103 protein-coding genes, 1 tRNA gene and 2 pseudogenes (1 of these 106 cut by a window edge) are annotated in these 115,343 nt (G+C 68.6%); 54 read left to right on the forward strand and 52 right to left on the reverse strand.

What is annotated here, in order from left to right; all coding sequences use genetic code 11:
• Positions 1-365 carry the 5' portion of a DUF3151 domain-containing protein gene (locus K8O92_07020; protein UAK33684.1) on the reverse strand. 88 nt of this gene lie to the left of the window's left edge, so 365 of the gene's 453 nt are visible here — the first part of the coding sequence; its start codon is at positions 363-365; the stop codon falls past the left edge of the window.
• Between the two features lie 208 nt (positions 366-573).
• Positions 574-1,638, reverse strand: coding sequence for a hypothetical protein (locus K8O92_07025; protein ID UAK33685.1), 1,065 nt, complete (start codon positions 1,636-1,638; stop codon positions 574-576).
• Positions 1,639-2,074: 436 nt separating this feature from the next.
• Here K8O92_07025 and K8O92_07030 point away from each other — a divergent pair, with 436 nt between their 5' ends.
• Positions 2,075-2,941: a hypothetical protein gene (locus K8O92_07030; GenBank protein ID UAK35495.1), complete on the forward strand. Its 867-nt coding sequence runs from the start codon at positions 2,075-2,077 to the stop codon at positions 2,939-2,941.
• Between the two features lie 98 nt (positions 2,942-3,039).
• Complete coding sequence (locus K8O92_07035) at positions 3,040-4,107, forward strand: MaoC family dehydratase N-terminal domain-containing protein (GenBank protein ID UAK33686.1); 1,068 nt, start codon at positions 3,040-3,042, stop codon at positions 4,105-4,107.
• A gap of 9 nt (positions 4,108-4,116) precedes the next feature.
• On the opposite strand, the gene K8O92_07040 is transcribed toward K8O92_07035, so the two are convergent.
• A complete protein-coding gene (locus K8O92_07040) occupies positions 4,117-5,583 on the reverse strand; it encodes a DUF4185 domain-containing protein (protein ID UAK33687.1) in 1,467 nt (488 codons plus the stop codon).
• Between the two features lie 283 nt (positions 5,584-5,866).
• Here K8O92_07040 and K8O92_07045 point away from each other — a divergent pair, with 283 nt between their 5' ends.
• Positions 5,867-6,217, forward strand: coding sequence for an excalibur calcium-binding domain-containing protein (locus K8O92_07045; GenBank protein ID UAK33688.1), 351 nt, complete (start codon positions 5,867-5,869; stop codon positions 6,215-6,217).
• Positions 6,218-6,358 (forward strand): annotated as a pseudogene (locus tag K8O92_07050) (excalibur calcium-binding domain-containing protein).
• 27 nt (positions 6,359-6,385) lie between these two features.
• Here K8O92_07050 and K8O92_07055 read toward each other — a convergent pair.
• On the reverse strand, positions 6,386-7,504 hold the full coding sequence (locus tag K8O92_07055; protein ID UAK33689.1) for an FHA domain-containing protein: 1,119 nt from the start codon (positions 7,502-7,504) through the stop codon (positions 6,386-6,388).
• A 31-nt stretch (positions 7,505-7,535) separates the two neighbouring features.
• Positions 7,536-8,570 (reverse strand): class II fructose-bisphosphate aldolase, encoded by a 1,035-nt coding sequence (gene fbaA / locus K8O92_07060; GenBank protein ID UAK33690.1) that lies wholly within the window; start codon positions 8,568-8,570, stop codon positions 7,536-7,538.
• A gap of 297 nt (positions 8,571-8,867) precedes the next feature.
• Here fbaA and K8O92_07065 point away from each other — a divergent pair, with 297 nt between their 5' ends.
• Both K8O92_07065 and K8O92_07070 read left to right on the forward strand, forming a co-directional pair.
• The gene (locus K8O92_07065) at positions 8,868-9,524 is read left to right on the forward strand and encodes a VTT domain-containing protein (GenBank protein UAK35496.1); all 657 of its coding nucleotides are present in this window, start codon (positions 8,868-8,870) and stop codon (positions 9,522-9,524) included.
• 5 nt (positions 9,525-9,529) lie between these two features.
• Entirely contained in the window at positions 9,530-10,228 is a 699-nt protein-coding gene (locus K8O92_07070; protein ID UAK33691.1) for a DedA family protein, read from the forward strand.
• A 6-nt stretch (positions 10,229-10,234) separates the two neighbouring features.
• On the opposite strand, the gene K8O92_07075 is transcribed toward K8O92_07070, so the two are convergent.
• From K8O92_07075 to K8O92_07085, 3 genes are all read right to left on the reverse strand, one after another.
• Complete coding sequence (locus tag K8O92_07075; protein UAK35497.1) at positions 10,235-11,320, reverse strand: fructose-bisphosphate aldolase; 1,086 nt, start codon at positions 11,318-11,320, stop codon at positions 10,235-10,237.
• Between the two features lie 269 nt (positions 11,321-11,589).
• Entirely contained in the window at positions 11,590-12,273 is a 684-nt protein-coding gene (locus tag K8O92_07080; protein UAK33692.1) for an RNA methyltransferase, read from the reverse strand.
• Between the two features lie 55 nt (positions 12,274-12,328).
• Positions 12,329-12,670, reverse strand: a complete 342-nt coding sequence (locus K8O92_07085) for a DUF4190 domain-containing protein (GenBank protein UAK33693.1) — start codon at positions 12,668-12,670, stop codon at positions 12,329-12,331.
• Between the two features lie 92 nt (positions 12,671-12,762).
• On the opposite strand from K8O92_07085, the gene K8O92_07090 reads away from it, so the two are divergent.
• From K8O92_07090 to K8O92_07105, 4 genes are all read left to right on the forward strand, one after another.
• Positions 12,763-14,133 carry a sensor domain-containing protein gene (locus tag K8O92_07090; protein ID UAK33694.1) on the forward strand — a complete coding sequence of 457 codons (1,371 nt, stop codon included), beginning with the start codon at positions 12,763-12,765 and terminating at the stop codon, positions 14,131-14,133.
• Positions 14,130-14,807 carry a response regulator transcription factor gene (locus K8O92_07095; protein ID UAK33695.1) on the forward strand — a complete coding sequence of 226 codons (678 nt, stop codon included), beginning with the start codon at positions 14,130-14,132 and terminating at the stop codon, positions 14,805-14,807. Before K8O92_07090 ends, K8O92_07095 begins: the two co-directional genes overlap by 4 nt.
• 67 nt (positions 14,808-14,874) lie before the next feature.
• Positions 14,875-15,450, forward strand: a complete 576-nt coding sequence (locus tag K8O92_07100; GenBank protein ID UAK33696.1) for a Uma2 family endonuclease — start codon at positions 14,875-14,877, stop codon at positions 15,448-15,450.
• A 61-nt stretch (positions 15,451-15,511) separates the two neighbouring features.
• Positions 15,512-15,958 (forward strand): hypothetical protein, encoded by a 447-nt coding sequence (locus K8O92_07105; GenBank protein UAK33697.1) that lies wholly within the window; start codon positions 15,512-15,514, stop codon positions 15,956-15,958.
• Here the strand turns inward: K8O92_07105 and K8O92_07110 are convergent.
• The 7 genes from K8O92_07110 to clpB all read right to left on the reverse strand — a co-directional run bounded on the left by K8O92_07110 (position 15,942) and on the right by clpB (position 23,751).
• On the reverse strand, positions 15,942-16,649 hold the full coding sequence (locus K8O92_07110; GenBank protein UAK33698.1) for a lysoplasmalogenase: 708 nt from the start codon (positions 16,647-16,649) through the stop codon (positions 15,942-15,944). The two genes, K8O92_07105 and K8O92_07110, sit on opposite strands and share 17 nt — an antisense overlap.
• 3 nt (positions 16,650-16,652) lie before the next feature.
• Positions 16,653-17,711 (reverse strand): beta-ketoacyl-ACP synthase 3, encoded by a 1,059-nt coding sequence (locus K8O92_07115; protein UAK33699.1) that lies wholly within the window; start codon positions 17,709-17,711, stop codon positions 16,653-16,655.
• A 52-nt stretch (positions 17,712-17,763) separates the two neighbouring features.
• Positions 17,764-18,312, reverse strand: coding sequence for an orotate phosphoribosyltransferase (gene pyrE / locus K8O92_07120; protein ID UAK33700.1), 549 nt, complete (start codon positions 18,310-18,312; stop codon positions 17,764-17,766).
• A gap of 1 nt (position 18,313) precedes the next feature.
• Positions 18,314-19,123 (reverse strand): SDR family NAD(P)-dependent oxidoreductase, encoded by an 810-nt coding sequence (locus tag K8O92_07125; protein UAK33701.1) that lies wholly within the window; start codon positions 19,121-19,123, stop codon positions 18,314-18,316.
• A 55-nt stretch (positions 19,124-19,178) separates the two neighbouring features.
• Positions 19,179-20,171 (reverse strand): hypothetical protein, encoded by a 993-nt coding sequence (locus K8O92_07130; protein ID UAK35498.1) that lies wholly within the window; start codon positions 20,169-20,171, stop codon positions 19,179-19,181.
• A 137-nt stretch (positions 20,172-20,308) separates the two neighbouring features.
• Positions 20,309-21,100: a DUF5666 domain-containing protein gene (locus K8O92_07135; protein UAK33702.1), complete on the reverse strand. Its 792-nt coding sequence runs from the start codon at positions 21,098-21,100 to the stop codon at positions 20,309-20,311.
• Between the two features lie 95 nt (positions 21,101-21,195).
• The gene (gene clpB, locus K8O92_07140; GenBank protein UAK33703.1) at positions 21,196-23,751 is read right to left on the reverse strand and encodes an ATP-dependent chaperone ClpB; all 2,556 of its coding nucleotides are present in this window, start codon (positions 23,749-23,751) and stop codon (positions 21,196-21,198) included.
• A 344-nt stretch (positions 23,752-24,095) separates the two neighbouring features.
• On the opposite strand from clpB, the gene K8O92_07145 reads away from it, so the two are divergent.
• From K8O92_07145 to K8O92_07160, 4 genes are all read left to right on the forward strand, one after another.
• Positions 24,096-25,031 (forward strand): NADP-dependent oxidoreductase, encoded by a 936-nt coding sequence (locus K8O92_07145; protein ID UAK33704.1) that lies wholly within the window; start codon positions 24,096-24,098, stop codon positions 25,029-25,031.
• Positions 25,032-25,087: 56 nt separating this feature from the next.
• On the forward strand, positions 25,088-25,972 hold the full coding sequence (locus tag K8O92_07150) for an LLM class flavin-dependent oxidoreductase (GenBank protein ID UAK33705.1): 885 nt from the start codon (positions 25,088-25,090) through the stop codon (positions 25,970-25,972).
• Between the two features lie 284 nt (positions 25,973-26,256).
• Entirely contained in the window at positions 26,257-27,414 is a 1,158-nt protein-coding gene (locus K8O92_07155; protein ID UAK33706.1) for a flavoprotein, read from the forward strand.
• Positions 27,415-27,428: 14 nt separating this feature from the next.
• Positions 27,429-28,208 carry an oxidoreductase gene (locus K8O92_07160; GenBank protein ID UAK33707.1) on the forward strand — a complete coding sequence of 260 codons (780 nt, stop codon included), beginning with the start codon at positions 27,429-27,431 and terminating at the stop codon, positions 28,206-28,208.
• Here the strand turns inward: K8O92_07160 and K8O92_07165 are convergent, their stop codons facing one another.
• The 5 genes from K8O92_07165 to dnaK all read right to left on the reverse strand — a co-directional run bounded on the left by K8O92_07165 (position 28,209) and on the right by dnaK (position 34,028).
• Positions 28,209-29,378, reverse strand: coding sequence for a flavoprotein (locus tag K8O92_07165; GenBank protein ID UAK33708.1), 1,170 nt, complete (start codon positions 29,376-29,378; stop codon positions 28,209-28,211).
• A 533-nt stretch (positions 29,379-29,911) separates the two neighbouring features.
• The gene (locus tag K8O92_07170) at positions 29,912-30,331 is read right to left on the reverse strand and encodes a helix-turn-helix transcriptional regulator (protein UAK33709.1); all 420 of its coding nucleotides are present in this window, start codon (positions 30,329-30,331) and stop codon (positions 29,912-29,914) included.
• Positions 30,331-31,488, reverse strand: coding sequence for a molecular chaperone DnaJ (gene dnaJ, locus K8O92_07175; protein ID UAK33710.1), 1,158 nt, complete (start codon positions 31,486-31,488; stop codon positions 30,331-30,333). The genes K8O92_07170 and dnaJ overlap by 1 nt, the downstream gene beginning before the upstream one ends.
• 24 nt (positions 31,489-31,512) lie before the next feature.
• Positions 31,513-32,181, reverse strand: a complete 669-nt coding sequence (gene grpE, locus K8O92_07180; protein ID UAK33711.1) for a nucleotide exchange factor GrpE — start codon at positions 32,179-32,181, stop codon at positions 31,513-31,515.
• The gene (dnaK, locus tag K8O92_07185) at positions 32,178-34,028 is read right to left on the reverse strand and encodes a molecular chaperone DnaK (protein UAK33712.1); all 1,851 of its coding nucleotides are present in this window, start codon (positions 34,026-34,028) and stop codon (positions 32,178-32,180) included. Before dnaK ends, grpE begins: the two co-directional genes overlap by 4 nt.
• Before the next feature lie 401 nt (positions 34,029-34,429).
• Here dnaK and K8O92_07190 point away from each other — a divergent pair, with 401 nt between their 5' ends.
• Together K8O92_07190 and K8O92_07195 are read left to right on the forward strand one after the other, a co-directional pair.
• Positions 34,430-34,867, forward strand: coding sequence for a helix-turn-helix transcriptional regulator (locus K8O92_07190; protein UAK33713.1), 438 nt, complete (start codon positions 34,430-34,432; stop codon positions 34,865-34,867).
• A 58-nt stretch (positions 34,868-34,925) separates the two neighbouring features.
• Positions 34,926-36,089 carry a zinc-binding dehydrogenase gene (locus tag K8O92_07195; protein ID UAK33714.1) on the forward strand — a complete coding sequence of 388 codons (1,164 nt, stop codon included), beginning with the start codon at positions 34,926-34,928 and terminating at the stop codon, positions 36,087-36,089.
• A gap of 7 nt (positions 36,090-36,096) precedes the next feature.
• Here the strand turns inward: K8O92_07195 and K8O92_07200 are convergent, their stop codons facing one another.
• From K8O92_07200 to K8O92_07215, 4 genes are all read right to left on the reverse strand, one after another.
• The gene (locus tag K8O92_07200) at positions 36,097-36,741 is read right to left on the reverse strand and encodes an endonuclease (protein ID UAK33715.1); all 645 of its coding nucleotides are present in this window, start codon (positions 36,739-36,741) and stop codon (positions 36,097-36,099) included.
• 134 nt (positions 36,742-36,875) lie between these two features.
• Positions 36,876-38,318, reverse strand: coding sequence for a dynamin family protein (locus K8O92_07205; protein ID UAK35499.1), 1,443 nt, complete (start codon positions 38,316-38,318; stop codon positions 36,876-36,878).
• 98 nt (positions 38,319-38,416) lie between these two features.
• Entirely contained in the window at positions 38,417-40,279 is a 1,863-nt protein-coding gene (locus K8O92_07210) for a dynamin family protein (GenBank protein UAK33716.1), read from the reverse strand.
• Positions 40,280-40,330: 51 nt separating this feature from the next.
• A complete protein-coding gene (locus K8O92_07215; protein UAK33717.1) occupies positions 40,331-43,219 on the reverse strand; it encodes an IniB N-terminal domain-containing protein in 2,889 nt (962 codons plus the stop codon).
• Between the two features lie 298 nt (positions 43,220-43,517).
• On the opposite strand from K8O92_07215, the gene K8O92_07220 reads away from it, so the two are divergent.
• From K8O92_07220 to K8O92_07245, 6 genes are all read left to right on the forward strand, one after another.
• Complete coding sequence (locus tag K8O92_07220; protein ID UAK33718.1) at positions 43,518-45,302, forward strand: Hsp70 family protein; 1,785 nt, start codon at positions 43,518-43,520, stop codon at positions 45,300-45,302.
• A complete protein-coding gene (locus tag K8O92_07225; GenBank protein ID UAK33719.1) occupies positions 45,295-47,883 on the forward strand; it encodes a helix-turn-helix transcriptional regulator in 2,589 nt (862 codons plus the stop codon). The genes K8O92_07220 and K8O92_07225 overlap by 8 nt, the downstream gene beginning before the upstream one ends.
• Positions 47,884-47,932: 49 nt before the next feature.
• Positions 47,933-49,063: a hypothetical protein gene (locus K8O92_07230; GenBank protein UAK33720.1), complete on the forward strand. Its 1,131-nt coding sequence runs from the start codon at positions 47,933-47,935 to the stop codon at positions 49,061-49,063.
• A gap of 161 nt (positions 49,064-49,224) precedes the next feature.
• Positions 49,225-50,583, forward strand: a complete 1,359-nt coding sequence (locus tag K8O92_07235; GenBank protein UAK33721.1) for a S1 family peptidase — start codon at positions 49,225-49,227, stop codon at positions 50,581-50,583.
• Between the two features lie 111 nt (positions 50,584-50,694).
• Positions 50,695-52,020 carry a S1 family peptidase gene (locus K8O92_07240; GenBank protein UAK33722.1) on the forward strand — a complete coding sequence of 442 codons (1,326 nt, stop codon included), beginning with the start codon at positions 50,695-50,697 and terminating at the stop codon, positions 52,018-52,020.
• 139 nt (positions 52,021-52,159) lie between these two features.
• Positions 52,160-53,047 carry an NRDE family protein gene (locus K8O92_07245; protein UAK33723.1) on the forward strand — a complete coding sequence of 296 codons (888 nt, stop codon included), beginning with the start codon at positions 52,160-52,162 and terminating at the stop codon, positions 53,045-53,047.
• Positions 53,048-53,117: 70 nt separating this feature from the next.
• On the opposite strand, the gene K8O92_07250 is transcribed toward K8O92_07245, so the two are convergent.
• Positions 53,118-53,813 (reverse strand): hypothetical protein, encoded by a 696-nt coding sequence (locus K8O92_07250; protein UAK33724.1) that lies wholly within the window; start codon positions 53,811-53,813, stop codon positions 53,118-53,120.
• Between the two features lie 460 nt (positions 53,814-54,273).
• Between K8O92_07250 and K8O92_07255 the strand changes: the two genes are divergently transcribed.
• Positions 54,274-57,264 carry a (Fe-S)-binding protein gene (locus K8O92_07255; protein UAK33725.1) on the forward strand — a complete coding sequence of 997 codons (2,991 nt, stop codon included), beginning with the start codon at positions 54,274-54,276 and terminating at the stop codon, positions 57,262-57,264.
• A gap of 507 nt (positions 57,265-57,771) precedes the next feature.
• Here K8O92_07255 and K8O92_07260 read toward each other — a convergent pair.
• The 3 genes from K8O92_07260 to K8O92_07270 form a co-directional block, all read right to left on the reverse strand.
• Positions 57,772-58,920: an acyl-CoA dehydrogenase gene (locus tag K8O92_07260; GenBank protein ID UAK33726.1), complete on the reverse strand. Its 1,149-nt coding sequence runs from the start codon at positions 58,918-58,920 to the stop codon at positions 57,772-57,774.
• Positions 58,920-60,149, reverse strand: coding sequence for an acyl-CoA dehydrogenase family protein (locus K8O92_07265; GenBank protein ID UAK33727.1), 1,230 nt, complete (start codon positions 60,147-60,149; stop codon positions 58,920-58,922). The genes K8O92_07260 and K8O92_07265 overlap by 1 nt, the downstream gene beginning before the upstream one ends.
• 165 nt (positions 60,150-60,314) lie before the next feature.
• Positions 60,315-60,923: a YdcF family protein gene (locus tag K8O92_07270; GenBank protein UAK33728.1), complete on the reverse strand. Its 609-nt coding sequence runs from the start codon at positions 60,921-60,923 to the stop codon at positions 60,315-60,317.
• 72 nt (positions 60,924-60,995) lie between these two features.
• Here K8O92_07270 and K8O92_07275 point away from each other — a divergent pair, with 72 nt between their 5' ends.
• On the forward strand, positions 60,996-62,318 hold the full coding sequence (locus K8O92_07275) for a UDP-glucose/GDP-mannose dehydrogenase family protein (protein UAK33729.1): 1,323 nt from the start codon (positions 60,996-60,998) through the stop codon (positions 62,316-62,318).
• Positions 62,319-62,514: 196 nt separating this feature from the next.
• Entirely contained in the window at positions 62,515-63,777 is a 1,263-nt protein-coding gene (locus K8O92_07280; protein ID UAK35500.1) for an Hsp70 family protein, read from the forward strand.
• A 42-nt stretch (positions 63,778-63,819) separates the two neighbouring features.
• Here K8O92_07280 and K8O92_07285 read toward each other — a convergent pair whose 3' ends face one another.
• The 3 genes from K8O92_07285 to K8O92_07295 all read right to left on the reverse strand — a co-directional run bounded on the left by K8O92_07285 (position 63,820) and on the right by K8O92_07295 (position 68,188).
• Positions 63,820-65,097 carry a YibE/F family protein gene (locus K8O92_07285; protein ID UAK33730.1) on the reverse strand — a complete coding sequence of 426 codons (1,278 nt, stop codon included), beginning with the start codon at positions 65,095-65,097 and terminating at the stop codon, positions 63,820-63,822.
• Between the two features lie 395 nt (positions 65,098-65,492).
• Positions 65,493-66,746: a pyridoxal phosphate-dependent aminotransferase gene (locus K8O92_07290; GenBank protein ID UAK33731.1), complete on the reverse strand. Its 1,254-nt coding sequence runs from the start codon at positions 66,744-66,746 to the stop codon at positions 65,493-65,495.
• A 101-nt stretch (positions 66,747-66,847) separates the two neighbouring features.
• The gene (locus tag K8O92_07295) at positions 66,848-68,188 is read right to left on the reverse strand and encodes an XRE family transcriptional regulator (protein ID UAK33732.1); all 1,341 of its coding nucleotides are present in this window, start codon (positions 68,186-68,188) and stop codon (positions 66,848-66,850) included.
• Positions 68,189-68,418: 230 nt separating this feature from the next.
• Here K8O92_07295 and K8O92_07300 point away from each other — a divergent pair, with 230 nt between their 5' ends.
• On the forward strand, positions 68,419-68,868 hold the full coding sequence (locus K8O92_07300; protein ID UAK33733.1) for a hypothetical protein: 450 nt from the start codon (positions 68,419-68,421) through the stop codon (positions 68,866-68,868).
• Between the two features lie 83 nt (positions 68,869-68,951).
• Here the strand turns inward: K8O92_07300 and dcd are convergent, their stop codons facing one another.
• Positions 68,952-69,551: a dCTP deaminase gene (dcd, locus tag K8O92_07305; protein ID UAK33734.1), complete on the reverse strand. Its 600-nt coding sequence runs from the start codon at positions 69,549-69,551 to the stop codon at positions 68,952-68,954.
• Between the two features lie 112 nt (positions 69,552-69,663).
• Here dcd and K8O92_07310 point away from each other — a divergent pair, with 112 nt between their 5' ends.
• From K8O92_07310 to K8O92_07330, 5 genes are all read left to right on the forward strand, one after another.
• A complete protein-coding gene (locus K8O92_07310) occupies positions 69,664-70,437 on the forward strand; it encodes an SDR family oxidoreductase (protein ID UAK33735.1) in 774 nt (257 codons plus the stop codon).
• A gap of 157 nt (positions 70,438-70,594) precedes the next feature.
• Positions 70,595-71,317, forward strand: a complete 723-nt coding sequence (locus K8O92_07315) for a phosphatase PAP2 family protein (GenBank protein ID UAK33736.1) — start codon at positions 70,595-70,597, stop codon at positions 71,315-71,317.
• 32 nt (positions 71,318-71,349) lie between these two features.
• Entirely contained in the window at positions 71,350-71,556 is a 207-nt protein-coding gene (locus K8O92_07320; GenBank protein UAK33737.1) for an SMI1/KNR4 family protein, read from the forward strand.
• 81 nt (positions 71,557-71,637) lie between these two features.
• A tRNA-Gly gene (locus tag K8O92_07325) sits at positions 71,638-71,711 on the forward strand.
• Between the two features lie 174 nt (positions 71,712-71,885).
• Positions 71,886-72,587 (forward strand): 2'-5' RNA ligase family protein, encoded by a 702-nt coding sequence (locus K8O92_07330; protein ID UAK33738.1) that lies wholly within the window; start codon positions 71,886-71,888, stop codon positions 72,585-72,587.
• 4 nt (positions 72,588-72,591) lie between these two features.
• On the opposite strand, the gene K8O92_07335 is transcribed toward K8O92_07330, so the two are convergent.
• The gene (locus K8O92_07335) at positions 72,592-73,848 is read right to left on the reverse strand and encodes a hypothetical protein (protein UAK33739.1); all 1,257 of its coding nucleotides are present in this window, start codon (positions 73,846-73,848) and stop codon (positions 72,592-72,594) included.
• Positions 73,849-74,205: 357 nt separating this feature from the next.
• Between K8O92_07335 and K8O92_07340 the strand changes: the two genes are divergently transcribed.
• The 4 genes from K8O92_07340 to K8O92_07355 all read left to right on the forward strand — a co-directional run bounded on the left by K8O92_07340 (position 74,206) and on the right by K8O92_07355 (position 75,657).
• Positions 74,206-74,532 carry a hypothetical protein gene (locus tag K8O92_07340; GenBank protein ID UAK33740.1) on the forward strand — a complete coding sequence of 109 codons (327 nt, stop codon included), beginning with the start codon at positions 74,206-74,208 and terminating at the stop codon, positions 74,530-74,532.
• Positions 74,533-74,537: 5 nt separating this feature from the next.
• Positions 74,538-74,864, forward strand: a complete 327-nt coding sequence (locus K8O92_07345) for a hypothetical protein (protein ID UAK33741.1) — start codon at positions 74,538-74,540, stop codon at positions 74,862-74,864.
• 70 nt (positions 74,865-74,934) lie between these two features.
• Entirely contained in the window at positions 74,935-75,363 is a 429-nt protein-coding gene (locus tag K8O92_07350; protein ID UAK33742.1) for a hypothetical protein, read from the forward strand.
• 9 nt (positions 75,364-75,372) lie between these two features.
• The gene (locus tag K8O92_07355; GenBank protein ID UAK33743.1) at positions 75,373-75,657 is read left to right on the forward strand and encodes a hypothetical protein; all 285 of its coding nucleotides are present in this window, start codon (positions 75,373-75,375) and stop codon (positions 75,655-75,657) included.
• Between the two features lie 232 nt (positions 75,658-75,889).
• Here the strand turns inward: K8O92_07355 and K8O92_07360 are convergent, their stop codons facing one another.
• The 7 genes from K8O92_07360 to K8O92_07390 all read right to left on the reverse strand — a co-directional run bounded on the left by K8O92_07360 (position 75,890) and on the right by K8O92_07390 (position 82,803).
• Complete coding sequence (locus tag K8O92_07360) at positions 75,890-76,999, reverse strand: class I SAM-dependent methyltransferase (protein UAK33744.1); 1,110 nt, start codon at positions 76,997-76,999, stop codon at positions 75,890-75,892.
• A 226-nt stretch (positions 77,000-77,225) separates the two neighbouring features.
• On the reverse strand, positions 77,226-77,843 hold the full coding sequence (locus K8O92_07365; protein UAK33745.1) for a hypothetical protein: 618 nt from the start codon (positions 77,841-77,843) through the stop codon (positions 77,226-77,228).
• Between the two features lie 80 nt (positions 77,844-77,923).
• Positions 77,924-78,439, reverse strand: coding sequence for a flavin reductase family protein (locus K8O92_07370; GenBank protein UAK33746.1), 516 nt, complete (start codon positions 78,437-78,439; stop codon positions 77,924-77,926).
• Positions 78,432-78,947, reverse strand: a complete 516-nt coding sequence (locus K8O92_07375) for an NAD(P)H-dependent oxidoreductase (GenBank protein UAK33747.1) — start codon at positions 78,945-78,947, stop codon at positions 78,432-78,434. The genes K8O92_07370 and K8O92_07375 overlap by 8 nt, the downstream gene beginning before the upstream one ends.
• 11 nt (positions 78,948-78,958) lie before the next feature.
• Positions 78,959-80,176: an SfnB family sulfur acquisition oxidoreductase gene (locus K8O92_07380; protein UAK33748.1), complete on the reverse strand. Its 1,218-nt coding sequence runs from the start codon at positions 80,174-80,176 to the stop codon at positions 78,959-78,961.
• The gene (gene sfnG, locus K8O92_07385) at positions 80,176-81,291 is read right to left on the reverse strand and encodes a dimethyl sulfone monooxygenase SfnG (protein ID UAK33749.1); all 1,116 of its coding nucleotides are present in this window, start codon (positions 81,289-81,291) and stop codon (positions 80,176-80,178) included. The genes K8O92_07380 and sfnG overlap by 1 nt, the downstream gene beginning before the upstream one ends.
• Positions 81,292-81,417: 126 nt before the next feature.
• Complete coding sequence (locus K8O92_07390) at positions 81,418-82,803, reverse strand: cadherin repeat domain-containing protein (GenBank protein UAK33750.1); 1,386 nt, start codon at positions 82,801-82,803, stop codon at positions 81,418-81,420.
• A 98-nt stretch (positions 82,804-82,901) separates the two neighbouring features.
• Between K8O92_07390 and K8O92_07395 the strand changes: the two genes are divergently transcribed.
• The gene (locus K8O92_07395) at positions 82,902-83,384 is read left to right on the forward strand and encodes a GAF domain-containing protein (GenBank protein ID UAK33751.1); all 483 of its coding nucleotides are present in this window, start codon (positions 82,902-82,904) and stop codon (positions 83,382-83,384) included.
• 1,418 nt (positions 83,385-84,802) lie between these two features.
• Positions 84,803-85,177 (forward strand): hypothetical protein, encoded by a 375-nt coding sequence (locus tag K8O92_07400; protein ID UAK33752.1) that lies wholly within the window; start codon positions 84,803-84,805, stop codon positions 85,175-85,177.
• Between the two features lie 463 nt (positions 85,178-85,640).
• On the opposite strand, the gene K8O92_07405 is transcribed toward K8O92_07400, so the two are convergent.
• The 3 genes from K8O92_07405 to K8O92_07415 form a co-directional block, all read right to left on the reverse strand.
• Positions 85,641-87,068 (reverse strand): LLM class flavin-dependent oxidoreductase, encoded by a 1,428-nt coding sequence (locus K8O92_07405; GenBank protein UAK33753.1) that lies wholly within the window; start codon positions 87,066-87,068, stop codon positions 85,641-85,643.
• Complete coding sequence (locus K8O92_07410; GenBank protein UAK33754.1) at positions 87,065-88,288, reverse strand: acyl-CoA dehydrogenase family protein; 1,224 nt, start codon at positions 88,286-88,288, stop codon at positions 87,065-87,067. Before K8O92_07410 ends, K8O92_07405 begins: the two co-directional genes overlap by 4 nt.
• Positions 88,289-88,387: 99 nt before the next feature.
• Positions 88,388-88,861, reverse strand: a complete 474-nt coding sequence (locus K8O92_07415) for a MarR family winged helix-turn-helix transcriptional regulator (protein ID UAK33755.1) — start codon at positions 88,859-88,861, stop codon at positions 88,388-88,390.
• 530 nt (positions 88,862-89,391) lie between these two features.
• On the opposite strand from K8O92_07415, the gene K8O92_07420 reads away from it, so the two are divergent.
• The 9 genes and pseudogenes from K8O92_07420 (at position 89,392) to K8O92_07460 (ending at position 98,802) form a co-directional block, all read left to right on the forward strand.
• On the forward strand, positions 89,392-90,525 hold the full coding sequence (locus K8O92_07420; GenBank protein UAK35501.1) for a type III polyketide synthase: 1,134 nt from the start codon (positions 89,392-89,394) through the stop codon (positions 90,523-90,525).
• A gap of 33 nt (positions 90,526-90,558) precedes the next feature.
• A pseudogene (locus tag K8O92_07425) lies at positions 90,559-91,262 on the forward strand (enoyl-CoA hydratase/isomerase family protein).
• On the forward strand, positions 91,259-92,572 hold the full coding sequence (locus K8O92_07430) for an enoyl-CoA hydratase/isomerase family protein (GenBank protein ID UAK33756.1): 1,314 nt from the start codon (positions 91,259-91,261) through the stop codon (positions 92,570-92,572). Before K8O92_07425 ends, K8O92_07430 begins: the two are co-directional and overlap by 4 nt.
• Positions 92,569-93,378, forward strand: a complete 810-nt coding sequence (locus K8O92_07435; protein UAK33757.1) for an enoyl-CoA hydratase/isomerase family protein — start codon at positions 92,569-92,571, stop codon at positions 93,376-93,378. Before K8O92_07430 ends, K8O92_07435 begins: the two co-directional genes overlap by 4 nt.
• 49 nt (positions 93,379-93,427) lie before the next feature.
• On the forward strand, positions 93,428-95,233 hold the full coding sequence (locus K8O92_07440; protein ID UAK33758.1) for a thiamine pyrophosphate-binding protein: 1,806 nt from the start codon (positions 93,428-93,430) through the stop codon (positions 95,231-95,233).
• A 67-nt stretch (positions 95,234-95,300) separates the two neighbouring features.
• A complete protein-coding gene (locus K8O92_07445) occupies positions 95,301-96,374 on the forward strand; it encodes a catalase family peroxidase (protein ID UAK33759.1) in 1,074 nt (357 codons plus the stop codon).
• Positions 96,375-96,378: 4 nt separating this feature from the next.
• On the forward strand, positions 96,379-96,936 hold the full coding sequence (locus K8O92_07450) for a cytochrome b (GenBank protein UAK33760.1): 558 nt from the start codon (positions 96,379-96,381) through the stop codon (positions 96,934-96,936).
• Positions 96,937-98,115 carry an MFS transporter gene (locus K8O92_07455; GenBank protein ID UAK33761.1) on the forward strand — a complete coding sequence of 393 codons (1,179 nt, stop codon included), beginning with the start codon at positions 96,937-96,939 and terminating at the stop codon, positions 98,113-98,115.
• A 276-nt stretch (positions 98,116-98,391) separates the two neighbouring features.
• Complete coding sequence (locus K8O92_07460; GenBank protein ID UAK33762.1) at positions 98,392-98,802, forward strand: DUF1905 domain-containing protein; 411 nt, start codon at positions 98,392-98,394, stop codon at positions 98,800-98,802.
• On the opposite strand, the gene K8O92_07465 is transcribed toward K8O92_07460, so the two are convergent.
• The 4 genes from K8O92_07465 to K8O92_07480 all read right to left on the reverse strand — a co-directional run bounded on the left by K8O92_07465 (position 98,789) and on the right by K8O92_07480 (position 100,033).
• Positions 98,789-98,971, reverse strand: coding sequence for a hypothetical protein (locus K8O92_07465; GenBank protein ID UAK33763.1), 183 nt, complete (start codon positions 98,969-98,971; stop codon positions 98,789-98,791). The genes K8O92_07460 and K8O92_07465 overlap by 14 nt on opposite strands.
• Before the next feature lie 82 nt (positions 98,972-99,053).
• Entirely contained in the window at positions 99,054-99,395 is a 342-nt protein-coding gene (locus tag K8O92_07470) for a hypothetical protein (GenBank protein ID UAK33764.1), read from the reverse strand.
• A gap of 130 nt (positions 99,396-99,525) precedes the next feature.
• Positions 99,526-99,822 (reverse strand): hypothetical protein, encoded by a 297-nt coding sequence (locus K8O92_07475; GenBank protein ID UAK33765.1) that lies wholly within the window; start codon positions 99,820-99,822, stop codon positions 99,526-99,528.
• Positions 99,809-100,033, reverse strand: a complete 225-nt coding sequence (locus tag K8O92_07480; GenBank protein ID UAK33766.1) for a hypothetical protein — start codon at positions 100,031-100,033, stop codon at positions 99,809-99,811. Before K8O92_07480 ends, K8O92_07475 begins: the two co-directional genes overlap by 14 nt.
• 120 nt (positions 100,034-100,153) lie before the next feature.
• On the opposite strand from K8O92_07480, the gene K8O92_07485 reads away from it, so the two are divergent.
• Positions 100,154-100,945, forward strand: coding sequence for an alpha/beta hydrolase (locus K8O92_07485; GenBank protein ID UAK33767.1), 792 nt, complete (start codon positions 100,154-100,156; stop codon positions 100,943-100,945).
• 3 nt (positions 100,946-100,948) lie between these two features.
• On the opposite strand, the gene K8O92_07490 is transcribed toward K8O92_07485, so the two are convergent.
• The 3 genes from K8O92_07490 to K8O92_07500 are packed head-to-tail and all read right to left on the reverse strand — an operon-like array spanning position 100,949 to position 103,901.
• On the reverse strand, positions 100,949-101,611 hold the full coding sequence (locus K8O92_07490) for a TetR/AcrR family transcriptional regulator (protein ID UAK33768.1): 663 nt from the start codon (positions 101,609-101,611) through the stop codon (positions 100,949-100,951).
• On the reverse strand, positions 101,596-102,375 hold the full coding sequence (locus K8O92_07495) for a crotonase/enoyl-CoA hydratase family protein (GenBank protein ID UAK33769.1): 780 nt from the start codon (positions 102,373-102,375) through the stop codon (positions 101,596-101,598). The genes K8O92_07490 and K8O92_07495 overlap by 16 nt, the downstream gene beginning before the upstream one ends.
• Positions 102,372-103,901 (reverse strand): acetyl-CoA acetyltransferase, encoded by a 1,530-nt coding sequence (locus K8O92_07500; GenBank protein ID UAK33770.1) that lies wholly within the window; start codon positions 103,899-103,901, stop codon positions 102,372-102,374. The genes K8O92_07495 and K8O92_07500 overlap by 4 nt, the downstream gene beginning before the upstream one ends.
• A gap of 118 nt (positions 103,902-104,019) precedes the next feature.
• On the opposite strand from K8O92_07500, the gene K8O92_07505 reads away from it, so the two are divergent.
• From K8O92_07505 to K8O92_07520, 4 genes are all read left to right on the forward strand, one after another.
• On the forward strand, positions 104,020-104,775 hold the full coding sequence (locus K8O92_07505; protein ID UAK33771.1) for a crotonase/enoyl-CoA hydratase family protein: 756 nt from the start codon (positions 104,020-104,022) through the stop codon (positions 104,773-104,775).
• A gap of 178 nt (positions 104,776-104,953) precedes the next feature.
• On the forward strand, positions 104,954-106,060 hold the full coding sequence (locus K8O92_07510; protein UAK33772.1) for a DUF4185 domain-containing protein: 1,107 nt from the start codon (positions 104,954-104,956) through the stop codon (positions 106,058-106,060).
• A 94-nt stretch (positions 106,061-106,154) separates the two neighbouring features.
• Complete coding sequence (locus tag K8O92_07515) at positions 106,155-107,363, forward strand: erythromycin esterase family protein (protein ID UAK33773.1); 1,209 nt, start codon at positions 106,155-106,157, stop codon at positions 107,361-107,363.
• 49 nt (positions 107,364-107,412) lie between these two features.
• The gene (locus K8O92_07520; protein UAK33774.1) at positions 107,413-108,087 is read left to right on the forward strand and encodes a class I SAM-dependent methyltransferase; all 675 of its coding nucleotides are present in this window, start codon (positions 107,413-107,415) and stop codon (positions 108,085-108,087) included.
• 15 nt (positions 108,088-108,102) lie between these two features.
• On the opposite strand, the gene K8O92_07525 is transcribed toward K8O92_07520, so the two are convergent.
• Complete coding sequence (locus K8O92_07525; GenBank protein UAK33775.1) at positions 108,103-108,693, reverse strand: alpha/beta hydrolase; 591 nt, start codon at positions 108,691-108,693, stop codon at positions 108,103-108,105.
• Positions 108,694-109,205: 512 nt separating this feature from the next.
• On the opposite strand from K8O92_07525, the gene K8O92_07530 reads away from it, so the two are divergent.
• The 3 genes from K8O92_07530 to K8O92_07540 all read left to right on the forward strand — a co-directional run bounded on the left by K8O92_07530 (position 109,206) and on the right by K8O92_07540 (position 113,141).
• Positions 109,206-111,041, forward strand: a complete 1,836-nt coding sequence (locus K8O92_07530; protein ID UAK33776.1) for an acyl-CoA dehydrogenase — start codon at positions 109,206-109,208, stop codon at positions 111,039-111,041.
• A 193-nt stretch (positions 111,042-111,234) separates the two neighbouring features.
• The gene (locus tag K8O92_07535) at positions 111,235-111,987 is read left to right on the forward strand and encodes a helix-turn-helix transcriptional regulator (GenBank protein UAK33777.1); all 753 of its coding nucleotides are present in this window, start codon (positions 111,235-111,237) and stop codon (positions 111,985-111,987) included.
• Between the two features lie 68 nt (positions 111,988-112,055).
• Positions 112,056-113,141: a DUF4185 domain-containing protein gene (locus K8O92_07540; GenBank protein ID UAK33778.1), complete on the forward strand. Its 1,086-nt coding sequence runs from the start codon at positions 112,056-112,058 to the stop codon at positions 113,139-113,141.
• A 69-nt stretch (positions 113,142-113,210) separates the two neighbouring features.
• Here the strand turns inward: K8O92_07540 and K8O92_07545 are convergent, their stop codons facing one another.
• A complete protein-coding gene (locus tag K8O92_07545; protein ID UAK33779.1) occupies positions 113,211-115,130 on the reverse strand; it encodes a VanW family protein in 1,920 nt (639 codons plus the stop codon).
• Positions 115,131-115,343: the final 213 nt, after the last annotated feature.

The raw sequence follows: 115,343 nt of genomic DNA on the forward strand, positions 1-115,343 counted from the left end.
GCCTTGGCGGCGCGGGCCAGCGCGCCCACGCTGCGCAGGAAGCCCCGATTGGGCTCGTGGCTCCACGGCACCGGCCCGAAGCCCTTCCAGCCGTTGCGGCGCAGCAGGTCCAGGCCGCGGTGATAGCCGGTGCGGGCGAACGCGTACGCGGCGACGATGTCGTGGTTGACCGCGTCGTCCTGGGCTTCGCCGCGACTCAGCGCCGCTTCGGCGAGGTGCGCCCATGCGATCGAGGCGGCCGGGTGATCGGCCGCGACCCGCACCGGATCGGCGTTGTCGAGCAGCGCGTCCTCGGCGTCGGAGATTTCGGGTAGCAGTACCGGTTGCGGTCCGAGCAGGTCACCGAACGAGGTCATGCGGTTCATTGTGCACCGCAGGCCGATTTGCCCGATAGGCGGCTGCCTCTGCTCCAGCTCGCGTTCCGCTCTCTCCGGCGCGAGCCGAGCACGGATTTCGGTCCGGTCGCGGCTCGTCGTGCGGGACGGTCGGCGCCGGTTCGGCTCGGCGTGGGTTGATGACGGACTTCGGCGGGCCGCGCCCATTAGGCTGGCCGTCGAGTTCAACAGTTCCGCCTTAGCGAGGGGTGTGCGTGTCCGACCCGAACGACGAGAAGAACACGGCGCGTGACAGTGCCGGACCGGCCGACACGGCAGGGGCCGACGCACGCCCTGGCGCCGCCACCCAACGTATTCCCGCCCCGGGCAAGAGCGCTGCGGATTCATCGGCTGCCCCCACCGAACGCATCGCCAAGACGCAGCGGCCGGGCGGCGAGAAGGCGCCGACCGGTCGCGACACCCCGGACGCTTCCCCGGCGGCATCGAAGGCGGACGCGGGCGCCGGTGGTCCGGCCGCCGGCGCGGCGCACGCAGAAGACCCGAAACCGGCAGCAACCGATAACGCGAATCCGGCGATGCCGAAACCGGTGACCCGCCCCGCGGACGGCACGAACTCCTTGGCCTCCGCCCCCGCGAACCCGGCCGCCCCCGCGAATCCGGCCGCCTCCGCGTCGGCGAACACCACCGCGAAGAATGTTCGCCCGGCACAGCAGACCTCACCCGGGCTCGGAGCGTGGAGCGGCACGAGGCCCGCCGCCCCCGCCAGGAAGAAGTCCCCGAACCAGCCCGCTTCACGTCCGGCCGCGCCGAGTTCCCCCGCGACCGGTGTTTCCGGTGGTTCGGGCGCATCCGCCGCCGGCGGCCCCGGCGCACCGGTCCCCGGCTCCGGAGGCGGCGCGAAGACGCCTTCCTCCGGCCCGGTCCCGAACTCACCGGCTACGGACAACGCACGTACCGGCGCGGCGGGTAGCGCAGACAAGTCGAAGCCCCCTGCTACCGGTTCGGCGGCTCCTACTTCCGCGTCGACCGGACCAGCCGTCCAGCCGAAGACCGGACCGAATACGCCGACCTCTTCCGGGCCCGCCGCATCGCCCGCACCCGGCGCCGCGGGCACGGCGCGTTCCGAATCGGCGAGCACCGGCAAGGCGAACGCCGCGCCCGAGGAATCCCGCGCCGACGCGGGCACGCCGGGCGCCGACGCGGAGACGACCGCGATCGATCGGACGTCCGCGTCGAAGCGGCCGGAGGGCGGTAGCGATACGACTGCCGACACCCCGAAGGCCGGTTCCGCAGAGGCGCGCACCGTGGTGATCAAGCGGGATCAGTTGCCGTCCGCCACCACGCGGGGTTCGGCAGCAGCGAGCGGCTCCGACGCGAAAGAGTCCGCGAAGCAACGGGAGCAACCCGCCGCGGACAAGACGGCGCCCGGCTCGGCCGCGAAAGCCGCCGCCGCCGCGAAGACCGAAGCGGCCGAGCCCGCCGAGGCTGCGCCGGGTTCGTCGGCGGGCACAACCCGGAGCGGGAAAGCCGCGGCGAGCGATTCCGATTCGCCCAGCGGCGCCGCCGAGACGGCGGCACCCCCGCAGGGCGGCCCCGCTCCGGCGGGCGAAGGCGCGACCGTCGTGATGCGCAAGCCGCAGCCGCCGGCCGGGCAGGCGGGTCCGGGCTCGGCGACCGCCGCTGAGCCCACCCAGGGAAACGAGCAGAACCCACCCGGTTCCGATGACGTGACGATGGCGATGCCGGTCGTCGGCCTGGACGACGCGAAGACCGTCGCGCTCCCCATCCAGCGCCCCGCGGACGGCGGCAGGCCGGGGACCGATCGCGTGGTCGCGCCGCCCGCGGGACCGGTGCCGATCACGAAGCCGCCGAGCACGCCGCGTCCGGCCTCCGGGCCCAAGCAGTCCGGTCCGTCCGGTCCGCAAGGTCCCTCGGCCCCGCCGCAGCACGGACCGGGAGTCGAGGAGACCCGGCCGTCGCCGCAGCGCTCCCAGGGCAGACCGCGACAGGTGGCTACCGCACCGTCGCCCGCCGACGTCCAGCAGACCGTGCCCGCGCAATCCATGGCCGGTCCGCGGGCGCCGCACACCCGGCCCGTCGCGCCGCCGCAGCGGATCGCCCCTGCTCCGCAGCCCGGCGCCGGGGCGTCCGCCACCGGGTCCGCCGGGATCAATCGCCGACTCCTCGGGGTGGGCGCCGCGGTCGTGCTGGTGGTCGCGCTCGTCGCGGCGATCGTGGCGCTGGTCACCATGACCGGAGAAGACTCCCCCGAGACCCAGGTGCGCGGCGCGATCACCAGCTACACCGAGGCACTGCGGGCCGGCGACCTGGAGGCGCTGCGCTCCAGCACCTGCGGTCCTCTGCACGACTTCTATCAGGGCATTCCGAGTGACCAGTTCGCGGGCGTGCACAAGTTGTCGATGGAGCGCAAGAACATTCCGGTGGTCGACAGCGTCGACGCCATCCGCATCACCGACGACACCGCCATCGCCCAGGCCACGGTGTACACCGAGGCCGACCCGGCGAAGCGGTCGGCACGCACCTTCGATCTACAGCGCACCGACGGCGGATGGAAGGTTTGCGACCCGCCCTCCGGCACGCAGTAACCACTCAGCCACGCGATAGCCGACACGCATCGATGCCGGTCGCGCATATCACACACACCTGGTCAATGGTCCGGCTCGGCAGTAGCATGGCCCGGATCATGAGCAGGGAACAGACGATGGCGCGGCCGGATGTCGCTGTCGCTGCGGCGACGCCGGCCGGACAGCGATTCCGGGTGCGTGACCATTACGAGGTGGGCCGGGAGAAGGTCCGGGAGTTCGCGCGCGCGGTACAGAATCACCACGCGGCGCATCAGCGCGACGGCGATGCTCGCGCCCTCGGGTATCCCGGGATCATCGCGCCGCCGACCTTCGCCTCGGTGATCGGGATGACCGGGACCAGGGCGCTGCTCGACTCGGTACTCACCGACTACGACCTGTCCCAGTTCTTGCAGACCGACCAGGTCTTCGAGATCTATCGCCCGATCCTGGCCGGCGACCGGGTGCGCAGCGAGATAGTCGTCGAGTCGATCCGCCGCTTCGGTGACAACGACTTCATCGTGGTGCGCTTCGCGCTGAGCAACCGGCACGGCGACGTCGCCATCGTCGGGTCGACCACGATCGTCGCGCGCCGCGGCGCCGAGGCCGACGCCGCCTTGAACGACGTGGTCGAGAACATCATGATGCACGGGCGCCCGGCCGAGTCCGATTCCGCCGGAGCCACCGTCGGCTCCAACGACGCCCTGGTGCCGCTCGGCGTCGGTCCCTTGGTCGAGCCGCACGAACACGAGAACGCGCCGGTGCACACGCTGCCGTCGTTCGACGAGCTCGCCCCGGGCGACCAGCTCCCCGACGGCTCCTTCCGGCTGACCCGCGGCGACCTGGCGAACTACGCGGGCGTGTCCGGCGATGCCAATCCGATCCACTTCAGCGATCACGCCGCACAGATCGCCGGGCTACCGACCGTCGTCGCGCACGGCATGCTGACCATGGGCTTGGCCGGTGGCTATCTCACCGCGTGGCTGGGCGATCCGACCGCCATCCGCAAGTTCAGTGTGCGGTTCTCCGGCTTCGTCCCGGTCGCCGCCGACGCGGCGAGCACGGTCGAGTTCACCGGCCGGATCAAGTCCCTGGACCCTGGTAGCCGCACCGCGACGATCCTGCTCGGCGGTTCTTCCGAAGGACGCAAGCTGTTCGGTCGCGCGCTGGCCGAGGTCCGGCTGCGCTAGGCGACCTGATCACTCGGCAAAGACCGAGTGCATCAGGTAGACGTTGTAGTCGTTCCAGGTCGACATGGTGAAGTAGAAGTCCGATCCCGAAGACCAGGGGTGGATGAACCCGCCGTAGAGCTCCGGATAGTTCAGCACGGACACCGTAGGCGTGCTCTGCGACCACACACCCTGCGGTGCGTCCGCCTCACGCACGACGATGGCGGCCTTCGCCGTGTCCAGATAGCTCATCTGCCAGACGTCGCGGGCGGCGTCGTAGCGCACGGAGAGTTCTCCGGCAGGGCCGTCGACGATCGGCGTGGCCGAGGCGAACCCGCCGACCGGCGTCCACACGCCGTCGCGCCAGTACTGGTAGGCGGTGGTGTTGAGGATCTGGTCCTCGGGCACCCGGGCCAGGCCGACCGCGCCGAGCCGGGTATTGGGCGTGCCGAACATGTACACGTAACCGCCCTGCGGAACCATCGCGCTCACTTGGAAATTGGCGAGACCGAAGATGTTGTCCCAGCGTGCGTGCGGATCCTTCGTCCAGGTCTGCCCGTGGTCGTCGGAGTAGGCGATGCCGCCGTAGTTGGTGAAGAACGTGCCGGGGAGGCTGTTCCAGGTCCGAATGGACATGTAACTCAGGTACTGTCGCCCGCCGAGCGCGAAACCCGACGTCGGAATGGTGGTGACCTCGACGTTGTCGAGTTTGCGGCTGGAGAGCACCTCGGCGGCGTGGCAGCGGTCGTCGGTGACCATCCGGTCGAAGCTCACGCCGTCGGCGAGGTCGCGGTCTGTGCTGAAGGCGAGCACGTTGCTGCGCCAATCCAGCCCCATGCCGCCCGGTGGATGGAAGCCGCGCCCAACGGTGTCGCCGAACGCGGCCGCGATCTCGCCCGGCGCGCTCTCCCACATGATGCCGAGGTCGGTGCCGTCCACCTGCCACCGTTTATCGGTGCGGTTCACCGAGTTCGCGCCGGTCAGCTTCGCCACCTCGCGGGCGGGGCCCAAGCGCGGCGCGGGCCGGGCGGGCGACTGCGCCGCGGGTTCGACCGGCGGCCGGATCGGCGCGGGCGGCGCGGGCACCGGGCCGGGAGCAGGACCGGGCCCTGGAATCGCGAAGTGGAACGGTTTGGGATTCAACAGGATCTCCGGAACCCCGAGCTGGGCGGCGAGACCGGGCGGCGCGCCGGGCAGATCGGTGAGATCCGGGCAGGGACTGGTGCAGGGGTCCGGGGGAAGCTCCATCCGCGTCCGCTTCGGCACGGTTTCCGGCGCCTGCGCCGGGAGCACGGTGACCACCGGATAGGGGATCGGCACCTCCAGCGTCTTGGGCACCAGCGGCTCGTGGGTCGCCACCGGGTCGGTCGCGCACGGGCCAACTCCGGCTGGGCTGTCGGTCGCTTCCGGCGCGGCGGCGGCAGGCCCGTCGGCGTAGACGAGCACTCCCGCGCCGACAACGACCGCACCAACCGCGGCCAGCATTCGCATCGCCATTGCAAACCCCTCGAAATCCATTGCGGACACGAAACTCGCGGACACGAACCAGCGGAACGACCCTACCCCGTTCGAGTTTCGGATACGGCCGACCGACACGCCGAATAAAAAGCATGAGATTGCTTCATTTTGTCCAGCGGGACACGGCAACCCTGCTAGCGTCCACTCCGCGACGACTCCTGTCGGGGAGAGTGGCCGTCCGGAGCACCGCTCCGGGTCATAGTTCGAACCCGTTGCCGCCGAGTGTGTCCGACGCGCCCGGCGCCGACCGAAAACGGATCACATGAAGAACACGCTCCTGCGTACCCTGCCCGGCGTCGGCTCCGCCTGCCTGCTGACCACCGCCGCGCTCACCCTCGGATCGCCCGTAGCGGTGGCGGACCCGCTGACCAATCTGTTGTGCAATTCCGGCTCCGCTCAGTTCTGCCCGCCCCCCGCGGCACCACCGCATACACCTCCACCCCGGTCGGACAATCCACGGCAGCCGAACAACCCGCCGCCACAGGTACCGCCGAGCCCCTCCTACAAGAACTGCACGGAGGTCCGCAACGCGGGCCGAGCTCCCTTGCTGCGCGGACAACCCGGTTATGCCTCGCACCTGGACCGGGACAACGACGGAATCGCCTGCGAGTGAATCGACACCGAGTCCGGTGAGCCATCGCGGAAGACCTACACCGATTGCGACCAGGTCCGTGCGGAAGGGGCCTGGCCGCTCTACCGCGGGGAGCCCGGCTTCAACGCGCATCCGGACCGGGACGGCGACGGAATCGCCTGCAATCGGCGCGACCAGCGATCGGAGCGACTAGCGCAGCGCCTGGAAGGTCAGGATCGTCGCGCCGATGCGGATCTGATCGCCGTCGGCGAGCAGTGCGCCGCTGTCGATCTGATCGTCGTTGACGAAGACGCCGTTGGCCGAGTGCAGGTCCTTGATGAGCAGGCCCGCGCGGCTCGGCATGATGTGCGCGTGGTAGCGGCTGGCTCTCGGATCGTCCAGGACCAGGTCGTTGTCGGTCATCCGGCCGATACGCAGACCGCCCTGGGCGATCGCCACCACTCGCCCGTCCGGCATGCGCAGTTGGCCGCTGCGCACGGCGCGCGGCACCTCGGTGACGGTCTCGGTCATCGCCGCGGCGAGGCGCTCGACCTGACGCAGTTCGACCGTGCTCAGCGGCTCCTGCCGCAGCACGCGCTGCTCCAGGTCGACCAGCGCCGGTCCCGGGTCGATGCCCAGTTCGTCGGCGAGCACCCCGCGTACCTTGCGGCAGGCTTCCAGCGCGTCCGCCTGACGTCCGGACAGATACAGCGCGGTGATCAACTGACCCCACAGCGGTTCGCGCAGCGGGTGCTCGGTGGTCATCGCGACCAACTCGCCGATCACCGAGGACGCCCGCCCGCAAGCGATCTCGGCGTCGATGCGGGCCGAGGCCGCCAGCAGCCGCTCCTCGTCCATGGCGGTGGCGAAACCGTCGGCGAACTGCAGACCGGCCAGATCTGCCAGCGCCCGGCCGCTCCACTCGCGCAGCGCGGTACCGAACAACTGCGCCGCCCCCGCGTGATCGCCCACCGCGGCGGCACGGGCGCCCGCTTCCCGCGCTGCCTCGAAACGACCCAGGTCACAGGCGGTCTCATCGATCTCCAACCGATAGCCCGAGGACTCGGTGCGCAGCACCGTCGCCGGGTCGACGCCGGAATTGCGCAGCGCCTTACGGATGTTCGAGACGAAGACCTGCAAGCTGGCGGCATAGGAGTCGGGCGGTTCCTCGTTCCACACCAGGTCGGCGAGCGCGGCCGACGACACCGCGCGTCGCCGGTTCACCGTGAGCGCGGCGAGCAGAGCTCGCGGTTTGGGCCCGCCGACCGCCACCGGCTCACCACCGACGAGCAGGCGAACGGGCCCGAGCACGCGCACATCCAGACTCATGTGCACCTAGCCCTTGACGGGTGTATCAGGGTCAGGCGCTGATCGAGCGTCCGGCGGAGTGCAGGTCGTTGCACGCCTCGACCACGCGCGCCGCCATCGACGACTCGGCCTTCTTCAGGTAGCTGCGCGGGTCATAGGCCTTCTTGTTGCCCACCTCGCCGTCGATCTTCAGCACACCGTCGTAGTTGGCGAACATGTGCCCGGCGACCGGCCGCGTGAACGCGTACTGGGTGTCGGTGTCGACGTTCATCTTCACCACGCCGAAGCGCAGCGAGTCCTCGATCTCGGACTTCAGCGAGCCGGAACCGCCGTGGAAGACGAAGTCGAACGGCTGCGCGTCGGCGCCGAGGCCCAGCTTGGCCGCCGCGACCCGCTGCCCTTCGGCGAGCACCTCGGGCTTGAGCACGACGTTGCCCGGCTTGTACACCCCGTGCACGTTGCCGAAGGTGGCCGCGAGCAGGTACTTACCGTTCTCGCCCGCGCCTAGCGCGTCGATGGTCTTCTCGAAGTCCTCCGGCGAGGTGTAGAGCTTTTCGTTGATCTCGGCCTCGACACCGTCCTCTTCACCGCCGACGACGCCGATCTCGACCTCGAGAATGATGTTGGCCGCGTGGGTGGCCTTCAGCAGTTCCTTCGCGATCTCGAGGTTCTCGTCGATCGGGATCGCGGAGCCGTCCCACATGTGCGACTGGAACAGCGGGTTCTGTCCGGCGTTGACCCGCTCCTGCGAAATCGCCAGCAGCGGCCGGACGAAGGTGTCCAGCTTGTCCTTCGGGCAGTGATCGGTGTGCAGCGCGATGGTCACGTCGTACTTGGCCGCGACCACGTGCGCGAACTCGGCCAGCGCGACCGCGCCGGTGACCATTTCCTTCACACCCTGGCCGGAACCGAACTCCGCGCCGCCGGTGGAGAACTGGATGATCCCGTCACTGCCCGCGTCCGCGAAACCCTTGATGGCCGCGTTGATCGTCTCCGACGACGTGCAGTTGATGGCCGGGAAGGCGAAGGAGTTGGCTTTGGCCCGACCGAGCATCTCGGCGTAGACCTCCGGAGTCGCGATGGGCACAGTAAGACCTCCGTGTTGTGCGGCAAAGACCTATTTTGTCAGCCTTCACCCTAAGGCAGCAGTGTTTCGCCTGGTATGCAGGGAGGGAGTGCGCAGATGACCCACGGGTAATTTCGCGCACAGCATGAGCATTCTCAGGTGGAGCCGGTACTGTGGTGCCGGTAATTTGCGCTGGCAGCTTCCGACGCGGTGGCAAGCGATGCAAGCCAGCCGTATCGGACAGGAGGCCACGTGATTCTGCAGGCAGCGACAGAATCGGTGACGAGCAACCTCGCGCTTACCGAGTTGCTCGACCCGATGCACCTGCTCACGGAGACGTGGCTGAAGAACGCGGTGCTCCCGGCCATCCTGGTCATCGTCTTCATCGAGACCGGCCTGCTGTTCCCGATCCTGCCCGGCGATTCGCTGCTGTTCACCGGCGGCCTGCTCGCCGCGCAGCCGAGTCCGCCGGTGTCGATCTGGGTGCTGGTGCCCGCCACCGTGGTGGTCGCCTTCGCGGGTGACCAATGCGCGTATTGGATCGGCCGGGCGATCGGTCCCGCGCTGTTCCACAAGGAGGACACCCGGTTCTTCAAGAAGCACTACGTGACCGAGACGCACGAGTTCTTCGAGAAACATGGACCGAAGACGATCATCCTGGCCCGGTTCGTGCCGATCGTGCGCACCTTCATGCCGGTGCTGGCCGGTGTGTCCAAGATGGACTACCGCAAGTACGTCGCGTTCGACATCGTCGGCGCGCTGCTGTGGGGCGGCGGTGTCACGATTCTCGGCTACTTCCTGGGCAACGTCGCGTTCATCCGGGACAACATCGAGGCGATCTTCCTGCTCATCGTGTTCGTCTCGATCCTGCCCGGCATCACCGCGGTGGCGAAGAAGCTGCTCAACCGCAGCGCGCCCGCGACCGAACCGGTCGAGGCCGAGCTGACCGCTTCGACCAGCGAGCCCACCCACTGAAGCCGGTGACGACCGAATCGTCGCCCCTAGCCGTGGGCAGTTTCGATCCCCTGTTGTCGGCGGGCCCCGCGCTCGTCTGGACAGTGGTGTTGACCTTCGTCTTCCTCGAGTGCGCCGTGATCCTCGGGCTGTTTCTGCCCGGTGACTCGATGCTCATCACCGCGGGCATCGTGATGGCCTCACATGCCTCGGGTGAGGCGCACGTCTGGGCGCTGTCGCTGGGCGCGATGGTCGCGGCCATCGCGGGCAACCAGGTCGGCTACGTGATCGGGCACCGGACCGGACAACATCTGGTCGCCCGCAAGGACGGCAGATACATCAACGTCCGCAACCTGCAGCGTGTCGCCGAGTTGCTGCACCGGCACGGATTCGTCGCGGTATTGATCGCCCGGTGGATTCCGTGGGTGCGCACCCTGTGCCCCTCGGTCGCGGGCGCGGCGCGCATGGACCACCGCAAGTTCACCGTGGCCAGCACCATCGGAGCGATCGTCTGGGCGCCGGTGCTGTTGCTCATCGGCTACTACGCGGGCAGCTTCTTGCAGCGTGTGCCGTGGTTGATGCCGATCGTGATCGGCACGCTGGTGGTGGGCCTGATCATCGGAACGGCGCTCGGCGTGCGGCACTACCGGCAGGAGATGTCGCAGCCGGCCGAGGACTTCACGCTCGAGACCACACCGAGCGTGGTGCTGGAGTCGGAGAGCTGAATCCGGTCACAGACCCGCGGCGCTGACCTGGTAGGCCGCCTCCATGAGCAGCCAGCCGGACAACTGCACGGACAGATCGCGTCCCGGTACTTTCGACGAGGTCACCGAACCGCCGGAGGTGAAGTGGCCCGCTCCGGCGCTGCCGCCGGGCAGTTGCGCAGGCTTGCTCCAATCGTGCCCGAACAGCGGCTCGCCCTCGACCTGGAGCCGGTTGGCCCAAGCCGCCTCGGCGGACGCTTGCACGATCGCGGCGGCCCGACGGCGGTCGGCGACCTGTTCCCGATCCTCACCCGGCAGCATCACGGCGACCAGCGCCAGGTAGCGGACCAGGATGCCGTTGAACAGTCCGCCGTCGCCGCCCCCGCCGCCGTTCACGACGCCCTCGGTGGTCATGTGTTCCTCGACGGCCGCGAGCAGCCGGTGCACGCGTTCGATGTGCTCGGGCTCGCCGGTCTGCACGGCCAGCTCGGTCTCCAGGCCGAGCGCCACGCCTTGGCAGTAACTGAACACCGGACGCTCGATCTCACCGGAGGGCAGGTGGATGCCGTCCAGGATCAAACCGGTCTCCGGATCGCGCAGCGTGGCATGCAACCAGTCGGCCATCTGCTGGGCGCGCTGGATCCGCCCGAGGCGCAACAGCGCGATCGCGGCGGGACCGTTCGCGGGCGCGTTGAAGTAGTCCGAGCCCAGGCGCCACGGCAGACCGCCGCCGATCTGCGGGCGCCACCCGTCGTGCAACTGCTTCTCCAGCGCGGCCAGCGCACTGCGCACGTCGGCGCCCTGAGTGCGCTCGGCACGTTCCAGCGCGATGGCCAGCCAGGCCATGTCGTCGTAGTACCGGTTGGTCCAGCCGGTCAGGTTGCGGATACGGTGCGAGCGCGCCAGCGCGGCGATTCGCCTGCGGCGCAGCGGTGTCGGCGTCCGGTTCGCGGCGTCGACCGCGCACTCGAGCAGATGCGCCTGCCACCAGTAGTGCCACGAACCGAAGACCCGCTCGCGCTTGGTGGCAGGCCAGCCGACCACGCCGAGCTCGGTCCCCGGCAGCGCCCACAGCGCGCGGAGGTGGCGTGAGACGACCGCCGATTCGGCCATGTCCGCCCGTTCGGACCACAGCGTCGCGGGCGCCCCGGCATCCCGGCCCGCCTGCGCCCGGCCGGCCGGCGGACGCGGTGCCGAGGAGCGCTTTTCGGCGTGCTCCGCGCGCGGCACCTCGATATCGTCGCTCCGCGAGGTCATGTGTCAATGGTGCCAGGCCAGAACGGATTTACGCGCCCGATTTGTTACGAAAGCGATGTTAAATCGTGCCGGTTCGCACCGTCACCGGAAGATCTCCTGTTCACGAGGCCGAGCGCGCGACACGATCATGACCACGCCGTGGACAGATCGGCGTGTTGCCGGATCCACGCGTGCATCGCGATCCCCGCGGCCACGCCCGCGTTGATGCTGCGGGTGGAACCGAACTGCGCGATCGACACCGTCATCACGGCCGCCTGCTTGGCGTGATCGGTGACACCGGGGCCTTCCTGGCCGAACAGCAGCAGGCACGCGCGCGGCAGCGTGACCGTCTCCAACGGGACCGAGCCCGGCACGTTGTCCACGGCGACCACCGTCAGCCCGGCGCGTTCGCTGAACGCCAGCAGCTCCCCGATGTCGGCATGGTGGCGGATGTGCTGGTAGCGGTCGGTCACCATGGCGCCGCGGCGGTTCCAGCGCCGTCGGCCGACGATGTGCACCGCCGCGGCGGCGAAGGCGTTCGCCGTGCGGACCACCGTGCCGATGTTCGCGTCGTGCCCGAAATTCTCGATCGCGACGTGGAACGGATGCCTGCGCCGATCGATGTCGGCGACGATGGCCTCGCGGCTCCAGTACCGGTAGGCGTCGACCACGTTGCGGCGGTCGCCGCCCGCCAGCAGTTCGGGGTCCAGACGCGGATCGTCCGGTGGCGGCTCGACGTGCTCGCTCGCCCACGGGCCGACGCCGTTGGGATGCTCACCCCACTCCGTCGGCCCGGGGAGGTCCTGCTCGGCCGTGTCCGGGTGACTCACCCCGACGATGCTAATTCCGGCCACCGCGCCGACGCGGGGTGGCCCTGTGCCCGGCTCAGTAGCTGGACGACGAGCTTCCCGCGAACGCGCCGACCAGGCCGAGTATCACGAACAACACGACGAACACCAGGCTCAGGCACAGCAGCGCGGTGGCGATGATCCCGCAGATGTAACCCGCGTTGACGTTCCCCCGGCCACCGATGGCCCCGCCGGACGTGTCGATCTCGTTCAGCGCCCGCTTGCCCATCACCCAGGCGAAAGGCCCCATGATCTGGCACAGCACGAGACTGAGGATGCCCAGGATCAAGATCGTGGTGGCCTGCGGGTGGTCCGGCGGAGGTCCGTAGGCACCGTAGGCTGGATAGCCGTACGGTGGCTGCTGCGGCGGATAGCTCATCAGCAGGATGGTAGTGGGTGTGGCCGACTACACCACATATTCGGCGGACAGCTCTATCGAACCCCCGAACCGCCGCGACAACCATGGAATCCATGACCGAGACACACGCCGAACCGACCCTCGCGCTCGACCCGCCGCCTGCTGCGCCGGAACCGGAAGAGCACGTGCTGCGCGCGGTGCTGCTCGCGCCGGTGCGCGCCCGGTTCTGGAAGGAACTCGTCTACGTACTCACCGTTTTCCTGCTCGGCTGCGTGGCGGTCGTCTATCTGTTCTTCGGGTTCGGCGGCGGACTGTATCTCGCGATCACCATCATCGGCCTGCCGGTGCTGGCACTGGTGCTGCTCGGTGGGCGGGTGTGGGGCCGCGTCTACCGCGCGCTGGCCGAGGACCTCCTCGGCGTCGCCGTCGCGCCGCCTCCGCCGTTCGCGCCCGCACCAGGCCCGATCGGATTCCTGAAGGCCGCTTTCACCGATCGGGCGAGCTGGCGTGTGGTGCTGTTCCTGCTCGCCCAGGCCGTGCTCGGCGTGGGGGTCGGGTACCTGGTGCTCGTCGTGGTCGCGATGACCATGTTCATCGCGCTGTCCCCGATTCCGTGGGCATTGGTCCACCCGACCAACGTCGACGAGCACGGCGTCGAGCACCAGTCGATGGTCCAGTTCGGCGATTTCTACATCGACAGCTTGCCGAAGGTGCTCGTCTTCGCGCTGATCGGCCTGCTCGGCTGCCTGGCGCTGCCCTGGCTGCTGCGCGGCGTCTGCTGGGTGCACCGGCTGCTGACCATCGCCCTGCTCAGTGCGACGGCGCGTGACCGCCGGGTGACCGAGTTGCAGGAAAGCAGGCGGACCGCGGTCGAGGACGCCGCGGCGACGCTGCGCAGACTGGAACGCGACCTGCACGACGGCACCCAGGCCCGGCTGGTCACCATCGCGATGGCGCTGGGCCGGGCCGAGGATCGGCTCGCGGCGGGCGGGGATCCCAGCGACCTGATCGCGGACGCGCACGCGGGCTCCAAGGAGGCGCTGGCCGAGCTGCGCGAGCTGGTGCGCGGAATCCACCCGCCCGCTTTGGAACTCGGTCTCGAGCCGGCCCTCGAGACGCTGACGGCGCGCTGCTCGGTGCCGGTGGAGCTGCGGGTGCACCTGCCCGAACGACCGACTCCGGCCATCGAGGCGATCGCCTACTTCTCGGTGGCCGAGCTGCTGACCAACGTGGTGCGGCACGCGCGGGCCACCAGCGCGTGGGTCTCTGTGCTGCCGAGTGACGGACGAACCATCGCGGTCACGGTCCGCGACAACGGGATCGGCGGCGTGGCGCCCCCCGCGGACGGTGCGTTCGGCGTGGGCAGCGGGTTGTCCGGTCTCGCGGCGCGGGCCCGGACCGTGGACGGGACGCTGAGCGTGCAGAGCCCGGCAGGCGGACCGACCGTGGTGACCATCCTGCTCCCGCTGGCGGGGTCGCGATGAGCCGGCGGCGGGACGCGGCCACGAGCGAGGGACTGCGCATCGTGATCGCCGAGGACAGCGCCATCCTGCGGGACGGGCTGGCCGGGCTGCTCACCGAGCGCGGCCACGAGGTGGTCGCCATGGTCGGTGACGCGACCACCCTCGCCGACGTGGTCGGCGCGCACGATCCCGACGTCGCCGTGGTGGACGTGCGAATGCCCCCGAGCTACACCGACGAAGGGCTGCTCGCGGCCATCGAGCTGCGCCGCAAATACCCGATGACCGGCGTGCTGGTGTTCTCCCAGTGGGTCGAGACCCGCTATGCCACCGAACTTCTCGCCTGTGGCGCCAGCGGCGTCGGCTACCTGCTCAAGGATCGGGTCGCCGACGTCAGGGACTTCGTGGACGCGCTCTACCGCGTCGCCACCGGCGGCACCGCGCTCGATCCGGAGGTGGTGAGTCAATTGATGGGCGCCTCGCGTCAGCAGGATTCACTGGCCCGCCTCACCCCACGTGAGCGCGAGGTGCTCGAGCTGATGGCGCAGGGCCTGTCCAACAGCGCCATCGCCGCCGCCCTCACCGTCACCGAACGCGCGGTGGAAAAACACATCGGCAACATCTTCATCAAGCTCGATCTGCCGCCCTCCGACACCCACCACCGCCGTGTACTGGCGGTATTGCGACTCAAAGGGTGATTTGTCGGCCGCCTCGCCCACACTATGTGCCACACTCCCCAGCGAATCGACAGCATGGGAGGGCATCGTGAGCATCGGTTCCTACTGGCCTGATCACCTTCTGACGCTCGCGGAATGGGAGGCGCTACCCGAGGACAACAGCCGTTGCTACGAACTGGTGGAGGGTGTTCTGCTCGCCTCGCCGCGCCCGGCATCGCGACACCAGTGGGCGACCTTGCGACTCGCCGCACAGATCGAGCCGCAACTGCCCGCCGGCTACAGCGCCCTCGTGCAGTCGGAAGTGGTGGTCTTCGATGGCCGACTGCCGACTGTCCGTGTCCCTGACGTGCTGGCGGGGCCGAGTGAGGACCTCGCCGCGAACCTCCCGCGCTGGAACGCCACCGACATCCTGCTCGCGGTCGAGATTCTCGCCGACGGCACGCGCCGCACCGATCGACTGACCAAATGGTTCGAGTACGCCGACGCCGGTATCGAGCACTACTGGCTGCTCGACCTGGAGCCGGTCCGCTTGACGGCATACCGGTTGATCGGCGGCGGCTACGAGCTGGTCGCCGAACGCTCCGGCTCCGTGACAACGGAGCTGGCGGGAAGTCCGATCACGATCGACCTCACCGGCCTGACCAGCCGTCGAGCGCGCGGATAGCCGTCCGCGTCGACTGTGCCGGGCCTATCCTGGAGGTCTGGCACTCGGGGTGGAGGCTGGCATGGAACACGAGCGGATATTGCGCACGGTGCTCGGGGTCACCGCCGGGTATCTGGTTCTGCTCGCGTTGTGGCTGGGGTGGGTGGTGCACCGGACGCCGCCTGGGACGGTGCCGTATCAAATCGTGGCGCTGGTCGGGTTGTTCGGCTCCTGTGTCGGCGTCGGGATGCTTCTGGCGGCTCGTCCGTCCAAGGCGGATCGCCAACTGTGGCGACACGGCTTGGAGGGTTGGGCGACGGTGGAGGGCGTGCACCCGCTGGAGCGCACCGACCATCACACCGAGCTCACCGAACTGGATCTGGAACTGACCGTGCCCGGTTCGCAAAGTTACCGGGGCACCGTCGTTTTCGACGTCACACCGGCCGACAAACCCCGCCTCGCGGTCGGCGAGATCCTTTCGATCCGCGTGGACCCGGCGAACCGGGATCGCATCATTCTGGTGCTGTGACCACCGGCTCGAGGTGGGCTTTCGGGTCGGCGAGCAGATACTGCGCGGCCGCGTAGGTAGCCAGGATCACGCCTTCGGTCACCCGGCGGGCGCGCTCACCGCGCGCGAACAACCGCCGCAGCACGATGAGACCGTCGGAGACGGTGAACAGCAGCGCGCCGAGTCCGAGGCGGCTGCGCGGATCGGCGCCGGGGATGTTCAAGCCCGCCATGTTTTTCGTGGTGGGCGCCAGCGCCGGGTCGGAGGCCAGCACGGCCGCGGCGCCCAGGGTGACGCCGTATGCCGTCAGCGGTGCGGCTACCGAGGGCGCTTTGCTCCGCAGCAACCCTGCCGCACCCAGCCAGGCGACCACCCGCGGTATCGCTGCCCCGACGGTGGGCCTGCCGCCCATCCGCCACCACAGCGTCGCGTACCCGGCCTGCATCACCGCGAACGACGAAGCCCCGGCGATCAGCCTGTGGTCGTCGTCCGGGTCGATGAGCAATATGTCGCCGACGGTCGCCGCACCCAGCGACCCGATCAGCACCCTACGCTCAGTGGGCGGCAGCTGCTTGCCCTCGGTCGCCACGTCGGCCGCGAGCAGTGGCATGAGCAGCGGTTTCGCGATCCACTGCACCTTCTCCCGTCCGGTGACCGCGCCGTAGACGGTGACCGCCGCCGCCGCGAGATACCCGGCTCGGAACAGGCGCATCGGCTAGAAACTCGGCTCGGTCGGGGCGGGGGGCAGCGTGACGACCTGGCCCGCGTAGCTCAGACCCGCGCCGAAGCCCAGCAGCAGCGCCGTCTGCCCGCCCTTCGCCTTACCGGTGACAAGCATCTCCTCGATGGCGAGGGGGATGGAGGCAGCCGAAGTGTTGCCGGTGTTCTCGATGTCGTTGGCCATCGGGATCTCGTCGGCCAGCCCGAGGTTCTTCTTCATCAGCTCGTTGATCCGGGCGTTGGCCTGATGCGGGACGAAGACCTCGATGTCCTCCTTGGCCACGCCGGACACCTCGAGCGCGGTGGACAGCGCACGCGGAAGGGTGACCGCGGCCCAGCGGAAGACGCGCGGGCCTTCCATTCGCAGCGACATCCGGCCGACCGGATCGACGGCCGGGTCGAGACCCTGCATGGACTGGGCGCGGTGCATGTATTCCAGGAAGTCGATGTCCTGCATGATCGCCGCGGCGTTCTCGCCGTCGCTGCCCCACACGGTGGGCGAGATGCCGTTTTCTTCGCTCGGTCCGACCACCACCGCGCCCGCGCCGTCACCGAAGATCATCGCGGTGCCGCGGTCGGTGGGGTCGAGTCCGACGGTCATCGTCTCGGCGCCGATGAGCAGGACGTACTCGACGGAGCCGGAGCGGATCATGTCGGCGGCCACGCCGAGGCCGTATCCGAAGCCGCCGCAGCCGGAGGTCAGGTCGAAGGCCGGGACGCCGTTCATCCCGATGTCGTAGGCAACCTGGGGCGCGCCGTGCGGGGTGAGGGTCAGCCAACTGGACGTGGCCAGGATCAGCGCGCCGATCTTCGACCGGTCGATACCGCTGTTGACGATCGCGCGCTCGCCCGCCGCCGCGGCGATCGAGCGGAGCGTCTCCTCACCGCTGATCCAGCGCCGGTTGCGGACACCGGTACGCTCGTAGATCCATTCGTCGGTGGAATCCAGGACCTCGCACACCTCGGCGTTGCTGACCAAGCGCTTGGGTCGGTAAGCGCCGATTCCGAGCATCGCAACGTTCTCGCGACTTCTGTTGACTGCAATGCTCACCACTGGAGACTCACACGACCCTTCGCCTTTTTCGAAGACTTGACCATCGTCCAGGTTATCCCAGGGCGAGATCCTTCAAGCCGAGGATCGACCGGTACTCCAGCCCTTCCGCGGCGATCACCTGGTCGGCGCCGGTCTCCCGGTCGACGACGGTGGCGACGCCGACCACGGTAGCGCCTGCCGCGCGCAGCGCACGCACCGCGGTCAGGGGTGAGTTTCCGGTCGTGGTGGTGTCCTCGACGACCAGCACCCGCTTGCCCACGATGTCCGGGCCTTCGATCTGGCGCTGCATGCCGTGCGACTTCGCCGCCTTGCGCACCACGAAGGCATCGATCGGGCGGCCGGGCGCGTGCATGACGGCCAGCGCCACCGGGTCGGCCCCCATGGTCAGGCCGCCGACGGCGTCGAAGTCCCAGTCCGCGACGAGCTCGCGCAGCAACTTGCCGATCAGCGGGCCCGCGCCGTGGTGCAGGGTCGCGCGACGCAGGTCGACGTAGTAGTCGGCCTCCTTGCCCGAGGACAGGGTCACCCGGCCGTGGACCACGGCGAGCTCGCGTACCAGCGCAGCCAACCTATCCCTGTCGTTGGTAATCACGTCGATCATGTCAAGTCCTTCCGCGTGCGTTGAACAGCCCGCGATTGAGCCGGGCCCCCAGGGTTCGCGGGATCATTCCGGCGACGGTAGTGAGCGCTTTGTACTGCATACCGGGCACGCTGAGCACCCGGCCCTTCTCCAGATCACGCAGTGAGCCGGCGACTACCTGGTCGACGCTCAGCCACAACGCTTTCGGCAGCGAGGACATCTCGATGCCTGCTCGCCGATGAAATTCCGTGCGGACGAATCCCGGGCACAGGGCTTGGACCCGGACTCCGGTTCCGGCCAATCCCCCTGCCAACCCTTCGGTGAAGGATACGACGTAGGCCTTGGACGCCGAATACGTCGACCCTCGTCCGGGGATCAGGCCCGCGACACTGGCCACGTTGACGACGCAACCGTTCGCCGCCGCGATCATCGACGGCAGCGCGGCCCTGGTGAGCCGCACCACCGACGTGACGTTGACGTCGAGTTGCGCCTGCAACTGCTCGGGCGGCAACGTCCAGAACTCCCCCGAGTGCGCGAAACCCGCGTTGTTGACCAGGAATTCGACGCCGTCGGACAGCCGTGCCGCGACCTGCTCCCGATCCTCGGGCCGGGCCAGGTCGGCGACGAGTATCTGCGAGCGGGTGCCGAAGCGCAGTTCCATGTCGGTCGCGAGGGCCGCGAGCCGCCGCTCGTCCCGGGCGACCAGCACCAGGTCGTAGCCGAGCGAGGCCAGGCGCGTCGCGTAACCGTGGCCGATGCCCGAGGTCGGCCCGGTGATCAAGGCCACCGGGCGGGTGGCGCCGGGCAGCCTGGGATGTGGGTGCTCGGTCATGACCGCGCGATCGTTCGCAGTCGCGCGGGCCCGACTGCGGTGGGCGCGCGGCCGGTCACTTCGGCACGGGTCCCTGGTAGGGGCGGAATCCGGGATGGAACGGTCCGCCGGGCGGGTCCGAGGGCCGCTGCCGCGACTCCGCGTCGGACCGGCCCTCGGCGGCGGCGCGCTCGTCGCGCTCCCCGCGTGCCCGAGTCTTCTCGTCCTGGCGCGCGCGGGCACGGGCGTTCGGCACCACGGCGAGCGAGGGGCGACGGGCGGGTTCGGGACCCGGCTCGTCCGCACGGTCGTCCGAGTGGGAGTCGTCGCCGGGACGTTCGTCGTCCACGTCGTCTGCGCGCGACCGGTCCGCGGCGTCGTCGTCGATGTTGCGAGCGTTCTCGCCCCGCTGGCGCTCGCGTGGCCGCGGACGGCCAGGATCGTGCCCGCCGTCGTCGAAGCGCGGCTCGCTGACCGGCGGCAGCACGTGCAGCAGGCCGGACAGGCGCAGCACCGCGTCGATCGCGCTCTCCCAGTCCTTCGGAGTGGTGCCGACCAGCAGCATGCCCAGCGTCCAGTTGCCCTCGCTCCAGAGCATCTGCACGGTGTCGGGCAGCGCCTCGATGAACGCGACCATGCGCTGATCGACGGCGTGCCTGGCGATTTCGGGATTGGTCGCGAAGACCACACGGTCGCCGATGGCGCCGAGCAGTTCCAGATCGTGGTCCTTGGGCGGCGAGGCCGTCTTCAACCGCATGTCCACGTCGATGTCCGAGCCGATCTGGCGGCGGACCGCGACCAGGGTCGCGGAATCCTCCAGGTCGAACAGCACGAACTTCTCGCCCTTGCGGATGCCGGAGACGACGTCGACCGCGGAGAGATAGCCCAGTTTGGCCAGCGCGCCACGCCGCCACGTCGACGGCAGCGCGGGTTCCACGGACACGTAGGTATAGCCCTGCGACTTCGCCCAGACCTGTCGCGCGTGACCGGTCCGCTGCCGCTGGAGCCGATCGAAATACAGCAACACGATCGCGCCCACGAGCGCGACCGCCGCCAACCCGAACCACATTGCCGTCATCGACGCCTAGCCTAATGGTCCCGGCCGGACATGGTCCGTCATTACCCCCGCGCCGGGCCGAGCGAAACCGCGGCGGCCGCTCCCGGGACGAATGGGCGCCGCTGCGCGCGAAAGGCACTCGGGTCGGCTCATCGTCCGCCGCCGGGCAGCGAGGTACCGATGATGACCTTGGCCTGGATGGAACCGTCCGGCGCCTTGTCGCCCTGGATCAGCACGAGCTCACCGGGGGGCAGATCGGACACTTCGGTGCCCGACAACGCGATCACCTGGGTGTTCGCGTCGGTGCGCACCGTAATTGTGTTGCCCATCACCGAACTCACCGTCAAGGTGCCGCCGTCGTTGGCGGTGATGGTGCCCATGGTCGCGCCGAGTCCTTCGACGTCGCCCAGGCCTGGCACGCCCGGCAGCCCGCTCGGCGGGCTCGGCGGAGCGGTCCTGGTGCCGGGCAATGGCCTCGTGGTGGCGGGCGCCGTCGAGGCGGCCGCCGTGTCGGACGGACCGGAATCGCTGCCGCCGAGCAGCACGCCCGCGACAACGCCGATCGCACCGATCAACAGCACGACGCCGATCGCCAGGGCGATCCACAGGCCGGTATTGCGCCGCGGCGGCTCCGGCGGCCGGGGCGGCAATCCACCACCGGGCGGCGGCGCCGTACCCGACCACCGATCACCGCCACTGTCGGGATAGGCGGTCCACTGGGAGTCGTAGGGCGGGAACTCTCGCGTCGCGTTCGTCCCCGGCGGGCCCCAGGAGCCGTATTGCTGCGTCGGGGGGTACTCCGACGGAGCACCGGTGCCGTACGCGTCGTGGTACTGCGTGGTGTGCGTCGGATCCCCGTACCCGGACTTGCCCGGCGAGCCCAGGTGTTCGGTCGGCGCCTCCTCCGGCCGCTGCCCCCATGGATCGTTCGGGTTGGTCATGCGCTCCAGCGTAGGTCCGTTCGGTCGCCCGCGCCCGCAAGTAGGCGGCCTCGCTCCCAGCGCTGCCCGGAGCGAGTCCGCCTACCCTCCTCGTCTCATCTCCCGACGATCAGTCCGTCGCCGTCGGGGCTGACGGCCACCTTGACGCTGTCGCCGTCGGAGATCTCGCCCGCCAGCAGTTCCTTGGCGAGGGAGTCGCCGATGGCCTGCTGGATCAGCCTGCGCAACGGGCGCGCGCCGTAGGCGGGGTCGTAGCCGCGCACGGCGAGCCAGAACCGCGCCGAGTCGCTGACCTCCAGCTTCAGCCTGCGCTGCGTCAGCCGCTTCTGCAGCTGCTCTAGCTGGATGTCGACGATGCGCTCGAGCTGCTCCTCGTCGAGGGAGTGGAACATGACCACGTCGTCGAGGCGGTTGAGGAACTCCGGCTTGAACGCCGAACGCACCGCGTTCATGACGAACTCGCGATCACCGCCGGCGCCCAGGTTGGAGGTCAGGATGAGGATGGTGTTGCGGAAGTCCACCGTGCGGCCTTGTCCATCGGTGAGCCTGCCCTCGTCGAGCACCTGCAGCAGGATGTCGAACACGTCCGGGTGCGCCTTCTCGATCTCGTCGAACAGCACCACCGTGTAGGGCCTGCGCCGCACCGCCTCGGTGAGCTGACCGCCCTGGTCGTAACCGACGTAACCGGGCGGGGCGCCGACCAGCCGGGCGACGGAGTGCTTCTCGCTGTACTCGCTCATGTCGATGCGGACCATGGCGCGTTCGTCGTCGAACAGGAAGTCCGCCAACGCTTTCGCCAGCTCGGTCTTGCCGACGCCGGTCGGGCCGATGAACATGAACGAGCCGGTCGGGCGGTTCGGGTCGGCGACGCCCGCCCGCGCCCGGCGCACCGCGTCGGACACCGCCTGCACCGCCTCGGTCTGGCCGACCACGCGACGCCCCAGCTCCTCCTCCATGCGCAGCAGCTTCTGCGTCTCCCCTTCCAGCATCCGGCCCACCGGGATGCCGGTCCACGAGGACACCACCTCGGCGATGTCGTCCGGGCCGACCTCCTCCTTGAGCATGACCTCGCCGTCACCGGCTGTCGCCGAGACCTTTTCGGCCTCGGCGAGCTGCTTCTCCAGCGCCGGAATCCGGCCGTAGCGCAGCTCGGCCGCCTTGCCCAGGTCACCGTCGCGCTCGGCGCGTTCGGACTCGCCGCGCAGCGCCTCCAGTTGCTCCTTGAGCGTGCGCACCTGGTCGATCGCGTTCTTCTCGTTCTGCCAGCGGGTGGTCAGCTGGTTGAGCTTCTCCCTGCCGTCGGCGAGTTCGGCCCGCAGTTTCTCCAGCCGCTGCTTGGAGGCCTCGTCGGTCTCCTTGGCGAGCGCGACCTCCTCGATCTCCAGCCTGCGCACCGCGCGCTCCACCTCGTCGATCTCCACCGGTCGGGAGTCGATCTCCATCCGCAACCGCGAGGCCGACTCGTCGACCAGGTCGATCGCCTTGTCCGGCAGGAACCGGGAGGTGATGTAGCGGTCCGACAGCGTGGCCGCGGCGACCAGCGCGGAGTCGGTGATGCGCACGCCGTGGTGCACCTCGTAGCGATCCTTGATGCCGCGCAGGATTCCGATGGTGTCCTCCACCGACGGCTCGCCGACCAGGACCTGCTGGAAGCGCCGCTCCAAGGCGGCGTCCTTCTCGACGTGCTTGCGGTACTCATCCAGGGTGGTCGCGCCGACCAGGCGCAGCTCGCCGCGGGCCAGCATCGGCTTGATCATGTTGCCCGCGTCCATCGCCGACTCGCCGGTGGCGCCCGCACCGACGATGGTGTGCAGCTCGTCGATGAAGGTGATGATCTGGCCCGCACTGTTCTTGATGTCCTCCAGCACGGCCTTGAGGCGCTCCTCGAATTCGCCGCGGTACTTCGCCCCCGCGACCATCGCGCCGAGATCCAGCGCCACGACCGATTTGCCGCGCAACGATTCGGGGACGTCGCCCGCCACGATGCGCTGAGCGAGTCCCTCGACGATGGCCGTCTTACCGACGCCCGGCTCGCCGATCAGCACCGGGTTGTTCTTGGTGCGTCGGCTCAGGACCTGCACCACCCGGCGGATCTCGGTATCCCGGCCGATGACCGGGTCGAGCTTGCCGGAGCGGGCGGCGGCGGTGAGATCGGTGGAGTACTTCTCCAGCGCCTGGTAGCTGCCCTCCGGATCGGGGCTGGTGACACGGGCGCTGCCGCGTACGGCGGTGAACGCCGCACGCAGCGCGTCGGCGGTGGCACCGTATTTGGTGAGCAGCATCGTGACATCGGAGTCGCCTGCGGCGAGACCGACCATCACGTGCTCGGTGGAGACGTACTCGTCACCCAGCTCGGTGGCCAGACGCTGCGCCGCGGTGATCGCGGCGAGGGCCTCGCGGCCCAGCTGCGGCGCCGTGGTGGCGCCGGTGGCCCGCGGCAGCCGGTCCACGATGTCCTGGGCCTCGCGGCGCACGGTCGCCGGGTCCGTTCCGACGGCCTTCAGCAAGGGCGCGGCGATGCCGTCGGTCTGGTCCAGCAACGCCACCAGCAAGTGCGCCGGACGAATCTCCGGGTTGCCCGCGGCGGAGGCCGCCTGCAAAGCGGCCGTCAGAGCCGCCTGGGTCTTGGTGGTGGGATTGAACGAGTCCACGAGTCACCTTCCTACTAGTCGATTCCACGGCGCCGAGCGCGATCGTCCAGTGCGTACCCCGAGGCTCACCCTCGCTTCGTCTGGCCGCTTCTTCGGCTCGGCGCCGTTCCTTACCGTCCAACGTTGGAAAGGTTGAGTCTGTTCCGCTCAAGTTTCAATTTCTTCGGCGCGCCGGTCCCGCACCGCCGGATCGAGTCGAACGCTACGCCCCGACACGGGCGAATGCGACGCCCGCGACACCGCCGAAGCGATGATTCCGCACGTCGGCGGGGTTCGGATGCCTACGATGACCACGGCCGTCACTTTGTTGCATCACTCTTCACCCCGAATCAAGGAGCGAATGGATGCGCGCGATCGTGGTACGGAAGTTCGGAGCGACGCCGGAACTGGCCGAGATGCCGATGCCGGAACCCGGGCCGGGAAGCGTGCGGGTTCAACTCCAGGCGGCCGGGGTGAACCCCTTCGACCAGCGCATGGCCTCCGGGATCCTGGACGGCCGACTACCCCACGACTTTCCCATGATCCTCGGGGTGGACGGCGCGGGCACGGTCGCAACGATCGGCGAGGGCGTCAGCCGCTTCGCCGTCGGCGACCGGGTGGTCGGCAAATTCCTCACACCACCGGTGGGGCACGGCAGCTTCGCCGAGTACGCGGTGCTGCCCGAAGGCGGCACGCTGGTGCCGATCCCGCCGGGCGTGCCGACCGTCGCCGCCGCGGCGCTGCCGACAGCCGGAGTCACCGCCCAGGATCTCGTGGACGCCACCCAGATCCGGCCCGGCCAGACCGTGCTGATCGTGGGCGCGACCGGCGGCGTCGGCTCCTTCCTGGTGCAACTGGCCAATATCGCGGGCGCACGCGTCATCGCCACGGCGCGGGGCAGCTCCGCCGATCAGATGACCAGGCTGGGTGCGGCCGAGACGGTGGACTACACCGCGGCCCCGGTACGCGACCAGGTCGCCGCCGCGCATCCCGACGGCATCGACGTCCTGTTCGACCTGGTGAGCACGCCCGAAGCGCTCGCGGAGCTGACCACGCTCGTCCGCGACGGCGGCACCGTCTACTCCACCACCTTCGCCGCCGACGAGGACGCGTTGCGCGCGCGGTCGCTGCGGGGCGGCAATATCGAATCCAAGGGCAAGGCGCCGGAGCTGGCCCGGCTGATCCAGCGTGTCGCGGCGGGGGACGTGGTCGTGCCGATCGACGCGACCGTCCCGCTCGCGGAGGGACCCGCGGTCATCGGAGCGCGGGGCGCGCGCGGGAAGACCGTGCTCGCCATCTGAGCCGTACCGGCCCACAGTGCGGGCCGGCGTCCCGCGAGACCACCCGGAGGTGTGCGATGAGCAACCGAGCACCCCAATTCGGCTTGTTCCTGATTCCCGAGGCCGACGACTTCCGCCGGCTCGCCGAACTGAGCGCGTACGCCGACGTTGCCGGACTCGACCTGATCGGGATCCAGGACCACCCCTACCAGCGCCGCTTCTTGGACACCTGGACGCTGATCACCACTCTCGCCGCGCGGACCGAGCGGATCACCTTCTTCCCTGACGTGGCGAACCTGCCGCTGCGCCAGCCCGCGCTGCTGGCGAAAGCGGTGGCCTCGCTCGACATCATCAGCGACGGCCGGATCCAGCTCGGCCTCGGCGCGGGCGCGTTCTGGGACGCCGTCGCCGGAATGGGCGGGCCGCGCCGGACCGGCGGCGAGGCGGTGCGCGCCCTGGCCGAGGCGATCGCGGTGATCCGGGCCATGTGGAGCGACGCGCGATCGGTGCGGGTGCCCGGCGCCTTCTACTCCCTCGCGGGCGCGCACCCCGGTCCCCAGCCGCGGCACGATCCCGGCATCTGGCTAGGCGCGAAGGGGCCGCGCATGCTCGAGCTCACCGGTCGGGTCGCCGACGGCTGGGTGCCGTCGTCCGCGTGGGCGCCACCGGAGTTCCTCGCCGAGGCGGGCAGCCGGATCGATGACGCCGCCGCGGCGGCGGACCGGGACCCGCTGGCCGTGCGGCGGGTGTTGAACGTGTCCGGGCACATCACGGCGGACGGGGCCGATCACGGCTTCCTGGACGGTCCACCCGAGCGGTGGGCCGACGATCTGCTGACACTGCACCGCGACCAGCGGATAGACGGATTCGTCTTCTGGCCGACCGAGGGGGAACCGGTCGAGCAGATCCGTCGTTATACCGAGCAGGTCGTGCCTGCGGTCCGTACCGGCGCCGGGACCTGACCTTCCGGGAACAAGCGTCTGGGCACGCCGGAGGGGTCGCGGCGACGGTCCATGACGGGTCAGCGACATTCGTCGTTTGCCCACCGATTACCGTGTGGCCGGGTCTCACGGCACCGACGGCGCGGTCGGACGTAGTCCGTCTCCAGCCCGCGCCCGGCCGCAGCGGAGGCGAAGGTACGCCTATACCCACACGACCACGGCATTTTCGGGGATACTTGTCGGCGGGAGACCGCCGGTAACGGGTATGTCCCCGGGCAGAACTGAGGGAAAGGAAGCTCCACGTCGTGGATGCGCGTTCGGCTGCGCTGGTCCGCGCCAATTTTCGTTCGGTGACCGAGTCGCCGAATGGACCCGAGCGGTTGGTCAGTGCGTTCTACGGACATTTGTTCGCCGAGGATCCCCGGCTGCGCGAATTGTTCCCACCGGTCATGGAGATGCAAGCCAAGCGCATCGCCACGGCGATCCAGTACGTGCTCGATCACCTGGAGGACTGGGAGCGGGCGCAGGCATTCCTGGAGCAGCTCGCCCGCGACCACCGCAAGTACGGCGTCGAGGCCGCGCATTACGACATCGCCGGCCGTGCGCTGCTCGCGGCGTTCCGCGCCTACAACGGCGTGGCCTGGAATCGCGGCTTGGAGGAGGGCTGGCGCGACATCACCATCCTGATCTCCGCGTCCATGGCCATCGGCGCCAACTCCGACAAGTCGCAGCCGGTGTGGGAGGCCACGGTGGTCGGCCATCGCCGCGTGCTGGAGGACCTGGCCATCGTGCGGCTGCAATCCGACGGTCCGGTGCCCTACCAGGCCGGGCAGTACGTGCCGGTCACGATTCCGCAGCGTCCCAAGATGTGGCGTTATTTCTCCCCGGCGATCCCGTCCAACCCCTATGGCGAGATCGAGTTCCACGTGCGCAAGATTCGCGGCGGCTGGGTGAGCCCCGCGATCGTCAACGAGACCAGGGTGGGCGACCGGTGGCAGATCGCCGGCCCGCTCGGCGGCCTGCGCGTCGACCGGGACAGCGGGCGCGACGTGCTCATGATCGGCGCGGGCACCGGCATCGCCCCACTGCGCGCACAGCTGATCGAAATGGGCCAGCGCGGCATCAACCCGCGGGTGCACTTCTTCATCGGCGGCCGCTACCCCTGCGACCTGTACGACGTGGAGAACATGTGGCAGCTCTCGCAGAGCAACCCATGGCTGACCATCGTTCCGGTGTGCGAGCAGAAGACCAACCCGTGGTGGTACCCGCATCCGCCGCAGGACGCACCGTACGGCATGCACCGGCGCCTGATCGGTAATCTTGGCGCCGTGGTCGCGAGCTTCGGCGCGTGGGAGGACCGGCAGATCCAGATCGCGGGATCGGCCCGGATGATCGCGGACACCCGGCGCGCGCTCATCGCGGTCGGCACGCCGGAGCAGAACATCAGCTGCGACCCTGTGTAACGAAGGAGGCCCCGTTGGGGGACCCGAGCACGCTCGGTAACGGTGCGGATCAGGCGCCGGAGTGGACTTCGACCGTCGTCGGTCATCACCGGTTACGGCACGATCTCGCGGTGATCCGCCTGATCGGCGAATTCGTGCCGTTCGCCGCGGGGCAATCGGTCGAGGTGCGGGTGCCGCAGCACCCCGGTGTGCGGCGCAGGCTCTCACCCGCGCTGCCGCCGTCACTGGACGGCAAGCTGGAATTCCACGTGCGCACGGTGCCGGGCGGCTGGTGCAGCGGCGCGATCGTGGCCGACACCCAGCCGGGCGACGAGTGGCGCATCGGCGCTCCGCTCGGCGGGTTCTGGGTCGACCCCGACGGCGACGAAGTGGTGATGATCGCGGGTGGCACGGGATTGGCGCCGATGCGCGCGCAGATCCTGGAGCTGGCCCGCAAGCCGTCGCCACCGCCCACCTATCTGTTCATCGGCGGGCGATCCCCCCGCGACCTGTACGCCTCGGACATGCTCTTCCTGCTGGCCGCCGAATTACCTTGGCTCACCGTGATTCCGGTGGTCGAGAGTCCGGAGGACCCGGACTGGGTCGATGAGTGGTACGAGCAGTCCCGCGTCGACATCGGCTTCCCGCCCGACGACATGCTGTACGGGACGCTCGCCGACGTCCTGGGCTCCCATGGCGCATTCCTCGAGCACCAAGTGCTGGTCTGCGGCTCACCGGCCATGGTCCAGACCACAGTGGACCGCCTCCTGGAAACGGGAACTCCCCCGGAGCGGATCCAATTCGAGGGCCTGTGATCAGTACAGCGGATCGTGGCGGATGTTCTTCGCGAGCGTTCCCGCTGCCATGAGGCGGAACTTCGTGGTCTGCACCATCGATGGGGAACCGGCGATCTGCACGTCGCGGTCGGACCAGGCGCCGAAGCTCGCGACGACCTTGCCGATCTGGCCGGTGACTCGGGGTTCCAGACCGGGCCATGTGGTGCGGGGCTCGTCGGGTTCGGTGTACCACCACGGGTTTTCGTCGTGCTCACTGACCGGCGTGACGGTGAGCCAGCGGTTGGCCATCGCCAGCTTGCTCAGCGTTTCCAGGTCGTAGAGGTCGCACGGGTGGTGACCGCCGACGAACAGGTGCACCTTCGGATTGGTCCGCCGCATCGCCATCGACATCAGTTGTGCCCGCAGCGGCGCGATGCCGGTGCCGCAGCCGACCATCAGCATCTTGCGTTTGATGTTGCGCGGAACGCCGAGCCCGCCGAGTGGTGAGCCGAGCAGCCACTGGTCGCCGACGACGGTCTGGCCGACGACGGCCGAACTGACCCAACCGCCCAGCACGCTCCGGACGTGGAACTCGATCTCCCCGTTGGCATTCGCGGGCACCGCGGGCGAGAGATAGCGCCACATGCGCGGCCGCGAGGGGATCTGCACGCTCAGGTACTGACCCGCCGCGTAGTGCATCGGCTGGTCCAGTTGCAGCCGGACGACGACCAGGTTGCGCAGCACCTCACGCCGCTCGATCACGGTGCCGGTCCACACCGGCGGCGTGGCCTCCTTCTCCGCCGCGCCGATCATGGTGTCGGCGATGATCTTCAGGCCCTCGTCCCAGGCCCGGTCGACCTCGTCGGTCCACATCTCCGTGCCCGCGAACACCTTGACGGCGGTCTTCAGCGCGGTGGACACGGCGGTGTAGTGCGCCGGCTGCACGCCGTACTTGCGATGGTCCCTACCGAGTTGGGCGAGGAAAGGCAGGAGCTTGTCGGGCTCCTCCAACCGGTCCAGCGCGTAGGAGATGGCCTTGACCAGGCGATCGCGCTGGGCGTCCATCGCGGCGGGAAAGAAATCGCGGACATGCGGGTAATCGGTGAACAAGATCGCGTAGAACGATCTCGCCAGTTTCTCCGGTCCCCCGTCCTCCGCAGCAACTGCCTTGAACGTGGTTCTGATCAAAGCGACAGTGCGCGAATCCATTGCCGTCACAACCCCATTTCGCACTCGTTCACGAACCATGCCGGCGAGTGAGGTGCTGCGGGCCACTCGACAGCAGCCGACGGAAAGGAGTGTAGGCGAGGTTTGCCAGCAACGGAATCTTTCGGAGGAACATCACGCGTGTAATTCTGTCGAAACGAGGTCGCCCGGCGAGACACGCCAGAGAAACCGACTGCACGACGGTGGATCTGGCATGAATTCGGTCGCGTTCACGGCGAATTGGCAACGGCCGCTTGGGAAATTCCATAGCGACTGGTCTGTTCTAGCGACATCAGGGCAACATGCATATCGCCACACGTAAAGCAAACCGGGCATACCGCACCGTTACCGTGATCCGGTCTATGGTGAGCAATCCCAATTGATTCGACAACGAAATAACTTTCGCCACATGACCTCTGCCGAACATGTTCTGGTTTACCGTCAGCAAATACAGGGTGATTCCGGCTCCCGAAACGACGAAGGCCCCGGCCTCGAATCGCGGTGTGCGACCGAGGCCGGGGCCGTCGTCGTGCCGGTTATCGCCGGTGCCTGCCGTCCTCACGACGATGCCGAGGCTGCCAGACGACCAACGCCGTACTGCGCTGCGGCGGCGAGAGATCGGGACGGTACCCGGCGCGCATTCGCTCCAGCTCCGCCGTCAGGTCCGCGACCTGGTTGCGCAGCTCTTCCACCTGATTGGTCAGTTCGATGATGCGCTTGATGCCCGCCAGGTTGACGCCCTCGTCCTGGGACAGCCGCTGCACCTCGCGCAGCAGCTCCACGTCCCGGGCCGAGTAGCGCCGCCCCCCGCCCGAAGTGCGTTGCGGCGTGACCAGTCCCAGACGGTCATACGTGCGCAGCGTCTGCGCGTGCATGCCGGCCAGCTGGGCCGCCACCGAGATCATGAAGAACTCGGCGCGCGACCCGCCGGACGCGTTCTTCGGTTCAGAGGACATCACGCACCTGCCCATCCCGCCCGTGGATCGAAGCCGCTGAGCCGCTCCACCTCCTGGTAGCGCTTGAGCGCCTCCACGGCGTCACCGTCCAGCTTCTGCGGTATCGCGACCTTCACCGTCACCAGCAGGTCGCCCGCGCCGCCGCCACGCTTGGGCACGCCACGGCCGCGCACCCGCAGGATACGACCATCGGCGGTGCCCGGGGGCACCTTGACGCCGACCCGGCCGTCCAGCGTTGGCACCGAAACCGTTGTGCCCAGGACCAATTCACTGTAACTGACCGGCAGTACCAAGGTCAGGTCGTCGCCGTTGCGGCCGAAGACCTTGTCCTGGCTGACGTGGACGGTGACGAAGAGGTCGCCCGACGGCGCCCCGCGCAGTCCCGCCTCGCCTTGGCCGGCCAGCCGGATCCGTTGGCCGTCACCGACTCCCGGGGGAATCCGCACCGTGATGGTGCGCGTGCGGTTCTGGATGCCGTTGCCGTGACAGTCGACGCACGGGTCGTCGATGATCGAACCGCTGCCACGGCACTCGTCGCACGGCTCGCTGAAGCCGAACGCGCCCTGGTTGCGGCTGACGACGCCGGTGCCGTTGCAGATCGGGCAGACCCGCGGACTCGTGCCCGGTTTGGCTCCGCTGCCGTGGCACGTGGTGCACGGCGACGGGCTGGTCATCCGCAGCGGAACCGTGACGCCCTGGGCGGCCTCGCGGAAACCGAGCGTCGTCTCGGTCTCCACGTCGGCGCCGCGCCGGGGGCGGCTCGACGTCCGCGTGCCGCCCCGGTTGAACAGACCACCGAGCAGGTCACCGAGGCCACCGTCGGCGGCGCCCGCGCCGCCGAAGATGTCCCCGAAGGTGAATTCCTGCGAGAAGCCGCCACCCGCACCGGGACCGAACCCACCGCGACCGTAACCGCCACCCGCGAAGAGCTTGCGGGTGTCGTCGTACTCTTTGCGCTTGGCCGGATCCGACAGCACGGCATGCGCCTCGCTGACGGCTTTGAACCGCTCCTCGGCTTTGGTGTCACCGTGGTTGGCGTCCGGGTGCAAGTCACGCGCGAGCTTGCGGTAGGCCTTCTTGATCTCGTCCTGCGAGGCGCCGGAGGAAATACCCAGCTCCTTGTAGAAGTCCTTTTCGATCCACTCCCGCTGGCTCACCGAGCATCTCCTCCTCTCGCGTCCTTATTGTTCGTTCGCGCCGGCATCAACATCCGATGCCTCTTCGGTCGGCTGGTCAGGGGTTTCCGTCGCATCGGCTACGCCGTCGGTTACCCCGACGAGCGCGTGCCGAAGCACCCTATCGCCAAAGCGATAGCCTTTGCGCATCACGATGCCGATCACCGGGTCGTGGCCGGAGCCCTCGTGCTGCACGGCCTCGTGCAGGGTCGGATCGAAAGGCTCGCCCTCCGAACCGAACTCCTCGAGGCCCTGCTTGAGCAGCGCGGCCGACAATTTGTCGGCCACCGACTTCAGCGGACCGGACTCCAGGTCGCCGTGCGCCCGCGCCCGGTCGAGATCGTCGAGCACGCCGAGCAGTTCGGTGACCACCGACGCCTTGGCGGAGTCGATCGCGGCCTTGCGGTCGCGCTCGACCCGGCGCCGGTAGTTGGCGTACTCCGCGGTCAGCCGCTGCAGGTCGGCGGTGCGCTCGGCGAGCTCGCCGCTGATGGTGTCGGCGAGCGCCTGGGCGTCGCCGCCGTTGTCGGCCTCCGCACCGTTGCCCGACTCCGGGGCCTGCGCGGCCGCGGCGCCGTTGTCCGCGGCCTGCTGCCGGATCTCACCGGTCTCCGGGTCGATCTTCCGGTTGTCGACGAAGGTGATCGGCTCCTTCTCAGAGTTGCCCTCGGTCACTTCTTCTCCGTGTCGACCGGCTCGTCCACGACCTCGGCGTCCACGACCTGGTCATCATCCTGCGCCGAGCTCGAAGCACCGTTGCCCTGCGCCGCGGCGTCCGCGGCGGAGGCCTCGTAGATGGCCTGGCCGAGGGCCTGCGACTCGGTCGCCAGCTTCTCGACGGCCGCCTTCACCGCGGCGATGTCGGTGCCCTTGAGCGCCTCGTTCGCCTCGGCGATAGCCGCCTCGACCTTGGTCTTGACCTCGGCGGGGACCTTGTCCTCGTTCTCCTTGATGAACTTCTCGGTCTGGTGCACCAGCGACTCGGCCTGGTTGCGGGTCTCGGCCTCCTCGCGGCGGGCCTTGTCCTCGGCCGCGTGCGCCTCGGCGTCCTTGATCATCCGATCGATCTCTTCCTTGGACAGGCCGGAGCCGTCCTGGATCTTGATCGTGTTCTCCTTGCCGGTGCCCTTGTCCTTCGCGGTGACGTGCACGATGCCGTTGGCGTCGATGTCGAAGGTGACCTCGATCTGCGGCACGCCGCGCGGGGCCGGCGGGATGCCGGTCAGCTCGAAGGAACCGAGCAGCTTGTTGTGCGAGGCGATCTCGCGCTCACCCTGGAACACCTGGATCTGCACCGACGGCTGGTTGTCGTCGGCCGTGGTGAAGGTCTCCGAGCGCTTGGTCGGGATGGTGGTGTTGCGCTCGATGAGCTTGGTCATCACGCCGCCCTTGGTCTCGATGCCCAGCGACAGCGGGGTCACGTCGAGCAGCAGGACGTCCTTGACCTCACCCTTGAGCACACCGGCCTGCAGGGCGGCGCCGACGGCGACGACCTCGTCCGGGTTCACGCCCTTGTTGGGCTCCTTGCCACCGGTCAGTTCCTTGACCAGATCGGAGACGGCGGGCATACGGGTGGAACCGCCGACCAGCACGACGTGGTCGATGTCGGACACCTTGATGCCCGCGTCCTTGATCACGGACTGGAACGGCGCCCGGGTGCGGTCCAGCAGATCGGAGGTGATCTTCTGGAACTCGGCGCGGGTCAGCTGCTCGTCGAGGAACAGCGGGTTCTTGTCCGCGTCGACGGTGATGTAGGGCAGGTTGATCGAGGTGCTCTGCGAGGAGCTCAGCTCGATCTTCGCCTTCTCGGCGGCCTCACGCAGCCGCTGCATGGCCATCTTGTCCTTGGTCAGGTCGATGCCTGAGCTGGCCTTGAACTTGTCGACCAGCCACTGCACGACCCGCTCGTCCCAGTCGTCACCACCGAGGTGGTTGTCGCCGGAGGTGGCGCGGACCTCGACGACGCCCTCGCCGATTTCCAGCAACGAGACGTCGAAGGTGCCGCCACCGAGGTCGAAGACCAGGATGGTCTGTTCCTTGTCGCCCTTGTCCAGGCCGTAGGCCAGCGCCGCCGCGGTGGGCTCGTTGACGATGCGCAGGACGTTCAGGCCCGCGATCTGCCCGGCTTCCTTCGTGGCCTGCCGCTGGGCGTCCTCGAAGTAGGCGGGCACGGTGATGACCGCGTCGGTGATCTCCTCACCGAGGTAGGCCTCGGCGTCGCGCTTGAGCTTCATCAGCGTGCGAGCGCTGATCTCCTGCGGCGTGTACTTCTTGGCATCGATCTCGACGGTCCAGTCGGTGCCGATGTGCCGCTTGACGGAGCGAATGGTGCGGTCGACGTTGGTGACGGCCTGGTTCTTGGCCGGCTGGCCGACCAGTACCTCGCCGTTCTTCGCGAACGCGACGATCGACGGGGTGGTGCGCGATCCTTCCGAGTTGGCGACGACGACCGGCTCGCCGCCTTCGAGCACGGCGACGACCGAGTTCGTGGTCCCGAGGTCGATTCCGACCGCACGAGCCATTGTGGTTCCTCCTAGTTGACGTACCTATGTGTGTCGGTGCCGAGGCGGACAACCGCCCTGCGACGCCCGGTGAAGGACGCCGCGAGACCTCGCCCCTAGCACCTCACGGAGCACGGCCCCAGCAATACTGAGCGTGGTCGGCTCAATCCTGCCCGGCGGGCGTTCCGGAGTCAACCGAAACTTGAGCCCTACACACTCAATCTTGTCGAAAAGCTCAACGGGCGACGCGCGCGATTAATTCCCGGACGGCGGCACGGAGCCGGAAAATTCTCGGGTCGGCCCGAGACGCCGGGCTCGACCACGAGGCGTGTCGCATCCGCCGTCGGTCCGCACCCTCGGTTCCCCGCGGTGTCGCCGGTTCCCGCTTGATACCGTCGTCCGAACTGGCAGAATCGGCGGTCATGGACTCCTCGGCGACGACCTCCTGCTGCGATGACGGCGACTACGACGTTCTGCAGTGGGACACCAGGGCCGACTGCGAGGTGCGCCAGATCCTCGACCGGGTCGCCGACAAGTGGTCGCTGCTGGTTATCGCGCTGCTGGACCAGCGCAGCCTGCGGTTCACCGAACTGAAGCGGGCGATCGACGGCGTCAGTCAGCGGATGCTCACCAAGACCCTGCGGCATCTGGAACGCGACGGACTGGTCCGGCGCACCGTGTACCCGACGATCCCGCCGCGGGTGGAATACGCGCTGACGCCGCTCGGCGCCAGTCTGCACGCCACGATCAACGCACTGGTCACCTGGACCGAGACGCATCAGAACGAAATCGCCTCCGCCCGTGACGACTACGATCGCCGCGCGGCGGAGGAAGCGACGATGGGCGCCACCGCGCAGTAGGGTGACGACGGGCGTCCCGGCCGGGCCGCCCGCGCGCGCCGTCCATCGAGGAGCCGCCATGAGGGCCGCCGTCGTCACCGCTGCCGAGTTCGAGGTCGCGCGGCTGCCCACGCCGCGGCCTGGCGCGGGTCAACTGCTGATCGACGTCGCGCGCTGCGGCATCTGCGGCTCGGACCTGCACGCGCGCACCCACGCCGACGAACTGGCCGACCTGGCCGTGGCCACGGGCTACGAACACTTCATGCGCTCGGAACAGAGCGTCGTGCTCGGGCACGAATTCAGCGGCACCGTGGTCGACTACGGGCCCGGCTGCCGCAAGCGGTGGAAGAGGGGAACCCCGGTCGTCGCGCTCCCGATCGTCCGGCACGGCGAGCAACCCCATCCGGTGGGGCTCTCGGCCGCTGCGCCGGGCGGCTATGCCGAACAGGTGGTGGTCCAGGAATCGATGACCATGCCGGTGCCCAACGGCCTGCCCCTGGAACACGCCGCGCTGACCGAGCCCATGGCGGTGGCCTGGCACGCCGTGCGCAGAGGCCGCGTGGGCAAGGGACAGACCGCGTTCGTCATCGGCTGCGGGCCGATCGGCTTGGCGGTGATCAGCATGCTGAAGGCCGCGGGCGTGCGCACCGTTGTCGCCAGCGACTTCTCGCCGCGCCGGCGAGAACTCGCCACGGCGTGCGGCGCGGATGTCGTGGTCGACCCGGCGACGGAATCGCCGTGGGCAGCCGCGCCGAAGAAGAGCCGGATCAACGACGTCACCGACATCCTGGGTCTCGGGTTCGACACCATGGACCGCCTGCGGCGGGTTCCGAACCTGCCATGGTGGTACGTCTTCCGGCTGGCGCACACGTTGAACGCGGGACCGGCCGGACCGGTGATCTTCGAATGCGTGGGCGTACCCGGGATCATCGACCAGATCCTCACGGCCGCACCGCCGCTGTCGCGCGTGATCGTGGTCGGAGTGTGCATGGAGGCCGACCGCTTCCATCCCGCGATGGCGATCAACAAGGAAATCGAACTGCGGTTCGTGCTCGGCTACGACCCCGGCGAGTTCCGTGACACCTTGTACATGCTCGCCGGGGGAAAAGTCGATCCCAGCCCGTTGATCACCGGGACCGTCGGGCTGGACGGCGTGGCGGACGCCTTCACCGCCCTGGGCAACCCGGAGCGCCACGCGAAGATCCTGATCGACCCGCGTGGTGTCGGCGCCGCGCCGATCTGAGAGCCGCTCAGGGCGCGGCGGCGAGGACCTCGTCGGCGATTTTCTCGTCCAGCGTCACCCGCACCAGGGCGGCGGCGAGTTCCGCGGTGTGGTGGTCCGGCGCCAGACGCGCCAGCCGGTCGGGGTCTTCCGGCAGCTGCACGCGCTTGGCGCCACGCAGTACGCGCTCGTCGAAGTGCGGCCGGACCCACGACCAGACGTCCTGGATCTCGCGCAGGAAGATATCGGCCCCGGTAGGACCGATGCCGTCGAACTCCTGGAGCAGTTCCGCGGCGCGCTGCGGGTCGTTGTCCGCCTTTTTCGCCAGTTCCCGCAGGTCACCGTGGTAGCGATCGAGTACGCGGGAGGCGTTGTGGCTCAGCCTCGTCGCGGTGCTCTCGTCGTATCGGCGGTAGTTCCCCCGCCCCAGCGCATCGACCAGCTCCTGCCAACTCGCGTCAGCGACCCGGTGCGGTGTCCGGTAACCGCTACAGATCAGCTCTCGCGTCGCCCCGATCGCGATATCGGCGGAGATGCGGGCGCTGAGCAGCTGGGAAAGCATCAGCAACTGGAAAAGCGCGGCCGGTTTGTCATCGAGCGTGATACCCGCTTCCTCGGCATATCCCGTGCCCGCGCGGACGAGCAATTCGTGTACGACGTCCTCTTGGCTCATCGTTACCTCCTCTCGCTACCAGGGCGCATACCCGGGCGCGAGGGGGCTACACCGGCGGCGCGGCCGCGGTTCGGCGAAACGTTTCGCCGCAGGTCACGGTGCTGTAGCGGTGCGGGCGCGGGGACATCCGCGGATCATTCCGGCAGGACGCTCAAGGTGCCCTCCGCGCTGCGGGCGGCGGTCAGGCAGGCCGTGGCGGTGAACTGGTCGGCGAGGGGGTGGCGGGCCCGGGCACGCCACTTCCGGACGGCGGCGACCGCCTGGGCACGCTGCGCGGGCAGCGGCGCGTCGATCGGCAGGCCGAGACGCAGGTGGGGTGCGATGCCGGAGCCACCGATGAGGCGGTGCAGTTCGGCGAGATCGTCGGCGGGCAGCGTCAATTCGTCGGTGCGCAGGCGGCCGAGCAGGCGCAGCTCGGCGAATCCGTGCACGTCCGCGAGCAACGTGCGCACCCTCGGCAGCAGGCGGTCGGCCGGGGTGCCGCGGTAGGCGGTCAGCACCCGGGCCAGCGCGGTGAGCGCGGAATGCGCCTTGAGCTGGTCGGCGCGCTGACCGAACTGAACGTCGAGCACCGAGCGCAATTCGTCCACTCCGCTGCGGGCGGTCAATTCGGCGGCGAGCGTGGCCGAATCGCGCACGCCGAGCCGGATCAACGTCACCGCCATGCGGATGCCGAACAAACCGAACCGCTCGGCGAGCTGCGCGCGCAGCTCCGGCGGCACCGGCAGCGGCACGTCGGCACGCGCGAAACGGTCCGCCGAGAGCAACGCGGCGCTCAGCTCGTCGACCGGGACACGCGCCAGCGTCTCGAAAGCCGCGAACTCCTGCTGGCGCAGCGTCGCCGCGGCGAAGGCGAGCAGCCCGGCGACCGGGATCACCGCCTGGCACAGACCTGTTCGCTCCAGTTCGCCCGCGAAACGCGTCGCGACGTCGCGCGCCGAGTGCAGTGCGTCGATGCGGCCCGCCCCGATCTCGTCGGCTCGGGAAACCACGCCGACTATGCCGAGCGGGCCTGCGGCGCCGTTGGCCACGGCGGTTCCGGCGCCCACACGCTCGAGGAACTGCACGTCCGTCGCGTCCAGCCTGCGCAGCAGATAGACGACCGCGTCGGCGCCCGGCATCGCGATTGCCTGCTCGGACCGCTCGTCGTCCGCACCTGGTGTCAACAGGCGCGCTGTTCGCAGCGACACCTCCCGCGACAGCGAGGACGTACCGGGGGTGTCGATGATGGTGGTGTGCGCGAGCGCCGCGGCGGGCCACTCGACCTCGAGATGGTCGACCTCACGCGGGGCCGGGACATTCCAATTGAGCCGGTCGAGGTCGAAGGTGAGCCCGTGCGTTCCGCTGCCGCGGCGGACCACGACGTGCGCGCGGGCGCCATCGGGGGCGTACGCCGTCACGCTGGGTGTCGAACCGTACCGGTACCAGGTGACCACCCTGGTGCACTCGGTCGCGTCGGTGGGAGCGATGTCTTGTCCCACAAGGGAATTCAGCAGGGTCGATTTGCCCGCCTTGATCGAACCGGCGAGCGCGACGCGCAACGGCTGATCCAATCGGCGGGCGCAGTCGGCCAGCATGGCACGCGGCCGCGGCTCGCTCGCGAGCGCCGCCTGTGCCGCGCCGACCAGCCGATGCGCCTCCGCGACGATTCCCGGCACCGCGCCACCATCACGTCTCACGGGGCTACCGTACCGGCGGGTCCCATCGGTAGTGCGGTCTGCATGGCATCGGCATATCGGCGCAGCTCGGCGACTACGCGCAGTTGCTGTTCCAGCTGTGCGCCGCGTTCGGCCCGGCGGGTGGCGACCATGCTCGCCGCCTCCTGCGCGGCCCGCAACGACTCATCGATGGAGCGGAGGCTGCGCTCGGCGACGCCCGCGTAGTGATCGCGCAACGCGCGGTGGATGCGGTGCAACCGGTCTTTCGACTCCTTGCCCGCCTGGAACGCCACATCGTCGACGAAACGGCGCACCGCCGCCTTCGCCTCGATGCGCCGCTTGGCCAGCCTGGCCTGCTTGTCGTCCCGGAAAGCCTTGCCGCCCACGATCAGCCCCGCGCCGATCGAGATCGGGTTGAGCAGGGCGAGCCCGGCGAAGGTGCTGGCCAGCCCCACCATGAGCACGCCGCCGTAGGAACCGCGCATGCCGACGAGCAGCTTGCTGCCGAAACCGATGTCCGGTTCCAGATCGGCGAGCGTGCCGGAGAGCGCACGGCCGCTATCGGCCCCCGCGCCGGGTCGCACATCCGGCAGGTCGACGGCGCCGAATCCGGAGAAATGCTCGGCGACGCGCTCGGCGAGTTCGATCGCCCGGGAGTGGGTCCACAGCAAGTTGTCGCCGAGCGCGGTGTCGACGGTGCCGGTGAGGTGTTCGGCGATGCGGTCCCAATGCCTGCCCGGATCGTGCTCGTCGATCCATTCCTCCGTGCTGCGCGCGATGTTCCGCAGGCGGTCACGCAGATCGTGGTCGACGTCGCCGGCCAGGTCGGTGATGCCGTCGGCGAGCGTCTGCTGCCAGGCGGCGGTCCTGCGGTGCAGTTCCTCGGCCGCGCCGCGGGCGGATTGCAGCTCGCGCACCGCCGCCGCGCCCTGTGCCGGATCGCGGACCGCGACCAGCTCACTGCCCAGCGCCAGCGCGAGATGCTCCGCCGCGGAGCGGATATCGCGCGCCACGGCGGTTAGTGTGGCCTGCTGATCGCGCGCCACCACCTGGTCGCGCAGGAATTCGTAGAGCACACCGAAGCCGGATTCGACACCCAGCTGCCTGTCCTGCAACCGCATCGCGTGGCTGCGCAGCAGCGACGACACCGGAATCATCGGCACGTCGAGGCGGGCCCGAGCGAGATGGCCGAGATCGGCCTCGTGCACCTGCCGCCAGTGCGGATACAGATCGGTCTTGGTGAGCAACAGCGCGACCGTCGGGCACAGCTCACGCACCTGCCGCAGGAACGCCAGTTCGGGCTCGGTGAGCTCGGTCGAGGCGTCCGAGAGCACCAGGACCGCGTCCGCGGCGGGCACCATGCCGAGCACACCCGCGGCATGGGCGTTGCCGTGCCCGCCGACGCCGGGAGTGTCGATCAGCACGATGCCGTCGGCCAGCAGCGCGTTGGGTATCTCGACCTCGAGGCGCACGATCCGTCGTCCCTGCGCCAGCGGCGAGCGCGAGTCGATCGCACCGATCTCCGCGATCGGCACCGTCACCCTGGTCTCCGCCCCGCTGGAGTCGCCGTGCGCCGCGAGCACCAGCTCCGCACGCGGCTCTGAGCCATGCGCCAGGAGCATCGGAACCGTGGTGGTGGCGTCGTCGCCGACCGGGCAGATGTCCAGGTTCAACAGCGCGTTGACGAAACGGCTTTTGCCCTGGTCGAGCTGTCCCGCGACGATAATGCGCCGACGCGGGTCACGGACCCGGTCGGCCGCCACTTCCAGGCGGCCGACCAGATCGTTGCGGCCCGCGGCACGCGCCGCCGCGATGGTTTCACCGAGTACCGAGAGCAGCGGTACCGCCGGTGGAGTGGCGTTCGGCGCGGGCGTCCCCATCGCGGTATGGACCTCTTTTCCGTACTACCGGGCATTCCTACCGGGCAACTGTCAGTGCAGGAATGTATCGCCACCGAGGTCGGCGCCTGCCGAACCGCTCAGCTCCGTGCCGGCATGGGTGTCGCCGAACAGGCCCGAGTCGGTGTGGCCGCTGGTCGTGCTGTCCAGGCCGGAACCGAACGCGCTCGACACGTCCAACGAGGACCAGGTGTTCGCGGTCGATCCGACGCTGCCGCCGAGACCTGCCCCGGTGTCCACTGTGCCCTGCGCCGCGCCGCCCGCCGAGCCGGCCAGTCCGGCCCCCGCGTCCACCGCGCCGCCGACGCTCGACTGCGCCGCACCGCCGAGACCGGCCGTGGCGTCCAGGCCCGACGACAGGCCGGAGGTCGCGTGCCCACCCGCGCCGATGCCGCCGCTGATCCCGCTGTCCAGGCTCGAACCCAGGTGCGCTCCCGCGCTCGACGCGCCCTCGAGACCACTCGACAGACCCGCGCCCACGTTGCCCGCGGCGCCGAGACCGGTTTCCAGGCCCGCGCCCGCCGCGCCTTCGATTCCGGTGGAGAGGCCGGTACCGAGACCGGCACCGGCTTCTGCGCCCGCGCCGAGTCCGGCCGACAGGCCCGAAGCGAGTCCGGCGCCCGCTTGGGCTCCCGCGTCCAGCCCCGCCGACAGACCCGAGCCCAGCCCCGCACCAGCCTGCGCTCCCGCGTCCAGCCCCGCCGACAAACCCGAGCCCAGCCCCGCACCAGCCTGCGCGCCCGCGTCGATCGCGCCGGTCAGGCCGGTCTCGAGGCCGGTGCCTGCCTGCACCGCGCCGTCCACGCCCGTGGACAGACCGCCACCGAGGCCGGTGGACAAGCCTGTTTCCAGCCCGGTCGCCGCTTCGATCCCCGCGTCGATGGCCCCGCCGAGACCGGTTCCCAGGCCCGTGCCGAGCTGGCCGCCGATGTTCAGGGAGCTGTCCAGTCCGCCGCCGAGTTCCGCTCCGGTGCTCACAGCCGCGCCGAGACCGGTCGCGAGTCCGGTCTCCAGACCCGCCGTCGCCTGCGTGCCGAGATTCCCGGCACCGCCGATGGCGGAGGAGAAATTGCCTCCCAGTCCGGTGGTCAGGTTGCCGGAACCCTGCACCGCGCTATCGAGGCCGCCGGTGAGTCCGGTCGTCGCCTGACCGGTGGCGTCGAGCGCACCGCCGAGACCGGACTCGAGACCGGAACCGATCTGCGCGCCCGCGTCGGCCGCTGCGTGCAGTCCGGTGGAGACCCCGGCGCCGAGGCCGGCGCCCGCCTGCGCACCGCCGTCCAGAGCAGCGTCCAAGCCTGTCGTCACCGAACCGGCCCCGTTCACGGCCCCTTCCAGACCCGCGCCCACACCGGCAGTCAGGTCCGTCGCGGCACCACCAACGCCCACGAGACCTGCACCCAAGCCCGTGGTCACACCCACCATCCCGTCGATCGCACCTTCCAGGCCCGCGCCCGCACCGGCGCCGAGACCCGCGGTCAGGTCGGTCGCCGCACCCGCGGCGCCGCCGAGACCAACGCCCAAACCGGTCGCCGCATCGACCGCGCCCTCGAAGCCCGCACCGACACCAGCGGTCAAATCAGTCCCCACACCCACAGCGCTCTCCAACCCCGCACCCAAACCGGTCGTCAGGTCCGCAGCGCCCTCGAGACCCGCACCGATCTGCCCACCAGCACCCAGCGCCGCATCCACACCACCGACCGCATCGAGCGCACCATCGAGACCGACACCAAGACCCGTCGTCGCGTCGATTGCACCCTCCACACCGGTACCGAGGCCTGCGGTGAGATCGGTCGCCGCACCCGCGGCGCCTTCCAGCCCCGCACCCAAACCGGTGGTGAGGTCCACCGCGCCTTCCAGTCCTGCGCCGAGCCCGGTTGTCAAACCGGTCGTCGCATCGACAACGCCCCCGAGACCCGCGCCCAAGCCTGCGCCCAGATCAGCACCCGCCTGCGCACCCGCGCCGAGGCCTGCGGTCAAGTCGGTTGCCGCCTCCACGGCACCCTCCAGACTCGCGCCCAGCCCGGTCGTCGCATCGATAACGCCCCCCAGGCCCGCGCCCAAGCCGGCACCGAGATCAGCACCCGCGCCCAAAGCCGCGTCCAGACCTGCGGTCAGACCGGCTGCGGCGTCTACTGCGCCTTCCAGTCCGGCTCCAAGGCCCGTGGTGACACCGGCTGCCCCGTTCACCGCGCCTTCCAAGCCCGCGCCCAGGCCTGCCGCCGCATCCACCGCGCCGCCCAGGCTCGCGCCCAGCCCGCCGCCCGCGCCCAGTGCCGCGTCGATGCCGGTAGCGAGGCCGGTCCCGAGTCCGGCGGTGATGTCTCCCACGCCTTCGAGGTCGGTGTCGAGGTCGAGGCCCGCTCCGATGCCGCTGATCACCTGCGCACCCGCGCCGAGCAGACCGCCCACGGCGGCGGAGAGGTCGGCGCCCGCGTTCACCACGGTGTCCAGGCCCGCCGCCAGTCCCGCACCCAGACCGGCCCCGAGCTCGAGCCCGGTTTCGATCACGGTGTTCAAACCGGCGCCCAGGTCCACGCCCGCGCCGAGATCGACGCCCGTGCCGACGCCGAGATCTATGTCGACATCCCCGCCCGCACCGGCGCCGAGGTCGACTCCCAGATCCGCGCCCAGATCGACTCCGGCGCCCGCCACCGCCGCCGCACCCACGGTGCTCGCCGCGCCGACCACGGCCGCGGCGCCGGTCTGCGCGCCCGCCGCCACGATGGCTTGCAATTGAGAGCCGCCGGTGACCAGCGCCGATTCCGCCACCATCGGGGCGCAGAGCGTGATGTCCTCTGGTGTCACCGCGCTCAGGCCCGCGGCGGCCAGCGCCTGGATGGGGTTGGCGCAGTAGGCGACCGCGGCTTCGTCGTTCCGCAGCAGATCGAGGATGAACTCCAGAATCGCGTTGGGTGTCATGAGAATCGTCTCCTGAGTCCCGGCGGACCTAGATGATCCGCAGTCGTTGGAATGCAAATCACGCTAGGAGCGCAGGGCGTTACGCCGAAACGGGGCGAACCCCTACGACTGAGCGGGGGCACCCGATAGGGGTGGGAGCGAAATTAGGGGAATTTCCCTAATGGTTCCCCTAACGGGGTAACGGCTGATGGCCAGCAACCGACAGAACGGTTGCGTCGGCAACTACCAGGCCAAGCGCACCATCTCGCACACACTGCAGCGACACCGGACCAGACAGCTCTTCGAACGGGGTTCTCGAATGACACAGCGCCTGGCGCTCGGCATCACTGTCGGGGCGTCGAATTCGGTCGCCGTGGCGGCAACGGAAGATGGCGACGAGGGCATCGGCCCGTCCGGCGGCGGCTATCTACGCTCGCATCCGAGCGTGTTGCGGCTGTCGCAGGACATGGCACCCACGCTCGGCGCGGGCGCGCGCCCCACCGGCCGCCATTCCAGCGATGTCCTGCTGGAGGGCTTCCTCGCCAGGGTCGGCGATCCGGTCGGCATCCTCGCCGAGGACGGCTCCTCGTATTCCGCTCCCGACCTGGTCGCCACCGCGATCGGATGCCTGGGCGACGAGATCGCCGCCGAGACGGGAACGAACGCCGCCGCGGCGATTGTCGCCTGCCACCCGGCGTGGTGGTCGCGGCACACCGTCGAGATCCAGCGCGAGGCGCTCGAGCGGGCCGCGCTCGGCGAGGTCACCCTGGTGCCGGAACCGACCGCCGCGATCCGCTGGCTCGACGCCGCACACGGCAGGACCGACGACGGCGCGGTGATCGTCTTCGACCTCGGCGCGACCGGCTCGACCGTCTCCGTGGTACGCACCGGTGAGCATGCCAGTCTGCTGGGCACGCCGCTGCGCACCACCGACGTCGCCGGTGCGGAATTCGATCTGTTGACCATGCGCTATGTTCTGGCAAACGCCGTGCTCGCCGCGGATTTCGATCCGTTCGATCCGGTGGTCGAACGTGAATTAGCGGCTTTGCGCGAGCGCTGCAGAAAAGCGAAAGAAGAGCTTTCCATAAATACCGCGACCGTTGTCCCGGTTCGGGTGGACCCCGCCGATCCGCATGGCAGCACCGTACGGCTGGTACGCGGTGAACTGGAAGACCTGCTGCGCGGGCCGTTGTCGAGTTCGATCGACCTCATCAGAGACGCGGTGCATCGGGCCGGGCTCGATATCGGCGACGTCGGCCGCGTCCTGCTCACCGGAGGCGGCGGCGCCATCCCGCTGGTCGCGGAACTGATCTCCTCCGAGTTCGGATTGCCCGTCGTGGCGGCTCCCGACCCGGAGCACACCACAGCACGCGGCGCCGCGCTGCTGGCCGCCGATCTGCTCGCCGCCGAAACCGACCAGCTGCCGATGGTGGATCCGGGCGCCGAAGACGAGACCGTGCCCCAGCCCAGAGCGCTCCCCTCGTCCCCCTCGTCGGGACTCCCGGCATTGCCCGAGGAACGCCCCGCACGCCGACGGGCGCTCACCAGCAGGCGACGCCTCGCGGTGGTGGCGGGCGCGGCGGCCGCCATCGGCCTGCTGGCCACCGGCACGCTCGCCATCGGCACCGGCATCCAGTCCGGCCCGAGCCATCCCGCCACCACCGAGCAGTCGACCACCGGCGCCGCGCAGGTCGCCGCGACCACGGGAGCGCAGACGGGCGATCCGTCCGCACCTTCCGGTGTCGCCGCCACGGACTCCACGACATCGACCGGCCGAGCGCGAACCGAGGCGACACAGGCCGGTTCGCCTTCGTCCCCGGCTCAGGGCACCACCGTGGCCGTGGTGAACAGCGAGCAGACGCCCGGCCGGCCCGACCCGGGACCCGCGGACTCACCGGCTCCGCAACCCGCGCCGCAGCCCCAACCCCAGCCTTCTCCCGCTCCCGCGCCCGCCCCGGCCCCGACCAACCCGCCGCCGCCCACTCAGCAGCAGCCGCGGCCTATGCCGCCCACCGCGCCGAACCTGCCGACCGGCGTGCTCGGCGACACTCTCGGCACGGTGCTGCGCGCTCCCGGAGAGATCCTGGGAGGCTCCGGTGGCTGACACCGCATTCGACACCCTCCCGTCCGCACGGGACGTCTTCCGCGACCTGGAATCCGCCGATGACCAACCGGTGGTCTACCTGATCCGCGGCCGCTCGCAAACCGGCAAGTCGACGCTTCTCGCGGAGATCCGGGCGCGTCTGCGCGCCCGGGGCGTCCCGCTGCAGGACGACACCGCCGCCGTCCAGCACGCGCACAACGGCTCGCACCCACTGACCCGCACGCCGGCCTCGGTCGCGGGCGCTACGGCAGGGGTGACGACCGACACCGCCCGCCCGGCCCTGATCATCGACAACGCGCACACGCTGGGCGGGCTCGATCTCGAATATCTCCGCGCCGCCGTGGAAGCCGGGCGCCGCACGATGGTGATCGCCGCCCAGCCGCGCCCGCACGACCCGCGGCTGCGGCTGCTCGCCGACGCGGTCGCCCGGCGCGGTCGCGTCGTGGACCTGCGCCCGCTCGGCGTCGCGGACATGGCGCCGTTCGCCAGGGAACTGGGCATGATGGTGCCGCGCCAAGTCGCTCAGCACATCCACGTGCAGACCGCGGGTATCCGCGGTGGCGTCGTGGCGGCGCTCACCGCCGCCTGCTCGGCGCGTCTGGACGCGGGCATCGCCGCCGTCGACACGGCCGTCGCCGCGTGGGCGCGCGGTTTGCTGGACAACCTCGAGCCCGACCTGTTGGAGACCCTGGTGGTCGCCACCACGGGCACGGGCCTGGATTCCAGCGAGCTGACCGAGGTGCTCGGCGTGGAACCGGCCGTTGCGCAAGATCTCATCGACCGAGCCAGGGCCAGCGCCCTGGTGACCGATGCGGATCTGCTGATCGAACCCGCCGTCGCCCCACTGCGCACGCTGCTCGGCGACCGCAGGTTCGTCGCGGTCGAGCGCCGGTTGCTCGGCGCCCGGCTGGAGGCGGGCCTGCTGCGTGACCGCACCGCGCTGCAACTGGCCGAGTCCGGCGTCCGTGATCCGCGCCTGGCCGATTTCCTCGTCGACGCCGCGGAGCGGACCGGCCGCGAGGCGGTTCGCTACTACGCCGCCGCGGCGGCCGCGGGGGCGGAACTCGATCTGATCGCGCTGCGCTGGGCCGAGGCGGCCGCACGGACCGGTGACGGTGACACGGCGATGCGTCTGGCCGAGCCGATGCTGGCTCGTTCGGGCAGTTCCGGTACGGAACTCGCGACGGCGGTGCGCATCTGCGCGGCGGTGCTGACCCGACGTGGCCTGGTGGGTCGCGCGGCCCAGTTGTACATCTGGCTCGGTGCGGATCGGGTAGGCCCCGATTGGGCGATCGGCGCTACGGTGCTGCGCTTGGCCGGAGACGTGGCCGGCGCCGAGGAGATGGCCTCCTCGGCGACGCAGTGGCCCCCCACCGAGGCGCACGCGCACGCGCGGCTGATCGCGACCGCGCTGGCGGACTCCATCGCGCCGGGCAACAGCACCGCGTCCGCCGTGTCGGCGCTGGTGCAGGCGGCGAACGCGGACGCGGGCGTGGACCGCTTCCTGCCCTGCACGGCGGCCTCCATCGCCGCGCTGCTCTCGCTCGGCACCGGCGAGCCGCGCCGCGCCCAGGACGCGTTGCGGCGGGCCACCGCGAGCGGGCTGCGCTGCCACCAGCTCGACGTGCTCGCGGCCTGGACGGCGATGCTCGGTGGCGACGAGCGCGCCGCCGCCGCCACCGTGGCCGCCCTGGATTACGACCGACTCGACGCCCGCGACCGGCTGCTGGCTCACGGCGTCGCCGTCGGCCTCGCCCGGCGCAGCGGCGATCACACCTCGCTGGCCCGCGCGTGGCAGGCGGCGTATCCGCTCTTCGACGACGTGCAGGCCGACCTGCTGGCACTGCTGCCGATCGGCGAACTGTGGCTGGCCGCCATCCGGATGCGTGACGAACGTCGGATCGAGCCTCTGGTGGAGGCCGCCCTCACGCTGCTGCGCCGCTTGAACGAACCGCCCGCCTGGTCCAACGCCTTCCATTGGTACGGCGTGCAGGCCGCGATCGCGCACGAAAGCCCCGACGACCTGCTGCCGCACGCGCGAGCGCTGAAAGCCGCGGCCGAGGCGGGTGACCGGCACGCCGCCGTGCTCGCCGACGCGGGCCGCACCTGGGTGCTCGTGCTGCGCGGCCAGGTCGCGACCGCGCCGGTCCACGCGGCGGTCGCCGCGCTCACCGAGATCGGCATGACCTGGGACGGTGCGCGGCTGGCCAGCGAGGCGGCGCTGGCCGCGCCCGACTCCGCGACGGCCACCGCGCTGCTCAAACTGGCTCGCACGGTCCGCGCCGACGCTCGTCCGCAGGAACCGCAGACCCGGCCCGCCGCACCGGCCGCAACCGACGGCGACACCCCGGCGCCGCCGCCCACGCCGCCGCAGGCCGCGATCCTCAGCGAACGGGAACGCGAAGTGGCCGAGCTGGTTCTGCTCGGGCTCACCTATCGCGAGATCGGTGCGCGCTTGTACATTTCCGCGAAGACGGTCGAGCACCACGTCGCGCGCATCCGACGCCGGGTCGGCGCCCGTTCCCGTTCGGAGTTATTGTCGATGCTCCGCGCCATGGGACACGGCTCGCTTCTGGTGTGACTCGGGTGCGGTTCCGTCAGCGGGAACGCCGAAGCGAGGTAGGTGGAGGATGGCCACTGGGGTTGGCCTGCGCGTCGCCGAGGACGAGTGCACGGCGGTCATCGTCACCGATGGTGACGAGCAACCGCGGTACATCGTCCGGGAGTCGATCCTGCACATGTCCGAGGACGGTGACGCCGAACTGGGCGGTCCCGCGCCCGCCGGGCACTCCCATTCGATCACCGGCTTCGTGCCCGCCGTCGGTGACCCGTCCGGTATCCCGGTCGACGACGGCGAGGCCTACCGCGCCGAAGACCTCGTCGCGACCGCCTTGTTCTGCCTGATCAATCTGGCCGCCGAACATCTCAGCGGCCCGGCCGAGTTCTACGCGACGCATCCGGCGGACTGGCCCGCCGAGCACGTGCGTTCCTTGCGGGACGCGCTGGACTACCTCGGCCTGCGGTCGGTGCTGCTGGTCAGCGAGGGCGAACTGCCCAGCGCCGGGAGCACGGCGCCCGACGGCTCGTTCGCCTACGACGCGGCCCGCGCGGCGCTGGCCGCCGTGCTGGCCACACCCGCGGGCGCCACTCCACCGGACCCGTCCACCGCCGAGAACTCGACGGTGGACACCATCGTCATCCCGGCGGTGCCCGCCGCCGAGCCACAGCCGCAGGCGTACTCGGCGGCCTTCCCGATCGCCGAGCCGGTCGCGACCGCCGACCCGGAGCCGGCCGAGAAGCCCACGGCGACAGAGGTTCCCGCGAAAGTTGTCGCGAAGAACCCGCGGCGTACGCCCTTGCTGGTCGCCTGCGCCGCCGTCATCGGCTTGGTGCTCGGCGGCATCGTGGTGGCCGCGCTGTTCCGCGACGGCGGGGAGACACCGGTGCCGCCCCTGCCCGACGCGAAATCGGAGCAGACGTCGGCGAGTCCCGTCCCGCCTCCGCCGGTCGTGTCCTCCACCGAGCCCATCACCACCGAGCCGTCCGAACCGCCGGTGGAGATCACCGAGACCACGACGCCGGACACGACCACGACGCCTCCGCCTCCGCCTCCGCCCCCGTCGACCACCGAGCCGCCGACGACGCCACCGAGAACCACCCGTCCCTCGACGACCCGGAGCACGACGACTGCCCCCTACCCGTTCCTGCCGCTACCGCAGTTACCGACCATCCCCGGTATGGGAACACCGGGTAGTCGGTGATTAGTAGCGTCCTTTCCTGGTTTGTGGCCTAGAGTGATGCGCTGACCGTGTTGTCGGATGACTTCCGGCACAGGTCGGTTGCTGGACGAAGACTGTGCGCCAACGGATTCTGCCCATGGCCACGGATTTAGCTGGCACGTGCGTGCCGACGAAGGGACTTCATGCGCAAGTTGGTGGCGCGTCGCGCCGCGGTCAAAGCTGTCGCCATCGCCTCGACCGTTCTCCTGGCTCCCTTGTTCGGCACGACGACCGCATCGGCGGTTCCCGACGCTCCCGCCCAGCTCGCCGCGGACAACCTGCCCCCGGAACTGGTGCAGGCCATCGCGCGCGACCTGAAGATGACCCCGACGGAGTACCTGGACCGCGCCGCGCGCGCCCAGCAGCTGCGGGATTACGCGCGCGAGTTCCGTTCCGAGCGACCGGATTCCTACGCGGGCGCTTGGATCGGCCCCGACGGCAAGCCCGTCGTGGCGGTCACCTCGCTGGACGCCGCCAAGATCGCCGCGGACGACGGCTACCAGACCCGACTGGCCCCGGTCTCCGCGGACAGCCTGGAAGGCTCGCTGGTGCAGCTCAACCAGTGGGTCACCGGTCTGCCGCGGGAGATCTCGCAGGCGATCAACTCCGTGGCCATCGACTTCCTGAACAGTCAACTGGTCCTCAGCGTCGCCAACACCCCCGCGGGTCACATGCTCAACCTGCCGACCTTGCTGGCGAACATCAAAGTCATCCTGTCGCCGGGCAGCGGCGGCCCGGTCGAGCGCAGGCCCATGGGCGGTGACACCTACATCAGCGCTCCCGGTCCGCTCGCGGACTCGTCGCTGCGCGCGGTCGACGTGTGCTCGTTCGGGTTCAACAGCATCGACGCGTCCGGCAACGCGCTGAACATCAGTGCGGGACATTGCGATCCGAATCTGGGCAAGGCCAACCAGGAAGCGGCCGTCTACCTGCCCAACGTCCGGGACATCCCGGCCAGCCCCGAACTGGGCACCTTCGTGCATGCCTCGCTGGGTGGGCACTCCGCGCTGGACTACTCGGTGATCAAGCTGAACGAGCGCGCGGTGCGGGCCGGCATGGACCAGCCCTCGGTGCGCGGCGCCAACGGCACCACGCTGGCGATCACCGGCACCGCCGACCCGATCACCGGCGCCCCGGTCTGCAAGTCCGGTCAGTCGTCCACGTTCACCTGTGGCTTCGTCGTGGCCGACCGGGTGGAGACCCAGCTGTTCACCGCGGAGGGCGAGAGCAAGACCGTTCGCGGGTTCGCCAGCTCGGCCTGCACGCTCGGCGGCGACAGCGGCGGCGCGATCGTGTCCGGCACGCTGGCGCTCGGCATCACCAGCGGTTCCAACGCGGCGGACGCGCCGAACTGCAACGAGGCCAACATCGCGCTCGCGCAGTACGGCGGCACCGCTTCGCTGGGCATTCCGATCCGGGCGATCCTGGCCGATGTGGACGCCTCCTCCGGTGGCGGAATCGGCAGCGGTATCACCGTGCGCACCCGGTCGAACGTCGGCTGAGCGCACGCACGCGTCCTGTGTCGATCGGCATATCGCCGGTCGCCGGGCTATGCGGGAATCGGAACCACAAGATGAGTAGGCATACCGCTGCGAACCCCATATAGTCTGCTCATGCTCCTGCCACGTATAGGTCCTCTTCGATCAGCCGCGCGACAGACCGGAATCCGAAAAACAGTGATCGCCGCCTCGGCGGCGATCCTGCTGTTCGGGCCCACGGCGGCAGTAGCGACGGCTGAGCCCGATCAGGCTCCCGGCCTGCCCGCCGAGCTGGTCGCCGCGGTGACCCGTGATCTGAAGATCTCGCCCGACGAGTACCTGCACCGCGCGGAGCTCGCGCAGCAAGTGGCCGCGTTCGCCACCACCGCCCAGCGGCAGTACCCGGCCGTGTTCGGCGGCTCCTGGCTCGACGACGCGGGCAAGGCGGTCGTGGCGCTGGCCCAGGGCCCCGGCGCCGACGAGGCCAAGAAGGCCGCCGAATCGGCCGGTTTCGAGGTTCGCAACGTCGCCAAGAGCGAAGCGGCGCTGCGCGGCGAGAAGAGCGCGTTCGAGCGCTGGCTGGAAGGCCAGCCCGAGGCGGTGCAGTCGCTGGTGCGCGGCGCGGTGGTGGACACCGTGAACAACGCGATCGCGGTGCGCGTCGACCAGGCGGGCCTGCCGATGCCGAACTTCATCGACCCGGCGCGCGTCATCGTGATGGCCCCGCCGGTGGCAGGCGAACAGGGCACCCTGCAGGCCGGTGAGATCGCCGGTGAGGCGCGCGGCGCCCTCGCGGGTGGCGACGGCTACGCCTCGGTCGCCGGACGCAGCTCGCTGCGCTGCTCGCTCGGCTTCAACGGCACCGACCGCAACGGCAACACGGTGAACATCACCGCGGGCCACTGCAACCCGGACATCGCGTCCGCGGGCAACGGCAACGCCGCAGGCGTCTACGAGATGAGCGGCGAGCGCCTCGGCCCGCAGCTCGGCGTCTTCCAGAAGTCGGTGCTCGGCGAGCAGGACTACTCGATCGTGCGGATCAACGACCAGGCCAAGGACCGCTTCGCCAACAACGGCGTGCGCGCGCCCGGCGCGGCTCCGATCGCCGTCGAGGGCGTGGCGACGCCGGTCGTCGGCGCTCCGGTGTGCAAGTCCGGCGCACGCACCGGCTTCAGCTGCGGCGTGGTCAACGCGGTCGACCAGACCGTGCAGGTCGGCGACCGAGAACTCACCCAGAGCTTCTCGGCCAACATCTGCGCGCTGCCCGGCGACAGCGGCGGCCCGATCGTGACCGGCCGCCTGGCGCTCGGCATCTCCAGCGCGTCGTCGGTGGCGGACTACCCGATCTGCGAGATCCCGAACCTGATCGGAGCCCTCACCGGTAACGTGCCGCAGCTGTTCGCGCAGCCGGTGCACGTGGTGCTCTCCGACAACCCGGGGCTGCGCGTGCGCACCAACTGACAGCAGTGACGCGAAGAGGCCGGCAGCCGTTGCGCTGTCGGCCTTTTCGCCGTCCCGGGGTCTTTCCACTGCCCTTACGCGGCCCCGCGTGCGGGAAAGACCGCATGGAGTGCGGCGCCGGTCCGGCATTCTGGTCGGCATGTGTTTGGTGTTGATCGGCTGGCGCGCCCACCCTGACTACCGGTTGATCGTGGCCGCCAACCGGGAAGAGTTCTATACCCGGCCGACCGAATCCATGCGCTGGTGGCCGGAGGCGCCCGGCCTGCTCGCCGGACGCGATACCGGGGCCACCGGCCGCACCGAGGGCGAACCTCCCGGCACTTGGCTGGGGCTGAGCACCCAGCCGCACGGCAACAACCGCTTCGCGGCCGTCACGAATGTGCGTAATCCCGCCGATCAACGCGTCGATGCCCGTTCCCGGGGCGCCCTGCTGCTGGACTTCCTGCGCGGCGCCGCCGACCGCGGTCGAGCGGGCGAGTTCCCCGGGCCGGAGAAGTACGTGCTCGACGTCGCCGCCGCGCCGGACGACTACAACGGCTACAACCTGTTGGTCTCCGACCTGCGCACACTGTGGTGGCACTCCAATCGCAGTGCGACCGAACCACGCGAGCTGACTCCGGGCTTCCACGGGCTCTCCAACGGCACGTTCGTCACGTCCGCGGGTCCGACCCTGGGCGAAGCGAATCTGACCGCGCCACAGCCCATCTGGCCCAAAGTGCGGGCGGGCGTGACCGAGCTGCGCGAGATCGTGGGGACCGAGCCCGGTGCGGTGGATCGCTACTTCGAGGTGCTGGCCGACCGCACGGAAGCTCCGGACGACCGGTTGCCGCGCACCGGCGTCCCCTACGAGATGGAGCGTGCGCTCTCGGCCAGGTTCGTCGCGCACACCGTGCACGGCACCAGAGCCAGCACGGTGCTGGTCGTCCGCGAGGACGGGACGTTCGAGATGGTCGAGCGCTCGTTCGGCCGATTGGGTGAAGAACTGGGCGAGGTCGTCGTCCGCGGCTTGCTCGATTTGACCGGATAAACGACCGGCGGCCCGCCCTCCGAGGAGAGCGGGCCGCCGGGGATCGAACGTGCAGCGTTCGGCCGAATATTTAGTTCGGCTTGTCCGCCCACTTGGTGGTGCCTTCGGGCGCCTGCAGCGTGTTGATCAGGTCGATGCCCGCGACAGCCAGCATGGGGCCACCGACGGCCACCGTGCCGAGGATGCCGCCGATACCCGCGCCCGCGATCGCGGCGGGGATGCAGCCGACACCGAGGAACGGCAGGCCGAGGATGCAGCCGATCACGGCGCCGCCGATGGCGGTGCCGACGAAGCCGCCGACGGCGGTCGCGATGCCGAACTGGCTGGCGAACTCGTTCTGCGCGCGCTGGTTCTCGATCGGCGAGGCGATCGGCTGAGCAACGACGTTGACCGCGTTGGCCGGCTTGTCCCTGGGGACCTCGACACTCTGGTCAGGCGTGAGTTCGAGGACCGTGGCGTCTTCCTTCACGACCGGCTTCACCGGGACGACGGTCCCGGCGACCGTGAAGGCGATCGGCAGGGCCAGGACGTCGTTGCCCTGCGAGTCCTTGATCTTGTAGACGTCGTCTTCCTTGACGTCCTCGGAGGACTTCGCCAGTTCGAACGTTCCCCCCTTGAGCGTCGTAACGACGGTCTTCTCCACCAGCTTGACCGAGTACCGGATGGGATCCGGCGCAGCGTCCGGCTCGGCATGGGCGGTCCCCAATCCGATGGTCATCGCACCGATGACCATCGCGGCCGCCGCGGTGGTTCTGCGGAAGTTCATTCAGTTTCCAATCCATCATCAGGTCGATCGTCGCCGCGGGTCTCCAGCACGCGAGAGCTCTATCCAGCAAATCCGGGTGGTCGGCTCCGGATCCTCCCCGAGCAGTGTGCAGACGAGTCGCAAGCAACAGAACGACGTGAGCCTAATAGAACGCCGCGCATTAAGCGAGATGCCTTATCAGCCCTGGGGACTAAGCCAATCCTTACCGACTGGACGGAATGGTTCCCCGTTTACGGTGGTGACCAACCCTCTGTCCGCGAGATCGGTGAATTTTACTGTGATATTGATCACAGGTAAATCAGCGGTCAAGCCCCAGCATATGGGGCTATAGCCCAAAAGCCGATCGTACGATGGACACTGTTGTTACTGGCGGGTAACTTACCTCCGGTTAAGATACGAGCCAACCGAGGCGGTAGCGGAAACTGCCGCACTCGAGGTGCCTCTAAAGAAAGGTCGCGACATGAATGCCCTGACAGTGACGCTGGGCACGATTGGGGCGGCGCTCAGCCTCCTGTGTTGGGCGTCGTTCTTCGGCGGCGTCCGCAATATCGTTCGCGCCATCATGATCGGACAGCCGGCCCCGGACCGCTGGCGGCCCTTCTTCCCGCGCTTCAAGCAGATGATCGTGGAGTTCCTCGCGCATACGCGCATGAACAAATTCCGCACCGTGGGCTGGGCGCATTGGCTGGTGATGATCGGCTTCCTGGGCGGCGCCATGCTGTGGTTCGAGGCGTACGGGCAGACGTTCGACCCGGCGTTCCACTGGCCCATCATCGGCAACACCGCGATCTACCACCTGTGGGACGAGATCCTCGGCATCGGCACCGTGGTCGGCATCCTCACGCTGATCATCCTGCGTCAGCTCAACCATCCCCGGCTTCCGGAGCGGCTGTCGCGCTTCAGCGGTTCCAAGTTCGCCCCTGCCTACGTCATCGAGGCGATCGTGCTGCTCGAGGGCCTCGGCATGGTCTTCGTGAAGGCGGGCAAGATCGCCGCCTACGGTCACGCGAACCCGGCGACCGACTTCTTCACCATGCAGGTCGCCAAGCTGCTGCCCGCCAACACCACGATGGTGGCGCTGTTCGCATTCGTGAAGCTGATGTCCGGCATGGCGTTCCTCTACCTGGTCGGCCGCAACGTGACCTGGGGCGTGGCCTGGCACCGCTTCTCGGCGTTCCCGAACATCTACTTCAAGCGGGATGAGGACGGCGGCGTCGCGCTGGGCCCGGCCAAGCCGATGATGTCGAAGGGCAAGCCGGTCGACATGGAGACCGCGGACCCGGACACCGACACCTTCGGGGCGGGCCGGATCGAGGACTTCTCCTGGAAGGGCTGGCTGGACTTCACCACCTGCACCGAGTGCGGTCGCTGCCAGTCGCAGTGCCCCGCGTGGAACACCGGTAAGCCGCTCTCGCCGAAGCTGCTGATCATGTCGCTGCGTGACCATGGTTACGCCAAGGCCCCGTACCTGCTGGCCGGTGGCCGCAAGGACATGGGCGGCGACGAGGTCGGCCTCGTCGACGCCGAGGGCAAGCCGAACGAGGCCCAGCTGGCCAAGATCTCCGAGGCCGCCAAGGCCGAAGCGGAGCGCCCGCTGGTCGGCGGCCCCGAAGTGGGCGGCGTCATCGACCCCGAGGTGCTGTGGAGCTGCACCACCTGTGGCGCGTGCGTCGAGCAGTGCCCGGTGGACATCGAGCACGTCGACCACATCATCGACATGCGCCGCTACCAGGTGCTGATCGAATCGGAGTTCCCGTCCGAGCTCGCCGGCCTGTTCAAGAACCTGGAGAACAAGGGCAATCCGTGGGGTCAGAACGCCAAGGACCGGCTCAACTGGATCAACGAGCTCGATTTCCAGATCCCGGTCTTCGGCCAGGACGCCGACAGCTTCGACGGTTACGAGTACCTGTTCTGGGTGGGCTGCGCGGGCGCCTACGAGGACCGCGCCAAGAAGACCACCAAGGCGGTCGCCGAGCTGCTGGCCACCGCGGGCGTGAAGTTCATGGTGCTCGGCGCGGAGGAGACCTGCACCGGTGACTCCGCACGCCGCGCGGGCAACGAGTTCCTGTTCCAGCAGCTCGCGCAGCAGAACATCGAGCTGCTGAACTCGGTGTTCGAGGGCGTCGAGGATCGCAAGAAGAAGATCGTCGTCACCTGCGCGCACTGCTTCAACGCGCTGAACAACGAGTACCCACAGGTCGGCGGCACCTACGAGGTCGTGCACCACACCCAACTGCTCAACCGCCTGGTGCGGCAGAAGCAGCTGATCCCGGTGGCCTCGGTCTCCCAGAATGTCACCTACCACGACCCGTGCTACCTGGGCAGGCACAACAAGATCTACAACGCGCCGCGCGAGCTGATGGCCGCGTCCGGCTCGAACCTGGTCGAGATGCCCCGGCACGGCGAACGGTCCATGTGCTGTGGCGCCGGCGGCGCGCGGATGTGGATGGAAGAGCAACTCGGCAAGCGGGTCAACATCGACCGGGTGGAGGAGGGATTGAGCACCCTCGCCGCGCCTTCTGGTCGCTCCGCGGGCTCCGCCCCTGGGAAGATCGCGACCGGCTGCCCGTTCTGCCGCGTGATGCTCACCGACGGCGTCACCGCGCGCCAGGAGAAGGGTGAGGGCGAAGGCGTCGAAGTGGTGGACGTCGCGCAGTTGATGCTGGATGCCATCGAGCGGGTCGAGCCGACGGTGCTCACCGAGAACCTGACCGTCATCCAGGAGCCGAAGGCGCCCGAGGCGGAACCCGAGCCGGAGCCCGAACCCGCCCCGGCCGCCGAGGCTCCCGCCCCGGCCAAGGCCGCGCCGACCGGTGGCGGTCTGGCCATGAAGGGCCCCGCGAAAGCGCCCGGTGGCGGCGGTCTCGGCATGAAGGGCGCCGCGAAAGCTCCCGGCGCGAAGGCCCCGGCCGCGGAAACGGCGGAGACCGAGGCCACGGCGGCGCCTGCCGCTCCGGTCAAGGGTCTGGCCATGAAGGGTCCGGCGAAGGCTCCCGGTGGTCTGGGGATGAAGGGCGGCGCCAAGGCGCCCGGTGGCGGTCTCGCCATGAAGGGCGCGGCCAAGGCTCCCGGCGCTAAGGCTCCGGCAGCGGAAACGTCCGCGGCTGCGGCCGAAGCAGCACCCGCCACCCAGGCGGCTGCGGAACCGGCCGACGCCGAGCCGACCGAGACCAAGCCGACGGTGCCCGCCAAGGGTCTGGCCATGAAGTCCGGCTTCAAGCGTCCCGGCCCCAAGGCCCCTGGCAAAGCCGCTCCGGTCACTGCCGAACCGGCCTCGGCGGACGAGCCCGCCGCCGCGGAAACTCCTGCCGCGCAGCCCGAAGCCGCTGCCGAGCCGGAGCAATCCAACGGCACCGGCGGCAACGGCGCGCACCAGGTCGTACCGCCCGCCGCCAAGCCGGGCGGCTTGGGCTTCAAGTCCGGCGCGAAGGCGCCGGGCCGTAAGAGCTGAGCCCAGAAACAACCGAACACCGACATCGGCCGGGTCCAGCGATGGACCCGGCCGAGTTGTATCCGGTAGTTTCGAAGTCGCTGAAGTGACCAGCGCACCTGGCGCTCTTGTGGCGGGATGTCATCTCACCGCGCTCGAGATCGGCTACTCGGCGCGATCCCATGCCGACTACATCGCCAAGATCGCCGGTCAAAGGCTTTGGTCTGGCTCCCGGTAACGGAAGAAGCGATGGACCGGGCCTTGGAGGTCCAGGGTCTTCTCGCCGCCCGAGGCGCACATCGTTTACCGATTCCCGATCTCATCCTTTCAGCGACCGCTGAAGTCCACGGGGCAACCGTTCTGCATGTGGACAGCGATTACCAGACCATTGCGGAGATCACCGGTCAGCCGCATCGGCGACTCGGGACAAGCTGATTCGGCAGCTCGTCCGATACCACCGCAGCGGTAAGGACGGCTGAGCACGAGCCAGTGGGGCCGGGGAGGTGTGGCCCCGGCCCGAGAACCGGATTACGGCCGTGTCAGCGCGGCGTAGCGCGCGAGATGCTCGTCGGTGGAGCCGAATTCGTGCTCGACAACGGTGAGCCGTTTGAAGTAGTGGCCGATGGCCAGCTCTTCGGTCATGCCCATCGCCCCGTGCAGTTGCACGGCGTTCTGCCCGATGAACCGCGCCGCGCGCGCGACCGTGACCTTCGCCGCGGAGACGGCGCGCGCACGGTCCTCGGCGGGCGCGCGCAGCGAGTGGACGGCCAGGTGGACCGCCGCGACGGCCTGTTCGAGTTCGATGTACATGTCGACCATGCGGTGTTGCAGGACCTGGAAACTGCCGATCGGCTGACCGAACTGCTGACGCTGCTCGGCGTATTCGATGGTGTCGGCGAGCACTTTCCGCATACAGCCGACGGCCTCGGCGCAGACCGCCGCGGTCGCCTCCGCGATGGTCGGCTCGATGACGGTCCAGGCGTCCGACTCCGCGCCCAGCAGGGCGTCGGCGGGCAGACGCAGGCCGGTGAACACGAGATCGGCGGCGGCCCGGTCGTCGATGGTGCGGTAGCTGTGCACTTCGACACCGGCAGGGGGCGCGACCGCGTCGAACTCCACCCGGAACAACGAGATCCCCGCCTTGTCGCGCCGCTCGCCGGATGTGCGCGCGGTGATCAGCAGGTGAGTGGCCAGCGGCGCGCCGGTCACCACGGTCTTCGCGCCGTCGAGCACCCAGCCGTCGTCGTCGCGGCGGGCAGTGGTCGACACATCGTGCAGCGCGTGTCCGGAGGTCGGTTCCAGCGCGGCGAACGCGATGCGCGCGTCACCGGACACGATCCGGCGCAGCACGGCGTCCGCCTGTTCGCCGCCGCCACGCTCGAGCAGTCCGGCGCCGATCACGACCGTGTCGACGAACGGCTCGACCACCAGCGCGCGGCCGAGTTCCTCGGCGATCACCATGAGCTCGACGGGGCCGCCACCGGTGCCGTCCACCCGCTCGGGAAGCGTCGCCCCGAGAATCCCCAGCTCGTCGGCGAAGCCGCGCCAGACCGCAGGCTGCCAGCCCTCCGCCGATTTCGCGGCTGCGCGGCTCTTCTCCAGGTCATAGCGGGCGCCGAGGTATCCGGCGACCGCGGAGCGGAGCAGTTCCTGCTCGTCGGTAAGCGTGAAGTCCATCAGAGCCCCAATGCTGCTTTGGCGAGGATGTTTCGCTGAATCTCGTTGCTGCCCGCGTAGATCGAGCCCGCTCGGTCGTTGAAGTACCGCAGCGGCGCGACAGCTTGCCAGTCCGCGCCGCTGTGGTAACCGTCGGTCGGCGGCGTGAACTGGGCGATCGGCCCGCCGGGCTCGGTGGCGTGCGGTTGGTAGACGCGACCGCGCGGTCCCGCGGCTTCCAGCGCCAGCTCGGTGAGCTTCTGGCTGAGTTCGGTGCCGAGGATCTTGAGCATGGAGGACGCGGGCCCCGGGTTCTTGCCCTGCGCCATCGCGGAAATGGTGCGGTACTCCAGGACTTCGAGCACTTCGGTGCGGATCCGCAGATCCGCCAGCTTCGCGGCGAACGCGCGGTCATCGATGAGCGGGTTGCCGTCCGGGCCGGGCTGCTGTGCCGCGTTGGCGGCGATGTCCTGGGCCATGACCTGCAGCCACGGGGCCGCCGTGCCGCCGCGCTCGTGCACCAGCAGGTATTTCGCGACGGTCCAGCCGTCGTCGATCCGGCCGAGCACATTGGTCTTCGGCACCCGCACGTTATCGAAGAAGACCTGGTTCTGCACCTGTTCGCCCGAGGTCATCACCAGCGGCCGGATCTCGATGCCCGGTGAGGTCATATCGATCAGCAGGAACGTGATGCCCTGCTGCTTCTTACCCGTGCGCGAGGTGCGCACCAAGCAGAAGATCCAGTTCGCCTCGGTGGCGTGGGTGGTCCAGATCTTGCTGCCGGTGCACACGAAATCCTCGCCGTCGTCGACGGCGGCCATGGTCAGCGCGGCCAGATCCGATCCGGCCTCCGGCTCGGAGTACCCCTGGCAGAAGAAGACCTCGCCGGTGAGGATGCGCGGCAGATAGAAAGCCTTCTGCTCGGCGGTGCCGAACGCGATGATCGCGGGGGCCACCATCTTGATGCCCATCGGAGACAGCGCCGGCGCGCCCGCCAGCGCCGATTCCCGCTGGAAGATGTAGTGCTGGGTCAGACTCCAGTCGCATCCGCCGTGTTCCACCGGCCAGGCCGGCGCCGCCCAGCCGCGCTCGTGCAGGATGTGCTGCCATTCCATGCTCGCCTCGTGGTCGGGATACACGCTCGTCGCCAAGCGCCCGGCCCGGCGCAATTCCGGCGTCAGTTTCGCCTCGAGGAACTCGCGTACCTCGTCCCGAAATGCCAGATCCTCCGCTGACCAGTCGTAATCCATCTGCCCTCCCGGAGGGTGCGCACCGTTGCTTCCCTGGCGACCATCCCGTCACCATGCGACAAAATGTACGATTGTTTCTCTCATCGAGTCAAACTGAAGGCACCCGCCCGCAAATTTTGGGCATTACTCGCCGCGCGGGCGGCTCGCGTGCCGGATCCACCGCTTCTAGCAGTCCTCGACGAAGGCTTTGGTGAAACCCACGGATTGGTAGAGGTAGTCGTAAGCCCAGCGTGGGAGGGAGAGGTCGGGGTTGGTGTCGACGAAAAGGAGTTCTCCGTCCCAGCACTTTCGCAAGATGTAGCGCGCTCGGGAGACGTGGGGCGTGAAGGTGACGACGATGACTCGCCGCCAGTTGTGGGCGCGGGCGAGGCGGGCGAGTTCGCGGCCCTCGCCGCGAGTGGTGCGCGGCGAGGGGTCGAAGCACAGGACCTCGAAGCTGTAGCCGCCGTGACAGATGCGGTTCAGCATGGCGCTGTTCTCACAGGGATCGGAGAACACCACGCGTGGCGCGTACCCGTCGCGCGCCAGGCGTAGCCCGAGTTGCTCGCGTCCGTCGTGCGCTCCGCCCAGGACGAGAACGGCGTCCGCTCGCGCGGGCGGGTCGGTGCGCGGACGTACGTAGACCGGCCACAGCGCGCCCGCGGCGACGGCGACCGCCAGACCGGCGCCGAGGAGGATCCAGGCCCACCGATGACGTCGCACCCCGCCGATGCTAGCGGGCGCGGGAACCGATTCATCCAGGTCAGGGCGTTGCACCGCGCGACGTCGCCGCATGTACATCTGCTGTTGCCCGGACCCTTGCCTCGGTGACGTGGCGTGGCCACCGGAGGGGCTTACCAATCGATCATGCGATGCACAGTCTTCGGAACCGGGTATCTCGGGGCCACGCACGCTGCGTGCATGGCCGAACTCGGGCACGACGTCATCGGGGTGGACGTGGACCCGGGCAAGGTCGCGAAGCTGTCCGACGGGGTGGTGCCGTTCTACGAACCCGGCTTGGAGGCTGTGCTGCGCCGCAACCTCGACGCGGGCCGGCTGCGGTTCACCACCTCCTATGCCGAGGCGGCCGCCCACGCGGAGGTGCATTTCCTCGGCGTGGGCACCCCGCAGAAGAAGGGCGAGTACGCCGCCGACCTGAAATACGTGCACGCGGTGGTGGATACGCTCGCGCCGCTGCTGGAGCGCCCCTCGGTGATCATCGGCAAGTCGACGGTCCCGGTCGGCACGGCGGCTGCGCTCGGGACCCGGGCTCGCGCACTGAGTCCCACCGACGTCGAGGTGGCGTGGAATCCGGAGTTCCTCCGGGAAGGCTGGGCGGTCAAGGACACCTTGCGGCCGGACCGGCTGGTCCTCGGTGTCGACCGTGCGCGCGCCGCCGCCGGGTGGGTCGAAGATCTGGTGCGCGAGATCTACGCGGATCTCATCGCCGCCGAGATCCCATTCCTGCTGACCGACCTCGCCACAGCGGAATTGGTGAAGGTCTCCGCCAACGCTTTTCTGGCGACGAAGATTTCGTTCATCAACGCCGTGTCTGAGGTGTGCGAGGCGACCGGCGCGGACGTGACCATGCTGGCCGACGCCCTCGGCTACGACGCGCGCATCGGCCGCCGATTCCTCAACGCGGGCCTCGGTTTCGGCGGGGGATGTCTACCCAAGGACATCCGCGCGTTCATGGCCCGCTCCGGCGAACTCGGCGCCGACCACGCCGTCGCCTTCCTGCGCGAGGTGGACAACATCAATATGCGCCGCCGGACCAAGGTGGTGGACATGGCCGCACGCGCCTGCGGTGGTTCGCTGCTCGGCGCGAACGTCGCGGTGCTCGGCGCGGCGTTCAAGCCGGAGTCCGACGACGTCCGCGACTCGCCCGCGTTGAACGTGGCGGGCATGATCCAACTGCACGGCGCCGTGGTGACCGTGTACGACCCCAAAGCGCTGGAGAATTCGCGCCGGGTGTTCCCCACCCTGAACTACGCGACCTCGGTGGCCGAGGCATGTGAACGCGCCGACGTGGTGCTCGTCCTCACCGAGTGGGACGAATTCACCGCGCTGCGACCGCAGGACCTGGACCGAGTGGTGCGCGCCCGCTCGATCATCGACGGCCGGAACTGTCTCAATCGTGCCACCTGGAGAGCAGCCGGATGGGTGTACGCGGGACTCGGCACGCCGTAGAGTTGCGGAGCGAGGCGGGCTACTGCCGGACAGGTGACCAGTCCTGCCTTAAGCACAGCTGATCGCCGGCGGTAGGGTCCGTCCAGCGGGCCTCCGCCGACGGACGGCGCAGGCTCGCATGTCGTGAAGTGTGGAACGAGATGGGCAGCTGATGAGTTCGGTACTGGGAGTTTCGGTGGGGGCCGGCGCTGTCCGTATGGCCCGGCCACACGCCGGCAACCCCCACGGGCATGTCTCCCCGCATTCCTTCGATCTGCAGACCATTCCGGTCGTCGACCAGAGCGTGGAAGAGCTGGCGGCCGAAGCCATCGGAGTCACCCTCGAAGCCACGCCGGGCATCGGCGCCACCGCGATCGCCTACCGCAGTGAGCAGCACGCCCGCGCCATTCGCGCGGCCATGGCCCGCCAGCAGCTGACCAATTACGAACTCGTCCCGGAGATCGCGGCGGCACTCGAGTTCGCGCAGGCCACCGGCGATATCCGCGGCATCTCCTCGCTGGTCGTCTATGACCTGGGCAGCTCGGGACTGACGGTGAGCGTGGTCGACACCCAGACTCGTGAGGTGCGTCATAGCGAGCGCACCAGCGACATCAGCGGTGACTATCTCGACTCTCTGATCCGCGAGCAGCAGATCGCGTCGGGGCGCATCGCACACCCCCCGAACGCCGCGGGCCTGGCCGCTCTGGACGCGCTGTGCCGGGAGGCCAAGGAGCAGTTGACCACCAACACCGCGGTGGCGCTGCCCAGCGAGCAGGGTTTGGTCCTGCTGGCGCAGGAGAACTTCGAATCGCTGATCATGCTGGCGATCGAGTCGTCGGCGCGGATGGCGCGCGACGTGATCGTGCGCTCGGACCGCCCGGTGCACGGCGTGCTGGCCATCGGTGGCTGCGCTCGAATCCCGTTGGTGGCCAAGGTCCTCGAACGGTGGATGGGCGTTCCCGTCATCGTGCCGGACAGCCCCGAGACCGTCATGGCGCGCGGCGCCGCCCTCTTGGCCAGACCGGTCCGCAAGGAGAGCCCGGCCGCGAGCGCCGTGCTGGACGACGACTTGTCACCCGCCTGGTTGTCGGCGCCTGCCCAGCGCGGCAAGCGCGAGATCAGCGGGGCCGTGTTGACCGTCAGCGCGCTGGCCGTGGTCGCCGCGATCGGGCTCGGCCTCGGCTACGGACCGCAGGTGCTGGAACGGGATTCGCACACCAGCGAGAGCTCGCCGTCGTTGTCACCGACCACCGCACCGCGTACGACCAGCCTCGATCCGCAGATCGCGGTCGCGCCGGGTACAACCGAGGCGCCCGCGCACGAATCGGTCGCCGCGCCACCGCCGAACCGGCGGCAGACCACCAGCGAGGCGCCGCCGACACCCGGCCCGAACACTATTGTGGTGCCCGGCCTTCCGCCGATCGTGGTTCCCACGATCCCGCCGGAGGTTTTCCCCTTTCCCCCACCGCCGCCACGCTGAGCCGGGTTCACCGGCGGCGTCTCAGCTCACCGGGATTCGGGCTCAGACCCTGGCGTGCTTGGCCCGGCGCGGGCGCGGCGGCGGGCTCGATTCCTTGGCCTTGAACGGGCGAGCCAGCAGGACCGCGATGCCGGTGGTCAACGGCACCGAGAGCGCCAGCGCGATGCCGCCGACCGAGGAACGCGCGATCTCGATGGCCACCGCGTCACCGGCGAGCACGTCACGGATGGACCGCCCCGCCACGCTGAACAGCAGCAACAGCGGCAGCGCCCCACCGGCGTAGGCGAGTACCAGCGTGTAGACGGTGCTGGCGATGTGGTCGCGCCCCACGCGCATGGCGGCGGCGAAGATCTCTCGCCGCGATGCCGATTCGTCGAGGGCGGCCAGCTCGAACGCGGCCGACGCCTGGGTGATCGTCACGTCGTTGAGCACGCCCAGCGAGCCGATGATGAACCCGGCCAGCAACAGTCCGGTGATGCTGACGTGCTCGATGTAGGTCGCGACGTTCGTGTTCTGTTCCTCGGAAAGCCCCGTCAGATTGGTCATCTCGATCGTGAGCCAGGACAACACGGCGGCCAGCAGCATCGAGGTGAGCGTGCCCAGCAGCGCCGAACTGGTGCGCAGGTTCAGCCCGTGCGCCAGATACAGCACGGCGTAGAGGATCAACGAGCCCGCGACCAGCGCGACCGGGATCGCGGGTTTGCCGTCGAGCAAGGCGGGCAGCATGAACATCACCAGGACCGCGAAGGCGAACACCAGACCCAGCAGCGCGCGGACGCCGCGCCAGCGCGCCACCACGATGATCACCACCACGAACGCCAGGGCGATCAGCGTGAGCGGCAGCCCCCGTGAGTAGTCCTCGAACGAGTACAGCGGCGTCCCGGTCGGATCGGTCTGGCGGACCAGTCGGAGCTCGTCGCCCGCGCGCAGATCGGGTTGTCCTGGGCCCGGCGCGATTTCCAACAGCGTGCGGTTGCCCTTGTGCGGGCCGGACTCGATCGCGATCACACTGCGCTGACAGTTGTAGGCATTGCTGCGCGGCGGTTCGGGCTTGTCGATGAACACCTTGCCCAGTGACGGACTGCCGCACGGGCCGATATCCTGCATGACCACCGTGCCCGCCTCGGTCTGCACCGCGCCGCCACCCGCGTTCTGCATCGGCAGCGGGATATCGACATGCTGTTTGCTCGGCCACAGCGCGATCGCGCCGATGAGGACGGCGACGCCGATCACGGTGAGTAGCCCGATGACCACCCGCGCCGCGGTCGCGCCGATCGCGATCGGACCCGAGTGATCGTGGTGATGGTGGTGGTCGCTCACCGCGCTCCTACCTGTCAGATGTGTTTCTGCCCGCAGCGAGCCTAAAGGATTTCATTTTCAAGACCGTCGCGGCTGCTACCGAACACAGCGGATACACACTCGGAGCGATCCGATCGCGGTAAGGAAACGGGATTTGGAGGGGGCGGCGGAGAGCAGGGGGATGTCTCCGCCGCCCGCAGGGCAGGCGGCCCAGGGGGGTAGGCGGCCTAACCCAAGGCCGGATGTGCCCAGGGGGGGTAGGCAATCCGGCCAGGCACCTTAAGTGCCGAGGACTACTGTACACAAAAGTACTTCTTTTGCGCTAGTTAGTCGCCAAATCCGACAGGTATCCGTACATCAGGTTTGTTTCCGGGCCGGAAGCGGGGCGATTATATTGTCGCCCGACCTCCTTCCCACTATTGGCGATAGCTGGCGAGGAAGTTGCCGAACCGTTCGATCGCGACCGCGAGATCCCGGGCCCAGGGCAGGGTGACGATCCGGAGATGGTCGTGGTGCGGCCAGTTGAAGCCGGTGCCCTGCACCATCAGGATCTTCTCCTGCAACAGCAGATCCAGGATCAGCTTGGAGTCGTCGTAGATCTCGTACACGTTCGGATCCAGCTTCGGGAACGCGTACAGCGCGCCCTTCGGCTTCACACACGAGACACCGGGGATCATGTTCAACCGCTCCCACGCGACATCGCGCTGTTCGAGCAGCCTGCCGCCGGGCAGGATCAGATCCTCGATGCTCTGGTGGCCGCCGAGCGCGACTTGGATCGCGTGCTGCGCGGGCACATTCGGGCACAATCGCGACGAGGCGAGCAGGTCGATGCCCTCCAGGAAGCCGGCCGCGTGGTCCTTCGGCCCGGTGATCGCCAGCCAGCCCGACCGGTAGCCCGCCACCCGATAGGCCTTGGACAGCCCGTTGAAGGTCAGGCACAGCAGGTCCGGCGCCACGCCCGCCAGCGAGATGTGCTTGGCGTCGTCGTAGAGGATCTTGTCGTAGATCTCGTCGGCGAGCAGCAACAGTTGATGCTTACGCGCCACGTCGGCGAGTTGCTGGAGCACCTCGGCGGAGTACACCGCGCCGGTGGGATTGTTCGGGTTGATCACCAGCAGGGCCTTGGTCTTGTCGGTGATCTTGGCTTCGATGTCCGCGATGTCGGGTTGCCAGCCGTTGGCCTCGTCACAGAGATAATGCACCGGGGTGCCGCCCGCCAGGCTGGTCATGGCGGTCCACAGCGGGTAGTCCGGCGCCGGGATAAGCACCTCGTCGCCGTTGTCCAGCAGGGCCTGCATGGTGATGGTGATCAGCTCGGAGACGCCGTTGCCGAGGTAGACGTCGTCCACGTCGAGCTCCGGGAAGCCGGGCACGAGTTCGTAGCGGGTCACGATCGCGCGCCGCGCCGACAGGATGCCCTTGGATTCGGAGTAGCCCTGGGCGTACGGGAGCGCCGCGATGATGTCGCGCATGATCACGTCCGGCGCCTCGAACCCGAACGGGGCGGGGTTGCCGATGTTGAGCTTGAGGATGCGGTGCCCCTCGGCCTCCAACCGTGCCGCCTGCGCGTGTACCGGTCCACGGATCTCGTAGACGACGTTCTGCAGCTTCGTGGACTGCTCCAGAACACGCGGGGGACGGTGCGGATGATGAGGACTCACCCGTCCCATGGTGCCATCCGTCGCAACTGGATAAACCGCCTGTCCGAGCCCCGCCCCGGGCTTCCGCGGCCACGACGGCGTCTGCCGCGTCACCGGATGTGACGCGTCACTCAATGGGCGGGCCCTCCCGGTGGGATGCCTTTGGCCGCGGTGGAGCCGCAGAACTCCTCGATGCGCTCGTCCAACCGCCGCGCCTCGATCGCGTCACGGAAGGTTCGACTCGCGATCCGCCTGCGCACACCGGTCAGCCGCTCCTCCAGTTGCGCGATGCGCTTGTCCTCCTCGAGTCCGAGCACCGGCTGCAACGCCTCGGCCGCGCCGTCCAGGCTGCCGTTGATCAGATGGGCGGCCGCGCAGTCGACCCTGGCCAGGGATTCCGCACCGTAGGAGCGCTGTTCGGACGGTCCTTTCGAGTACAGCTCGATGGCCCGCTGCGTGGCGGTGAGCGCGGGCTCCGCCTGGCCGAGGTGGATGTAGGTGGCGCCAGCGTAGTAGTTGGCCTTGGCGTCGTTGAACCCGAAGACCCCGCCCACCTCGTCGTGCAGGGGGTCGGTCGCGGCGATCTCGCGGGCGTCGTCGGCCGCGCGGACGCAGCGGTCGGTGTCCGCTGCGCTCCCCAGCGCCGACCAGATCCTGGCCTCGATGTTGAGCAGTCGCACCTGCGCGGTCGCGGACTCGGCGAACTCCTGTCCGCTCTGGGCCAGCTCCACCGCCCGGCGGGGGCGCTGCGACCAGTACTCGATCAGCGCGTGCATGCCGCGGGTCCAGGCACGAAGCCCGTTGTGCCCGCACAGTTCCGCGTAAGCCCAGGCAGCCCGCACCTGCTCGCCCGCAGCGTCGTAGTAGCCGAGATCGGTGCTCGCGTTGGCGAGCAGTCCCGAGAGCGTGCCCGCCAGGAGATACAGATGCCCCGTATCGGCGGGCCGCTGATGGCCCTCCAGCAACCGATACACCCGGCGTCGCACCCGCACCATCTCCACCATCATCGGCACCGGCGGAATATGCACGTAATCGTTCGCGATGCGTACGACATCCGCGTCGAGCTGTTCCAACGTGCTCGCACCGACATTGGTGCTCTCGGCCTTACCGGCGTGCTCGCTGGCCTCGTGGGCAGCCGCCATGATCAGATCCCTCTCCGAAATCGCTGCTAACGCAACACCTCTCATCGCACCGGCGTCTATGAGAGCCAAAATGTCAGCGTCGCTCGAATAATGAATGCGCGCCGAGGCGTCGGCAGGCGCGTCGAATCCCGGCGGGACGGCTCGATCGCTCGAGGGCTGATCGATCAATGCCGCGAACCGCGCCCGCACCACATCGTCGGACCTGGCCAGTGAGGTATCCAGAGCGGCTTGGTTGATCGGTCGTGGATGGACCCGGGCGCCCCCGGCTTCCCACTTCGACACCAAGCGTTCGTGCACCCCTAAATGGGCAGCGAATTCCCTGATGCTCATCCGCTTGGCATCGCGAAGGGCGCGGGCCTCTTTGCCTGACCAATGCCTGATCACGATGCCATCCCTTCCGAACGAGCCCCCTCCAGAGTACGAGCGGTTTGTGATCACTGCCACAAGTGAATTGCGCCTTCTATCAAAGGCAGTGGAAGGGCAGCGTAAGGCGGGTAGGCAGGCAATACCGAATCCAGCTGCGGGCCGGGACTATTGAGGCGGAAGGCAAGGAGTTCGCCGTGAATGTCGAGAAACTCAGGACCGTGGACGATTGGGTGGCTTTCTATCGGCACGAGTTCGGGTTGCCGGTCACCGAGCGTGGCGGTTTCGCCATGCTTCCGATCACCGGACGCGTCTGCGTAGTCCACCTGCCGACCGCGCGGGCCGAGAAGGTCCGCGTCGCACTGGAACAACAGGGAACGAGGGGTCCCATGTTGGCCAGGCAGATCCGATGGAGCTTCCTCGCCGAGCCCGACAGCCGACCGGGACCACAGGTGCTCGAGGTGCTCAATCGGCTGGATATCGGCCTGCCGGCCATCGGCAGTGCCGTGATGTTGCCGACCGGTCTCGGTCGCTGGACTCGGGAAGGGTGCTTCTGGGTCAGCCCGCCGAACCGCGGTGACACGCTTCCGCCGCTGTCCGTCATCCTCACTACGGCGCTCGCGGTGGGAGCGGGCGGCGGGGACTGATCACCTCCGCGATCAGCTCCCCGCTGCCACCCGCCGGGTCCGCTTCCCCGCACAGTCGACGAGGCGGACTCGGCGTGGGTCGGTCAGCGTGATTCGGCGGCCTCGATAGCCGCGGCCGCGATCGGGAAGTTGAGATAGGACCGCGACGGCGTCGGTCCGCGCTGGCCCTGATACTTCGAGCCCGCCACGGCACTGCCGTAGGGATGCTCGGCCGGACTGGTCAGCCTGATCAGGCACAACTGACCGATCTTCATGCCGGGCCACAGCGTGATCGGCAGGTTGGCCACGTTGGACAGCTCCAGCGTGATGTGCCCGCTGAACCCGGGATCGATGAAGCCCGCGGTGGAGTGGGTCAGCAGGCCGAGCCTGCCCAGGCTGGACTTGCCCTCCAACCGTCCGGCCAGGTCGTCCGGCAGCGTGCACACCTCGAGGGTGGAGCCGAGCACGAACTCGCCCGGATGCAGCACGAACGGCTCACCCTCGGTCGGCTCGACCAGAGTGGTGAGTTCGTCCTGCCGCTGCGCGGGATCGATGTGGGTGTACCGGGTGTTGTTGAACACCCGGAACATCCGGTCCAGGCGCACGTCGATGCTCGACGGCTGGATCAGGTTCTCCAGCAGCGGCTCGACGCCGAGACGCCCAGCGGCGATCTCCGCACGGATGTCACGATCGGAAAGCAGCACGCGACGAGCGTAGCGCCTGTTCGCCGGGACTCCTCAGCCGCACAGCGATATGGAGAGAGCGATATCCTCGCATTCAATCGCAGCGCGTCGCCCGCGATCGAAGGGATGGACAATGAGCGAGGGTTCGCTGTTCGACCTGACCGGCCACGTCGCCGTCGTCACCGGAGGCAATTCCGGCATCGGGCTCGGTTTCGCCCGCGGGCTCGCGCGAGCCGGAGCCGACATCTGTGTCGTCGGACGCAACACCGAACGCAACGAGGCCGCCGCCGAGGAATTGAGTGCCTTCGGCGGGCGGGTGCTGGCCCTGCGCTGTGATGTCGGCGAGGAACAGCAGGTGATCGACACCTTCGGCCGCGCGGCCGCCGAACTCGGCCGGATCGACTCGTGCTTCGTGAACGCCGGGGTCATGCAGGGCTTCATCCCCTTCGTGGAGACCGATCTCGCGGAATTCCGCCGGGTCACCTCCATCAACCTCGACGCCGCGTTCGTCACCCTGCGCGAAGCGGCGAAGGTTCTGCTCGCCCAAGGCGAGGGCGGCAGCCTGGTCGCCACCGCGAGCCTCGCCGCCCGCCAGGGCGTTCCGCGCGGCCAGTCCTATGCCGCGAGCAAGGCGGGTTTGATCGCCATGGTCAACTCGATCGCGGTGGAACTGGCCAAGCACGGCATCCGCGCGAACTCGGTGCTGCCCGGGTGGGTCGAGACGCCGATGACCGAGGGCGCCTTCGCCTGGGACCGTTTCCGCGAACGCGTCGAGCCCAGGATTCCGGTGCGCCGCTGGGGTCAGCCCAGCGATTTCGAGTCCGTCGCCGTCTACCTCGCCAGCCCCGCCAGCGCCTACCACACCGGCGACACGCTCCTGATCGACGGCGGCTACAGCCTGTTCTGACGCATCCCGCGACCGGCGCTTCGGCGTCCGGTTCGCCCGGCGAGGCGCCGGTCGACGGCGGTGCTCGCTACGGGATGACGAAGCCGCCCTGGGTTGTCATCCCAAGTGGGAAGCGCGCCGGGTTAACTTGCGGCGTCGGGCATGGGAACGTGGAGTTGTGACCTCCCCTCGCATTCGGAACGCCATCTGGGTGCTCACCGCGTTGCTGGTGGTGTGCGCCGCGGCTCTCACGGCAGGTGTGGTCGGGGACGGCGGCCCCGGCGGGATTGATCGCGGCATCGCCGACTGGGCCGTCGCACAGCGCAGCGACGCGCTGACTCCGGTGGCCGTGGTGGTCAGCGTGCTGGGCGGCACGCTCGCGATGACAGCGCTGGCCACCGCCACCTGCCTTGTGCTGTCCTGGCAGCGACGCTGGTCGTCGGCGGCGCTGGTCGCGGTCACCGGCCTCGGCGGCGGGTTACTGGTCCGCGGCGGCAAGCGCCTGACCGACCGCGACCGCCCGCCCGTCGAGGACCACCTGATCAGCGTCTCCAACCAGGCCTATCCCTCCGGGCACAGCATGGGCTCGTTCGTCGTGGTCGGCATCGTCCTAGTGGTCACGCTCCCCCGCCTGCGCGGCCACGCCCTGCGCGTCGGCGTCGCGGCCGCCGCCGCGCTTTTCGTTCTCGCGGTGGGAATGACCCGGATCTACCTCGGCGTCCACTGGACCACCGACGTCGTCGGCGGCTGGTGCATCGGCGCGCTGTGGCTCATCCTCTGCCTTACCGCCTACCGGTACCTGGTCCCCGCCGCGGACTCGAGCTTGTCCGCGCCTCCGCGCGACCTCCACAGCAGAGGACCTGACAAGGCCGGGACTTCTTCCGACCATCGGCAGGCATAGCGAAGTAGTCCGCACCGCATATTCTCTCGAGCGTGGTGAAGTTCGACGACCCGGTAATACTCCTGCATGGCGACGGCCACTGGTGGGTAGCACTCGACTACCGCGGCTGCGGCCGGACGGGCGAGCCGTCGGTGGTATGGATCGATGACGAAGCCGATGTCCTCTTCCTCGCCTCCGATTTCGAGTCGTTCATCGAAGGCTTGACCTCGTCCGACCAGTTCGCCACCGATGACGATTAGCCCCGTCACCGGCTTCTAGCTGCACTTTTCCCACCCCGTGCGCAGCTTCTGCTACAGTCTCGGTTGGCGCATCTGCGCCCTGCCGATGTAGTTCAATGGTAGAACTTCTGCTTCCCAAGCAGACAGCGCGGGTTCGATTCCCGTCATCGGCTCCACGAGAAAACCCGCCCTGACCAGGGCGGGTATTGTTTTGAAACCACCGGTCGAGCGGGCACTGTACCCAATGCGCGTTACCGTGCGTGCAGTTGATTCGGGCGAATCACCCCAGGTCAGGCGAGTGCAGATCCGTTGCCGGACAGCATCGATCGCAGATCCGTACACTCACCGGCGTGGTTCCGACCAAGCGCCCGTTCCCGTTGCTGCAGCCCGCATCGACGTCCGACCCGTCAGCCATTCGCGCCAACGATTGGACGGCGTTCCGCCAACTCGGGACCCTGCATGACCACTGGACTCTGAAGTCCTGGGAGCCTGGCCAGTCGGGCTACTACTGGTATCTCACTTTCGACGATCCCGCGCTGACTGATCTCGCCGAGCGGTGTCAGAAGAGTCTCTCCGACGACGGGATCGACCCGGTTCCTCTGGACGCTCTGCACATGACACTGCTGAGCGTCGGCAAGGTCGGCGATGTCTCCGGCGAACAGCTGGCGGGAATCGTCGACGCCGCCCGTGCACGGCTGGCGGGCGTCGGACCGTTCGACGTCGAGGTCGGGCCGCTGACGGGATCCCGTAGCGCATTGCGGTTCTCCGTCACTCCATGGGACAGCTTGCTCAAGCTGCACCGCACGCTGCGTGAGGCGACCGCCACGCACCGGCCGACGAGTCGCCTCGCCGAGACGACCGAGCTCCGGCCACACCTCGGGATCGGCTACATCAACCGCCCTCAGAACGCCGCGGCGCTGATCGCCGATGTCGCCGCGCTGCGAGACCTGCCGCCGGTCACCGTGCAGGTGAGCAAGGTCGACCTCGTCGAGTTGCGCCGCGACGGCCGCCAGTATCGCTGGATCGACCGCGCTGTGCTGCCGCTCGTTTGAGCGGCTACCCCTCTGGCGCAGAGAACTCCCGCGCGGAGGACGACCACTCATGCAGGAAGTCGAGGTACTCGCCCGACCCGTGGGCGGGGACCGCCCCCATGATCGCGCCGAGTTCGTGGGCTCGCTGCCAGACCGAGCGGATCGGCCGATCTCTGGACGCTTCGAGTGCCTCGACTCCGAGGCGCACAGCGCGCTCGACGTCGCGCCGCCGACCAGCGCCGAGCATCGCCGCAGCCATGTCGAGCCGCACCAAAGACCGGCTCCACACCGAGTCGGACTCGGCGACACGGTCTTCGACCTGATCGCCGTAGTCCAAGCAACGCTGATACTCCCCGGCCGAGAGGAACGCGGTAGCCGCGTTCGCCATCAGCCGCGCCTCACCGTATGGCTCGAAGGTCAAGGCGGGCGTCAGTCCTGGTCCCGTGTCGAGCGTGGCCGCAGTGGCAATCGCGGCGTCGATCGCCGCGGCGACACCGGCGGAGTCCCCGACTTTCCCGAGCGCGCGCGCCAGACCGTTCGAGTACAGGCGGATGGATTGCGGGCCACCGCTGGCTAGGTCCAACCCCTCATAGGCCGACCGAACAGCAGCCGCGTAGTCGTTTTGGTAGTAAGCGCAGAAGCTCTCGGTGCCCTTCACCCATGCCTGCAGATCCGTGTCTCCGAGCAGTTCTCCGATGGCGAACGCCTCACGGCAGTACATCCGAGCGTGACCGAATCGACCGCGGTTCACCGCCATGTAGCCGAGCACACCCGAAAGGCGACCCGCGATCGAGTACAGCGCGTGCAGTTGAGCGGGGTGCCGTCGCTGCCCCAGCATCACCTCGACTTGATGGCGCGCCGAGACTACTTCCGGGGCCAATAGGCGCGGCCCCTCCAGTTCGTAGCGGTCTACAACGTCATCGACCGCCAGTTTCAGGATGTCGACAAAGCTGCCGTCCGCGTCGAGTTCGGACAGGCCCTGCACCCGTCGGGCGATATCTGTTGGCGACTCGAAGGTGTCGGCCACCGTCCGCATGTGAGTTGGCCGTGGCTCCGGCATCAATGCAGCTTCGAACCGCGCCCGCTCGGAATCGGTCAGCCGGTCGAGCATGGTGTCCATCGCCGCGGCGTACTTGCCTGACAGCTCTATGGTTTGGCGGCGGCATTCCCACTTGCGCACCGCTGCGACGGTGAACCCGAGGATCTCGGCGAATTCCAGCTGACTGACACGCAATGCGGCGGTCCGTAATGCACGAACCTCGACCCCCGTCCACTTGGTCACGATCATCTGATCCGGCCCATCTGTGCGTCCGTCCGTGAACGTCAGCGTAGATGTTCCGTAGTAGTCGCGTGGATTCAATCGCCGGTATATCCGCTGGAAAGTGCTGGTAGGCACCCGACGCCGGGTGATGCCAGTCCATCGGCAGCACTGAGCCGACCGATGGCAAGAGCCCCGGCGCCGGGTGCACACCAACGCACCCAGCAGCGAGGACGGTATGACCGCAAAGGCAATCGGGTACCTGCGGCAGGATCTGGCAGCAGACCCTCAGCGAGACGCTACAACGATCCGCGAACTTGCCGAGCACGTCGGCTACACGCTCACATCGCAGGCCACGTCCAGTACCCGGAGGGCTGAGCGATGAGTCTCGGACCGAACGCACTCGGATTCCTGCGAGTCGACGTGCCTGGAGACCAGGGCGCGATCCGCCACCTCGCCACCCAGAACAACTACTTCCTGATCGACACACTGACGTTCGATACCAGCACGAAGACCATGGGTCTGATTCTCGTGCAAGCCATCCGCCAGGCGGACGCGGCCGCAGTGATCGCGCCAAGCCTTCACCATGCCGCGGGGCTCCGGCGGGCGATCACGGAACTGTGCGACCTCGTGACCCCCGAGCAGACGTACAAACGGGGGCACAAGTGGCCGTCGCAGATCCCGTCGATGTTCCCCTCCGGGATGTGATCGGCATGAACGGATGGGTCATCTTCGCGATCGGACTCGGCGCCGCGCTCGTCCCCATAGTGCCTGTAGTCGCGGCTTCGATGTGGTGGCAGGTTCCTGTCGACCCCGACACCGTTCGGGCGCGGGGAGCGGAGCGCCGAATGGACAACACGTTGTGGGCCACAGGGTTCCCGCACGACGCGCCGGATCACGAGCTCGGCGTCCAGGAGGCGCACCAAACGATGCAGCGGCATCGCGGGTGCCGCGCAGACGAGTGCCGACGTAAGGCGGCAGCACGGCAGACCCTGATCAGCGCGGGCCGGATGAAGCCCGACACCTCACGGGAGTACTGAGCATCCGCCACAGGGGGCGGTTCTGATCTCTCCCGTGGGGTGCGGGAGTCGTAGGTAATGGAGGATATCCGTGAGATACAACGCGATTCGCGCAGCCGTGACGGTTGTCTCTGTCAGCGCCACATTGCTCGGCGGGCAGACGCTCACCACCACACCAGTCGCGCAGGCAGCTGACCGTTCCTGCGCGTTCTCCTTCAACAAGGAGCCTTACCTGCTGCACAAAGCCGTCGTCGTCGGCGGAACAGTGAAATGCGACCCCGCCCCGCTCGAGTTCCACCTCACGTTGCAGCTGTGGTACCGGTCGAGCCACAGCAATCCCACGCCGAAGGGGGAGCCAGCCGTTGTTAAGGACATCCCTAAACCCACTCGCCACGTCGCCGCGATGGCGTTGGACTGCCTGCCCGGCGTGTGGCAGGGCAAAATCGTCATGCGGGCTGGCTGGGACACTGGGTCGAACGAGGTCCGCAAGGAGACAACGCCCACCATCATCCCGTGTTAGGTTGCCCCCGTGAAGCTGCTCTATATCAGTAGCGGCCCTGTCACCTGGTCGACACGCTGGCTCTGGTTACGCCAAACCCTGTACCTCCGGTTCCGGGGTGTCTCCCGCCCGCCCGGCTACACCAGGAAACTCCAGTGGAATTCTCGCCGCGAATACGGCGGCTGGGTCATCCGTCCATCCATCGGATGGCGTCGGATCCGCTGGATAACCCCACCGCTGCACTACACGCGCGCCATCCCCGCTGACGACATGGACGCCCTCGGCAGTTGGATGCTGGCGAAGCTGGAGAAGTAAGGCCGGCATATCGCGAATCATGCAGAAAACCGACGCAGCCCCAGTGAAAGACAGACGCACCCCAGCCGATCGATCGGCTGGGGCGCGTTCATCGGTGGGATCGGCCGCATCCGCAGAGCTTCCGGCAGTAACTGTCGGTGCCAGCGCGGTCACGGTGGCGGGCATCGCTGGCGGTGCGACGGCAATGTCTGCAACCCGGACGGGCATTTCCAGGACCTTTTCGGCACCCCACTCAACGAGGCGCCAGGCGGTAGAGGGACGTCACCTCCGCAGCTCGGGCGGTGTGCAGCGGTGAGGCCGGGTCGTGGGCTCGGCGGTGGGTGGGGCGCGTGTCCAGTCGGGCGATCACGCGGAGGTCGGCGGCGGTGATGCGGTCGAGTAGTTCGTCTCGGGTGCGTAGACCGAGGTGTTCGGGGAGGTCGGAGAGGATCAACCAGCCCTCCCCGCCGGGGCGTAGGTGGGCACGGAGGCCGGTGAGGAAAGCGTGCAGCATGGACGAGTTCTCGTCGTAGACGCCGGTTTCCAGAGCCGAGGTCGGCACGCCGGGGAGCCAGGGTGGGTTGCACACCACGAGGTCGGCCTTGCCGTCCGGGAAGAGCGCCGGGCCTCGCACGGCGACGGATGACAGGCCGATTCGGTCGAGATTGTCACGGGCGCAGGTCAGTGCCCGAACGTTGTTGTCGGTTGCGGTGATTCGCGTGCAGCCGCGGCGGGCCAGGACGGCGGCGAGAACGCCGGTGCCGGTGCCGAGGTCGTATGCGATGTCCGCCCGTGCGGGCAGTGGAGCGCCCGCGACGAGATCGATGTACTCACCGCGAACCGGGGAGAACACGCTGTAATGCGGATGGATGTGGTCGCCGAGGGCGGGCACGTACACGCCCTTCTCCCGCCACTGCGCCGCACCGAGCACGCCGAGCAGTTCGCTGAGCGCGACCACCATGTGCCCTTGCGGCGCGCCGTACGCCTCGATACAGGCGCGCCTCACGTCCGGGGCGCGGCGTAAAGCCAGCGAATAGTCGTCTTCCAGCAGCACGAGCAACTTGCCGAGAATTTGCGCGCGGCGACGACGCGACGCACGATACCGCCGGAACGATTCGGCGGGATCGTCGCTGGTCGGAAGCTTCCGCTCCACCCGCCGCCCCATCGCGCGCAACAGTTGCCGCGCATTGTGGAAATCACCGCGCCACAGCAGGCCGGTTCCCGCTCCGGCCATCCGGCAGGCCGCGTCGGCGGTCGTCCGATCGTCCGCCACCACGATCGACTCGGGTGACGAGGCGGCACTTTCGGAATGCCAGCGAGCGGTGCGGGATGTGTTGTCTTCGGTCCAGGAAATGGTGGACACCGAGTACTCCTCGTAATCGAACGTGCAAGGGCACGACGAGCACTTCGACGCGGCGTCGCGAAAAAAACCGTGCGGCTAGCGCACAGGAATCACTCGAGATTGATCTACACCCGCGCCGAAGTGCGCGGGTAATCGCCGAGAACCATGCCGAGCGTCACGACCAGGACCTTTCCGAAAGAGACATCCGAGTCTCCCACAGCGTCGAGAGCCGGAGGAATCCGCCTCGTCAGTCGGCGAGCAATCGTACGGCCGTGCGGATCGCCGCTTCGAAGCTGTCGCGGTTGCGCGAGTGGTTGATGCCGGGCGGGGACGGTGACGCGCCGTGTACCAGCTGAATGTCCGGACCGGTCAACGCCATCTTCATCCAGGCGTGCTGAGCGGGACGGCCGAGCAGGACGACCACGCGCAATTCGGGAAGCAACTCGAGCATTCGGCGCGTGTACGGCTCGGCCCGGCCGAGTTCGAAGCGCGAGGGAGTGTCACCCTTGATCGGAAACGGGCAGGCGTTCCAGGCGGTACAGCGTCTCCGGTCGAGACCGTACGCGGCGCAGGTGCGGAAGAAGTTCGCCGCTCCCGCGTCGTCGTTGTCCCAGCTGAGGAAACGCCTGTCGTGCAACTCGGGACTCGCGTCGCCCTCGGGCGCTTTCAGCACGAACAACAACTCTGCCGCGACGCCGCCGAACAGTGGATCGATGTATGGCAGATTATCCAGACCGGTATCCGCTTCTATGCGATCGACCAACTGGTTGAGCGCCCGAACGTGTGGCAGCTCGATCGCGGCGGCAGCCCGGTCGCGACGAATTCGCCGCTCACGCAATGCTCTCGGATGATCGGGGACTTCCATGGGCCACCTCGGAGGACCGCTGACAGCGCTACGAGAGTCACCCTACGCGCCGGCCATCCGGTATCGGACGATTCCGTCCGTCAGGCCGCCCCGTTCGCCGTTTCGGCGTGCAGCCGGCGGAAACGGCTGCCGTGGAAGACGAGGGGGTCGACGTCGGTGCGGGTGGCGATGCGGTGGATACGAAGGATGACGACGGCGTGGTCGCCCGCCGGGACGTGCGCCTCCTGGACGCCCTCGATCCAGGCGGAAGCGCCGTCGATGAACACGGCGTCGCCCGAGCCGCGGTGCAACCGGATATCGCGGAAGCGGTCGCCGTCACGGGTGCCGAGCGAGCGGGCGGCGGCCTGCTGATCGGTGCCCAGCAGGCTCAGGCCGAGATGACTCGCGGCGGCGAGCTTGGGCCAGGTGGCCGAGGAGTTCTGCACGCAGAACGAGACCAGCGGCGGGTCGAGCGAGACGGGAACGAACGTGCTCACCGCGAGACCGTGTGGCACACCGTCGATTTCGGCGCAGACCGCGACGACGCCGCTGGGGAAGTTGGCGAACGCGCGACGCAGACCGGCTCCGTCTGCGGGGAATTCGAACAGGTCATGCATGATTCGCAGCCTTCGAGCTGTGGGCCAGTGCCTGGGCGACCGAACGCCACCGACCACTGTACCGGTCGATGACGCCGTCCTCGGCGAATGTGCGATCGGACAGGTAGAGCCCGGGCAGCGCCGCGGTGGCCCCGATCTCCACGAGCACGGGCTTCAGCAGCAGGTCGGGCGCCAGAGCGTGGGCCGGTCCGGCGCCGAGCATCAACGGCACCGCGAGCACGCCTTCGAGTCCCGTTCCGCCTTCGAATTGTTCGAGGAACAACTTCAGCAGACCGGTGTAGGTCGCCTTGAAGGTCGGGCTGGCGAAGACGACGAGTTCCGAGTCCGCCACGGTGCGCACCGCCTCGGCCACGGCAGGGTCACCCCAGCTGAGCAGACCCGGACCGAACTCCACCAAGTCGATCACGGTGGGCTCCGCCTCCGGCCGCAACCCCTTCGCGACCAGCGTGGCCGCGGTGAGCGTGCGCGAAGCCGGTTTCGGGTTGCCGACGACGACAGTGACAGTCATTGCGTCTCCTCTCAGATCACGCCGTGCAGTGGCGGTGGTGCGTCGTGCAGCACGGCACGGCCGATGTGCTGGTATTTCCAGCGCACCGGGTCGTGCAGGGTGTGCGTGCGCGCGTTGCGCCAGAAGTGATGCAGGTTCAGATCCGCCGCGGCGCTGCGCGTTCCGCCGACCTCGAACAACGCGGCGGACACGTCGTTGGCGGCGCGGTCGGCGAGCACTTTGGCGGTCGCGACGGCCAGCGACGCCTCGGCGACGCGATCGGCGCTCGGATCGGTCCTGGTGGCCGCGTCCACCGTCCATCCGGCCGAAGCGAGGGTCGCCTCCGCGGCGGTGACCGCGACGGACAACTCACCGAAGCGCTGGACCAACAGCGGGTCGTCGACCGCGTTCGCGACCCCCGCCTCGAACCATGGACGACTCTTCGTGCGCACGAACTCCGTCGCCGCCGTGAGCGCGCCCCGGGCGATGCCGGTGTCGATGGCGGCGTGCAGCAGCTGGGCGAACGCGCCGTAACCGGTGGGCGCGCGCACCGCACCGGCACGGGGGATCACTTGATCGCGGTCGACCACCACGTCGTCGAAGGACACCGTTCCGCTGCCGGTTGTGCGCTGCCCGATCCCGTTCCAGTCGTCCACGACGCGCACGCCGGACGTGTTCGCGGGCAGGTAGGCGATGTACTCGCCCGGCTCGAGGCCGCTGTGCCCCGGCGGATCGTCCAGCCGGGTCAGCACCGCGAACAGGTCGGCGAACAGCGATCCGGTGCAGTAGTACTTCACGCCGTCCACGCGGAAGCGATCGCCGACGGGTCGCAACGTGGTCGATATCTCGGCTACCGTCGCGCCACCGCGCTCGGACTGCGCGTTGGCGATGCGCCCACCGTCGAGCACACGTCCGAAATACCGCTTCTGTTGCTGGTCCGTTCCCGCGAGCCGGAGCAGATTCAGATACACGAAGTGACTGTGCGGAATCTGCGCGATGTTGGGATCGGACGTGGCGAGAATCCGTGTCACTTCCGCGACCGCGCTCGGCGGAAGATTCGCGCCGCCGTGTGCGGCGGGCACCGTGATCGCGAGCAAGCCGCTGGCCGCCAGCCGATCGACCTCCGCGTACGGCAGCGCGCGGTCGCGGTCGCGCTGCGCGGCCCCCGTAGCGAAGTCGGCCGCGAGCCGCTGCGCGACGGCGAACGCCTGTGCCGCCGAGAGAATGCGATCGGCGGCGACCGCGGTCATCAGCTCACCGCCGCGACAGGTCGCTGCGCGGCTTCCAGCTCGCGCACCAGCGGGAGCACCTTCGCGCCGAAGTATTCGATCTCCTCCTGGAAGTGCAGGAAGCCGCCGAGGATCAAGTCGACGCCGAGCTGCTTGTAGGCGACGATCCGCTCGGCCACCTGCTCCGGCGTGCCGATCAGCTGGGTGCGGAAACCGTCGTTGTACTGCACCAGGTCTTCGAACGTGGAGTCGGCCCACATGCCCCTGCGGTCCTTGGTGGACGCGCCCGCCTGCTGCACCGCGTCCCGGAAGCCCTCCACCGCGGGCTTGTTCGCCTTCTCGATGATCTCGCGGAGCGTGTCGCGGGCCTCGGCCTCGGTATCGCGGGCGATGATGAAGCCGTTGAGGCCGAACTTCACCTCGCGGTCGTGGGCGCGGGCGACGCCGCGCAGGTCGTCGAGCTGTTCGGTGACGCCGTCGAAATCCTTGCCGTTGGAGAAGTACCAGTCGGCGTAGCGTCCGCCGTTGCGCCGGGCGGCCGTGGAGTTACCGCCTTGGAACAGTTCGGGATTCGGGCGCTCAGGCGTGTTCAGCGGCTTGGGCTTCAGGGTGAAGTCCCGGATGCGATAGAAGTCACCGCCGTAGTCCACGTTGTCCTCGGTCCAGATCTTGCGGATCACTTCGAGGAATTCCGCGCTGCGCCGGTAGCGCTCGTCGTGCTCGAGCCAGGGCTCGCCGAGCGCGGTGAACTCACCGGCGAACCAGCCGGAGACGACGTTGATGGCGAACCGGCCGCCCGACAGGTGGTCGGCGGTCGCGCCGAACTTGGCGAGCACGGCCGGGTGCCACAGCCCGGGATGCACGGCCGCGATGACCTTCAATCGTTCGGTGGCACCGAGCAGCGCGAGGCTGAACGAGGTCGACTCGTGCTGGAACTCCGCGCCGTAGGAGGCGGTGTAGCGCACCTGGGACAGCGCGTAGTCGAAGCCGTTGTTCTCCGCGGTCTGCGCGAGCTTCTTGTTGTAGTCGAAATCCCAGCTGGTGCGCTGTTCGATATCGCTGGTGACCAGTCCCCCGCTGACGTTGGGCACCCAGTAGGCGAACCGGATCTGTTCGGCGATCTGCTCCGTTGTCATAGCTGCTCCATGGTTTTCGGGGGTAGCCGTCGGATCGGAGGCCGGACGCCACGAATGCGTCCGGCGCTCCTTCCACTCCAGCACCGGCCCCCGATCGGGACGAGAGTTCGAATCCGTGCGATCGGATCAGGCGTCGGCGAGCGCGGGCGCGTAGCTCGACCTGGAGAACGTGCCCGCGGGTGCGAACCTGCCCAGCAGCTCGGCGGCGTCCACACCGGTGACCCGCGTGATGAACTCGTTGGCCGCTTCCGGCGAGTCGACGGGCAGGAACGGCTGCGGGCGATGCAGCAAGCCGACCAGCGCCGAGGCGAACGCCGGGTCGACGGCCGCCGCGGCGAAGAACGCGTTGCCGATGTCGGCCAGCTCGGGATCGCTGAGGAACAGCCTGGTCACTTTGTTGGCCGCGTCGGCGCGGGCGGCCAGGAACGCCGTGTACTGACCTGCGATCCACGCCTCGTCGAACGGTCCCTCGTGCACGGCGGCGGCCGCGACCAGCCGCTGCGCCTGGATCAGTCCGCTCTGCGCGCCCTGCCCGGCGATCGGGTCGTAGGCGATGGCGGTGTCACCGAGCGCGGCGACCGCGTGCCCGCCGGCCGTGCGCCCCACACCGGACCGCACGACCGGACGCACCGCGCCCTTCAGCCACGAGTGCGGGTCCTCCGGAATGGTCCGGGTGGCCAGCACTTCCGGCAGATCCCAGTCGATGTAGTCGCGGTAGAGGTCCTGCACGATGCGGTGCGCCGATTCGGCGGAGTCCGCGGCGGCGAAACGCTTCTCCCAGTCGCTGCCGGGACGTGCCCAACCCAGGAACGCCCAGCTGGGGCCGACGTCCTTGTGCAGGTAGGGACCCCACCACCCTTCGCCCTGCTCGACGAGGATGGAGAAGCCGCTGTGCGCGCCGCCTGCGACGCTGCGATGGGCGAAAACGCTCTCGTCGTGACCGATGCCGGTCACCGTGACGGTGAGCAGCGAGCGCTGCGGGGCGTCGTAAGGGGTGCGCTGCGCGTCGACGGGGAACAGGTCCGACAGACCGCCACGCCCGGTCGCGACCAAGGTGAGGTCGTTGGCCGCGGCGATGCCGTCGAGCGTCTCCGGCGTCACCTGCTCGACCAGGAACCGGCCGCCGCGCTCGAGAAACGCGGTGAGCCGCTCGTCGGACTTGAGCCGGGTGTCGACCGCGACGCCGACGTATCCGTCGAAATGGCCGTCGAACTGGATCAATTCGGCGCGCTCGGGTCCCGCGATGCGCACGCTCAGGCCGGTGTGGCGGGGCGCCCGCGCGGTGTAGCTGTCCAATCCGAGGGCGGCCTCGGCTTGCTGGGTCTCGCCGAATTCCAGCGCGGTGCCGGTGGCGGGCACGCCGTCACGCAAGGCTCGCTGATCACGCTCGCTGTAGAGGGCGACGTCGAAACCGGCGTCGAGAAGTCCTAGCGCCGCAGTGACGCCGGTCTGTCCGGCGCCGATAACCGCGGCCGAACGAGTGGAACGGGATACGGATTGCTGCGATGTCATGCAGGGATGATGCTGTGCCCGCATGGCGTTGCGAGAGTGTTGCGATCACCGAGAATCAATGGGCAGACAGCGCTTTCCGAGCGCGTACCATTCGGGCCATGTCGTTCGTCGTCGCCGAATTGACCGGAGACCGCACCGAGCAGTACCGTCGGCTCGCCGCGCAGGCCGAAGCGCTGGTCGAGGGCGAAACGGATCGTATCGCCAACGCCGCCAACCTCTCCGCGCTGGTGTTCCATGCGCTGCCCGATGTGAATTGGGTGGGTTTCTATTTCTACGACGGACGCGAACTGGTCGTCGGCCCGTTTCAGGGCAAGCCCGCGTGCGTACGCATCGCGCTCGGAAAAGGCGTGTGCGGCACTGCGGCGCAGACCGGACAGACTCAGTTGGTGCCGGATGTGCACGCGTTCGACGGCCATATCGCCTGTGATGCCGACACGCGTTCGGAAATAGTGGTGCCCTTGGTGCGGGACGGAGTACTCGTCGGGGTGCTCGACCTCGACAGTCCGCGCCCCGGGCGTTTCGACGAAGTCGATCGTGCGGGATTGGAAGCGGTAGCCGAAATATTCCTCGCCGCGATCTGATCGCCTCGCGGGCAAAGACCCGCCGGGCGGCGCCGAGCAGGGTTTCCGGCGCCGCCCGACTACGTTACGGAAGCACGTCGGCCGCATCGGCGGGAGCACCTCGCGGCGGCACCGCGGGCACCGGTAGTCGTACTGCGTGCCGTAGCGCACTGCCCCGGACAACGGCACCCCGGTCTTCCACGACCAGACCGCCTCGACGTCGTCGTGCGAGGGGATCCTCGCCTGGGCGCGGGATGTGTGCGGGGGTCGCCGTAGTATCGGCCGAGAATCGGGCGGATATGGCTTGGCGGGCTGGTAGAGAACGTTTTCGTGTTCGGGGTCGGGTGGGTTGGGTTGGTGCTTGGGATCGGCTGCCGATGAGGGTTTGGTTCGGCTTCTGGTAACGCGCCATCGCTGCTGGTCGGACCCTTGTCGTTGTTTTCCGCGCGAGTACTACCAGGACCCTTTACCGGCTCTCGAGGTGGGGTCGTACAGGGTTTAGCGGTCGGATAGCATGCTTCGAGGGCATGCAACGGAAGGTCACCGCAAAGGTTCGATTCATGTGGGCCAGACACCTGCTTCGCGAGGGCGCCCAGCGGATCGGTCGAAGTTTCGGAAGGTTCACCCAGGGACACAAATCCTTCTCCGATGACATGACCGGGGAACTTCGCTCGGGGCTCGACGAACTCGAGGCAAAGGACGCACAAGGCGGCGATCGGGTCGCTCGGTCGATGGGAGATACGGCCGGGTCCGAAGGCGGGCCGGGGAAACCCGACACCCCGACGGTCGTCCGTCGTGTCTGCCCGGCCCCTCCTGACGAGCGAACTCTCGCGACGGCCAGGCAGGACTTGGACCGCAAACTACGCGAGCGGTTCGGAGACCGCGGCCCCACAGAGTTCGAGCTGGAGGACTTACGGGACGAGCCCTGGTCACGACTCGAGCAGTACGCTCACATTCATCGGAATATGGAGCAGTTGGCGTCCTCGCTCGGTCGAAGTCTCGACGATGTGCGGACGCAGATGAGAAACGAGTTGCGAACCGCCCTCGAAGGCCAACCGGTGGTGATCCGAGTGCCGACCGAGCGGGACTTGATCTCCATACTCGGTGAGGGCCATTACAAGCCGGTCTGGAACGACAGATGGCGCGAACACGACGAAAGCCAGTGGTTCGGTCGGGAATTCGTAGCCGGACGCTCCCCCGTCTACGGTTCTGTCGCCGTCGGGGGCGTGCGTCCTGCCGGACCTCTCCTGGATGGCTTAGGACCGGATTTCTTGACCAGGGAGTACGGCCGTTACCAGCTCTACCTGACGCCTGACGTTCGTGAACGCACCGCCTTCGTTGTCGGTGACTCGGGCGTACACAAGCCATACGCAATTCCGTCCCCGCTCACCGATCCCCTCGAATGGTCCTATCACGCCCGAGCGCGGTCTGCCGATCCCGTGCTGAGCGGCGTCGGCCGCGACTACGACGGTCAGCCGTTCAGATCGAGGCAGCATGTCGAAGCGCAGATCCTCGGCGACGTCACGACGCCGGATTTCGATCTTGTGGTGCTACCCGAAGCACCCGGCCCGCAGTTGCGCGCCGCCCTGCAAGGCTCGGGCGTCGATTGGCGGGTGGTGACCAATGAGACCATCGCCCGTGAAGGCACCCCGCTCGAACGAGCTTCGGCGATCCGACGGACCGCCGAAGACTTGCAATGGGCGCAAGAAGGAACCAACTCCGCCGTGTCCGAGGGCTCCAGGAACGCTTATTCGAGTCTGGAACAGACCCTCCGTGCGGATCTCGACCGGTTGCTGGCAGCACGTACAACATGAGCACAGCAACCCCCAGCTACAAAGGGTCGCGGTAGTAATCGCCGAAAAACAACATATGCTCGTTCTCCCTGGTCAGTGCGACCGCAAATACACGCCTAGGGGGTATACGTTGGCACACCCTTTGCACCATGCCTCCCAACTTTCGTCGCCGTGTTGGTAGCCGTAACCGTCCGGGTACCGCTGCGACGGCTCAGGTGCGCGAGCCCAGCGCAGCCCGTGGGCTTCGACGAAGTCGTTGACCGCGGCCAGCTGGCCGAGAGAGGTCGCCAGTTCTGGAAGCCGACCTTCATAGATCTCGGCGGCTGTCGATGCCGGGCCGAAGACCCGCTCGGCCTGTCGCTCCGGTGACCGGTCCGGTACAGGGGCTCTTACGTGCACGCGCTGAGCCACATCGCCGAAACCCGCCTCGGCGCCGACCGCCGCGCCGGAATCACCGCAGCCGCGCCACGACTCGCCCCCGGTGTCACCGACGCCGACGCGCTGCTCCCGGCCGCGACACCGCGTCCGGCAAGGCGGTCGATCCGGAACCTCCCAACCGGTAACTCGCGCCACGATGGTCCGTGGGTAACCGGTCGCCTGCGCCGAACAGGGCGTTGCGCAGCGTGCCGGGCACGTACTCCTCCGCGTACGCGCCACGGGCGGTCAACACCGGAACCACGTGCCGGACGATGTCTTCGAAGGATCCCGGCGTGATCGCGTAGGCGAGGTTGCCGTCCAGATCGGTCTCGGCCGCCCATTCCTGGAGCAGGTCGGCGACCGTCTCCCCGGAACCGACGAACACCGGACCCATACCGCCGATGCCTGCCCACTTGCCGATATCGCGGACCGTCCACTCCCGCCCGTCGTCGTCGAATTCCTGGAACGCCGCGACCGCCGACTGGATCGCGTTGCTCTGCACCTCGCCGATCGGGTCGTCGAGGTCGTAGCGGGAAAGATCGATGCCCATCCATCCGGACATGAACACCAGACCGCCCTCGACGCTGGCGTAGGACAAGTACTCCTCGTGCTTGCGCCGCGCCGCCTCGTCGGTCGCGTCGGTGATGATCGTCGCGAGCGCGTAGACACGCGCCGAGTCACGCGCGCGGCCCGCCGCTTCCAGCGCGTTCCTGATCCGGGACACCGTCTGCGCGAGCACGCGTTTCGACGGGCCGGCGATGAAGATGGCCTCGGCGTTCTCGGCCGCGAACCGTACCCCGCGCGGCGACGCTCCCGCTTGATAGATCACCGGCGTGCGTTGCGGCGACGGTTCCGAGAGGTGGATGCCGGGCACGGTGAAGTGCGTGCCGCGATGGCCGATGTGGTGCACCTTGGCCGGATCCACGTAGATGCCCGCCGCCCCGTCGCGGACCACCGCGTCGTCCTCCCACGAGCCTTCCCACAACTTGTACAGCACCTCGAGGTACTCGTCGGCCTGGTCGTAGCGCTCGTCGTGGTCGAGCTGGTCGGCGGCGCCGAAATTACGCGCCGCCGAGGGCAGGTAACCGGTCACCACATTCCAGCCGAGCCTGCCGTCGGTGAGATGGTCCAGGGTGGAAAGCCGCCGCGCGAACGGGTACGGGTGCTCGAATCCGGTGCCGGTGGTGATGCCGAACCCGAGATGCTCGGTCACCGCGGCCATGGCCGAGACCAGCAGCAACGGGTCGGCCACCGGAATCTGCGCCCCCTGGCGCAGCGCGGCGGCGTCGTCGCCGCCGTAGACGTCGTAGGTGCCGAGGACGTCGGCGATGAAGATGCCGTCGAAGCGCCCCCGTTCCAGCAGCCGCGCCAGCTCGGTCCAGTAGCCCAGCTCCTTGTAGCGGTGCGACTGGTCATCCGGGTGCCGCCACAGCCCGGGTGACTGATGGGCGACACAATTCATGTCGAAGGCGTTGAAGCGGATCCGGCGGGTCACTGCGCGGCTCCCCTGGCGGGCGTGCGCTCGCCCGCGCTCCAGGCGAACGGCAGATCGACGCCGTTGAGCAGGTGATCGCCGACCGCCCGCGCCTTCTGGATCGCCGGATTGTGCACCGAGATGGTGCGAGCGTTGCGCCAGTGCCGATCCAACCGCAGCCGTTCGGAGACCACCGAAGCGCCACCCACTTCGAACAGCAGCGAGGTGGCGGGCAGCACCAGGTCGATGACCGCGAGCTGGGCTTGCGCCGCGGCGAGTTCGGCCGCCACCACGGCACCTTCGTCGTCCGCGCCACCGGCCAGCACCTCGTCGAGCACATCGGCGACGGCCAGCACACTGGCTTCGGCGGCGAACGCGGCCGCCGACAGCCGCCCGATCACCTGCTGCACCAGCGGATCGTGCCTGGGCAGATCGGCGGCGGAATGCGTGTAGCCCCGAGTGCGCGCCGCGACCCATTCCCGGACGTCGCGCTCGGCGCGCTTGGCGATGCCTGCGAGCACCGCCAGTTGCACCAGTTGCAGATAGGAGGTGGCGTAGGTCGGGCCGGGCGCGCCGTAGCCCGGACCCAGGATTCGGTCCTCTGTCACCACCACGTCGGTGAATTCCGTGGTGCCGCTGGCCGTCAGCCGCTGCCCGAAGCCGTCCCAATCGTCGTGCCGGCGTACACCTTCGGCGTGCGCGTCCACCAGCACCCCGACGCGCTCACCGTCACGGTCGGCGGCCGCCAAGATGTAGTCCGCGTACAGCGATCCCGTGCTGTAGTACTTCACACCGTTGAGCAGCCACCGTTCCCCGTCCTGGGTCAGTGTGGTGCGGTAGCGGTCCACCGCGCCGACGCCCGCTTCGGTGATCGCGTTGCCCACCAGCGTGCCGTCGGACACCGCGCGCAACCAGCGCTCCCGCTCGGCCCCCTGGCCCGACAGCAACTGGTCCTCGACGAACGAGAAGTGGACCCGCAGCGCCTGCGGCAGGTTCGATTCGGCGGCGGCGAGTTCTACGAGCAACCGGAACAGCTGCCGGACGGTGACGCCGTACCCGCCGAACTCGACCGGAACGCGCAGCGCGCCGAACTTCGCCGCGCGCAGCAGGCCCACCTCGTCATAGGGCAGGGTTCGATCGATCTCGCGCGCCACGGCGCCCTGGGCGATGCGGTCGAATATCGGTCCGAAGATCGCATCCAGTTCGGCGTCGGTGGTGGATTGGGCCTCGGTGGTCGTCATCAGCCCACCATCGCGCACCCCGGCCGGGTGCTCACGAGTTGCGCGCAGCGCGATCGAAATGGGGGCCTGCACCTCCTGCCCAACTCCGGCGCCGGTCGCTCACCGCTGATCGGTGCGGGCCGGCGTGGCCGGTGGGATCCCCGCGAGGCTTTGCAGCAAGGCGAGGGCACGGGGATGGTCGTCCGGTTCGAGTACCTCGAACAGGATGCGCTGAACTTCATCGGCTTTCGACAGCAGCTGCGCGTATTCCCGGCGTCCGGTGCGGGTGAGGGCGATCCGCCGTTCCCGCTTGTCGGCGGGGTTCACCGATCGTTTGATCAGATTCTTGCGCTCCAGTGAGGCGGCGGCTTGCGCCATTGTCGAGGTGTCGGTCCGGACTCGGACGGAAATCTCGTGCTGGGTCGAGGGCCCGTCGCTGTAGACGACGTTGAGAATGGCGAACTGCGTCGGCGTGATCGAGTCACCCACCGTGGCGTGCCAGATGGAATTGTGCCGCTGGTAGAGCAGCCTGATCAAGTGTCCCGGCGTCTCCGCGAAGACGTGCGGCACCAGCGCCGAGGTGAGTGACTCCATTCGCTGATTAGACCACGGTCACACCGATCACCGGCGTGGGTCGGTCACTTGTCCAGGCGAATCTACGGCCACTGAAAGATGGTCGATAGTACGTTTACGGACGATCTTCTGTGCGGCAGTCTGGCACGAAATATGCTCTTGCACAACATGTTTCGACATGTCTCCACCGACGATCGGGGTACACCCCTAACGTTTAGGGGTTGCCACCCCTGATCGAGCAGGGGTACTGTTCGGAACCGATCGAGGTTTCGCTTCCGGGCCTGACCAGAAGCCGAACCACCACATAGCCGCCATGCGGCTGTGCCGAATTGATCAACTGCTCGGGGGGAATGGGGGTGGCATACCAATTTATTCGATGTGCCCTGCTCGATGAATGCGTAGCACGCATTCACGGGCGATAACAGTCCGACTTACTGTCGTCTGCCGGCTGCCATGTAGCGCCGGCCGTAAACGCATCGCATTTATCGGTCTCTCGCGCCCGCACGATTGCGCGCCTCCACTTATCAGCACAGGAACTGAGCATGACGACCATGAGCACCGCCCGGGTCGAAGCACTCGAGCAGAACCTACGCAGCCACACCCAGCGGGTGGCCACTCCACCGAAGTTGCTCGGAGTGGCCACAGCCAACCCGCCGGATCGCTACAACCAACGTGAACTCATCGATCTGCTGAAGATCACCGACCCGAAGATCCGGGGCGTCTTCCTCAACGGCGGCATCGAGCAACGACATCTGACCCTGCCCCCACGGGGCGACGACGGCGAGTTCCGAGTCGAAACCCAGGGCGAGCTGCTGGAGAAACATCGCCGTCAGGGTGTGCGCACCGGCGCCGACGCACTGCGCCGATGCCTGCGCGAAATCGGTCGTGAACTGCACGAAGTGCGCTATCTGGTGGCCGTCACCACCACCGGATTCCTCACGCCCGGCTTCAGTGCGCTCCTGATCAACGAGTTGGGCCTGGATCCGGACACGGCCCGGCTGGATGTGGTCGGCATGGGCTGCAACGCCGGGCTCAACGGACTCGGCGCCGTGGCCAACTGGGCGTCCGCGCATCCGGGCGAGCTCGCTCTGCTCGTCTGCTCCGAGGCATGCTCGGCGGCCTACGTTTTCGACGGGACGATGCGCACCGCGGTGGTGAACAGCCTCTTCGGCGACGGTGCGGCCGCGTTGGCAGTGCAGGCCGGCGCGGGCAGCGGCGCGGCGGCGCGGGCGGGTTCGAGCCCGACGCCTTCGCTGCTGACCACCAGCAGCTACATGATCCGGCACGCGGTCGGCGCGATGCGCTACGACTGGGACGAGGACGCCGGGAAGTTCAGTTTCTACCTCGACAAGGAAGTGCCCTACGAGGTCGGCGCGCACGCCGAGATCGTGATCGACAAGCTGTTGCACGGCACCGGATTACGTCGCAAGGACATCGCGCACTGGATCGTGCACTCCGGCGGCAAGAAGGTCATCGACGCGGTCAAGATCAACCTGGGTCTCACCGCCCACGATCTTCGCCACACCACCGGGGTGATGCGCGATTTCGGCAACCTTTCCAGCGGCTCGTTCCTGTTCTCCTATCAGCGGCTGCTCACCGAAGGCCGGGTCCGCCCCGGCGACTACGGCGTCCTCATGACGATGGGCCCGGGTTCGCAGATCGAGACCGCTCTGCTCCGCTTCTGATCCACGGCGATCGCACTACACACAGGGGGAACGATGACTACATCCAACGGGTCCGGCACCAACGTCCTAGCCGCGGTGATACCGGCCGATCAACCGCTGTCGGCCGAGCTGATCGACGCGGTCACCACGATCGCACTGCGCGCCGAAGACGCCCCGCGAGACCGGCCGCACAGTGTCGTCCTGTACATCAGGGGGCCGGAGGCGGGCCACGATTTCTCCTGGCCCGGTGCGGTGGACATCGGCACCGTCGGCAAGTGGGAAGGCGCCTTGCGACGGTTGGAACAGGCGCCCGCGCCGATCGTCGCCGCCGTCGACGGCGATGCCTACGGTCCCGCGGCCGAGCTGCTGCTCGTCGCCGACTACCGCATCCTGCGATCGGGGTCGGTTCTCGGATTCGTTGCTTCCGACGGAGGTAGCTGGCCGGCCATGGCGCTGCATCGGCTGGTCGCCCAGCACGGCGCGGGGCTCGCCAGAACGCTCGCGATACAGGGCCGCAGCCTCTCGGCATCCCAAGCGCTCGAGCACGGCTTGGTGGACGCGGCGATCGATGACAGCGCCGAAGCCGAAACCCAAGCGATCCAGGCAGGTCTGGCGCTGTTCGAGGCGCCGCGGGGTCGGAGATCGCCATCCGCAGGCGCCTGGTCCTGGATGCCGCGGCCACCCGATTCGAAGACGCGCTCGGGGCGCATCTGGCGGCATCCGACCGCGCCCTGCGTCGGCTCGGGAGCACCTTGTGACCACACTGCCGCAGTTCATCGGCGATCTCGGATACGACAAGGCCGCATTGCAGGACGCGGCCGCCGAATGCGGCCGCGTCCTAGCCGAACTCGGGCCCGTCGCAGGCCGCGACGATGCCCAGGCCGCACGAGCCGCGCAAGCCCTCGATGCTTTGCGAGCCCAACGCCGGGCATTCTTACGCGCGCATCTGCACGAGGTGTATCTCGCCGCCACCGACAATCTGCGTGAATCGCCGCGGTTGACCGAGCTCGCCGCCGCCGTCACCACCTTGTTCCCCGGTCTGCTCCCCGACCCTGGTCAGCTCGCCGCGGACGCCGCGGCGGTGCAGGCGCACAAGGAAGGCTGGGAGGTCGACCAAGGGATCTTCTTCCACGCGGTGTTCGCCGACCCGATCGCCGGGAACCACCTGCTCGACGCGATGCGCAGGCCGACCCGCCGCGCACAGGCGCTGCTGCCGGATTTCGAGAGCACCGGCCGGATCACCTTGCCCGCGGCGACGCTGACCCGGTCCGGCCACACCGCGACCATCACGATCACCAATACCCACTGCCTCAACGCCGAGGACAACCAGCACGTCGCCGACATGGAAACCGCGGTCGACCTGGTGCTACTCGACGACCGGTCCAAGGTCGGGGTGGTGCGAGGCGGCGAGATGAACCACCCGCGCTACCGCGGCAAACGGGTGTTCAGTGCGGGCATCAATCTCACCCGGTTGCACCAGGGCAAGATCTCCTACGTCGAATTCCTGCTCGGCCGTGAGACCGGGTACATCGCCAAAATCCTGCGCGGCCTGTCCACCCTCGGCGATTCCGCCGAATGGCCCCCGCGGTTGCACACGAAACCGTGGATCGCCGCCGTGGACACCTTCGCCATCGGCGGCGGCGCGCAACTGCTGCTCGTCTTCGACCGCGTGATCGCCGCCGCCGACAGCTACTTCAGCCTCCCGGCGGCACAGGAAGGCATCGTGCCGGGCGCGGGCAATCTCCGGCTGGGGCGCGGCTCGACCTCGCGGCTTTCGCGCGAGGTGATCCTTTGGGGCAAGCGGATCCACGCCACCGAACCCGCCGCGCTATACGTCTTCGACAGCGTCGTCGAACCCGACGCGATGGACACCGAGATCTCCCGCGCCGCCGAGCAACTGGCAGCCGACGCGGTGGTCGCGAACAAACACATGATCGTGACCGCCGAGGAACCGCAAGACACGTTCCGCTCCTACATGGCCGAGTTCGCCCTGCATCAGGCGCTGCGGCTCTACGGCGTGGACGTGCTGGCGAAAGTGGGCCGGTTCAGCGCGGGAGCGCGGCAGTGACACCGCTGCCGGACCTGACCACCGTGGTCTACCGCAAGCAGGGCCGGGTCGCCACCGTCGAGCTGGATCGCCCCGACGTGCTCAATGCGATGAACTCGCGGATGCACACCGAGCTGGCCCAGGTGTGGGACGACATCGAACGCGACGATGAGATCTGGGTGGCCGTGCTCAGCGGTCGCGGCGGGCGCGCGTTCTCGGTCGGGCAGGACCTGAAGGAGCTGTCCCAGCGCGTCGCCCACGGCGAGGGATACTCGACGTTCGGCAGCGCGGGCAGACCCGGCCATCCCCGGATCACCGATCGGTTCGGCTTCGCGAAGCCGCTGATAGCCAAGGTCGCCGGCTACGCACTCGGCGGCGGTTTCGAACTCGCGCTCGCCTGCGACATCGTCGTCGCCGCCGACAACGCCGAGTTCGGGCTCACCGAAGCCAAACTCGGCCTGATCCCCGGCGCGGGCGGAGTGTTCCGGTTACCCCGGCAGGCGCCCTATCGGATCGCGATGGGGCATCTGCTCACCGGCCGCCGGATGACCGCGGCCCGCGCCGCCGAACTCGGCCTCGTCAACGAAGTTGTCGCCGTCACCGACCTCGACGCGTGCACAGATGCCTGGGTCGCCGACATCCTCGCCTGCGCCCCGCTGTCGGTGCGGGCCATCAAAGAGGCCGCGGCCGCGGCTTCCACCATGCCACTGCCCGAGGCGTTCACCGCCCGATACCACTGGGAGACCTTGCGCGCAGGCTCCGCCGACGCCAGAGAAGGGCCGCGCGCGTTCACCGAGAAAAGACCACCGAGCTGGACCGGCCGCTGAGCCGCGTCACTACCCGGGTGCAGACAGACCTATCAGGAACGAAAGGGACATGACCTCTACACCGCCCCGCAGGCTGGGCCGCGACATCATCTTCGACTATCTGCGTGAGGTGGGCACCGAATATGCCTTCGGTGTTCCCGGCACGCACGAGATTCCATTGCTCGACGGGACGACCATTCCGGAGAACGGTGTGGAGTACGTGCCGTGCCTGCACGAGAACATCGCGCTCGGCGCGGCCATGGGCTATGCCCGGATGTCGGGACGTCCCGGCGCGGCGATCGTCCACATCACCCCCGGCACGGCCAACATCATCGGCAATCTGTTCAACGCCTACCGATCCAACATCCCGCTCATCGTGCTCTGCGGACAGCAGCACAGTGAGCTGCTGATCCAGGAACCGATCCTGGCTTCCGATCTGGTCCACACCGCCGAGCAATACACGAAGTGGGCCCACGAGATCCGCAGTGTCGACGAAATGCCGCTGGTGCTACAGCGCGCGTTCAAGGAACTCCTGGTTCCGCCGTTCCGGCCGGTATTCGTCTCGCTGCCGTGGAATTTCCTGCTCGAAGCGCCCACCATGCAGGAGCCTGGGCGGGTGACACGCATCGCGCACGCGGTAGCGGCCGACCCGGCCGGTGTCGCGGACGCCGCCCAACAGCTCGCGCAGGCGAAGAATCCCGTGGTGCTCGTCGGGGACGGGGTCGGCGAGGCGAACGCATGGCCGGAGATCGAGCGCCTGTCCCATGTGCTGGGCGCGGCGGTGTACTCGGAGAACCAGGCCAGCCGCATGAACTATCCGAACGATCTGCCGCACTGGCAGGGCGAGCTCGTGCCCACCCAGGACGGGGTACACATGCAGCTGGCCGATTTCGACACCATCTTCCAGGTCGGCGTGAACTCCCAGGCCCAGATCCTGGTGTTCCGCTGGGAGAAGGGCCCGATCATCCCGCCCGCGCTCACGCAGGTGACGCTGCACAACGACCCGTGGGAGATCGGTAAGAATTCTTACGCGAGCGTCGGTGTGCTCGGCGACATCAAACGCAGTCTGCCGCTGATCATCGACGCCGTCGTCGGCCACCCCGCCTACGACGAATCCGCGGCGGCACAGCGCAATAGGCGGATTCTCGAGCTCGACGCCCGTCGCGACAAGGCGTTCACCGCGGCCGGGGCCACGGCCCCCGGGCACGAACCGACGATTCCGGACTACATCGTGCCGATGAAGCTGGCCGAGGTGCAGAAGACACTCCAAAAACCGCTGACCGTCATCAACGAGGACTTCGCGATCTCGGCGGCGATTCAGAAGGCGATCGCCTACGACGCACCCGATTCCTATTTCTGTACCTCCGGCGGGTCGCTCGGATTCTCCCTGCCCGCGTCGATAGGTATCGCCCTCGCCGTGGGTAAGCGCCGCTACGTCGTGACCATAGTCGGCGATGGTTCGGCCCTGTTCCACACCAACTCGTGGTGGACGACGAGCAAATACGCGCTGCCGGTGCTGTATCTGGTGATGAACAACCACGAATACAAGACCCTCATGACCGGTCTTTCCGCCCTCGGACAGATCTACGGCTGGGAGCCGACCAGCGACGCGTGGTACCTGCGATTGGGCCGGCCTACCCAAGATTTCGCCGAGATCGCCGAGACATTCGACATCGAGGGCGAGGTGGTGACCAAGACCGCGAAGCTCACCGATGCGCTCGAGCGCGGGTTCAAGGCCCTCGACAAGGGCGAACCCTACGTGATCGACATCCGTATCGCCTCGGCGTCCGCGCCGCCGATCGACATGCTGCTGGCCGACAACCCCGACGTCGACCCGGTTCTGGTCGAACGGCTCCAGTCCATGGGTCCGCCGTGATCCGCGAGACCGCCACGTCGTGCTCCCGCGCCATGCGCGGGAGCACCGCACACGGAGAAAGGGAATCATGACCGAGGCAAGCCGGCACTCCTTACTGAATCGCCGCACGCTGCTCGGCAGCGCCGCTGTCGCCGCGCTCGGCGCCGCCGGAATCGGAGGGTTCTTGCTCACCGAGAACGTGATCGGGCCGTGGCGACTGACCGCTCGCAGACTGGTGGATCGCCTGCAGGACACCGCGGGCGGCTCCTTCCCCGGTTGCCGGCGTAATCACGCCAAAGGGCTCGCCGTCGCCGGATATTTCGAAAGCAACGGCAACGGCGTCGAGCTGTCGAAGGCATCGGTGTTCCGGCCGGGCCGCTACCGGCTCGACGGCCGGTTCTCTCTCGCAGGCGGCAACCCGCACATGCCCGACATACCGGCCGCACCCCGTGGACTGGGGTTACGGCTGTTTCTGCCCGGTGGGGAGCAGTGGCGGATGGCGATGATCAACATCCCCGTGTTCCTCGACGCGTCGCCGCAGGACTTCTACGACCGCACACTCGCCTTCGCACCGGACCCGGCTACCGGCAAGCCCGACCCCGCCGCCATGAGCCGATACGTCGCGGCGCACCCGAAGACCGCCGCCGCGCTGAGCGTGATCGAACAAGGCGCCCCGCCGGCCACTTTCGCGGATACGGCGTTCTTCGGGCTGAACGCCTTCGAGTTCTCCAACACCAGGGGCGACACCGTACCGGTGCGGTGGCGGCTGGTCCCGGACAACCCACCTCGACTCGCGCCGCCCGCAACCGGCGAGAACGCACTCTTCGAGGGTCTGGTCGCCGGCATTCAGGCGGCGCCGCTGCGATGGAAGTTCCTGGTGACGGTCGGCCGACGCGGCGTCGACCCCACCGACGACGCCACCGCGGCCTGGCCGGCTGATCGGCGTGAAGTGCAGGTGGGCACCGTCGTGCTGGACCAGGTGCACACCGAATCCGCGGACAACGTGCAGAACGTGAACTTCGATCCGCTCGTGCTGCCCGACGGCATCACGCCATCGGACGACCCGCTCCTGCAAGCTCGCTCGGCGGCCTACGCCGAGTCCTTCCGCCGCCGTGCGGGCGAAGCGAAACCCACCGGCGCCGTCGTCGTGAAGGAGGCATGATCCGATGGCGCTCTCCGAACGCACCGGCGACACCACCCGGTTCGGCGTCACCGCGCGCATCCTGCACTGGACGATGGCGATTCTGATCCTCGCGATGATCGGCACCGGCGCGGCGATGGTCGGCTACCTCGGCGCCTACAGCCAATTGCTGAGCTGGCACAAAACCATCGGGCTGGCCATCCTGCTGCTGGCGGTCGTCCGTCTCGTCTACCGTGTCCGCCACCGTCCGCCGCCGCAGATCGAGACCATGGCCAAACCCGAGCGGCTCGTCGCGACCGGATCCGAGATCCTGATGTACGTACTGTTCCTCGCCCAACCGCTCGTCGGCTGGGCTTTGGTCTCGGCATCCGGGATTCCCATCGAAATTCTCGGGGGGCTGGGCGTCCCGGCGATCGCACCGGCCGATCCTCAGCTGTACGCCGCGTTGCGGACGCTGCACAGCGTGCTCGCCTACCTGCTGTTGTTCGCGTTGATCGCGCACATCTGCGCGGTCACTTTCCACGCGTTGGTCCTGCGCGACAAGCTGCTGCGCCGCATGACGTTTTCGACCTCGCAGCGATAGATGAGCAGACCGGCCGTCCCCGGAATCGCGCTCGTCGGCGCGACCTTACGTGCGCCTTTGACCTGCGTCGGCCCGCTGATGCCGGTGATCACCGGCGACACCGGGCTGTCCAGCACGCACGCGGGCCTGCTCACGGCCCTGCCCTTGCTGATCTTCGCGGTCGTCCCCGTGGCGGTGCTGCGAACCGTGCGTCATGGACCCGACCGGCTCGTGCGGCTTGCGCTGGTCGCGATGCTGGTGGGACTGCTGGTTCGCTCGACGCCCGGCCAGGTGGGGCTCTTCGCCGGGACGGTGGTGATCGCGGTGGCGATCGGGTTCGCGAACGTGCTGCTGCCCGCGATCGTGCGAGACAGCGTCGGTTCCGCCCGTGTCACGGCGGTCACCGGCGCGTGGGTCGCGGCGATGTGCGCGGCGGCGGCCGTGTCGTCCGGGATCGCGGTTCCGCTGGCAGAGGTGCTGCCCGGCGGCTGGCGCCCGGCGCTCGCCTCGGCCACGCTGCTGGTCGTCGTCGCGTTGCTGGTGTGGCGGATCGGGGACAGAACCGTATCGGAGCCGTCCTCTCCCGCCCGCGGAGTCTCGATGCCCTGGCGTTCGCCCTTGGCCTGGCAGGTCAGCGCTTTCATGGGTTTACAGGCGTTGGGGTTCTACACGACGCTCGCCTGGCTGCCCACCGTCCTGCACGACAACGGCGTGACGCCCGAGACCGCGGGCTGGTCGCTGTTCGCGTTCCAAATCCTGGGTTTGGTGGTCATCAACACGATGCCGTGGCTCACCCGCACCGCGGCGGCGAAACGCCGCCTCGCCATCGCCGCCTCGATGCTCGATGCCGCGGGCTTCCTGCTCCTCGCCGTAGACCCCGATCTGGCGCCCCTGGCGATCCTGCTGCTCGGCACAGGCGCCGGTGCTTGCCTGGCCCTGGCCATGGCCTTTCAGAGCGAACGCGCCGGCGACGCCCTCCACGCGGCCGCGCTGGCCGCGATGGCTCAGACGGTCGGGTTCGCCATGGCCGCCGTCGGCCCGACGCTCCTGGGCATCCTGCACACGCACACCCAAAGCTGGGCGCCGGCGCTGGGCGTGCTCACCGCGCTGACCCTCCTCCAGGCTGCCGCGGCGGCCGGGGCCGGACGCACCCAGATCGTCAGACCTGCCCGACAACCGGTCCAGGCGGACCTCTCATGATCTTGGGGGCGACACCGAACTGCGCACGGTCCCGCGGTACACGGACTCGACGGCTATCCGGATGTGGGTGGGCTGATCGAAGACTCCGTTGCCTACCTCGCCGCCCGGCTCGGCGGCCGCACCTCGCGCCGAGCGGTTCGGTAGGGCCCGGACACTCGCCTGGTGTTGCGTCGCGTGCGGGGCAGTTCCCGCGCGTGCGACGACGCGGTGCAGCGCGGACTCGAAAGGAGTCCAGGCGGTCGTCGCTGATTGCCGTGCCGATCGGACTCTTCAGCTATGGCGGGGCGGTGTTCGCGCGGGGGCGAGTTCGTGTCCCCGCGGAAGCGGGTCGTCGGCGCCTCAGGCCGAGGCGCGATCACTGTCGGTCCGCACCGCTACAGTCGCGACGTGGCTGGTTCGCGGTACTCGTTCACGGCGGAAGTGTGGGAACACCAGGGGGATGCCGCCTGGCATTTCGTGTCGCTGCCGGAGGACGTGGCCGATGAGATAGAAGAGCGGTACGCGCATCGTTCGGGTGGGTTCGGCTCGGTGCGGGTGCATGTGGTCGTCGGCGCCAGCCGGTGGTCTACATCGCTATTTCCCGACAAGTCGCGGGCGACCTATGTGCTGCCGATGAAGAAGGCCGTGCGGGTCGCGGAGGGACTGGAGGCGGGTTCGACGGCGCGAATCGAACTCACTGTCGCTTGACCGCCACCACCACGATCATGAGCACACCGAGCACGATGCCACCGAAACCGAGGGCGCGAACCAGCGGCCGGACGGAGTGACAGGTCGGGCTGTCGGCGATCAGACCGGGTTCGGCGACGTCGGGAGAGGCGGCTGTGACACGGTCGGATCCTCGGCTTCTGGTCGACACCCGCGTCGACGTAGGCGTCAGCCTCCCGGCCCTGCCACGCGAATCATCGACTACCCGGCCGTGCCCGTGGACCGCCGGCGGCTCAGCGCTGCTGGGGCGCCGCCATGCACTCACCGGCGATGCGACCGCTGGCGGCGCGCGCCTTGTCCGCGTCCTCCTTGCTCATGCCCAGGGTCTCCTGGTTGGGAGTCTTGGTGTCGTACTCGTCGCTGATCATGATTCGCAGTCCGTCCTGCGAGATTCCCTGGTCGACGAACACCTTCGCGGCGCAGTCGGCCAGTTGCTTGTTCTTGAGGCCCTTGTCCTGCAACGACTTGGCGAGATCGGCCTGCGTCACCGTGGGCGCCGCCGTGTCCTTGTCGCTGCCGCATGCCGCGAGTACCGGCAGCGCGATCAGCGCCGCGGCGATCATGCAGATCCGCACCTGACTCCTCTTCCTCGACTGACCACCCGTCGGTGGCGTGGCCACCATAATGCCGTGTGGCGTCCAGCGGTAGTCGTTCCCGGCGAGAGGAACGAAAGATGTTGCCGCGAAAGCTATATACAGACAGACCTCAGAGATCCATTGCCGCCCGCAGCGCGGTGTCGAGCCGTTCCAGGGTTTCGGTGTCCACCGCGTCCACCCGCTCGGCCAGCCAACCGCGGAAGATGCGCCCGATGTTTCCGGCATGCACCCAGCCGTGATCCTGCACCGGAACCGCGAGAATGTCCTGCGGATCGTCTTCGATGACCTCGGCCGCGATCAGCCAAGGACGAGGCGATTCGTTGATGCCGTCACTGCTGATGAGCACGACCGTTCGGCGACGCGGCGAACCATGCGGGTTGTAGATCCACAGTTCACCCCGACGCACGCATCGCCTCCTCGGCGGCCGCCAGCTCGGCCGCGTCCGCGGCGGCCTCGGCGGTCACATCCGACACCGGACCGACCCCGGTGCGCACGGCCTCCCGTCGCGCGGCCTTGGAAATCCAAGCCGACGGCGACATTCCCGCCCGAGCTGCCGCCTGCTCGGCGTACGACCAGGCGGCTTCATCCAGCGAAAGGGTGACCTTACGCGTTGCCATACCAATTATCGTACCGACCATGGCCGCGGTCACGCCAGTCCTCCACGACGCCGGATGAGAGGGAGCGGCACACGGCGCGATCCCAACTGATGGCTGGTGACTGCTGTTAGTGTTGGCCGCATGACGACGTTGCACCATCACCGCGTGGGCGCGGGCGAGCCCCTAGTGCTGGTCCACGGGGTCGGAAGCCGGTGGCAGGTGTGGGAGCCGATCATCGACACACTGTCCGCGTCGTACGAAGTAATCGCGGTGGACCTGCCCGGTTTCGGCGGCTCGACGCATCCGCTGGCGCACACCACGGTCGCCAACCTCACCGAGGCGCTCGCCGAATTCCTCGCCGCGCAGGGCATCGACCGGCCGCATCTGGCGGGCAATTCGATGGGCGGGCTGATCACTCTCGATCTGGCCGCCCGCGGGCTGGCTCGTTCCGTCACCGCCTACTCGCCGATCGGGTTCTGGGACACCGCGGGTCGCGTCTGGTGCCAGCAGTCGCTGGGCAAGTCACGAGCGCTCGCACGCAAGTTGCGCCCCGCCCTGCCATCCGTCCTCGGCACCGCCGCGGGCCGGACCGTGTTCCTCTCCCTGATCTTCGGCAAGCCGTGGGCACTCGATGCGAAGGTCGCGCTGGACACCGCGATCGGCGCGGTGGAGGCGGCCGGCTTCGACGAAGCTCTCGCCTCGTTCACCGACGTCCGCCTGCCCGAGATCGGCGCGCTCGCCGAGATTCCGGTGACGGTCGCCTGGGGCAGCCGCGACATCCTGCTCACCTACGCGACCCAGAGCCGCAAAGCCCGAAGCGTGCTGCCGAACGCCGAGCACGTCACCCTGCGCGGCAGCGGGCACACACCGTTCTTCGATGATCCGGCCGGCTGCGCACAGGTCCTGCTCGAGACGGTCACACGCACACGGTAGGAGTCAGCGGGCGGGCGGATCGAGCAACGTGTCCGCGGCCGCCGTGCCGAGCAAGACGCGCACGGCGTTGCCCCACCGGTGCCTGAGAATTCGATTGCTGGACCCGTCACCGGTGAGCAGCACGCGCAGCGCCAGGCCGGTCATGATCTCGATGGTGAACTCGGTGATCGTCGGAACCCGCGGATCGTCGGGGAATTCGCGCCGGAAGCTGTCGCGAATGCTGGTGTGCATCAGTTCGAACAGGCGCACCTCCAGCGGGAGGAACGCCGCGCGCAGTTCCGGGTCGGTCCGCGCGCCGACCCACATCTCCAACGCCGCCCAGAACGACGGCCCGCTGAGCATCCGCATGGTCAGCTCGACCGCCGTCTCCAACCGGTCCGCCTCGTCGGGGATCGCCTCGAATTCGCTGGTCAGCTGGTCGAATCGGCGTTGCGCCACGTGCTCGACGGCGCCTGCGAGCAGGTCGGCCCTGGTCGGGAAATAGTGCTGCAACGTCCCCCGCGGCACACCCGCCCGTTTCTGCACCTCGAGCGTTGTCGTGCCCGCGTAACCGACCTCGACGAGACTTTCCACCGCCGCGTCCAGCAGGCGCGTGCGCATACGCTCCCTGCGCTGCGCCTGCGGCTGCCGGACGTGTCCCGGCCCGCCTGTCAGCGGCCCTGCCACTTCGGCTCGCGCTTCTGCGCGAACGCCAGCGCGCCTTCGGCGGCGTCCTTGGAAAACAGTGCGGGCAGGGCGATCTCGCCCTGTTTCGCGAACGCTTCCGCGACCGGCCAATCCGGCGACTCATCGATGATGCGCTTGCTCGCGGCCACCGCCAGCGGCGCGGCGGCGGCGATCTCGGCCGCCAGTTCGAGCGCCACCGACAACGCGCCGCCCGGCTCGGTGACCCGATTGACCAAGCCGAGTTGGTAGAGCCGCTCGGCGCTGACCCGCCCGCCCGTGAGCGCGAGTTCGGCGGCGGTGCTGCGCGGCAGCCGCTGGGTCAGCCGCAGCACGCCGCCGCCCGCGGCGACCAGACCGCGCTTGACCTCGGGAATGCCGAACTGCGCGTCGCGCGCCGCGACGATCAGATCACCCGACAGCGCCAGCTCGAAACCACCGGCCAGCGCGAAGCCCTCGACCGCGGAGATCATCGGCTTCGCCGGGGGCTTCGCCGCGATGCCGAGCGGGCCGCGCCGTTGCGTCATCGGCATCTCGCCCTTCGACGCGGCAACGAGATCCATTCCGGCACTGAAGGTTCCGCCCGCACCGGTGAGCACGAGCACGCGCGCGGCATCGTCGGCCTCGAACTCGTCGACGGCGGCCTCGATGGCTTGCGCGGTGGCCAGGTTGATCGCGTTGCGCGCCTCGGGACGGTTGACCGTCAGCACGGTGATCGCGTCGCGCCGCTCGACGAGAACCACGTCGGGTCCCACCGTCTCACTCATTCGGCGCTCCTCTCGGTGAGCAGGGTGAACGTGTCCGCGGTGACCTCGGCGTCCGCGCCGAGCGGATCGCCTGCGGTGAACGCCGCGAGGGTGTCGGCATCCGACGCCCGAACCAGTATGCGGGTCCCCGCGGGTGTCAGTGCGCTCACCACAACGGCTTCCGGTTCGTCGGCACGGTCCGGCGCCGAGCCCTTGCGGTAGGCGACGGTGTACGCCTCGATCGAGACCGGGCCGGTGTACCCGGGCGCCGGTTCGCGTCGCGCCGGAGGCACTTGCGCCTCGATCGCACGGAACAGCCGCGCGGGCGGTCGGGCGGAGTACACGCCGACGCCGTGCTTGGTGCTGTACCAACCGAGCGCCGTCGCCAGTCCATAGGCGTCCGGGTCGGCGCGGAGAATGCCGTAAAGGGTCGCGATCGAATGCGTCGTGTAGTTGTTGCCCGGCCCGCCCGCGAAGGTGAGACCGCCGGTGACCGACAGCGGCCGCACCGGATCATCGAGCGGCAGACCGAGTTCCTCGGCCGCGACCTGCACCGCGACCGGGAAGCAGGAGTAGAGGTCGATGTGCGCGACGTCGTCTATCGCGATCCCCGCCGCGCCCAGCGTCGCTTTCCCCGCCGCGGCGATGGCGGGCGAGCGGGACATGTCCGCGCGCTCGGAGACGAACCACTCGTCGGTCGCGGTGGCGCCCGCGTGCGGGAACACCCACCGGTCCCGCGGCACACCGGCGGCGTCGGCGGCCGCCGCACTGCACAGGACCAGTCCGGCGCCCAGGTCGACGGTCAGGTTCGCGACCATCAGCTTCGGATAGGGTGTCGATACCATCCGGTTGGTGGGCGCGGGTGTCACCAGATCAGCGGCCGTATGTGCGGTGGGCTGCCACGCATAGGGATTACGTGCCGCGATGTCCGACAGCCGCGACCACAGTCCGCCGATCCGCTGCCGGTGCGTGGCTTCACTCGTCCCGAGCCTGCGGCGCAGCGCCGTTTCCATCAGCGCATAGAAGTAGACCGGCCCCCACAAGCCCGCCGCGGTCTCCATGTCCGAGTTCGGCGCGCGATCGGAGCCGATGATCTCGTCGGGCCCCACATCCTCCGGCTGCTCCGGCCAGTCCACCGCGGCGCCGTTGCGGGTGGCGGCGTTCCACGAGGACACCGCTTCGGCGCCGGTGAGCAGCGCGACGGCCGAGCGACCGTCGGCGATGGCCTGCGCGACCATGTTGAGCAGCCGCTGCGGCGCGTCACCGCCGAAACGCACCGATTGCACGGTCCGTTTCGGACTGATGCCCAGATCGGCGGCGACGAGTGCGCCCAAGTCACCGTAGGGGCGGCTGACCGGAGCGACGGCGGCGATCAAGTCGGCGGACCGCAGCAAACTGTCGCCGACGCCGCTGTCGGCGCCCGCGCGGCGCAGGGACTCGGCGGCGAGTTCGACCGGGCCGGGCAAACCCGGCTCTCCCGGTCGGTGTACGACCTGCCCGGCGCCGACGAGCACCGGCGTCCTCGGGTCCATTCCGGCTGGCAGCATGCGTCCTCCGCTCCAGAACCGTCAACATTGACGGTAACTCGAGTTCGATTAGAACAGAACCGAAGCTTCACGGGCAACAGCGCGAGTCCCGCAACTGACCGGTGAGTAAGATCCGAGAATGGGCACCAACATCGCACTGCGGATCGACAACAACCTCGCGTACGTCACGCTCGACCGGCCGGACAAGCACAACGGCCTTACTGTCGAGATGCTTAGCGGACTGATTACCAGTGCGAAAATCGTGGCTCGCCGTGGTGATGTGCGCGCGGTGATCCTGTCCGGGAACGGACCCAGCTTCAGCAGTGGACTGGACATCGCAGCGGCCACTAGCAATCCAATAGCTATCATCCGAAATTTCGCGCCGCGACCCTGGCGGGGCACGAACGCGTTCCAAGAGGCGTGCTGGGCCTGGCGCCGCCTGCCCGTGCCGGTGATCGCCGCGGTGCATGGGCGCTGCTACGGCGGCGGGCTGCAGCTCGCACTGGCCGCCGACTTCCGTTTCGCCACCCCCGACGCGGAGTTCTCCGTCATGGAAGCCGCGCACGGTCTCATACCGGACATGACCGGCGCGGCCTCGCTGTCACGCCTGGTCGGGATGGACCGAGCCCTCTTGCTCACGATGACCGCGGACACCGTGGATGCCGCCTACGCAGCGAAGATCGGCTTGGTCACCGAGTTGACGGAAGACCCCGTCGCCGAGGCCGAGAAACTGGCCGACCGCCTCGCGACCCGATCGCCCCACGCCGTCGCCGCGGCCAAGCGGCTGTTCGAGAAGCCGTGGCAAGCGTCCCCCCGGCGAACCTTTGCCGTCGAGCGCGCCACCCAGCTACCCCTCATCCTCCGGAAAGCGCTCCGCCAGCGGACTCTGCAATAGCTGCTTGTTCGCCAGTATGCGACATAAGGCACATCCGCGCCGATTTCACTGCTAGCATTTGCCCACGATTTGCCAGCCAGTCGAATAGTGGTGCGCGGCACACTGCGAAGGGTCTGTGTATCGCGGGACATCTGTGTTTCGCACCGCTCACGGCAAGAAACCGGAGGGCTCACAGACAGTGATCAGGACCGCATGCTTCCTGCTCTCGGCGCTGGCGGGTGTCTCGGCCTTGCTCTTCACGGCGACCACCCCCGCCATCGCCAACCCGAACGCCATCAATCCGATCCCGGTGCTCAACGGCACGACCGGGTTGCCGAATCTGCTCGGCCGCACCAAGGCGGTGTTCCAGGTGACCGGGATGGCCAGCCCGAACAACACCCAGACCTACAACGTCCTCGGCACCGACCTCGGCATCATGTGGGACAACGGGCGCGGCGAAATGCTCACCGCGTTCGGCGACACCGCGGGCTTCGGCTTTCCCAATCTGCTCGCGGGCAGCATGTGGTCCTGGCGCAGCAATATCCTCCTGCGCAGTCACACCAAGGACCCCGCCGAGGGCATCTATTTCGACAGCGTGGTGCGCGATGTGTTCGGCCAAGCGCGCGACCTGATTCCCAGCCCGAAGATTCCCTTCCTGGAGATCAGCCGGATTCCCACCGCGGGCATCGCGGTGGACGGCGTGCAGTACATGAGCCTGATGTCGGTGAAGACCTGGGACGACGTCGGTCAATGGAGCACCAGCTTCTCCGGGCTCGCCGTCTCCGGAGACAACGGCGAGACCTGGGCCGAACTGCCGGAGACACGGCGAACGAACGAGGGCGGAAACGCCAACTTCCAGATGAACGCCTTTCTTTCCGACGGCGGGTACATCTACGAGTACGGCACCCGATCCGGGCGCGACAACACCGCACACGTGGCCCGTGTGCGCGCACACGACATCGCGAACCTCGCCGAATACGAATACTGGGACGGCCGCGCGTGGCGCAAGAACGACGTGAATGCCGCCGCACCGATCATGTGGGGTGTCGGCGAATTGTCGGTGATGTACAACGCTTATCTCGGACAGTACATTTCGCTCACCACCGACCGGTTCAATTCCGTGGTGATGCGGCGCGCGTCCACACCGGCCGGTCCGTGGAGCGATCCCGAAGTGCTGATCGACACCCGCGAATTGCCCACCGCCTACGCGCCCTCGATCTTCCCGTACCAGACGGGACGTGATCTGTACTTCCTCACGACGGTGCACAGCCAATACAACGTCTTGCTGATGCGCACGACACTGTAGCCCGGGGCAGACGGTCCGACGCGGCACTTGACCTCAACAAAGGTTGATATATGAGGCTGAACCGCGTCGGTCCGTTCCCGTCCCTGGAGGCATCATGCTCAGCACCACCGTCGACGTCCGCACCTGGCTGCGCGAGAACGCCGTCGCGATCGACAGCTTCGATCCTGACTCCCCCGGCTCGGACCTCGACAGCTTGATCGCGCGACTCGGCACCGCCACGGTGGTGGGCCTGGGTGAGTCGACACGGTTCTCCCGGCAGACATTCGGTGTGCGCGAACGGATATTCCGTGGGCTGGTCGAACGGCACGGTTTCCGCGCCTTGGCCATTCAGGACAGCGCGCGTTCGGGTGAACGCTGGGACCGGTTCGTCACCAGCGGGGAGAGCGACCCGTTGACGGTGCTCGCCGGCGCGTGGCGGCCGTGGCGGACCGAGGAGTCGGTGGCCACGCTGCGCTGGATCCGCGCGTACAACCTGGCGCATCCGCAAGACCCCGTGCGGATCTTCGGCGTGGAACCGCCCCATGCCGAGCCCAGTGACTACGACGCGGTGCTCGATTATGTGCGACGCGCTGCCCCCGACCGGACGGCCGCGATCGAGGTGCACCTCGCGCCGATCCGCACCGCGCACCAGATCGACGAGCACGTCCAGCGCCACCAGGGCATCCACCCCGGCCGCCCGTTCGTGGAGCACGCCGAAGACGCATTCGCGCTGCTCACGGCGCTGCCGGACACGAAGGAGCGCGCTACTGCCCTGGACCACGCCCGCCTGATCCTCGACTTCCACCGGCACAGCGTCGCGAGCCAGGGCTTCGCCCGGGACGAGCGGCCTTCCGCCGAGACGGTGCTGGGATGGCAGCGAGCGACCGGCGCCAAGATCGTCTACTGGGACGGGATCGCGCACACCACCAGTCTTCCGATCGCCTTCGGCGCGGCCGAATTCCATGGCGCGGGAAGCCATCTGCGTGCTCGGCTCGGCGCGGGGTACACGTCCGTCGGCATCGGCTTCCACCACGGCGACCTCGGTGTGGCGACGGCGCCCGACCCGCAGGACGACTTGGTCGATGCCGCCCTGGGCGAGGTCGACCTGCCCGCGTACTACGTCGACCTGGACGCCGCCGCGCCGGAACCGGTGCGCGACTGGCTCACCGGTCCGGCGAAACTGCGCACCATCAGCGGCGTCTACGACCCGGCCCAGGACGCCTCGGCGAACATCCGGCTCTCCGCGCTCGCCGACGCGTTCGACGTGCTGATCCACGTGCGCGAGACCACGCCGGTGCACTGGCTCTCGCAGGTATCGGACTGACTCGGGCGACCCTGGGGATCGCGGGCCACGCGATCAATAGACTCGAAACATGGATGCGGCCGACTGGGACGAGCGCTACGCGCAAACTGAATTGGTCTGGGGCGCACCGCCGAACAACACCGTGGTGGAGCATGTCTACGGGTTGGAACGCCGTGCCCCGCTCCAGGCCGCCACCCCCGAGGGCGATGCGCCGGAGTTTCCCCGCGCCCTCGACCTGGCGTGCGGCGAGGGGCGCAACACCCTGTGGCTCGCCACACACGGTTGGCAGGTGCACGCCGTCGACTACTCCCAGGTGGGCATCGACAAAGGCCGCACCGTCGCGTCGCGCTTGTCCCGCTCGGTCCGCAATCGCATCACCTGGCAGTGCGCCGACGTCACCGACCTGGACGAGGCGGGAATCACCGGGCCGTTCGAGCTGGTCTTGATGGTCTTCCTGCACCTGCCCGCCGAGCAGCGCCGCGCGCTGGTCCGCAAGGCGGCCGACCTGCTGGCTCCCGAGGGCACCCTCCTCGTGCTCGGCCACGACACCACCAACCTCACCGACGGCTGCGGCGGGCCACAGGACCCGGCCATCCTCTTCACTCCCGACGACATCGTCGCCGACCTCGGTCCCCTGGCGACCGCGAGCCACGTACGCGTGCGCCTCGCCGACCGCGTCTACCGGCCCACCGAGACCGGCGACGCCATCGACGCCTTGGTCATCGCCACCCGGGCAGCGGGGTAAGGGCCGTGCTTCGGTTCACGACCAGCGCTCGAGCCACGGGGTCACGGTCTCGGCGATCAGGTCGAAGCCCGCGCGGAAAGCATGCGGCTGCCCGGGAATGACGCGGACCTCCGCGGCGTCGGCTGGATCGGGGATGCCGAACGGGTCGTTGGCCCCGTTGACGACCACCACTTCGATGTCCCCCGGAGCGAGCAACTCGTCCCGGCGGGAGTTCTCCGGCTTGCCCGGCGGATGCAGCGGGAACGACAACGCGAGGACACCACGGGCGCGCGCCGCGACCGCGGTGCGACAGGCCACCCGCGCCCCGTTGCTGCGGCCGCCCTGAATAAGCGGCATGCGTTTGCGGCCGCGCAGCCGAGCGACGATCTCGAGCCAAGCCTCGTCCTGCTTGATCGCCGAACCCGGCGCACGTCGCCCGGCGACCCGATACGGCTGCACCACCCGCGCGACCGCGCCGCCGAGGCGTAGCGCCGCGTCACGCACCGCGAGCAGGTCCTTCGCGTCCACCCCGCCACCCGCGCCATGCGTGAGCAGCAACAGGAACGCCGGCCTGCGCGGCTGTTCGAGCTCGACCTCAGCCGGTCCGGCACTCGTCTCGATACGCACTGTGCTTATTTTCCAGGAACGGACAATGCTCGATCTCGCTTCGCTCGAAACCGGTGGCGGCGCCATCTCGGTTACCGGGGCACCAGCCGTATGACCTGCGGTTTCGCCTTAGTTCATGCAGTCGGTTGGGAGGACCAAAGGCTGAGCCCGAGGCTTGGCGGCCACTCGGAGCAGGCTGCGCGGTGGCGCTGCGCTCGGCATCGGGGAGGCGACGAGCCGTTAGGCTTCTGACTCGGCTTCGTCCCCGGCCCGGTTGCGCGCGGGAGGGCGGGACGATCGCATCCGTGGTCAGCGCAGTGCGCGACGGTGTGCCGGGATCTGGATCGGACACTGTAAAACGCGTCACATTGCCAGCTCAGCTCTTTGCCACTTCATTACCGCTCGGTAATATGTCAAATAAGTTACCCGCGAGTAGCATGCGGAAAACCGGCACGACTACCCCGGTGGAGCGAACACGGGCGGGAACGGCAACCGACCGACCGCACCAACTCAACGGAGAGTGAGTACTGACAATGGGTCACTACAAGAGCAATGTCCGCGACCTGGAGTTCAACCTCTTCGAGGTCCTGGGCTTGGGGTCCATCCTGGACAGCGGCGCATACGGCGATCTCGACGCGGACACCGTCAAGGAGATGCTCAACGAGGTGCGGCGCCTGGCCGAAGGCCCGCTCGGCGAGTCGTTCGCCGACGCCGACCGCAACCCGCCGGTCTTCGATCCCGAGACCCACACGGTGACGCTGCCGGAATCGTTCAAGAAGAGCTACCGCACCCTCCAGGACGGCGGCTGGGACAAGCTGGGCATCGCCGAGGAGCTCGGCGGCCTGCCGATCCCCCGCGCGGCCTACTGGGCCATCGCCGAGCTGATCCTGGGCGCGCAGCCCGCCGCCTTCATGTACGCCGCGGGCCCCGGCTTCGCGAACATCTTCTACAACAACGCGACCGACGAGCAGAAGAAGTGGGCGCAGATAGCCGCCGACCAGGGCTGGGGCGCCACCATGGTGCTGACCGAGCCCGACGCAGGCTCCGACGTCGGAGCGGGCCGCACCAAGGCGCTCGAGCAGGAAGACGGCACCTGGCACATCGAGGGCGTCAAGCGGTTCATCACCTCCGCCGACTCCGACGATCTGTTCCCCAACATCATGCACCTGGTACTGGCCCGCCCCGAGGGCGCCGGACCGGGCACCAAGGGCCTGTCGCTGTTCTTCGTGCCGAAGTTCCACTTCGACCCCGAGACCGGTGAGCTGGGCGAGCGCAACGGCGTGTTCGTCACCAACGTCGAGCACAAGATGGGCCTGAAGGTCTCGGCCACCTGCGAGGTCACCTTCGGCGGCCACGGCATCCCCGCCAAGGGCTGGCTGGTCGGCGAGGTGCACGACGGCATCGCGCAGATGTTCGATGTCATCGAGCACGCCCGCATGATGGTGGGCACCAAGGCCATCGCGACCCTGTCGACCGGTTACCTGAACGCGCGGGATTACGCCAAGGAGCGGGTCCAGGGCGCCGACCTGACGCAGATGACCGACAAGGCCGCGCCGCGCGTGACCATCACCCACCACCCGGACGTCCGTCGTTCGCTGGCCACCCAGAAGGCGTACGCGGAGGGGCTGCGCGCGGTGTACCTGTACACCGCCGCTCACCAGAACGACGACGTGGCCCAGCAGGTCTCCGGCGCCGACGCCGACCTGGCCGCTCGGGTCAACGATCTGCTGCTGCCGATCGTCAAGGGTGTCGGCTCCGAGCGCGCCTACCAGTACCTGACCGAGTCGCTGCAAACCCTGGGCGGCTCCGGCTTCCTGCAGGACTACCCGATCGAGCAGTACATCCGCGACGCGAAGATCGACTCGCTCTACGAGGGCACCACCGCCATCCAGGCGCAGGACTTCTTCTTCCGCAAGATCGCCCGCGACCGCGGCGTCGCGCTGGCCCATGTGGCCGGACAGGTGCAGAAGTTCATCGACGCCGAGGCGGGCAACGGCCGCCTGAAGGGCGAGCGCAAGCTGCTGGCCACCGCGCTGGAGGACGTGCAGGCCATGGCCGCCACGCTCACCGGCCACCTGATGGGCGCCCAGGAGCAGCCGAGCGAGCTGTACAAGGTCGGCCTGGGTTCGGTGCGCTTCCTGCTCTCGGTGGGTGATCTGCTGATCGGCTGGCAGCTGCTGCGCCAGGCCGAGGTCGCCATCGCGGCGCTGGACAACGGCGCCACCGGCGCCGACGAGGCGTTCTACCAGGGCAAGGTCGCGGTCGCGCAGTTCTTCGCGCGCAACGTCCTGCCTGAGCTGACCGCCACCCGCGCCGTGCTGTCCAACCTGGACAACGACATCATGGAGCTGGACGAAGCCGCGTTCTGACGCTCGCACCACCGATACGGCACAAAGGCCCGGAGATCTTCTCCGGGCCTTTGTCGTCTAGATTTGTCGTTTCGTGACATTCGATCGCCGTTCGGCGCCGATTCTCTCCGGTAGATTGCGTGCTCCCGGAGGGCAGCAGGAACCTCCCGATCCACACAGTTCGACGCGAATATTGTCGGCAGGGGTGCCCGAGGTGACGCGCAACACGACTGGCATCGGCGCTTATCTGCGCGAACGACGACTCGCCGCGGGATTGACACCGACCCAACTCGCCCAGCGCGCCGGCCTCGCCGAGGCGGTGCTGGACGAAGTCGAAACGGGCGCGGTCGCGCCGAATCACGCGCTGCTGCAACAATTGTTCGACGCGCTCGAGGTGCCCATCTGGTATCGCAAGCACATCGTCGTGCTGACCTTGCCCAGCTTCTTCACCTCCGCCTACGGACCGGGCCCCGACGTGCCGACCCCGGACGACCGAGCCGACCTGCACAGCCTCCCCGACCCGGCCTGCTACCAGCGGATGCCGACCCAGGATCTGGTGGAGGCCAATTCCGCCTACGAACGCGCCTTTCCCGGAGCTGTCGCCCGAGCGAACGTGCTGGAGTGGATGTTTCTCGACGCGGCGGCCCGGCGGGTGATGGTGGACTGGGCCGTGGAGGCGCACCTGCTCGTGGACGCCTTCCGCATCCTGTCTCCGCTCGCCCCGCGCGAGCGCGTCGAACAGGTCGCCGAACGCTGCCGCCGTTCCCCCGATTGGGACCGTATGTGGACCACCGAAGTACGCGCCGCCGACATCCCCCGCCGCAGTTTGCGGGTACGCGAACTCGCCACGGGCCGGATCCGCTCGATGAGCATGCGGGTCTACAGCCCCGAGCTCCCGGAACGCCCGTGGTGGCTGCACCGGCTGGTGACGATCGGCCGAACGCGCGGAGCCCACGCGTCGATGTAGGCGACATCGCGGCGGCGAGCAGGCAGAATTACCCAGCAGACTGCGTCCCACGAGAAGGGAATTGCCGGATGACTCGATCGCTGTCCGCACTCGCCGGAGCCGGCGCGCTCACCGCGGTTCTCGCGCTGACCGCCGCCGCGCCCGCCGGAGCAGACCCGAACAACGTCATACCGATCCCGGCGCTCAACGGCATTCACGGCCTGCCCGAGCTGCCCGGCCCGACCAAAGCGGTGTTCCAGGTGACCGGCATGGACAGCCCGAATCGCACGCAAGCGGTCAACGTGCTCGGCACCGACCTCGGCATCATGTGGGACGACGGCAACGGCCGGATGATCACCGCCTTCGGCGACAGCGCGGGCATCGGCGTGCCCAACCTCCTCGCGGGCAGCCTCTGGGCTTGGACCAGCAACGTGCTGTTCCGCAGCTCCTCGCACGACCCGGCCGACGGCATCATCTTCGACGACGTGGTGCCCAACCCGTTGCCGAGCCCCAAGATCCCCGGCATCGAGATCAGCCTGATTCCCACGGCGGGCATCTCGGTGGGCGGCGTGCAGTACATGAGCATGATGTCGGTGCGCGAATGGGGTGATCACGGCAGGTGGCACACCAATTTCTCCACCCTCGCCGCCTCCCATGACGGCGGCACCACGTGGTCGCAGCTCACCCACACCCGCCGTGCCAACGTCGACGGCCACGAGAACTTCCAGCAGAACGCCTTCCTGAAGGCGGGCGGCTACATCTACCGCTACGGCACGCCGGCGGGCCGGAACAATCCCGGTTTCGTCTCCCGCGCGAAAGAAGCCCAGATCGCCGACATCGACGCCTACGAGTACTGGGACGGCAAAGCGTGGAAGCCCACCGACGCCAAGACCGCGGCCCCGATCCTCGGCGGCGTCGCGGAACTCTCTGTCATGTGGAACGAACACCTCGGCCAGTACGTCATGCTGACCACCGACCCGGCCAACAACGTCGTCCTGCGCACCGCGTCCGCCCCGGAAGGGCCGTGGAGCGAACCTCGCGTCCTCATCGAAGCCCGCTCCCTCCCCACGGCTTACGCGCCGATGATCTACCCCTACCAAACCGGCCGTGACCTCTACTTCCTGGTCACCCAGCACACCCAGTACAACGTGCTGCTGATGAAAACACCGTTGTGAAAGTGCGAATCCGCCCTGTCCAGCGCGGGACGGAGCGGATTCGCTCGGCGTGCGTTCGCCGCTGTTTCCTCACTCGCACTTCACGATGGGAATGGGGTCGTACTTCACCGTGCGGGTCTTGCGGGAGACTTCGCGGCCCGTCTTGCGGTCGGTGATGACGCGGGTGTCGGAGATGGTGAAGCCGGGTGCGCCTTCGGAGGCGATGCAGTCCTTGCCCTTGGGCAAGGTGATCGTGTTGGGTTCGGTGGGTTTGGTCTTCTCGCCGGTGATGGATTCGACATCGACCGTCTTGGTGCCCCACAGGCGGACGGTGATTTCCGAGTCGGTCGCGAAAGTCTCGATGTAGATGCCGGTTTGCGAGTTGTTGCGGAATGCGAGGTCGATCGCGCCGTCGAAGACGGTGGCCTCGCGGGCGGCGGGGTAGCGGGAGATGTAGTAGCTGTGCTCGGTGTGGCCCGCGTCCTCGAGGCCGGCGAAGTACGCCGCGTTGTAGAGCGTGGTGGCGAACTGGCTGATGCCGCCGCCGACGGCGGTGCTGGGACGGCCGTGGTCGATGATGCCGGACTCGACATATCCCTCGGCGGTGCCGCGCGGACCGGTGAACTCGTTGAGCGAGAACGTCTCTCCCGGCTTGACGATCGCGCCGTTGACCTTCCTGGCCACGGTGCGGATATTGACGCCGGAAGGGCCGCTGAAACCACCGGTGGTGAACGATCCGACGGTCTCGATCACGCCGAGACCCTGCGCGGCCTCGGTGGTCAGTTTCGGTTCGATGCGCTCGTAGACCGCCTGCGCGGTCCGCTCGCCCGGGGCGACCAGCAGTGCGGTGAACTGTTCCAAGGTCTTCGGCCAGTTGATCTTGTCGCCGACCACGGCGGGGACCACTGACGGCTTGCCACCGGACACCGCGAACGTCGCGTCCTTCGGCTCCACTTCCGTAGTGGCGAGTTGCGGCGCGAGCAGTCCGATCGCGGCGTCCTGATTCACCGACACTGCCAGACCACCCTGCCCGTCCGGCGCGAAGGTCAGGACGGAGGCGATCTGCTCGGGATCGAGCCTGGCCGCGCCGCCCTTGCCGGCGAACGAGATCGGCGCCTGCACGGCGGGTTGGGCGATCTCGCGCAGTGCCTTGTCGACGGCTTCCGGACGCACGCCCAATGGGGCGGGAACCACCGGGAGATCCAGCGTCGTCCCGGTGATCCAGCGGTCGGCCAATTCCGTACGAGCGGCGGCGGCGTCGAGCACTCGTCCGGGGACCGGCGGCACCGCGACGGGTCTGGCCCGGTCGAAGGTGATGGTGCCCTCCACCGAGGGGCGGTCGTGCACCCGCAGCTCGGTCAGCTGACGATCCATGGCCTGCTCGTCGACCGCGCTGACGATCGCCACGTCGCGCGTAGTGAAGAAGGAGGCGAGCCGGGTGAACGGATTGAGCGGCTGGGAGCCGATCCGCGACCAGGTGGCGTCCCAGTTCACGGCCAGTCCGGCGGCGCTCGGCACGATGCGGGTCTGCACGTCGCCGATGCGCAGCGGCAGTTCCCGGCTCGTCCTCGGATCGAGTTCGGCGCGCAGAGCGGCATCGGCCGCGGACTTGTCCATGCCGCCGACGTCGACGCCCGCGACGACGGTGCCGCGCGGCACCTCACCCGCGGACAGCACCCAGTCCACCGCGTATCCGAGACCGGCGACCGCCAGGACGGCGCCGACGGCGATACCCGCTCGGCGCACGAGCGCGGTGTCCCGGCGCTTCGGTGGCGGAGTGGAGATCGGGCGACGCGCGGGCGCACGGCGAGGTGCGGGCGGCACGGGCCCTCGCCGGGTAGTGTGCAGAGGCTGAGTGGGCTGCGCGTCGCCGCTCCACGCGACCGACCGGTCCGATCCTTGGGGTTGCTCCGCCCCGAGGAGCTGGCGCCGTCCGACTTCGCCACCAGGGTGTGGGCCGTGTCCTCCGGTGCTCGGCTGGCTCGTCACGAACCGTCCTCCCCGTTCCATGGAATTGTGGACCCGCACGATGCGAGTCCCCGCCAACGATAGTGGTCCCTACCGACAGCGGTCGGCACAGCTCGGGCGTAGAGCAAATCCCGCGCAAAGAACCGGGTACACCACACAAAGAGGCCCGCGCAGTTGCCGGGTCGGGGGTCTGGCAACTGCGCGGAGCCGACCTGTTTATCGGTGTGCCGCCAGGGGCGTTACACCCGCGGGACG

This window comes from Nocardia asteroides, from assembly GCA_019930625.1.
GTDB lineage: Bacteria > Actinomycetota > Actinomycetes > Mycobacteriales > Mycobacteriaceae > Nocardia > Nocardia sputi.

Coding starts and splice junctions, on each gene's coding strand:
- K8O92_07380 (UAK33748.1), bottom strand. CDS start 80,176: ATGACCGCGGTCGCCGCCGATCGCATTCTCTCGGCGGCACAGGCGTTC.
- K8O92_07515 (UAK33773.1), top strand. CDS start 106,155: ATGCTCAGCACCACCGTCGACGTCCGCACCTGGCTGCGCGAGAACGCC.
- K8O92_07310 (UAK33735.1), top strand. CDS start 69,664: ATGAGCGAGGGTTCGCTGTTCGACCTGACCGGCCACGTCGCCGTCGTC.
- K8O92_07090 (UAK33694.1), top strand. CDS start 12,763: ATGACCGAGACACACGCCGAACCGACCCTCGCGCTCGACCCGCCGCCT.
- K8O92_07045 (UAK33688.1), top strand. CDS start 5,867: ATGAAGAACACGCTCCTGCGTACCCTGCCCGGCGTCGGCTCCGCCTGC.
- K8O92_07365 (UAK33745.1), bottom strand. CDS start 77,843: ATGGAAGTCCCCGATCATCCGAGAGCATTGCGTGAGCGGCGAATTCGT.
- K8O92_07375 (UAK33747.1), bottom strand. CDS start 78,947: ATGACTGTCACTGTCGTCGTCGGCAACCCGAAACCGGCTTCGCGCACG.
- K8O92_07270 (UAK33728.1), bottom strand. CDS start 60,923: ATGCGGCGACGTCGCGCGGTGCAACGCCCTGACCTGGATGAATCGGTT.
- K8O92_07295 (UAK33732.1), bottom strand. CDS start 68,188: ATGAGCATCAGGGAATTCGCTGCCCATTTAGGGGTGCACGAACGCTTG.
- K8O92_07035 (UAK33686.1), top strand. CDS start 3,040: ATGAGCAGGGAACAGACGATGGCGCGGCCGGATGTCGCTGTCGCTGCG.
- K8O92_07370 (UAK33746.1), bottom strand. CDS start 78,439: ATGCATGACCTGTTCGAATTCCCCGCAGACGGAGCCGGTCTGCGTCGC.
- K8O92_07145 (UAK33704.1), top strand. CDS start 24,096: ATGCGCGCGATCGTGGTACGGAAGTTCGGAGCGACGCCGGAACTGGCC.
- K8O92_07410 (UAK33754.1), bottom strand. CDS start 88,288: ATGACGACCACCGAGGCCCAATCCACCACCGACGCCGAACTGGATGCG.
- K8O92_07455 (UAK33761.1), top strand. CDS start 96,937: ATGAGCAGACCGGCCGTCCCCGGAATCGCGCTCGTCGGCGCGACCTTA.
- K8O92_07135 (UAK33702.1), bottom strand. CDS start 21,100: ATGACCAACCCGAACGATCCATGGGGGCAGCGGCCGGAGGAGGCGCCG.
- K8O92_07240 (UAK33722.1), top strand. CDS start 50,695: ATGCTCCTGCCACGTATAGGTCCTCTTCGATCAGCCGCGCGACAGACC.
- K8O92_07030 (UAK35495.1), top strand. CDS start 2,075: ATGCCGGTCGTCGGCCTGGACGACGCGAAGACCGTCGCGCTCCCCATC.
- K8O92_07290 (UAK33731.1), bottom strand. CDS start 66,746: ATGGGACGGGTGAGTCCTCATCATCCGCACCGTCCCCCGCGTGTTCTG.
- K8O92_07495 (UAK33769.1), bottom strand. CDS start 102,375: ATGAGTGAGACGGTGGGACCCGACGTGGTTCTCGTCGAGCGGCGCGAC.
- K8O92_07450 (UAK33760.1), top strand. CDS start 96,379: ATGGCGCTCTCCGAACGCACCGGCGACACCACCCGGTTCGGCGTCACC.
- K8O92_07460 (UAK33762.1), top strand. CDS start 98,392: ATGGCGGGGCGGTGTTCGCGCGGGGGCGAGTTCGTGTCCCCGCGGAAG.
- K8O92_07085 (UAK33693.1), bottom strand. CDS start 12,670: ATGAGCTATCCGCCGCAGCAGCCACCGTACGGCTATCCAGCCTACGGT.
- K8O92_07345 (UAK33741.1), top strand. CDS start 74,538: ATGAACGGATGGGTCATCTTCGCGATCGGACTCGGCGCCGCGCTCGTC.
- K8O92_07130 (UAK35498.1), bottom strand. CDS start 20,171: ATGTGGTTCGGGTTGGCGGCGGTCGCGCTCGTGGGCGCGATCGTGTTG.
- K8O92_07445 (UAK33759.1), top strand. CDS start 95,301: ATGACCGAGGCAAGCCGGCACTCCTTACTGAATCGCCGCACGCTGCTC.
- K8O92_07500 (UAK33770.1), bottom strand. CDS start 103,901: ATGCTGCCAGCCGGAATGGACCCGAGGACGCCGGTGCTCGTCGGCGCC.
- K8O92_07480 (UAK33766.1), bottom strand. CDS start 100,033: ATGGCAACGCGTAAGGTCACCCTTTCGCTGGATGAAGCCGCCTGGTCG.
- K8O92_07520 (UAK33774.1), top strand. CDS start 107,413: ATGGATGCGGCCGACTGGGACGAGCGCTACGCGCAAACTGAATTGGTC.
- K8O92_07265 (UAK33727.1), bottom strand. CDS start 60,149: ATGGATTACGACTGGTCAGCGGAGGATCTGGCATTTCGGGACGAGGTA.
- K8O92_07280 (UAK35500.1), top strand. CDS start 62,515: ATGGCCCGGCCACACGCCGGCAACCCCCACGGGCATGTCTCCCCGCAT.
- K8O92_07340 (UAK33740.1), top strand. CDS start 74,206: ATGAGTCTCGGACCGAACGCACTCGGATTCCTGCGAGTCGACGTGCCT.
- K8O92_07055 (UAK33689.1), bottom strand. CDS start 7,504: ATGAGTCTGGATGTGCGCGTGCTCGGGCCCGTTCGCCTGCTCGTCGGT.
- pyrE (UAK33700.1), bottom strand. CDS start 18,312: ATGATCGACGTGATTACCAACGACAGGGATAGGTTGGCTGCGCTGGTA.
- K8O92_07110 (UAK33698.1), bottom strand. CDS start 16,649: ATGCGCCTGTTCCGAGCCGGGTATCTCGCGGCGGCGGCGGTCACCGTC.
- K8O92_07235 (UAK33721.1), top strand. CDS start 49,225: ATGCGCAAGTTGGTGGCGCGTCGCGCCGCGGTCAAAGCTGTCGCCATC.
- K8O92_07065 (UAK35496.1), top strand. CDS start 8,868: ATGCACCTGCTCACGGAGACGTGGCTGAAGAACGCGGTGCTCCCGGCC.
- K8O92_07440 (UAK33758.1), top strand. CDS start 93,428: ATGACCTCTACACCGCCCCGCAGGCTGGGCCGCGACATCATCTTCGAC.
- K8O92_07415 (UAK33755.1), bottom strand. CDS start 88,861: ATGGAGTCACTCACCTCGGCGCTGGTGCCGCACGTCTTCGCGGAGACG.
- K8O92_07420 (UAK35501.1), top strand. CDS start 89,392: ATGAGCACCGCCCGGGTCGAAGCACTCGAGCAGAACCTACGCAGCCAC.
- K8O92_07170 (UAK33709.1), bottom strand. CDS start 30,331: ATGTCCTCTGAACCGAAGAACGCGTCCGGCGGGTCGCGCGCCGAGTTC.
- K8O92_07205 (UAK35499.1), bottom strand. CDS start 38,318: ATGCTGGCCGACTGCGCCCGCCGATTGGATCAGCCGTTGCGCGTCGCG.
- K8O92_07125 (UAK33701.1), bottom strand. CDS start 19,123: ATGACCGAGCACCCACATCCCAGGCTGCCCGGCGCCACCCGCCCGGTG.
- K8O92_07150 (UAK33705.1), top strand. CDS start 25,088: ATGAGCAACCGAGCACCCCAATTCGGCTTGTTCCTGATTCCCGAGGCC.
- K8O92_07220 (UAK33718.1), top strand. CDS start 43,518: ATGACACAGCGCCTGGCGCTCGGCATCACTGTCGGGGCGTCGAATTCG.
- K8O92_07540 (UAK33778.1), top strand. CDS start 112,056: ATGACTCGATCGCTGTCCGCACTCGCCGGAGCCGGCGCGCTCACCGCG.
- K8O92_07215 (UAK33717.1), bottom strand. CDS start 43,219: ATGACACCCAACGCGATTCTGGAGTTCATCCTCGATCTGCTGCGGAAC.
- K8O92_07165 (UAK33708.1), bottom strand. CDS start 29,378: ATGGATTCGCGCACTGTCGCTTTGATCAGAACCACGTTCAAGGCAGTT.
- sfnG (UAK33749.1), bottom strand. CDS start 81,291: ATGACAACGGAGCAGATCGCCGAACAGATCCGGTTCGCCTACTGGGTG.
- K8O92_07040 (UAK33687.1), bottom strand. CDS start 5,583: ATGGCGATGCGAATGCTGGCCGCGGTTGGTGCGGTCGTTGTCGGCGCG.
- K8O92_07275 (UAK33729.1), top strand. CDS start 60,996: ATGCGATGCACAGTCTTCGGAACCGGGTATCTCGGGGCCACGCACGCT.
- dnaK (UAK33712.1), bottom strand. CDS start 34,028: ATGGCTCGTGCGGTCGGAATCGACCTCGGGACCACGAACTCGGTCGTC.
- K8O92_07530 (UAK33776.1), top strand. CDS start 109,206: ATGGGTCACTACAAGAGCAATGTCCGCGACCTGGAGTTCAACCTCTTC.
- K8O92_07075 (UAK35497.1), bottom strand. CDS start 11,320: ATGGCCGAATCGGCGGTCGTCTCACGCCACCTCCGCGCGCTGTGGGCG.
- K8O92_07200 (UAK33715.1), bottom strand. CDS start 36,741: ATGAGCCAAGAGGACGTCGTACACGAATTGCTCGTCCGCGCGGGCACG.
- K8O92_07230 (UAK33720.1), top strand. CDS start 47,933: ATGGCCACTGGGGTTGGCCTGCGCGTCGCCGAGGACGAGTGCACGGCG.
- K8O92_07095 (UAK33695.1), top strand. CDS start 14,130: ATGAGCCGGCGGCGGGACGCGGCCACGAGCGAGGGACTGCGCATCGTG.
- K8O92_07390 (UAK33750.1), bottom strand. CDS start 82,803: ATGACATCGCAGCAATCCGTATCCCGTTCCACTCGTTCGGCCGCGGTT.
- K8O92_07545 (UAK33779.1), bottom strand. CDS start 115,130: ATGGAACGGGGAGGACGGTTCGTGACGAGCCAGCCGAGCACCGGAGGA.
- K8O92_07485 (UAK33767.1), top strand. CDS start 100,154: ATGACGACGTTGCACCATCACCGCGTGGGCGCGGGCGAGCCCCTAGTG.
- K8O92_07210 (UAK33716.1), bottom strand. CDS start 40,279: ATGGGGACGCCCGCGCCGAACGCCACTCCACCGGCGGTACCGCTGCTC.
- K8O92_07245 (UAK33723.1), top strand. CDS start 52,160: ATGTGTTTGGTGTTGATCGGCTGGCGCGCCCACCCTGACTACCGGTTG.
- K8O92_07395 (UAK33751.1), top strand. CDS start 82,902: ATGTCGTTCGTCGTCGCCGAATTGACCGGAGACCGCACCGAGCAGTAC.
- K8O92_07505 (UAK33771.1), top strand. CDS start 104,020: ATGGGCACCAACATCGCACTGCGGATCGACAACAACCTCGCGTACGTC.
- K8O92_07190 (UAK33713.1), top strand. CDS start 34,430: ATGGACTCCTCGGCGACGACCTCCTGCTGCGATGACGGCGACTACGAC.
- K8O92_07105 (UAK33697.1), top strand. CDS start 15,512: ATGGAACACGAGCGGATATTGCGCACGGTGCTCGGGGTCACCGCCGGG.
- K8O92_07195 (UAK33714.1), top strand. CDS start 34,926: ATGAGGGCCGCCGTCGTCACCGCTGCCGAGTTCGAGGTCGCGCGGCTG.
- K8O92_07260 (UAK33726.1), bottom strand. CDS start 58,920: ATGGACTTCACGCTTACCGACGAGCAGGAACTGCTCCGCTCCGCGGTC.
- K8O92_07250 (UAK33724.1), bottom strand. CDS start 53,813: ATGAACTTCCGCAGAACCACCGCGGCGGCCGCGATGGTCATCGGTGCG.
- K8O92_07255 (UAK33725.1), top strand. CDS start 54,274: ATGAATGCCCTGACAGTGACGCTGGGCACGATTGGGGCGGCGCTCAGC.